Origin of the sequence: Cryobacterium ruanii (genome assembly GCF_004404055.1) — a bacterium.
Lineage (GTDB): Bacteria > Actinomycetota > Actinomycetes > Actinomycetales > Microbacteriaceae > Cryobacterium > Cryobacterium ruanii.
The window spans coordinates 1-114220 of record NZ_SOHK01000004.1 but is presented as its reverse complement, the minus strand read 5'-3'; the positions used below and the strand labels follow the sequence as shown (position 1 = coordinate 114220).

Sequence of the window (114220 nt, the reverse complement as noted above, 5' to 3'; positions counted from 1 at the left end):
GCGTGGCAGTGACGCACTCTGGCTGCTCGCACTCCCGCTGATCGCCGGCATCGGCCAGGGCTGGCAGCAAGCCGTCAACGGTCAGGTGCGGGTCACCGCCCAGAGTGCGCTCACGGCCACGTTTCTAAACTTTCTCTCCGGCACCATCGCGCTCGTTCTCGCCGCCCTCGTACACGGCCTGCTGGTCGGCTTCGCGCTCGACCTTCCCGGCAACCCCTGGCTCTACACCGGCGGCCTCATCGGCTGCATCTTCATTGCCGGCGCTGCGCTCGTCGTACGCACCACGGGGGTGCTCATGCTCGGTCTCTGCATCGTCGCCGGTCAGCTGGTCTGCGCCCTCGCGCTTGACCTGCTCGCGCCAACCCAGGGGCATCCGCTCGGCCTGACGACCATCGTCGGCACCGCACTCGCCCTCGTGGCCGTCGTCATCGCCGCGGTGCGCTGGCGCCGGCCCGGCCGCGCCCACGCCCGGTAGAACCTACAAAGCCCCCAGAAACTCCTCCGGATCGATCGACAAACGCACGCCCGGCTTACAGTCAGCCGGAACACCGCCGACATACAGCCAGCCGAGCAGCTCTTCGCCGTCGCCAAGGCCGTGCAACTCCCGCACGGCCGCCGAGCGCACGAGCGGTCCGGTGCGCCACATCGCGCCCCAATCGGCGTCTTCAAGCAGCAGCGTCAGCAGGTGCGCGACGCCCGCCGCCACCGCATCCTGCTCCCAGTCGGCCACCTTGACGCTCACCCGCCGGGAGACGATGACCGCCAGCAGCAGCGGTGCCCGCAGCGGCTTGCCGGCCAGCTTCAGAGCATCATCGCCTACACAAGCGGATGCCGCCACAAACGCCGCTCCCAGCCGCTCCCGCGCCGCGCCCCGCAGTTCGAGCAGGCGCCACGGCCGCAACGCTCCGTGATCGGCCACCCGAGCTGCCGCCGCTACGAGCGGCAGCAGCTCCTCGCGGGTGGGTGCGAATGACGTCACCCGCGAGTAGCTGCGCCGGCAGTTGACGGCGTGGAAGACCGCCGAGGAGGGCACCGCGCTACTCTGCGGGCGTGAAGTTGAGCGAGATTGAGTTCATGCAGTACCGGTCGCCGGTCGGAGTGCCGAATCCGTCGGGAAAAACGTGCCCCAGGTGCGAACCGCAATTGGCGCAGCGCACCTCGGTACGCACGCTGCCGAGCGAGCGGTCTTCGAGCAATTCGACTGCTTCGGGCCGCACCGACTCGTAGAAGCTCGGCCAGCCGCAGCCGGAATCGAACTTTGTGCCGCTTTTGAACAGCTCGGCGTTACACGCGCCGCAGGTGTAGGTGCCAGCGCGCTCTTCGTCGAGTAGTTCGCCGGTTCCGGGGCGTTCGGTGCCGGCTTCACGCAGCACCGCGAACTTCTCCGGGCCCAGTTCCGAGCGCCACTCGCTGTTTGATTTTTTGATTGCATAGTCCATGGTGGATATCCCTTCGATCCGGCCGCCCGGATAACCGAACAGCGTCTACCCAGCCTAAACTCGTGCGGCCGCACGCGCATTCCGGGCTTCACCGTTTCGCAGCGTTTGCACGGCCCCCTACCCGAAGGCTGCGCCGACGCGGGCGCGCCGGAGGCAACATCCAGCCGCCCGCAAATAAGATGAGCGCGGCGGACCACCCGTCGAAACTGCCTGGGGGAGATGCGTCAATGAGTGAGAGAACACCGACGACGGAGCTACCAACCACAGCGGCGCCCGCCGGCACCACGTCCAAGAAGCCACCCCGGCTGAGCGAGCGCGACGAAGCCGTGCTCTCCTTCGAACGGCAGTGGTGGCGGCACGTCGGCGCCAAGGAGGAGGCCATCCGCGCTACCTTCAGCCTCTCGGCCGCCCGGTACTATCAAATATTGGGGGCTTTGGTCGACTCACCGCTCGCACTGGCCTTCGACCCGATGCTCGTAAAACGGCTGCAGCGGATGCGCTCCGCGCGATCCGAGGCACGCGCCAGTCGTTCGCGGCCCGCAGACGACTAGCACCCGACCGCATTCCGCCAGCACGGGGCCTTCGTCATCGTCCGATTCCGGCCCGGCTGGCCAACCAAGGATTCAACCAACATGGCGCGAAAATTTGCGAAAGATCGTTTCGATACCCACACGCATGCCCTCGACCGGGTGGGTGCCCACCGTGCCCCCGGCAAGAGGGGCCGCGGCTGGATCGGGTTCTGGTGGGCGCTCGGCGCCACCGTGCTGCTGATCGTCACTGGCGTCGTCGGTATCTTCGTGATCAACGATCGTCTGAACTTCTCCAACCTTCCGGGGCTGGCCTCGGCCAGTTCGACGCCGATTCCCACCGAGACCGTCATTCCCACCGCCGAAGCCACGGTCGACCCGGCGCTGACCGTGAACGTGCTGAACGGCTCCGCGAATGACGGTGTCGCGGCATCCGTCAGCGACACGCTCACCGCTGCCGGCTGGGTGGTCAGTGCCACCGGCAACGCCAGCACCGACACCGAGGCGACCACCGTGATCTATTACGCCGATGCGGGTCAGGAAGGTGCCGCCCGCGGAATCGCCGCCTCGCTGCCCGGCTCGAAGATCGTCGTCTCGACCGTCTTTGTCGAGTCAGGCGCTGCCCTGACCGTCGTCGTCGGCAACGACTACGTTCTGCCGGTGGGCTGATTCACAGTCGAACGTTAATACTTAGTGGGCGTTTTCTGATTCGTCAAGCCCCTTTTCTTCTGCGGTGACTTCAGTAACATCTGGTCTTGGTCACACATTTTGTTCGGGCAATACCCGCCCGGATCAAGAACGCTCGCCCAAGGTAACTTGCACCAGTAGGTAACTTGAAACAGAAGACTTGCTCTCGGGGATTTGCTGCTCGCACGGGATGACGCAGTCTCTGCGGCAGGGCCCGGAACAGCCAACGGGCGGTTGCCGTCGAAATTGAGCAAGGAGTAACACATGGCGAACGGAACCGTTAAGTGGTTCAACGCTGAAAAGGGTTTCGGCTTCATCACTGTCGACGGTGGAGGGCAGGACGTCTTCGTCCACTACTCCGCCATTGACATGAGCGGGTACAAGGTTCTCGAAGAAGGCCAGCAGGTCGTCTTCGAGGTCGGTGCCGGAGCGAAAGGCCCTCAGGCTGAATCGGTTCGACCGGCCTGACCTACCCCACAATGGGGTCTGTCCCCCACCTAACGCCGCCCGCTGCAACGGGCGGCGTTAGTGTTTACCGGTGACCAAGAAAAACACAGCCCGCACCACGCGAGGGCTCAAGACCGCCGGGCTGCTCGTTTTGATCGCGCCGGCACTGCTGCTGAGCGGATGCACCGGCACGACCCCGACCCCGTCCGCCTCGCCGAAAGGCGCCGTCTGGACTTCGAGCTATGTCACTCCCGCAGCGACCGAAACCGCTCCGCTGACGGGGGCCGCCGTGGCGGCCGGATCCTCGGCCCACCCGTCCCTCGCCGCTAAGGTCGACAACCATGTTGCGGCCCGCCCGCAGATCGCCATCGACCGCACCGACCTGGTCTTCGAAGAACTGGTCGAGGGCGGAATCACCCGCTACGTCGCGGTGTGGCAGTCCGGCATTCCCGACCAGGTCGGGCCGGTGCGATCGATCCGGCCGATGGACCCCGACATCATCGCCCCGTTCGGCGGCCTCGTGGCTTTTTCGGGCGGCCAGCAACGGTTCGTCGACGCGATGAACGCTACCGGCCAGATCAGCGCCATCTTCGACTACGACACGACGGGCCTGTTCTCCCGTTCCAAGGCGACGGCCGCCCCGCACAACGTCATTCTCGCCGCCGCAGAATTCGTCAACCGCAATGCCTCGGTCGCGCCGCCCGCGCAGCAGTACGCCTATGCGGCCACGCTTGCCGGAGCCTCCGCAGTGGTGGACGGCACGCCGATCTCGGTGATCAACACCCGGTTCTCCAACTCGAGCGCCCGCAGCTGGACTTGGAATGCGGAAGCGGCCGCCTACCTCCGCGCGCAAGACGGCGCGGCCGACCTTACTCCGGAGGGCACCCAGCTCAAGGCAACCAACGTCATCGTGCTGCGGGTGGATGTCACCGTCTCCCAGAGCATCCCCAAGACCGAGCTCATCGCCTCGGGCGAAGCGTCGATCTCGTCCGGCGGCAAGACCATTTCGGCCACCTGGAGCAAGGACTCCCAGAGCGCGCCGATCCGCCTCGTCGATGGCAATGGAGTGACAATTCGGCTGGCACCGGGCAATACCTGGTTTCAACTCGTGCCCAATGGCACGGGCTCGGCCGACCTCGTTCCCTGACCGTCGACCGGGAGCCGCTGGCCACCCCCGATGCTCGCTTGCACTCTCGACCCTAGAGTGCCAGAATCATTTTTAGCACTCTCGTCATCTGAGTGCTAACCCCATCATCGTTTGGAACGTCCGGGAGGGACGAGTTACACATATGGCAAAAATCATTGCATTCAATGAAGAGGCCCGTCGTGGGCTTGAGCGCGGCCTGAACATTCTCGCCGACACCGTCAAGGTCACCCTCGGCCCGCGCGGCCGCAACGTCGTTTTGGAGAAGAAGTGGGGCGCCCCCACGATCACCAACGACGGTGTGTCCATCGCCAAGGAGATCGAGCTCGACGACCCGTACGAGAAGATCGGTGCGGAACTCGTCAAAGAGGTCGCCAAGAAGACGGATGACGTAGCCGGCGACGGCACGACCACCGCAACCGTGCTCGCCCAGGCCCTGGTTCGCGAAGGCCTGCGCAACGTCGCTGCCGGCGCTGACCCGATCAGCCTCAAGCGCGGCATCGAGAAGGCCACGGCAGCTGTCATCGCCGAGCTCATCGCCAGCGCCAAGGAGATCGAGACCAAGGAAGAGATCGCCGCGACCGCGTCCATCTCTGCCGGCGACACCGAAATCGGCGCGATCATCGCCGAGGCCATCGACAAGGTCGGCAAGGAAGGTGTCGTCACCGTTGAGGAGTCGAACACCTTCGGCACCGAGCTTGAGCTCACCGAAGGCATGCGCTTCGACAAGGGCTTCCTGTCGGCGTACTTCGTCACCGACCCCGACCGTCAGGAAGCGGTCTTCGAAGACCCCTACATCCTGATCGTCAACTCCAAGGTCTCCAACATCAAGGACCTTCTCCCCATCGTGGACAAGGTCATCCAGACCGGCAAGCAGCTCCTCATCATCGCGGAAGACGTCGACGGCGAGGCCCTGGCCACGCTCGTTGTGAACAAGATCCGTGGCATTTTCAAGTCCGTCGCCGTCAAGGCCCCGGGCTTCGGAGACCGTCGCAAGGCCCAGCTGCAGGACATCGCCATCCTCACCGGTGGACAGGTCATTTCGGAAGAAGTCGGCCTCAAGCTCGAGAACGTCACGCTCGACCTGCTTGGTAACGCCCGCAAGGTCGTCATCACCAAGGACGAGACCACGATCGTTGAGGGTGCCGGCGACGTCGAAGCCATCGCCGGTCGCGTTTCGCAGATCCGTGCCGAGATCGAGAACACCGACAGCGACTACGACCGCGAGAAGCTCCAGGAGCGCCTCGCCAAGCTTGCTGGCGGCGTTGCTGTCATCAAGGCCGGAGCCGCAACGGAGGTTGAGCTCAAGGAGCGCAAGCACCGCATCGAAGATGCAGTGCGTAACGCCAAGGCTGCCGTCGAAGAGGGCATCGTCGCCGGTGGTGGCGTTGCACTCATCCAGGCCGGCAAGACCGCATTCGAGAGCAAGGCAGTCCTTGACCTCGTCGGCGACGAGGCCACTGGCGCGAACATCGTGCGCGTTGCCATCGACGCCCCGCTCAAGCAGATCGCGCTCAATGCCGGCATGGAGCCGGGCGTTGTCGCCGACAAGGTGCGCAACCTGCCCGTCGGATGGGGCCTCAACGCCGCCACCGGCGAGTACGTCGACATGATCGCTGCCGGCATCAATGACCCGGTGAAGGTCACCCGCTCCGCGCTGCTCAACGCCGCGTCGATTGCCGGACTGTTCCTCACCACCGAGGCCGTCGTTGCCGACAAGCCCGAGAAGAACTCGGCTCCGGCCGGCGACCCCTCGGGTGGCATGGACTTCTAAGTCCAGCCAGCAGCACCAGCACTAAGAAGAGTGGGCGTCTCCTTCGGGAGGCGCCCACTTTTGTGTGCCCGCCTAGCGCGCGAACATTTGTGTGCCCGCCTAGCGCGCGAACATTTGTGTGCCCGCCCAGCGCGCGAACATTTGTGTGCCCGCCTAGCGCGCGAACATTTGTGTGCCCGCCTAGCGCGCGAACAACCGGGTGTTGGCCTGCTCGGTCTCGGCGTACTGCTGCCCGGCCACGCTCAACGCCTGGTTGAGCAGGGTCAGGCTCTCCTCCAGCTGTTGGTGCATGCCGCGCCACTCGGCGAACGCGCCCTGAAAAGCAGCCGAGGCCTGACCGGTCCAGAAACCTTCCAGGCTGGTCAGCTGGGCGTTCAGTTCACCGACATCCGCCTGCACCCGCGCGATAGTACCGCGGGCAGTACTCGCGGTGCTCTGCACCGCCTCGCTGTCGACCTGGAAGCTCGTCATGGTGTGCCCTTCTCCTACATAACAGTGGTTGGTGACTGTGAGCGTAGAAGGCGGGCGAGAGCATCCACTTGCCACTCCTGAATCTGTGAGCTATGGCTGCCCTCTCAACCGGGGGAGGAGTCGCCTATGGGACGACGGGCTGGGCGTGCTGCGGGGCGCTCGGCGTGCCGGCCAGGGGGAGCGAGACGCGGAAGGTGGCGCCGCCACCCGGAGTTTCGACGACGTCGACGGTGCCGTTGTGGCTCGCGACGATTGCGGCGACGATGGCGAGCCCGAGGCCGCTGCCGCCGGTTTCGCGGGCACGAGAGGAGTCCGCCCGCCAGAAGCGCTGGAAGATCTTCTCGCGAATCTGCGGGGGGATGCCGTCGCCGTGATCGACTATGGCTATGGAGGCTCGCTGGGTGCGCGGGTCGACCATGACCTCGAGTTCGATCGGACTGTCCGAGGACGTAAAGCGCATCGCGTTGCCCATGAGGTTGGTGATGACCTGGCGAATCTTGTTCTCTTCGGCCATCACGATCGGCGGAAGTTGCGCGTCGACCGGCAGCACGGTCGGCTCGGCGTCCGGCAGAACGGCGGTGCCCCGACGCGGCTTGCGCGTACGCAGCCGCGCCAGTGTGGCGCCGGCGAAGGCGATGGCCCCGGTCGGGGTTCCCGTTCCCGATGGACGCGTGATCGCGCCCGTCGTGACGCTCTCCACCGCGTCGTGGTCGGACGCCGTGACCTCACCGGAGTCGCCGAATTCAGAATGTGCGTCGTGGTCGACGTCGTCGACCCTCGGCCCGAACACCAGCGGGGGAGTGAGCACGGTAACCTGGCGGCCCGGGGAACTGGCCATGGCATCGAGGGCGGCGTCCCGAGCAAGCGGAACGAGGTCGACCGGGGTCGGGGCGAGCGGCTTGGTCTCGTCGAGGCGGGCCAGTTCGAGTAGGTCTTCGACCAGGCCGCCCATGCGAATGGCTTCCTTCTCGATGCGTTCCATCGCCTGTGCGACGTCTTCCGGGGTCTGCAGTGCACCCATGCGGTACAGCTCGGCATAGCCGCGCACCGAGACGAGGGGGGTGCGCAACTCGTGGCTCGCATCTCCGACGAAGCGGCGCATCTGGTCGATGGTGCGGGCGCGATCCTTGAAGGCCCGGTCGATGCGGCTGAGCATGATGTTGAGTGAACGGTTGAGGCGACCAACCTCGGTGTTCGGGGTGGCGCCGCCAAGCCGCTGGCTGAAGTCGCCGTCGGCGATCGCGGCGGCGGTCTGCTCGGCCTCCCGCAGTGGCACGAACGTGGTCGTGACGAGCACCCGGGTGAGCATGGCGCCGATCAGCACGACCCCGGCGCCGAAGCCCAGAAAGATCGTGAGATAGGTGGCCATGGTGTTCTCCGTCGGCCGCAGGGACACCGCCATGACGAGCGTGCCGTAGGTGCCGGTGGGGCTGATCACCACGGGCACCATGATCGCGTGGAATTCGGTGTCGTGGGCGGCATCCCACAGGGTTTGAATCTGCCCGTCGAGTTGCGACACCCGCTTCAGGTCGAGCGGCATCCCGACCACGGGCAGTTCCGCGTGGTCGCGTTCCTGCCAGGTTCGGGTGATCAGGGCGCCGTCCTGGTCGTACAGCGCCACGAAGTAGTCCGAGGCGACGCCCTCGGTATCACCCTGCGAGAAGACGCTCGACGAGTAACCGCTGAGCGCGGTCTGAGTATCCACCTGCAATTGCGTGTCGACCTGGGTGACCACGTACTGCTTGAGCATGGCCATGGTGCCGATTCCCGAAACGAGCAGGCCGAGCGTGAGCATCAGCACCGTGACACCGGTGATCTTCGAACGGAGGGAGATGCTGCTCCACCGCCTGGACAGGGTTTCGTGCATGAGGGATCTAGTGTACGAAAGCTCTCTGTGACTAAGCCTTGGCAGCCTTGAGCATGTAACCGAAACCACGCTTGGTCTGGATGAGCGGTTCGCTCGAGTGCACGTCAACTTTGCGACGCAGGTAGGAGATGTAGCTCTCCACGATTCCCGCATCACCGTTGAAGTCGTATTCCCAGACGTGATCGAGGATCTGCGCCTTCGACAGCACCCGGTTGGGGTTGAGCATAAGGTAGCGCAGCAGCTTGAACTCGGTCGGGCTCAATTCGATGGCTTCGGTGCCCACGAGGACTTCGTGGGTGTCCTGATCCATGGTGAGTTCGCCGGCGCGGATCACGGCGTCTTCGTCGGCGTGCATAGTACGACGCAGGATGGCCTTAATGCGGGCGACGATCTCGTCGAGGCTGAACGGCTTGGTCACGTAGTCGTCGCCGCCGACCGTGAGGCCAGTGATCTTGTCTTCGGTGTCGTCTTTGGCGGTGAGAAAGAGGATGGGTGCGGTGTAGCCGGCTGAACGCAGGCGCTTGGTAACGCCGAAACCGTTCATGTCGGGGAGCATGACGTCGAGGATGATGAGGTCGGGTTCCTCCTCGAGTACGGCGGAGATGGCCTGTGCACCATTGCCCACAGCACGCACGGCGAAGCCGGCGAAACGGAGGCTGGTGGTGAGGAGGTCGCGGATATTTGGTTCGTCATCGACGATAAGGATGCGGGGGCCGTCAGTCATGCCCCCAGTATCTGCGCGTTAGCTGGAGCTTTGCTGATAGTGGGCGGAGTATACCGAGACCGACGTTCGATGATCGTGGTGCGGCCGCGATTACCGACATGATGGAAGAGCACGGTCAATCAGTTTCACAGAAAAGGACCGCAATGACCCAAATGAGAACCGGCACGGCACTGACGCTGCCTCAAATGGATGCCCCGCGCCGGCTAATCGGCGGCCGCACCTTCGATTTCGATCGCGAAGTGGCCGTGATGGCCATCATCAATCGCACGCCGGACTCGTTCTACGACCAGGGCGCGACGTTTGCGCTCGACGCATCCGTTGTGGCGGCCCATCAGGCCGTTGCCGATGGCGCAGACTGGATCGACATCGGCGGGGCGAAGTTCGCGCCCGGGCCGGCCGTGCCGGTCGAGCAGGAGATCGATCGCGTGGTGCCCGTGGTTGAGGCGCTGCGTGGTGCGGGCGTGGTCATCTCGGTCGATACCTTTCACCCCGCAGTGGCTGCCGCGAGTATCGCCGCCGGCGCGCACGTGATCAACGACACCACGGGGGTGCACGATCCGGCGATGGCCGATGTCGTCGCCGACAGTGACGCCACTCTCGTGATCACGCACAGCCTGGCGGCGCCGCGGATGCCCTATCCGGCGCCGCAATACGACGATGTCGTCGCCGAGGTCGCCGCCTTTCTGCTGGCACGGGTCGCGCGCGCCGTCGAACACGGTGTTCTGCGGGAGCGCATCATCATCGACCCGGGGCACGACCTCAACAAGACCACCCGGCACTCCCTCGAACTGACCCGGCGGCTCGACGAGATCACCGCCCTCGGCCTGCCCACCCTCGTTGCCGTCTCCAATAAGGACTTCGTGGGGGAGAGCCTGGACCGGCCGCGCGGCGAGCGGGTCGAGGGTTCACTCGCGGCTATGACGGTCTGCATCCTGCAGGGCGCCCGCATCGTGCGCATGCACAACGTGCGGGCCGCGGTCGACGCCGTGCGCATGACCGAGGCCATCCTCGGTTTTCGCGAGCCCGCCTACGAACGCCACAACCTCACCTGATGCGCGCCCAGCTGCCCCAACGGGCCCAACTGATCGAGCGCTACCGGGTACCGGATCGTCTCAAGCCTCGGGTACGCGTCAACTTCATCGCGAGCCTCGACGGTGCGGCAACGCACGAGGGGCTCAGTGGCGGGCTCAACAACGCCGATGACAAGATCGTCTTCGACACTCTGCGGCTGCTCACCGACGTAATCCTCGTTGGCGCCGGAACGGTGCGCGCCGAGGGATACGGCGGCATTCAAATGTCCCCAGAGGATGCCGCCTGGCGAGTCGCCCACGGACTCTCCCCCCAGCTGCCCGTGGCGATCGTGTCGGGGCGCCTGGATCTCGAGCCGGGGCATCCGGTTTTCACGGAGGCCGCGACCCGACCGATCGTGCTGACCCATGCTGCGGCGCCGGCCGACCGGCGGGTCGCGCTCTCAGCGGTAGCCGACGTGATCGACTGCGGCGAGCACGCGATCGACCCGCACCTGCTCGTGGCGGCGCTCGCCGCCCGCGGCCTGCCCCAGATTCTCTGCGAGGGCGGCCCTCACCTGTTCGGCGACCTCGTCGCGGCCGACCGGGTCGACGAACTCTGCCTGAGCCTCAGCCCCCTGCTCGAGGGCGGTGGCGCCGGGCGCATCGCCGTCGGGGCGACCGGAGCGACCCGCGCCATGGAGCTGCTGCACGTGCTGCGCGCCGGCGACATGCTGTTCCTGCGCTATGCCCGCCAGCAATCCTGACGCGGGCGGATGGCAGCCGCTGGGCCCACAATAAAAACCTGGGCCTAGTTTCTAACCTGGGCCCACGGACGGGGCCACGGCCCCGAACGCCTGACACGGCCCCGAACGCCTGGGCCCGGCGGCGCAAGCCTGCGGACCGGCTCGCGCCGCGAGGGCTGCGAGGGTCTGGTCAGACGGCCAGGGACTGCGGGTTGAGGCTCTGCGCGTCGAGGATCGTGTAGCTGTAGCCCTGTTCGGCGAGAAAACGCTGCCGGTTCTGCGCAAAATCCTGGTCGACGGTGTCGCGGGCGACGAGGGTGTAGAAGTTCGCTGACAGGCCGGACTCCTTGGGGCGCAGCAGCCGACCGAGGCGTTGGGCCTCTTCCTGGCGTGAGCCGAACGAGCCTGACACCTGGATGGCCACGGTCGCCTCAGGCAGGTCGACCGAGAAGTTCGCGACCTTCGACACGACGAGCACCTTCACCTCGCCCACCCGGAACGCCTGGTACAGCCGTTCGCGTTCGTCGATCGGCGTGGCCCCGGTGAGTTGCGGAGCTTGCAACACTTCGGCGAGCTCGTCGATCTGGTCGAGATACTGGCCGATCACCAGGATGCGTTCGCCCTCATGCTTCTTGATCAGCGCCTGCACCACGCCGAGCTTGGCCGGCGCGGTCGCCGCCATGCGGTAGCGCTCATCGTCTGCCGCGGCGGCGTAACTGAGCCGCTCGGACTGCGGCAGGTCGATGCGCACCTCGTAGCAGTTGGCGGGCGAGATGAAGCCCTGGGCCTCGATCTCCTTCCACGGGGCGTCGAACCGTTTCGGGCCGATGAGACTGAACACGTCGCCTTCGCGGCCGTCTTCCCGCACCAGGGTGGCGGTGAGGCCGAGGCGGCGACGCGCCTGCAGCTCAGCGGTGAGCTTGAACACGGGCGCGGGCAGCAGGTGCACCTCGTCATAGATTACGAGGCCCCAGTCCATAGCGTCGAGCAATTCGAGGTGGGCGTACTCGCCCTTGCGCTTCGCGGTGAGAATCTGGTAGGTCGCGATGGTGACCGGCTTGACCTCTTTCACCTGGCCGGAGTACTCGCCGATCTCCTCCGGAGTCAGCGTCGTGCGCTTGAGCAACTCGTCCCGCCACTGCCGGGCTGAGACGGTGTTGGTCACCAGAATGAGCGTGTTGGTCTTAGCGGTGGCCATCGCCCCGGCGCCGACGAGGGTCTTGCCGGCGCCACAGGGCAGCACGACCACGCCGCTGCCGCCGTCGAAGAAGCTGGCGACTGCCTTGTTCTGGTAGTCCCGCAGCGCCCAACCGTCTTCCTTCAGGGCAATGTCGTGCGGGGTGCCCGGTGTGTACCCGGCGAGGTCCTCGGCCGGCCAACCGAGCTTCACGAGCTCCTGCTTGAGCTGGCCGCGGGCCCACGCCTCCACGAGGTACGTCTCCGGTGACGGATGCCCGATCAGCAGGGGTGCGATGCGCTTGGCCCCTGCAATCTCGGTCAGTACGGCCTGGTCGCTACTGTGCAGCACGAGCGCGCCCTCGGAGTCGCGTTCGATGACGAGCCGGCCGTAGCGACCGACCGTCTCGGTGATGTCCACGCTGACCGTCTGCGGTATGGCGAATTTGGAATACTTCTCGAGGGTCGCGAGCATGTCCGACGCGTCGTGCCCGGCCGCCCGGGCATTCCACAGCCCGAGCCGCGTGATGCGGTAGGTGTGGATGTGCTCGGGGGCGCGTTCCAGCTCGGCGAACACGGCGAGGTCGTGACGAGCATCCTCGGCAAGAGGGTGGGCGACTTCGAGCAACACCGTGCGGTCACTTTGCACAATCAGGGGGCCATCAGACATAGCCCCCAATTCTACGCCCGTCCGGCACCAGCCCTGACACGCGCGGGGGCTACCGCGCACGCAGGCACGACGCCCGTCCGGCATGAGCCCCGGCACGCGGCGGGTTGTGCGCGCCCGTCTAGGGCAATGGAGTAATGCTGAGGATGCTCTTGAGCGGCAGGGTGCGCTCGATATCTGCCCGCCGGTCGCGGGCCCGAAAGCGTCCGTTGCTCACGCTGGCCGGTTCGAGCAGGTAATCCACGACGGCGCCGCCGGGCATGGCGATGCTGACCAGAATGGCCTGCTTGGCTTTGATGGCGGTGCCGAGCTGGCGGGCGAGCCAGGCATCCGCCACCGAAACACCGCTCTCGGCGCCGAGCCGCAGCTTCTCGACCAGGTTTCGGGCGGTATCGACTGTCGGGGCGACCACGACCCGGGCAATCTGGTGCCGGCGCAGGTGCACGATCTCGCCGAGGTCGTCTTCGGCGGCGACTGGATAGCGTGCATCGCTGAGCGCCCAGAACACGGCATCACCGGCGAAACGGCTGAGCAGGTGTTCGCCGTCGGCTGCGCGCACCAGCCCGATCGGCGCGAGCGTCTGGTCGACCGCGATGGTGCCGAGCATCGCAGCATCGGCCGAGGAAACGTAGCTCAGAAAGACGGTGTCGTCGCCGATCGGCGCGATCGGCGCGTTCGCTCCGCCCGCGAGTCTGCCGACCCGCACCCGACCATACCGCGACGCCGATTCGTTGATGAGGTAATCGACCGGCTGCGGAATTCCGGTGAGTGAGATCGACGCCAGAAAGGCGAGCAGCGTTTCGGCGTTCTCACCCGCGGCGAGTGCGCGATTTACGGATGCCGCGGTGATGCGATAACTCGTCGCCAGCTCGCGACTTTCCACATCGGCGAGGCCGCGCAGCCGGGAATCGATCGACGGCGCGAGCGGACCGGGTGCGACGATAGACAGGTCGTGCTGCAGATAGACAGCACCGACTTCGGCCGGCAGGGCGGTCGCCATGGTGGCTGCGGCCGCCTCCGGATCGCCGCACAGCACGCTGGCGCCGGCCGTGCTGGTCGTGTCGTGGGCCGTGATGCCGAGCAACTCGGCGTCGCGGGCGAACTCGGTCAGCTGGGACAGCATCCACTCGCCGCCGGCCGGGTAGAGCCACGCAATGAACGCGCTGAGACCCTCACCCCAGTGCAGGCCGGCCTGCCCGGGCAGAATGTCGGCCACGATCGGCGGGAGCGCCGTGCGCCAGGCGGCGGCCAGCGTGGCCCAGCGCACCGTCGTTCGCTCGAGCAGCCACGCTTCGCCGGCTTCGGTCTCCATCCAATACCCGTCGGAGCGGGCCAGCAGGTCAGCTCTGGCCGCGAGATCCAGGATTGGGGCCACCAGGTCGGGCGCGGCGGTCATGACGGCGGCCAGGCGTTTGGTATCGGGTAGGCCGAGTCCGCCGCGGCTGAGCTGCCGGGCGGGCTCCCGGCTCAGCTCGTTGACGAGCTCGGCGATCGACGACACCACGGCGAAGGCGCGTTCGGAGGCCAGCTGGTCGATGAACGTGATCTCGGAGTCCGGCACGGCGGCCAGGGCAGTCGGGGGGAGCGCCGTCGCGAGTTCGGCGGCACCCGGCAGGCCCTGGGCCGGCCACGTCGTGAGGTGGGCCGAGACGGCGTCGTAGGGGATGCAGCATCCGTCGGTGTGCTCTGCCAGCAGCAGGGCGTGCAGGACATCTACCCGGCGGGCCACATCGGTGAGCGCGACCTCTGTTGATCCCAACTCGGACAGTCGGCTGGCCACAGCGTTCAGGGACGGCACGGAATTACTGCTCGTGAGCTGCCCGGAAACGGCCAGAACGGCGAGCGTCCCGCGGTCCAGGTGGCTCAGAGCCAGTTGTACATTGCTCGGATCAAGTAGGGCCTCGGCGAGATCGAAGAAGTCGTGGATGCCGTTCGTCGTCACCCCGCGCGCCCCGATCACGTGCCGCAGCTCGGCATCGGGCATGGCCCGAAGTCTCGACGCGAGGCCGAGCATTACTCGCGGTCTCGTCGAGCTTCGCGGCTGCGGCGAACTCCCACAGAGACCATGAGTGAGATGATGAGAAGGAAACCGGCGGGCAGCCCGTAGAGCGGCAAGATGAAGATCGGCGGCCAGATACCGCGGCTGAACCCGTCATTCTCCCCGACACCCATCGCCGTTGCGATGATCACCGCGGCGAACGCAAGAATCGACAGCCCCACCACGCTCGCCACCATATAGGCGAGAACGCGTTCAAGCCGGCTGACGGGCTGTGGAGTTTGATTGGTCACATACTAAGGATACGGGCACGCCGGAGCCGCAACCGAATATGCTGGTAACACACCCCGCGCCTTTTTGTGCGCCCGAAACTCAGTGAGGTTCAGATGCCCACCGGCAAGGTCAAGTTTTACGACGAGGAAAAAGGCTTTGGCTTCATCTCGTCCGATGACGGTCAAGAGGTCTTCCTCCACGCTTCCGCCCTGCCCTCCGGCGTAACTGTCAAGGCCGGCGCGAAGCTCGAATTCGGTATCGCCGACGGCAAACGCGGCGCCCAAGCACTCTCGGTGCGCGTGATCGAGGCGCCACCGAGCCTGAGCAAGTTCAACCGAAAACCAGCCGACGACATGGCCATCATCGTGGAAGACCTGGTGAAGCTGCTCGACGGGATCGGCACCAACCTCAAGCGCGGTCGCTACCCCGAGTCGAGCCACAGCAAGAAGATCGCGGCGATGCTGCGTAAGGTCGCCGAGGAACTGGATGCCTGAGGCGACCGACGCGCGGACGAGCAAGCCGACCGACGCCACCCTGCTCGCGGCCGTTGACCTGGCCCGCACGGCACTGCTGGAGATCACGACCGATGACACGATCGGTGAGGTCGTCGGACACATCGACGAGGGTGACCTCGTTGCGTCCCTGCTGTTCGACTGCTTGATGACCGGCTACCCAGGTTGGCGCTGGACCGTCAGCCTGGCGCGGGTCGACGAGAGTTCTGAGCCGAAGGTTCTTGAAACCGAACTCACCCCCGGCGACGACTCGCTGCTCGCGCCCGAGTGGGTACCGTGGTCGGATCGTCTGGTGGACGACGACACCGCGGTGGATGCCGACGACACCGACTATGACGACGACGACTCGGACGATGACGACTCGGACGACGACGACTCGGACGATGACGACGCGGATGACGACGACTCGGACGACAACGACTCGGACGACGACGACCTGGACGACGACCCGGAGTCCGTCGACGACGACGAGGATGACGAGCTCGACGCCCTGGATGCCCTCGACGGCATCGATTTCGATGAGGCGCTAGCGGCGGCGGAACTGAACCCAGGCGAGACCAACGAGGCCGAGGGCGACGCCGATCACAGTGCACCACAGCCACCAACCCGCTCCCGGCGCGCTCGCCGCCCCTGACGCCTCCGGCACCGTCCACTGGGTGACGAGGGCGGCGCCGAGAGCAACCAGCCAGAGCAGGGTGCCGGCGAACAGTGCCTTGCGGGCATCCGTTCTTGCGGGCAGCGGATCGGGCCGACGTTCGCTGTCTTTCAACCAGAGACGCATGACCCGATTCCTTACGTGTTCTGCTAGTTGCCGAGGTGGCCGACGACGTACTCGATCGATGCCACGAGCTTAGTGACGTCTTCGGGGTCGATCGCGGTGAAGGTCGCGATGCGCAGCTGGTTGCGGCCGAGCTTGCGGTACGGCTCCGTGTCGACGATTCCGTTGGCCCGGAGAGTTTTGCTGATCGCTGAGGCGTCGATGGCGTCGTCGAAGTCAATTGTCACAACGACCTGCGAGCGGTGTGCCGGGTCTGCCACGAACGGGGTCGCGTAGTCGACGCCGGCCGCCCAGTCATACAGAACGGATGACGACGCCTGCGTTCGCGCGGACGCCCACGCCAGCCCGCCGCTCTGGTTGATCCAGTCGATTTGGTTCTCCATCAGCAACAGCGTGCTCAGGGCCGGCGTGTTGAGCGTCTGGTTCAGGCGCGAGTTGTTCACGGCGTTCTTCAGACTGAGGAACTCCGGAATGTACCGGCCGCTCGCAGCGATGCGTTCAACCCGCTCGAGAGCAGCCGGGGAGAACAACGCGATCCACAGGCCGCCATCGGAGGCGAGGTTTTTCTGCGGGGCGAAGTAGTAGACATCCGCCTGGCTCGCGTCGAAATCGATGCCGGCGGCGGCGCTCGTCGCGTCGATGACGGTGAGGGCGCCGGCATCGCCGTCGACCCGGGTGACCGGGGCCATGACGCCGGTCGAGGTTTCGTTCTGGGGCCAGGCGTAGACGTCGATGCCGTCGCGCACGACGACGTCACTGCGTGAACCGGTGTCGGCCTTGATCACGTCGGGCGCTTCGAGCCACGGGGCGGCGGCAGCCTTGGCGAATTTGCCGCCGAACTCGCCGAAGACGAGGTTCTGGGCGCGCTTCTCAATGAGAGAGAAGGCTGCGGCGTCCCAGAAGGCGGTCGAACCGCCGTTGCCGAGCACGACTTCATAGCCGTCGGGAATGTGGAACAGTTCGCCCAGGCCGTCGCGCACGCGACCGACGAGATCTTTTACTGGTGCCTGACGGTGCGAGGTGCCGAGCACTCCGGTGCCGAATCCGAGCAGGTGGTCGAGCTGTTCGCGCCGGATTTTCGACGGGCCGCAGCCGAATCGTCCGTCGAGGGGGAGCAGATCGGTGGGTATGAGAAGGTCGGCCATACGGCGATTCTAGTTGCCCCGCTACAGACGGGTAAGCTTGTGACGCTGTGCGGGCCATTGCCGAGGCCGCTGACGAAGCACCTTTCAGTCTTCTGACGAATGGTGCGCGCACGAGCCGAATGAAGGGCTGCGGATGAGCGACCTGATCGACACAACCGAAATGTATCTCCGCACGATCCTCGACCTCGAGGAAGAACAGATCGTGCCACTGCGTGCACGGATCTCCGAGCGTCTCGGTCATTCCGGACCGACGGTCTCGCAGACCGTCGCGCGCATGGAACGCGACGGCCTTGTCGTCGTATCTGGTGACCGGCACCTCGAGCTGACCCCGGCCGGCCGCAGTAAGGCCGTGCACGTGATGCGCAAGCACCGCCTGGCCGAACGCCTACTGAGCGACGTGATCGGGCTGGAGTGGGAGTTCGTACACGACGAAGCCTGCCGCTGGGAACACGTGATGAGCGAGCAAGTCGAACGCAAGATCTTGGAGATGCTCGGACACCCGACCGAATCTCCCTACGGCAATCCGATCCCGGGTCTCGACGAGCTCGGCGATTCGCCGGCGGTCGCCTTCATGGCGGGGGTGACCAACGTGCTGTCGGTAGTGGCGAGTTCGACCGTGCCGGTGACCGCGGTCATCCGTCGTCTCGGCGAGCCGGTTCAGTTCGATCCCGAGTTGCTGCTGCAGCTCAAGCAGAGCGGGGTCATGCCGGGCGCGACCGGGGAGTTCTCGGCCGCAGGATCATACGTTCTAGTACAGGTCGAGGGTTTTGGTGCTGGTCTGGAGCTTCCCAATGAGGTGGCCAGCCACATCTTCGTCACCACGCCAACCGACTACATCCCGCTCACTCACTGACATTGCGCGGGATTCACCCAGTGGTAAATCGAGCCAGTTGTCTTGCGCTTTTGCGCGGCCCGTTACCAATCCGTTAGAAAAGTGCCACTTCATGGTGACAAATGGGCGGGCTTCTTGTAACCTCGGGGATGTCCCACAGACCAGAAAAGGTCGAAGGACTCTAGTCAAGACGCCTTCTTGCCCCGTCTCTTGATTTATGAACACACCCGCGATCAGCGAAGTGGACGGGACAACGACCGAGAGTTGTCGAGGCGCCGGAGGTTAAAACTTTGGCTGCATTAGAAACGAGAAGGTCCCGACGCGGGCTGAGCCCGACAAATGATTCCCTGGAAAAAGTGGAATCGTCGGTACACGCCCACCGAACCCTGCCGCGTGCGGCCCCGAAAAAGCGTCGTGGCGGTGTCGCCAACATCGTCGTCATGGCCCTTGCTACCGGCCTGGTTGCCACAATGGCCCTCCCGGCCTATGCGTTCGCTCCCGGGTCGAAGGATGCGGCATTCAAGGCCAGCGAATCCACCGAGATGTCCAAGGCCCAGGCGCAAGCCGTCGAAGTCGATGCCCAGTCGGCAACGGTCAGCGTCGCTCGTGAAGGTTTCACCGCCACTACCCCGGAAGAACTTGCCGCCGCAGTAGCGGCCGCGGCCGCGGAAACCCGCCGCGTCGAGGTTGCCGCGCAGATGACCTCATACGCCGCGAGCTACTCCGGACCGAGCGTGGCCGACTACCTGGCCAACCCGGCCTACCCGAATTTTGACCTCGCATCCGTTTTCAATGTGGCCTCGCAATATCAGGGCACACCGTATGTCTTCGGCGGCGCCACCCCGGCTGGCTTCGACTGCTCCGGCTTCATCATGTACGTGTACGCGCAGTTCGGCATCAGCCTTCCCCACTCCTCCGTCGGACAGGGCGCGGCCGGGACCAGAATCGCGATCGAGGATGCCGTGCCAGGCGACCTCGTGATCATGGACGGTCACGACGGCTTCTATGCCGGCAATGGAAACATCCTGCACGCGCCGTACACCGGCCAATCCGTGCGGATCCAACCGATCTGGACCAGCGACTACTACATCGTTCGGATCGGCATCTAACTCACCCGTGCGCTGAACGCTGGGTAACAGCTCGCACAAATGGCGCATACAGGTTCACCTGTTGCGCCATTTGTGGGTTAACCTATAGCCCTGATGTAGTTGTAAGTCCGCAAGGAGAGCCCATGCATGAGCGACGCACTATCCACACCATGGATGTGCGCGGTCGCGAGTGCTTTCGGCATAGTTGTCAGAGCGAGAAGAGCTGCGTGAGCAGCCAGAAGGCGTTGTCATTGTGACGGCGTCTTTTTTTGTACCCTCTTTCGCCCCGACGCGCTCCTGTTCTTTACGCATCGGATGTAGTTCGAATGGCTGGAAGCCGTCCAGCCTCCTTCGAAAGGGAGCGCATGCGCACACTGGTACTCAACGCGGGCTATGAGCCCCTCGCCGTCGTCTCGTTCAAACGAGCACTCATCCTGGTGATGAACCAGAAGGCGACGATCGTGCAGTCAGATCAGAACCACCCCGTTTTCGCGACGTCCGGCTCGTGGGATCGCCCGAGTGTCATACTGCTCACGCGATACGTGCGCATTCCGATGTCGCGTCTCGTGCCGGTGAGCCGTCGGGGAGTGTTGCGCCGCGACGACCACCGCTGCTGCTATTGCGGCAAGTCGGCGGCCACGATTGACCACGTGTTGCCGCGGTCACGCGGCGGCCGCGACACCTGGGACAATCTCGCCGCGTGCTGCCTGCGCTGCAACAACCTCAAGAGCGACCACACGCCGGCCGAAATGGGCTGGAAACTGCGCTTCACCCCACGGATGCCGCAAGGCACAACCTGGGTCGTGCGCGGCGTCGAGCGGCCAGAGCAGGAGTGGGACGCCTACCTGGCTCCGGCTGCTTAGCGGCCAGGCCGCTGGTCCATTGAGCGGGCCGACCGGCGTGACCGGCTAAACTTACTGGACCAGCCTCTGTAGCTCAGTGGAAGAGCAATTCCGTCCTAAGGAAATGGCCGGGGGTTCGAATCCCTCCAGGGGCACCAGCCGGAAAGAATCCACGGTTACTTGCACCGCGATGGTCTCGTGCGTGACCTTGTGCAGCTCACCATAGAGGTGAACGGCCGACTCTTGATTCAGTCGTTCCCACGTGGCGTTCGATACATGTTTCCCTGTCTAGCGCTTCGTTCGCCCCCCGCGGGCCCCTGATCAGCGGATCGTCGAGCGCACATTCATGATCGAGCAGGCAACGACTCAGGCCCGGCCTACGATAGCGGAGCATGCGCCGGACGCTGTCGGCCGGAAGGTTCACCTCCGCGTTACCTTTGAGATCTAGACTGATATTTTCGCGGCGAGCCAGGCGGCCACGACCTGATCGAGGAGTCGTGTGAGCGAGCACCAACACAGTCCATCCGGCGAGAGCGTGCATGCGCAGTCCGTGCTCGCTGCGGGGCACCGCGCCAAGCCAGCCCGCACCCTCGCCGACATTCTTGCGGAAACCGCGGCGCAGCATCCGGACGCCTTGGCCCTGGAAGATGCGGCCGGCACGATCAGTTACCGCGGCCTGCTGCAACGAGTGCAGGCGCAGTCGACCGCGCTCGGCCTCGCCGGAGTGCGCCGTGGCGACACCGTGGGTATTCGCATACCCTCGGGCACCCGTGATCTCTATGTGTCGATTCTGGCGACCCTGTTCGTGGGAGCAGCCTACGTTCCAGTCGACGCCGACGACCCGGAGGAACGCGCCCGGCTGGTCTTCTCCGAGGCACACGTGGTCGGTGTTATCGGCGAAGACAGTGTGTTCGCGCCGCGTGAAGCCCTCGACGTGCAGGTCTTGCAGGGGCGGCCGGTGTCGCCGCACGACGACCCTGCGCTCGTCTTTCCCGCCGACAACATTCCCACGCCCGACGACGACGCCTGGGTCATTTTCACCTCTGGGTCGACCGGCGTGCCGAAGGGGGTCGCCGTCACCCACCGCTCAGCAGCCGCGTTCGTCGACGCCGAGGCCAGCCTGTTTTTGCGAGAAGAACCGATTGGAACCGGTGACCGGGTGCTCGCCGGCCTGTCGGTGGCCTTCGATGCGAGTTGCGAAGAGATGTGGCTGGCCTGGCGCAACGGTGCTTGCCTGGTGCCAGCCCCGCGGTCCCTGGTGCGCAGCGGCGCCGACCTCGGCCCCTGGCTCATCACACACGGCATCACCGTCGTTTCGACCGTGCCGACCCTCGCCGCGCTCTGGCCGGAAGAATCCCTCGAGGCCGTGCGCCTGCTGATCTTCGGGGGCGAGGCCTGCCCGCCCGAACTCGTCGCCCGCATCGCGACCCGCGGCCGGGAAGTCTGGAATACCTACGGCCCAACCGAAGCCACCGTCGTGGCCTGCGGTGCCCTCGTCGACGGCGTGGGCGAGATGCGGATCGGCCTGCCGCTCGACGGCTGGAACCTTGCCGTCGTCGACGCCCACGGCGAGCGGGTGGTCGAGGGAGAAACCGGCGAACTCATCATCGGCGGCGTCGGGCTGGCCCGCTACCTCGATGCCGAGAAAGACGCTGAGAAGTACGCTCCGCACGCGCAACTGGGTTGGCCGCGCGCCTACCGCAGCGGCGACCTTGTAAGGTTCGATCGCGCCGGCCTGGTTTTCGCCGGCCGCGCCGACGACCAAGTCAAACTCGGCGGCCGCCGCATCGAACTCGGTGAAGTGGATGCCGCTCTCAACGCTCTTCCCGGCGTGGCCGGGGGCGCCGCCGTGGTGCAGACCACCCCGGCCGGCAACCATATCCTGGTCGGTTATATCGCCCTCACCAGCGCGGGCGGGCCGTTCGACCGGCAGACCGCGATAGCACGGCTGCGCGACGAACTGCCGGCCGCACTCGTGCCGCTGCTGGCCGTCGTCGATGCGTTGCCGACCCGAACCTCGGGCAAGGTCGACCGGGCGGCGCTGCCCTGGCCCCTTCCCGCCTCGGACGACGACGCCGCGGCGCTGTCACCGACGGCGGCATGGCTGGCGGAAGCGTGGGCATCCATTTTGGGAGTGCCGGTCAACGGGCCCGACGATGACTTCTTCGCCCAGGGCGGCGGCTCACTCTCGGCCGCGCAGTTCGTGTCGGCCATACGCGCCCGCTACCCCGAAACCACCGTCGCCGACCTGTACGACCACCCGCGCATCGGGTCGCTCGCCGAGGAACTCGACGCTCGCACCCCCGTGACGCCACCCGTGGTGCGGCAGGTACTGCCGACGCCGGCCGGCAGCCAGCTCGCCCAGACCCTGCTCGGTATTCCGCTGCACGTGCTGAGTGGTGCGCGCTGGCTGGTCTACCTCGCCATCGCCAACAATTTGCTCAGCGTGGCCGGCGCGACGTTCGCCCCGACCCTGTCGTGGTGGTGGGTGGCGCTGGGATTCGTGCTGTTCGTGACGCCTCCCGGAAAGATGTTCATCGCCGTCATTGCGGCCCGACTCCTGCTGCATGACGTGCTGCCCGGCAACTACCCCCGCGGTGGCTCCGTGCATTTGAGGTTGTGGCTCGCCGAACAGATCGCGTTGCTCGTCGATGCCGCGAGCCTCGCCGGTGCCCCCTGGATCAGCTATTACGCCCGGGCCCTCGGCGCGGAGATCGGTCCCGACGTCGATCTGCACTCGCTGCCACCGGTGACGGGCCTGCTCACCATCGGAGCCCAGGCATCGATCGAACCGGAGGTCGACCTGGCCGGGTACTGGATCGACGGCGACGTGCTGCGCATCGGCCACCTGCACGTCGGAGCCGACGCCCGGATCGGCTCCCGCAGCACCGTGCTCGGCGGGGCCCACGTGGGCAACGGCGCCNACCGTGCTCGGCGGGGCCCACGTGGGCAACGGCGCCGAGATCGAACCCGGCGCCGCGGTCTCGTCGCGCGTTCCGGCGGGGGAGCGCTGGGCCGGTTCCCCGGCTCGCCGCGTCGGCTCGGCTCGCCGCCCATGGCCGGCCGAACGCCCGGCACGGGCCAGCCGCTGGCTCGGCGCCTTCGCCACCGGCTCGGTGGCGATGACCGCGATCCCCACGATCGCCCTCCTGCTTGGTGCGGTCATCGTCGGCGCAGTGGTCGGCGATGCCGCCACCCTCGGCGTCGCCGTGCTGCGGGCCGCCCTGATCCTGCCGGTCGCCGTCATCGCCGGCGGCCTTGCCTACGCGCTGCTCGTGATCGCATTCGTGCGTGCCCTCGGCGTGGGCCTGCGCGAAGGTTACTACCCCGTGCGCAGCCGCATCGGCTGGCAGGTCTGGATGACCGAACGCATTCTCGACGGCGCACGCACCGTGTTGTTCCCGGTCTACGCGAGCCTGCTCACACCGACCTGGCTGCGGCTGCTGGGAGCCAAGGTCGGCGCCGACGTCGAGGCGTCGACCGTGCTGCTGCTGCCCTCGCTCACCACCATCGCGCCCGCCGCGTTCCTCGCCGATGACACCATGGTCGCCTGCTACGAACTCGGCGGCGGCTGGATGCACATCGGTCCGGTCAAGGTGGGTCGTCGGGCGTTCCTCGGCAACAGCGGCATGGCCGGCCCCGGCCGCACCGTGCCACGCAACGGGCTCGTCGCGGTGCTGTCGTCGACGCCGCGCAAGGCCAAACGCGGGTCGAGCTGGCTGGGCAACCCGCCAGCCCGACTGCGGCGCAAGCAAACGGATGCCGACGACTCCCGCACGTTCCACCCTCCCGTCCGCCTGAAAATAGCGCGATCGTTGTGGGAGCTGCTGCGCATCGTGGCCGGCTTCACGACGGCCTGGATCGCCCTGCTCGTGCTCGCAATGCTCAACCTGCTCTGGCTCCAGCTAGGCCTCGGCGCGGCGATCGCCCTGTCAGGCGTTGTCATGCTCGCGGCCGGCGCGGTCGCGGCCGGGGTCACGACGGTGGTCAAGTGGACGCTGGTCGGGCGCATTGACGCGTCGGAGCATCCGCTTTGGTCCTCATTCATCTGGCGCAACGAGGTTTCCGACAGTTTCGTCGAGATGGTCGCCCGACCCTGGTTCGCTGAGAAAGCCTCTGGCACACCGGCGCTCGCCGTGTGGCTGCGCACCCTCGGTGCGTCCGTGGGAAAAGGTGTGTGGTGCGAAACGTACTGGCTGCCCGAAGCTGACCTGGTGCGGCTCGGCGCCGGCAGCACCGTGAACCGCGGCTGTGTCGTGCAGACGCACCTGTTTCACGATCGCATCATGCAGCTCGACGCGGTCGTGCTCGCCGACGGCGCGACGCTCGGGCCGAACGGCGTCATCCTGCCGGCGGCGTCGATCGACGCGGGAGCGACCGTGGGACCCGGTTCGCTGGTGATGCGCGGCGAACGGGTGCCTACCGGTTCGCTCTGGTCGGGCAACCCGATCACACCGTGGCACCAGCCGCCGTGGACCCGTTAGGCGTGGAATAGTAAAGCGATGGCCCAGACTCTGCAGACGACCTTCGGTTCAGCCAGCGCCGGCGACCCCTATATTCCCACCGGCGGCAACGGCGGCTACCTCGCCGAACACTACGACCTGAGCCTGGATTACCGGGTGGCCACAAATCGGTTGAACGCGACCGCGATCATCACCGCGCGGGCCCTCATGCGCCTTGACCGGTTCAGCCTCGATTTTGCCGGGCTGAGCATGGAGAAAGTCACGGTGAACGGCGAGCGAGCCAGCAAGGTCACGCACAGCGCCCGCAAACTCGTGATCAGCCTCGCCACGACCATCGAGGCCGGGGCGGAGTTCAAGGTGATGGTGCGCTATCGCGGGGCGCCGCATGCGGTGCGCAGCAATTGGGGCGATGTCGGCTGGGAAGAACTCGACGACGGCGTTCTCGTCTCGGGGCAGCCGTGCGGGGCCGCGTCCTGGTTCCCGTGCAACGACCACCCAAGCAACAAGGCCAGCTATCGCATCACGATCGCCTGCGAATCGGGTTACACCGTGGTGTCGAACGGGGCGTTGTCGGCGCGGTCGAGTCGTTCGGGCCGCACCAGCTGGACCTTCGACGTGCGCGAGCCGATGGCGACCTACCTCGCCACGGTGCTTATCGGTCGCTACCGCCGCCGCGACCTGGCGGCCGCGCCGGTCGCCCACAGCCTGTACTTTCCTGCCCGGCTGGCGACCCGCGTCGGCACGGACTTCGCCCGACTGACCGAGATGATCGCATTCTTCGCCGACCGTTTCGGACCGTATCCGTTCGCGTCGTATTCGGTCGTCGTCACCGACGACGAGCTGGAGATTCCGCTCGAAGCGCACGGGCTGGCCGTGTTCGGCAGCAACCACGTCGACGGCAATCACGGCAGCGACCGACTGATCGCGCACGAGCTGGCACACCAGTGGTACGGCAATAGCCTCACCGTGGCCCGCTGGCAGGACATCTGGCTGCAGGAGGGCTTCGCCTGTTACGCCGAATGGTTGTGGGAGGAGCAGCGCGGCGGGCGCACGGTCGATCAGCTGGCCGCCCTGCACCGCGGTAAGGTTCAGGCGCTGCCGCGAGACATCGTGGTCGGCGACCCGGGCCCGCACGACATGTTCGACGACCGCGTCTACAAACGCGGCGCGCTCGCCCTGCACGCCATTCGCAAGTCGCTCGGTGATGACGCCTTTTTCGCCGCCCTGCGCGCCTACACCGCGGACAGGCGGCACGGGCACGTGTCGACCGACGACTTTGTGGAGTTCTTTGCCGAACACACCGGCAGCCGGGTGATCGGTGGTTTTGTCGCCCGCTGGGTGCAGCAGACCGCCCTCCCGAGCCTCTAAGCGTGAAGCAGTGCCGCCGCGGCCGCACTGCTGCGCTCAACTTCCGCGCAGCGTGAAACGGGTGGTTGCGATCGGGCCGGCATCCGTTGCCGTGGCTGGCGCACGCCGCCGAGCCTCACACCTCTCGGCGCAGTTCGAGCTGCGGCGGTGTTGCGCCGAGCACGGCGAGCGTGCCGACCAGACCGGGGCCCGCGTCGAAGCTCTCGAGGTGCAACTGGCCGAGATCGAGGGTGGTTCCCGGCCAGCTCAGCACAGCGGATGCCGCGCCGCCCCGCAACTCCACGGTCAGCTCTCGCGGGTCCACCGTCAGCCCCCGACCGGACAGCTTGAGCACCGCTTCCTTCGCCGTCCAGAGTTCGGCGCGCGCCTGGTCGCGTGCGTGCGCGGGAACCGAGTGCAGCGCTACCCGTTCGAGGTCGTTGAACGCGACATCGTCGAACCCGGCGCGGCCGACCGCCCCGATGCTCTCAACGTCGACGCCGATCGGCCCGCTCAGCGACACGGCCACGACCACGACATCGCCGGCCCGGCTCAGACTGAGCTGGACTCCGCTCGGCGCGAGCACCAGCGGGCGGCCATGAGAACCACCGCAGCGCTCGCAGCGCTGTTCGATGGCGACCGGGCCGCGCTCCGGACAGGCCAGGGCGACGGCGGCGGCGAGCCGTAGACGATCGGCCTCGGGGAGCGGCGCGCGCGGAGCCACGAAAAGGAAGACATCCGTTTGCGTCACCCTTGAACGTTACCGGGGAGCCCGCTCGGGTGGCACACTAGAGGATCGAACAAGGAGAGCCGATGGCGCTGGTTGATAACGCGGTCTATGTAGATGGGCATCGAGTATCCACCCCCCACTCTCTCGATGAAACCTTCGAAGTCATGAAGGAGAACGAGGGTTTTGCCTGGATCGGGCTGTACCGGCCAAGCGAGAAGGAGGTGCGGGCCGTCGCCACCGAATTTAGCCTGCACCATTTGGCCGTGGAAGACGCGCTGGCCGGTCACCAGAGGTCGAAAATCGAGCGCTACGGCGACATCCTGTTTGTAGTGCTGCGCCCGGCCCGTTATGTGGACGACGAGGAACGCGTCGAGTTCGGTGAGCTACACGTGTTCGTCGGTCCGGATTTCGTCGTGACCATTCGCCATGCAGAATCGCCCAACCTCGCGCAGGTGCGGGAGCGTATGGAGCAGACGCCGCATCTGCTCGCCCTCGGTCCGGAAGCAGTGCTCTACGCCATTCTCGACCAAGTCGTCGACGAGTACGGGCCGGTCGTGGCTGGTCTCGAAAACGACATCGATGAGATCGAAGACCAGCTGTTCGACGGTGACCCGGAGGTTTCCCGGCGCATCTACGCCCTGTCCCGTGAGGTGATCGAGTTTCAGCGGGCCACCCAGCCGCTGGTGACCATGTTCGAGTCGATGCAGCGCGGCTTCGATAAATACAACGTCGATTTGGAACTGCACCGGCACCTGCGTGACGTGCTCGACCACACCCTGCGGGTCGTGGAGCGGGGCGACGCGTTTCGACAACTGCTGCAGAACGCACTCACCGTGCACAGCACCCTGGTCGGCCAGCGGCAGAACGACGAGATGCGGCACCTGTCGGAGACCAGCCTGGCCCAGAGTGAAGAGGTCAAGAAGATCTCCAGCTGGGCCGCCATTCTGTTCGCACCGACGCTGGTCGGCACCGTTTACGGCATGAATTTCGACCATATGCCCGAGTTGCACTGGACCCTGGGCTATCCCTTCGCCCTCGGTCTGATGCTCGCGATGGGTGTCAGCCTGTATGTGGTGTTCAAACGACGGGACTGGCTATGAACCGCCAGATTGGGGCACAAACGCGCGAAACCCCGGCCGCCTCAGGGCAAACCGGTGTTTTGCCACTTAGGGTAGCCCTGTGTGGCACCTCGATAGAAAACAAGACGACGACGACGTGCTTTCCAAGTACCTGGACGTGCCCGTCGTCGACCCGCAAAACGTGACCAGTCCACACAACCTCAGTCTGGGCGACCCGGCCTTCACTGCCGGGAACATCGCCGAGCCGGTCTGGCAGCGCTGGCGCGACGAGCTTGCGGCGCTCGGCGGCCGTTCCCCGCTGCTGCACTTCACCGACGAAGCCCGCACCCGCATCGAGCTCAGCGCCACGCATCCCGGTGGACTGCCGCAGTTCATCATCGGCAAGACCACCCTGCTGTCCAACCTCATTCGTGACGAACTCGCGCTGCGCAACGCCCGCCTGGCCGCGAACGAGATCACCCAGAAGGGCATCGAACTGCGCTCCATGCGCGGCATCGAATCGGTCAATCTTGCCATCGGACTCGCCGAGTGGCGCTATCAGGACGTCGATTACAGCGCCCCGGTGCTGTTGCGCCCCCTTGCCATCCGTCGGTACGGCCGCGACTACGAGCTCAAGCTCAAGGGCCAGCCCTTTCTCAACCCCGAACTCGCCCGCGCCCTGAAAGACCAGTTTCAGATCGTGCTCGATGCTGATGCATTCGTGGCGCTCGCCGTGACCAACGGTGCGTTCAAACCGCAGCCCGTCATCGACCGCCTGCGCGGCCTGACCTCGCACCTTCCCTGGTTCAACGTCGTGCCCCGCCTCGTCGTGTCGTCATTCGCCTCTTGCGGGCAGGCGCTGGCCGCTGACGCGTCCAACCTCGACCATCCGCTGCTCGACGCCGTCGCCGGCAACATGACCGCGAAGCGCAATATCGAGACGGCCTACAACCCGGTGGTTCCGATCGGGCAGGATGCCCGCCCGCCGGCCACCGACACGCTGCTCGGCGACGCCGACCCCGAGCAGGAGAACGTCGTCGCGCAGATCGCGGCCGGCAACTCCCTCGTCGTGAAGACACTGCCGGGTACCGGCGGCACCCAGACCATCGTCAACGCGATCGGCTCGCTTGTAGCCCAGCACAAGCGTGTGCTCGTAGTGAGCGCCCGCCGGTCGAGCCTTGACGGCATCCACGGCCGCCTCGTGCAGGTAGGTCTGCCCGGCATCGCCGTGACCCCGCGCACCCTGCGCCGCGACCTGATCCAGTCCATCACCCGAAACGAGAAAGCCGCCCAGCCACGGGTTGGCGACGTCGACGATGCGCTCGTTCGCCTGCGCAAGGTGCTGCTCGACTATCGGTCAGCCCTTACCCGCCGCGACTCTGCCCTCGGCGTTTCGGTGCTCGACGCCCTCGGTGAACTCGCCCGGCTCGCCCAGCTGCCCGAACCGCCGTCGACGACGGCCCGCCTCGACCGGCACGCCCTCGAACTGCTCGCCCACTCTCGTTCGGCGGCCGCCGACACGCTGATCAAGGCCGCCATTCTCGGCGAATTCCGCTATGGTCCCGGCGACTCGCCCTGGTATGGCGCCTCATTCACCTCCACAGCGGATGCCTCCAACTCGCACCAGCTTGCCAAGCGCATCAACCAGATCGAACTGCCGCGGCTGCTCGAACGGGCCAACGGCCTGATCGGGCAAACCCGGCTGCGCCCGTTCGAGACGATCAACGAACTCGGCATCTACCTGCGCCTGCTGCTGGACATTCGGGAGACCCTCGACAAATTCCAGCCCGGTGTATTCGACCGGTCGCTCACCGAGCTGATCGCCGCCACCTCATCGCGCCGCGAATCGTCCGAGATGAGTTCGGCCAGCCGGCGTCGGCTGCGCAAGCTCGCCGAGGAGTACCAGCGCCCCGGCGTGCGGGTCACCGACATGAACGAGAGCCTGCGCCGCATTCAAAACCAGCGCACGCTCTGGCAGCGCTACGCGGCCGCCGGCGTCACCCCCGAGGTGCCGGTCGGCATCAACGATGTGCACGTCGCTTTTCAACGCGTCTCCGAAGACCTTGGCCTGCTCGACATTCCGCTCGGCGCCAGTGGAACGTCGCGCGCCCTGGCCGGGCGCCAGATCGGCGAGCTCGTCTCGATGATCTCCGGTCTCGCCGCGGAAAGCGAGGTGCTCGCCAACCTGCACGAGCGCACGGCGCTGCTGGCGACGTTACGCGAGCACAACCTCGACCCGCTCATGACCGATCTGTCCCATCGCCACGTCTCGGAGGAGAACGTGGCCGCCGAGCTGGAACTGGCGTGGTGGCAGTCCGTTCTCGAGATCATGCTCGCGAGCGACCGAGCGCTGCTGAACGCCAACACCCAGGTACTGGACCGCCTCGAAGCCGATTTCAAACTCGTCGACGAGGCTCACGCATCCGCTACCGGCAAGCTGCTGGCCTGGCTGCTTGCCGAGACCTGGAAGATCGGCGTCGTCGACTTTCCCGAGGAGGCCGACCAGCTGCGTCGACTGCTGCGCGCCGACCGCGCGACCCCGGCCCGGCTCAACGAAGTCGCCCCGCATCTTGGCCGTGTGCTCGCCCCGGTCTGGCTTGCCTCGCCCTACGAAATCGCCGGCATAAGCGACCAGATCACCTTCGACACCGTGCTGCTGGTCGACGCCGGCGCCACGACCCTCGCCGAAAACGTCGGCGCCATTCGCCGCGGCCGCCAGATCGTGGCGTTCGGCGACCCGGTCACCCAGACCCCGTCATCGTTCGAGACCGGCATTATCGGCTCGGGGGAGACCACGGCTCCCGAGGTGTCGGTCGACGCCCTGCACGCCGACTCCGCCCTGGCCCGCCTCGGCGAACTGCTGCCGACTCTCACGCTCACCCGCAGCTACCGGGCCGGCGGGGAAGACCTCGCCGAGCTCGTCAATCACCGCTTCTACGGCGGACGCATCGATTCCCTGCCCTGGGCCGGCAGCTTTCTCGGTCACGGCAGCCTCACCATCAACTATGTAGCCGGCGGCCGCGGCATGCCCGACGCCGACAGCGGCGCCATCGAGAGTGTTGACGCAGAAGTCGTGAAGGTCGTCGACCTCGTACTCGACCACGCGTCGAAACGCCCTCGCGAATCCCTCATGGTGATCACCGCGAGCACCCGCCACGCCGTGCGCGTGCAGCAGGCCGTGCTGGCCGCGTTCGCGAAGCGAACCGACCTCTCGGACTTCATACTGAAGGACCGCAGCGAACCGTTCACGGTGCTCACCCTCGAGCAGGCCGTAGCGCAGAGCCGCGACCGGGTCATCTTCTCGATTGGCTACGGCCGCACCCCGCACGGGCGCCTGCTGTCGAACTTCGGATCGCTCGGCGAGCCCGGCGGCGAACGCCTGCTCGCGATCGGCATGACCCGCGCTCGCCGTGCGCTCGACATCGTCTCGTGCTTTCGCCCGGCCGATATCGACGAGGATCGTCAGCGCCACGGAATTCTCGCGCTGTCGCAGGTGCTGAGCGAAACCGAAGCTCGTCGTGACGAGGTGCAGGTTCCCGACGCGAGTGAGGCCATGCTCGTCGACCTCGGTGGTCGCCTCAGAAAGCTGGGCCTCACCGTGCGCCTCGGCCACCGCGGCAAGCTCGCTCTCGCCGCTTCCTACGGCACCCGAGCGATCGTCGTCGAAACGGATGCCGTCGTCAATCGCGCGAGCCTGCGCGAGTCCCTGCGGCTGCGGCCCGAAGTGCTGCGCCGCCTCGGCTGGCACTACCTGCGCGTGCACAGCTTCGAACTGTTCAGCAACCCCGACGCCGTCGCGGCACGCGTGGCCGCGATCGCGGGCGTTCCTCAAGCGGACGCCGCCCCCCGCGCGTTCGCCAGTGGTGATGCTCCCACGATCGCCCCGAAACGGCCCGGCGCGTGACCACTCCTGATGCCGTGCCGCGCCTGGGCACGGCACGCCAGCCGGTCGTGAAAGCTGCGGGCAACGCTCGGCGCGCCAAGCTGCTGCCGGCACCGGATACCGATCCCAACCCGCACCCGCCGGTGCTGCGTGAAGAGGGAGGCGTGGCGCACACCGGAAGCGCACCCAGCGCGAACGAGGCACGGTTGCGGCAGGATCGCCCGCCGCACTGGTAGTCGCTAGTGCTTGGGCCCCTGCTCGGGAGCCGCTGCGGCGTTCTGAGCCAGCAGGTCGCGAATCTCGGTGAGCAGGTCGAGTTCGGTGGTTGGGTGGGGCACCACAGCGGATGGGACACCGGCGGCGCGCCGCCGATCCTGTGCTTCCTTGAGCTTGTTGAGCGGCAACACGATCACGAAGTAGACGACGGCGGCGATCAGCAGAAAATTGATGAGCGCGCCGATGACGGCGCCAAAGAGAATCGCGCTCTTGTTCGGCAACGTGACCACGAGGGCACCGGCCAGCGAGTCGGCGCTGAAGATCGCGGCGATGAGCGGGTTGAAGACGCTCGTGACGATGGCGGTGACGAGCGCGGTGAACGCCGTACCGATGACGACGGCGACAGAAAGATCGATGACGTTGCCGCGCATGATGAATTCTTTGAAACCGTTGATCACAGGGTGCTCCAATCGAATGACCTGGGAGACCGTCTTGGTCAGCGCCATGCTCTAAGACGCCTTTGCGGTCGGAACGGAGGAAGGCGATGAGGACTCCGTCTTGGCGGGGGTGCTCTTGGACGTCTTCTCGGCGGGCTTGCTCGCCGACGAGTCGCCCTTCTCGGCGGATTTCTCGCTCGGCTTGTGGTCGAGATTCGGGTTGGACCGCTTGGAATCCGACTTGGAGTCGTTGCTGTAGAAACCTGAGCCGCTGAAAGTCACGCCGATCGAGGAGAACACCTTGCGCAATTTTCCCTGGCAGCTGGGGCACACCGTGAGCGAGTGGTCGGTGAAGGCCTGCTGGATGTCGAAGGCGGTGTCGCACTCGGTGCAACGGTAAGAGTAAGTAGGCACTGAATCTCCAGCTGGTTGAGCCGACAGGCAAACGCCTGCCAGAACTAAGGTTATGCGCGCCGGAGCCCCCACCGGTTCAGAACGGGTGTCACCGGCGATAAAAACGGTCAGAAAGCAATGATTCGAGTCGGCGTCACGAGGCCGTTGACCGGCTGGTCGTGCACCTCGCGGGGAACTTCCTCGAGGTATTCGCTGTCGAACACGACGGCGTAAACCGGCGGGCATCTCTCCATCGAGCCGAGGGTCTTGTCGAAATAGCCGCGACCCCAACCCATGCGCAGGCCAGACTCGTCGACGGCCGCCGCCGGAACAATGATGAGGTCGACGTCATTGATGGCGATCGGGCCGAGCAGTGTGCCCACGGCTTCGGGCATGCCGGAAATCCCCATGAATTCTTCCTCATTCGTCCCGACGGTCCAATCGAGCAGGCCGTCTTCGCGCGAAATTGGAAACAGAATACGGATGCCTTCTGCCGTGGCCCAGTTGAGAAAAGGTCGAGTATCCGGTTCATTGCGTGCTGACAGGTAGCAGGAGATCGACCGCGCTGACAGGTCGAGAACGAGGCTTTGCAAGTTTTCGGTGAAGCCCGCCGTAGCCGCTTCGCGTTCCGAGGAGGTCAGGTTCTGGCGACGTTCGCGTAGTTCCGCTCTCAGCGCACGCTTTCGATGACCTGTGTCGGAGTCCATATAAGGCATCCTACTTGCCGCTAACCTAGTGGCCATGGGTACCCCGATAACTAAAGCCGTCATTCCCGCAGCTGGACTCGGAACACGCTTCCTCCCGGCCACCAAGGCGATGCCGAAGGAGATGTTGCCCGTTGTCGACAAGCCGGCCATTCAATACGTCGTCGAAGAGGCCGTCGCGGCCGGCCTCAGCGACGTACTGATGGTGACCGGGCGCAACAAGAACGCCCTGGAGAACCACTTCGACCGCATGACCGAGCTCGAGGCGATGCTCGAACGCAAGGGCGATCAGACCCGGCTCGCCAAGGTGCGCGAATCCAACGAGCTCGCCGACATCCACTACGTACGGCAGGGTGACCCGCGCGGCCTCGGCCACGCCGTGCTCCGCTCGCGTATGCACGTGGGCAACGAGCCGTTCGCGGTGCTGCTCGGTGACGACATCATCGATGCCCGCGACCCGCTGCTGACCCGCATGCTCGAGGAGCAGGTCAAGCGCGGTGCGAGCATCGTGGCGCTGCTCGAGGTCGACCCCTCGCAGATTCACATGTATGGCGCGGCCGCGGTCGAGGCCACCGACGATCCCGATGTCGTGCGCATCACCGGCCTGGTCGAGAAGCCCAGTAGCGAAGATGCGCCGTCCAACCTGGCCATCATCGGCCGGTACGTCCTGCGCCCCGAAGTCTTCGATATCCTCGAACACACGCCTCCCGGCAAGGGCAACGAGATTCAGCTCACCGATGCCCTGCAGGAGATGGCCGTCAACCCGCAGAGCACCGGCGGCGTGTACGGACTCATCTTTCGCGGTCGTCGCTACGACACCGGTGACCGGCTCGACTACATCAAGGCCATCGTGCAGCTCGCCGTCGATCGTGACGACCTCGGCGCCGACCTCAAGCCCTGGCTGCACGAATTCGTCGCAACGCTCGACTAACGCCCTACCCAGCCCCACCGGGCTTACCCGCCCACGACAGACAGGCGAACCGTGCCGATCGCAATTCCGACCCTTCGTGAGGGTGCCGTCACCCTGCGCCCCATCCGCTTGCGTGATGCGCGGGCGCTCGAGGGTGAGTTGCTGGCCAACCGATCGTGGTTGCGTAAGTGGGAGGCCACGAACCCCTACGCGCCGATGTCGTTCGACACGCGGGCGAGCATCCGGAGCCTGCTGACCCACTCCCGCACGGGCAATGGACTGCCATTCATCGTGGAACAGAACGGTGAACTGGCCGGGCAGCTCAACGTGTCGTCGATCACCTGGGGATCGCTGTCGTCGGCAACCATCGGCTACTGGGTGAGCGAAAAGTTCGCCGGCCAGTCGGTGACCCCGACGGCCGTCGCGCTCGCGACCGATTACTGCTTCTACCAGCTCGGGCTGCATCGCATGGAGATCTGCATTCGCCCGGAGAACAAGGCGAGCCTGAGGGTCGTCGAAAAGCTAGGCTTTCGCTATGAGGGGTTGCGCCGTCGCTACATTCATATCAACGGTGACTGGCGCGACCATTTCTGCTTCGGCCTTGTGGCCGAAGAACTCACGCAGGGCGTCATGCGCCGCTGGCACGACGGCCTGGTTCCAGCGGATACCGCGAGCGTCACCGCGGCAGATCTCGAGTCAGCCACGCATCCAGTGCGTGTCATTACCCGATGACGGCGAAGAATTTCCCAGTTCGGGGGCGGAATCAGTGTATTAACTTGGGTGACACACCGGGAGTAATCCTCGGCGGATGTGTTCGGGGCTCCTACCGTTGTCAACATGAGTAGTGAAGCATTGGGTGGTGGGGTCATGGTGGCGGTGGCTGCTGTGCTCTGGGTGGCCTACCTGATGCCAACCTGGTCACGTCGCAAGCAGTACCAGGCGACCGAGCGAAATGCGGTTCGATTGCAGCAGACGCTGCGTATTCTGGCGGAAACCGCTGAGGTGCCGCAGCAAGTGCGGCTCGAAGCGACTGCCCGCACCGTGGCTGAGCAGCAGCGTATTCTGGCCCGGGCCGAACATGATGCCCGGGCTGAAGCGCAGGCGGTAGCAAATGCCGCCACCTCGGTGCGCCGCGCCGCCGCCGCGGTGGCCGCCGCGGCCGCACAGCGCCTGCCGGAGTCGCCGGGCAAGAAACTTCGACGCCTTCGTCGGTTCCGCGCCCTGGTCTCGCTGGCTTTGTTGCTCGGCTTCGTGCTGACGGTCGCCGGGGTCGCTCCGGCCGTCGCTGGCTCGTTCACCGCGCTGGTCGCTGGCGGGGTCGTCATGGTGGCCGCGTTCGGCATCCTCGGGCGGCTGGCCACGGTCGCCCGTTCCGCTCGCGTCGTGCGAGTGCAAGCCCCGGTGGAGTTGCCCGTGCTCATCGGGCAGCCGTTTGAACCCGTGCAACTCGACGAGGCTCCGGTCGCTCCGGCGACCTGGACGCCGCAACCGGTGCCACGTGCGCTGCATCTCTCGCGCGGATCGATCGCACAGACGGCGATGGCATCCGTTGAAGCGGCCAACCAATTGCGCAAGGCCGCCGCCGAGGCGGAGGTCACTCGACGCGCCGCCGCGCTGGCCGACGAGGCCAACCGCGCGGTCACACCGATCTCGCGACCGACAGCAGATGCGGTGCCGAGCCGGTTTGCGTCAATGGGCATCGTCGGTGAGACCAGCCCGGGCATGACCGACCTTGACGCCGTGCTGCGTCGTCGACGCGCGGTCTGATTCGCGCGGTCTGATCAGCTCATCGCGCCGGAAGCGGATAAACTGACGGCTAGCCCGTGATATTGTTCAAAGGCAGTTTGGGGCTATGGCGCAGTTGGTAGCGCGTCTCGTTCGCAATGAGAAGGTCAGGAGTTCGAATCTCCTTAGCTCCACCACTCTGTGAGAAAAGTCCCGGCCACGGTCGGGACTTTTCTCATTCCCCGTTCAGCCCGCTAGACGATCGGGGGGCGCTGCAGGGGCTGGGTGATGCGGCTGGCCTCGTCGAGCAGTAGCTGGCCCAGAATCTTCTGCCGCTCGGGCTTGAATCGCGGCTCGATTCCGGTGAGCGAGAGCGCCTAGCCGGGGCGGCCGCTCCGGTCGAAGATCGCGGCGCCCATGCCCCAGCAAGCGTGGCCGAGATGCCGCGCGCGGTGAGATCTGCACGGCCGACCTACGGATTACCTATGCGGTTTCGTAGTGGTGGGATGCCTCGCGCTGTTCAGTCTGCTGGCGGCGCCGTGGATCCACCGTGTTGAGCACGTTGCTGGGCGCAGGCCCCCCCGCTTGGCCCAGTAGATCTCGTGCTCGGCCTGCTTGATCCGCCGCAGTCAGTGCGATGCGGACGCAAAAATGGCTGCCTCCGCGGCTGTCGCCGGGGCATCCGCTTCACGGGGGTTGGTCATTTGACGGCGGTTCTACGCTGCGCGGTGATCTGCTCGGTGACCGGGCCGAGCTTGGCGCGCTGGATCTCGGCGTAGACGTGGGAGCGCAGTTGCATGAAGCGGGGCAGGGCGCGCGTGTTGAGCTGGTCGCGCTCGGCGGGCAGGTCGATTTTGAGGTCTTCCTGCACGACGGTCGGCGAGCTCGAGAGCACGATGACGCGCTCGCCGAGATAGACGGACTCGTCAATGTCGTGGGTGACGAACAAAATCGTCACGCCAAGCTGTTTCCAGATGGTGCGGATGAGGTCTTCAAGATCGGCGCGAGTTTGCGCGTCGACGGCCGCGAAGGGCTCATCCATGAGCAGCACCTGAGGGCGGTAGGCGACGGCGCGGGCGATCGCGACGCGCTGCTGCATGCCGCCCGACAGCTGCCACGGGTAACTTTTGGGCACATGGTCGAGTCCGACCGACTTGAGGGCGGCGTCAACCAGCGCGGCGCGTTCGGCCTTGGGAACTTTCTGGTTCTTCAGTGGCAGTTCCACGTTCGCGTGCACGGTCATCCAAGGAAAGAGGCTGCGGCCGTATTCCTGAAAGACGACGGCCATCGATTTCGGCGGACCGGTGACGCTGCTGCCGTTCAACTCGACGGTGCCGCTGGTCTGTTCCATCAGGCCGGAGATGCACTTGAGCAGCGTGGTCTTGCCCGAACCGGAGGGCCCGACGAGGCAAACCAGTTCGCCCTCGGCGAGGTCGAAGGTGAGGTCGCGCACGGCCTCGACTTCACCGCCGGGTACCGCGTAGATCTTTTGCAGGCCGCGCACTGAGAGCATTGGCACGGTTTCGACGGGCTGGTTCTTGGTGGGCTCGTTAACTGTCATGAGTGATCTCCTTCAGACCGTGGTACCAGTGCAGTACCCGTCGTTCGACGAATTGAAAGATGATGGCCAGGCCCAGGCCGATCAGGCCGAGCACGACGATTCCGCTCCACATCTCGGGGATGGCGAAGTTGCGCTGGAACTGCACGATGGTGAAGCCCAGTCCCGAGGAGGAGGCAAACATTTCGCTGATCACCATGAGAATCAGGCCGATCGACAGTGATTGGCGCACTCCGGCCATGATCTGCGGTGTCACTGCGGGAAGCACGAAATAGCGGATGCGCGCGAAACCGCGAATACCGAAGCTGCGGCAGCTGTCGTTCAGCACGGAGTCGACGGCGCGCACGCCCTCGACGGTGTTGAGCAGCACTGGCCAGATCGAGCCGGAGATGATGACGGCAACCTTCATGCTGTCGTTGACGCCGATGAGCAGCATGAGCAGTGGCACGAGCACCGGCGGTGGGATGGCGCGAAAGAATTCGAGGAGTGGCTCGAGCAGGTTGCGCAGCCAGCGCGTGGATCCGATGAGCAGGCCGAGCACGATGCCGAGGCCGATCGCGAAGAACAAGCCGACCGCGAGGCGGCCGAGGCTTGGCAGCACGTCTTCGACGAAGCGGTCACCGATCCAAGTGGTCCACAGAGTCTGGGCGAGTTCGATGGGCTTGGGCACGAAGAAGTTCGTCGACCCGAACGAGAGCGCCCACCAGAGCACGATAAGCAGAATGGGCAGACCGAAAAAGTAGGCGACACGCTTGAGGGGACTCACAGTACGACCTCCCCTCTTACGGAGGGATGCCAGGACAACACCCGTTTTTCAAGGATGCGGGCGGCAAGATTGATGAGAACGCCGATCATGCCGGTGGCCAGCACGAGGGCATACATCGAAGAGATGGCGCCGCCGGATTGGGTGAGCGCGATCTGCTTGCCCAGGCCCGGGGTGCCGATGATGAGTTCGGCGGTGATCGCCAAAATCAGGGCGACTGCCGCGGCCAAGCGCAACCCGGTCATCAGATAGGGCAAGGCGGTGGGCCAGATCACATAGCGCACCCGAGCGAGACGGCCGAGGCCGTAACTCTTGGCGGTGTCGTTGGCTACGGCATCCACATCGGCGATGCCGTAAAGCAGTTGCAGCAGCACCTGCCAGAAGGAGGCGTAGACGACCAGCAGCAGCGTCGACTCGATGCTGGTACCGAAGATCAGCACGGCGAGCGGAATCAGTGCGACCGACGGGATCGGGCGCAAAAACTCGATTGTGGTGTGGGTGGCGCGGCGCAGAAACCGGCTGGAACCGATGATGAGTCCCACGATGATCGCGGCGACCGTGGCGATGGCAAGGCCCAGGGCCCAGCTCGTCATAGTGTCGGCGACATCCTTCCAGAATGCGGCTTCGGTGAGGTACTGGCCGAGGCGCACGAGTACCTCGCTCGCCGGCGGTAGATAGCGGTCGCTAACCAGGCCGAGGCGGGGAGTGGCTTCCCAGATCAGGAAGAACAGGATAATTCCGCCGATGCCCAGGCCCAAAGCTTTCGCCCTGGGCCCGGCAGCAGCGCTAGGTTGCTTTCTCATACTGGCAAGCCACTTCCTCGTGGTCGGTGCGACTCAAATGGATGCTGTCGATTACGGCAGGAAGCTGCTCATGTCGGGCGCGGTCTCGACCACGCCGTACTTGAGGGCCGCCTGGCCAAGCGCCGTGACGGCGTCCACGTTGAACTCGGTGGGGAACTTCGGCAGCACGATCTTTGCGAGCACCTCGGGCGGCGTCTTGGTGTAAGTCGCGATGATCGCCCGCACGGCGTCGGGGTTGGCCTGAGCGTATTGCAGCGACTTCTTCATCGCTGCCTGAAACTTGTCCACGAGTTCCGGGTCGCTCTCAACGGTTGCGGCAGAGGAGAAATAGGCGGCGATGTCGAGGTCGGCTTCAAATTCCGAGAAACTGTAGGCGAGAACGCGGTTGCCGTTTTCCACTGCTGCCGTGACGAACGGCTCAACGACGAAGGCGGCGTCGACCTGGCTGTTTTCCACGGCGGCGCTGGCATCAGGGAAGGGGATCTCGACGAACGAGACGGTCGACGAGTCGCCACCGGCGCTGTCAATCGTGCTGCGTGCGACGGTATCGAGGAGATTATTGAGGCTGTTGGTCGAAACGGTCTTGCCGTTCAAGTCGGCGAGGGTCTCAATGGCCGAATCGCCGCTGACGACGATGGCGCCCATGTCGCTGGTGACGTCCCCGGTCGACGCGACGGCTGAATTGACCAGCTTGAGCGGTAGGCCTTTATCGTTGGCGACCATGAGCGAGCCGAGGTTGCTGAAGCCGAACTGGTAGTCGCCGCTGACGACAGCGGGAACGATGGCGGCGCCGCCGGTGGCGGTTTCAATTGTGAGGTCGAGTCCCTCATCTTCGAAGAAGCCCTGTTCGAGGCCCAGGTAAAGGGGCGCAGTGTCGGCGATGGGGATGACCCCCACCGTGATGGGGGTGAATTCGTCGCTGCCGGCGGGGGCTGCGGTGTCGGCGCCGGCCGAGCAGGCGCTGAGGGCGATGACGGATGCCGCGGCAAATCCGATCACGAGCATTTTCTTCATGTCACTCCATTGTGTGGTGGTGCGAATCGTGCTGCTGTGGGTGTTTGGGCGCTGTAAGCATGGGTCAGAAAGACTGATCGGCTCTAATTGGAGATTAGCCATGGATTTCACCCCGAAAACATGCGCTTCCGTCCAGTGGAAGTACTGGGCGGATCCCGGTAGCGTGGCGGGTAATGAGCGGAAAACCAGTACAGAAGCGCACCAACGACGACGGGGTAGACGGGCACAGTGCCGCCGTCGACGATCGATCCGTCGCGGCCCGGCTCTTCGCCATTCTCGACGCCTTCGCCGCGCCCGCTGGAGCGACCTCACTTACCCTCACCCTGACAGCCATCGCTCAACGCGCTGGCCTGCCGCTTTCGACCACACATCGTCTCGTGGCCGAGTGGGTCAGCTGGGGCGGCCTGAGCAAACACGAGAACGGCCAATACTCACTCGGCATGAAGCTGTGGGAAGTCGGCGTGCAGACCCCGACCGCTCGTAACCTGCGCACCATCGCGCTGCCCTACCTGGAGGACCTCTATGAGACGACGCGCGAACACGTGCACCTCGCTATTCTCGACGGGCGTGACGCGCTGTACCTGGAGAAGCTCTCGGGCCATCACGCAGTGCGCCTGATTTCGCGGGTCGGTGCGCGCCTGCCGCTGCACTCGACCGGGGTTGGGCTGGTGCTGTTGGCCTATGCGCCGACCGATGTGGTGCAGGAATATCTCGCCACGAGCCTGCAGCGCTTTCTGCCGCGCACGGTCACCGAGCCAGAGGCAGTGCGAAAGCGGCTCGCCGAGATTCGCTTGCTGGGCATCGCTCGCATGTCCGAGGAGATGACCGCCGGCTCGAGTTCTCTCGCTGCCCCCATTCGTGACCGCACCGGCCAAGTGGTAGCGGCCGTGTCCGTCGTGACCCGCACCACCGACACGGTCGACCCAGAGCAGGAGCAAGCCGTACGTCTGGCTGCGCAGGGGGTCAGCCGGGCGTTGGGATACCGGCGTGCCCAGCAGTGATGGATTGTCGACATTTTCACTGAGTGGAAACATTGCAACGCGCCCGCGCGCAGCGCAGCACACTGATCACAACACCCCTGTCATCGTCGCTTGGAGAACCTGTGCCCCACGAAACCACCCGCGTCGCCATCATCGGCGCCGGTCCCGCAGGCCTTCTCCTGAGCTGGGCCCTTCGCGAAGCCGGCATCGATTCGATCGTCGTCGAAAACCGCTCGCAGGAGTACGTGCTCGCCCGCATCCGGGCCGGTGTACTGGAACAGGGCTCGGTCGAAACGCTCACCCGCCTCGGGCTAGGCGACCGCCTCGCATCTGAGGGCCTGCAGCACGACGGCATCTTTCTGCAGTACGCCGGCGAGCGACACAACGTGAACTTCAACGAGCTGATCGGCCGCACCGTCACTGTGTACGGCCAGCAGCAGGTCGTGAAAGACCTCGCCACCGCGCACGCCGCCGCCGGGTCGACGATCTACTACGAAGCGTCCGATGTGGCCGTCGATGGCCTCCTGACCAAGCACCCATGTGTGACGTTCGTGCACGATGGCGCGCAGCACACCATCGACGCCGACTTCGTCGTGGGCGCCGACGGTTTTCATGGCATCTGCCGCGCGTCGATCCCCACCGAAGAGATCACCCTGTTCGACCGCAGCTATCCCTACGCCTGGCTCGGAATCCTTGCCGACGTCGCCCCGTCCTCCGACGAGTTGGTCTATGCCCTGCACGAAGACGGGTTCGCGATGCTCTCGATGCGCTCGCCGGTCGTCTCCCGCCTGTACCTGCAGGTCGACCCGGCCGACGATATCGCGCAGTGGTCCGATTCCCGCATCTGGGAGGCGCTGCACACCCGGCTCAGCACCCCGGGCTGGACCCTGAATGAAGGCCCGATCACCGACAAGTCGATCACCCCGATGCGCAGCTTCGTCGCCTCCCGTCTCGCCTACGGCAACCTGTTCCTGGTCGGCGACGCCGGCCACATCGTGCCGCCGACCGGCGCGAAGGGCCTCAACTCGGCCATCTCCGACGTCACCCAGCTTGCCGCGGCGCTCACCGCGTTCTACGCGAACAACGAAACCCTGCTCAGCAGCTACAGCGAGACCGCGCTGGCCCGGCAATGGCGGGTGCAGCAGTTCTCCCGTTGGATGACGGAGATGCTGCATACCAGCCCCGGTGACCTGCAGACCGGAGCCTTCGACTACCGCAGCCAGCTCGGCCAGCTCGACTATGTCACCCATTCCCCGCTTGCCCAGCGCATGTTAGCCGAGCAGTACACCGGCCTCCTGCTCCAGTAGAAATCGAGGACACCATGAGCCACACCGCCTCACGCCCCGGCACCGGCCCGGCGACCCAGAACGAGATCACCGCCGAGATCGAAACGATCGAAGCGGATGCCGCAGCGCGCGTCGCCGCCGGTGGCTCGCCCGAGCTGCAGCCGCGCCGCGACTACGCCCCGTACCGCAGTTCCCTGCTGCGGTACCCCACCCACGAGCTCGTGCGCGTCGATCCGGAAGAGGTCGAACGCGTCTCGCCCGCATTCGGCCATACCGACGTCAACGTGCTCGAGAGCGACCTCACCATTCAGCACGCCGGCGAACCGATCGGCGAACGGATGACCGTGAGTGGCCGGGTGCTCGACGGTGAGGGCCGTGCCGTGCGGCACCAGCTGATCGAAGTGTGGCAGGCCAACGCCGGCGGCCGCTACGTGCACAAACGCGACCAGCACCCGGCTCCGCTCGACCCCAATTTCACCGGGGTCGGCCGTGCCATCACCGGCTCCATGGGAGAGTACTCGTTCACCACGATCAAGCCCGGACCGTACCCGTGGAAAAACCACATGAATGCGTGGCGACCCGCGCACATCCACTTCTCGCTGTTTGGCACCGCGTTCACGCAGCGCCTGATCACGCAGATGTACTTTCCCGGTGACCCGCTGTTCGCGCTCGACCCGATCTACCAGTCGATCGCCGATGCTGATGCTCGCGCGCGCCTGGTCGGGCAGTACGACCACAGCCTGAGCGTGCCCGAGTTCTCGCTCGGATACCGCTGGGACATCGTGCTCACCGGACCCAAGTCGACCTGGATGGAAAGCGAAGAAGACCATGACTGATTTCGTCGAAGTGGCTGCCGCCGTGCCTACTCCCGCCCCGCAGAAGCCAGCGCTGCAGACCCCCTCGCAGACGGTCGGCCCGTTCTACGGCTACGCCCTGCCCTATGACGGCGGACCGCAACTGGTTCCCGGGTACCATCCCCGCGCCATCCGCTTTCACGGTACTATCACCGACGGCGATGGCGAGCCGATCCTCGACGCCCTGCTCGAGATCTGGCAAGCCGACGAGAGCGGTACGCTCAGCCGAGAACTCAGCAGCATCGACCGCGACGGCTTCACTTTCACCGGGTTCGGGCGCTGCGCCACCACGATCGGCGGCCACTACACCTTCACGACGCTCAAGCCCGGGGCCGCCGGGGCGGCAGCGCCCTACATTCTGGTGACCCTGTTCGCCCGCGGAATCACCCACCACCTGTTCACCCGTGCCTACTTCGCCGAGGATGCCGCACTGCACCAGACCGACGCCGTGCTGGGCGCTCTGCCCGCCGAACGCCGCGACACGCTCATCTGCGTGTCAGAGGGAATCGTCGGGGGGGCCGAGTCGTACCGCTTCGACATTCGCGTGCAGGGCGAGAACGAGACCGTTTTTCTGGACTTCGATGCCTAACTACAGTTTTGATGCCGGGCTGCTCAACCCGCTGAGCCACGGCACCCGGGAGTCAGAGCTGACTAGCGACCAGGCGTGGCTGCAGGCGATGGTGGACGCCGAGCTCGCGCTCACCCGCGCGCTCGTCGACGCCGAACTGGCCCCCAAGTGGATGCTCGCGGTCTGCGACGTGCTCGCCGACGCTGATCAGTTCGACCTCGGCGCGATCGCCGCCGAAGCCCGAAACGGCGGAAACCCAGTGATCCCGTTCGTGAAACACCTCGGACGCGCGGCCGAGAAGGTGCGGGCCGGGGCGTCCGACCACATCCACGTCGGCGCGACCAGCCAGGACATACTCGACACGGCCGCCATGATCGTGGCACACCGGGTGACCTGCGAGCTGATCCATCAGCTCGATTCCCTCGGAGGAACGCTCGCCGACCTCGCCGATGAACACCGTGGCACCGTGATGAGTGGTCGCACCCTCGGTCAGCAGGCCTCGCCGACGAGCTTCGGCTTCGTCGCGGCCGGCTGGCTCGACGCCGTGTTGCTCATCGTCACCCGCCTGGACGGAATGCGCGATACCCTACCCGTGCAGCTCGGCGGCGCGGTCGGCAACCTTGCCGTGATCACCGAAATCGCCAGGACCCGCCGCAGCGACGCGGTCACCGCCGACGTTCTCGACTCCGTTCTGGAGCGGTTTGCCCACCACACCGGCCTGGTCGTACCGCGCCTGAGCTGGCACACCAACCGCGTCGTCATCTCCGAACTCGCCTCTGTGCTCGCGGCCGCGACCGGTGTCGCCGGCACTATCGCGCTCGACGTGTCGGTGCTCTCCCGCACCGAGATCGCCGAGCTCAGCGAGCGCCTGGCTCCCGGCCAGGGCGGATCCAGTGCCATGCCGCACAAACGCAACCCGGTCTCGGCCGTGCTGATCACGGCAGCGGCGCTGCAGACGCCGGGCCTCGCATCCACCCTCTATGGCAGCATGCTGGCCGAAGACCAGCGCCCGAGCGGGGCCTGGCATGCCGAATGGCAGTCGCTTCGGGTGCTCGAACGGCTCACCATCTCGGCGGTGACCGGTGCGGCGTCGCTCGCGGCCCGCCTCGACGTCGACCCGGATCGGATGCGCGCCAACCTCGACCTCACCGACGGGCTCGTGTTTAGCGAGCGGGTCACTACGATTCTGGCCGGCGCTGTCGGCAAGACCACCGCCTTCGCGCTCGTGGAACGTGCCTCGCAGGAAGCCTTCGTCACCAACCGGCCGCTGCAGGTCGTGCTCGCGAGCATCCTCATCGCCGAGGGCTGCACCGACGCGCTGCGTGCCCAGATCTGGGCGGCCTTCAGCTACGAGGGCGAGCCGGGCCAGTCCACGGCTGGCATCGACCGGGTCGTGCGCAGCTTTCGCCAACGAGCGGCCGTGTCAGACCGAGACGGTATCGTCGAAGCAGGCCCCTTGTCCAACGACGTGAGGATCGCATGAGCCAGCCCGTCATTCTGTGCACCATCGAGCTGGCGCGAAACGGCGACGCCAACGCACCCCTGATCGTGCTCGGGCCTTCGCTCGGCACCACCACCGACCTTTGGGCCGGTGTCGTGCCGGTGCTCGCCGCAACCCACCGGGTACTCTGCTTCAACCTGCCCGGGCACGGGTTCAGCCCGAAAGCGTCTACCGCCTTCACGATCGAGGAGGTCGCCGACGCCGTCGTCGGCCTGATCAATTCGATCGATGTCGACACCTTCTCTTATGCCGGAATCTCGTTGGGCGGCGCTATCGGCCTCGCCCTCGCCGTCAACCATCCGGCGCGCCTCGCGAGCCTCGCGGTGTTCTGCTCCGGCGCGAAGATCGGCACCTTCGATGCGTGGACCGAACGGGCTGCCGGGGTGCGGGCGAGCGGTACCCCCTCGCTCGTGGCAGGCAGCGCCGCCCGCTGGTTCGCCCCCGACTTTCTCGGCCGCGATCCTCAGGCCGGCGCCCATGCGCTCAACCAGTTGCTCGACATCGACGACGAATCCTACGCGCTCGCCTGCGAAGCGCTCGCTCTGTTCGACCAAACCGATGCCCTCAGCGGCATCCGCACGCCCGTGCTGTGCATCTCCGGCGAGTTCGATTCGGTGACACCGACCGCGCAGCTGCAGGAGCTGGCTGCGCGCATCGTCGGCGCCCGCGCCATCGAGCTGGCCGGTGCCGCGCACCTGCCGTCGCTCGAGCGTCCGGCAGAGGTCGCCGCGCTGCTGGGGGAGTGGGTGGCGGGGGCGCCCGGTGCTGGCATCGGATTTGCGGCGACGCAGCCGGCCGAACCGCTGCCGGCGAGCCGCACCGCAACATCCGCTTATGCTGACGGCATGGTGGTGCGCCGCGCGGTACTCGGCGACACCCACGTCGATGCGGCCAACGCCGCGATCACCCCCGAAACCGCGGCGTTCCAGGACTTCATCACCCGCTATGCCTGGGGTGAGATCTGGACCAGGCCGGGCCTTGACCGGCGCACCCGCAGTTTTTTGACCATCGCCGCGCTCGTTACCGGCGGGCACGAAGTCGAGCTTGCGCTGCACGTGCGTTCCGCCCTGACCAACGGGCTGACCCGCGCCGAGATCAGCGAGGCCATTATGCACACCGCGATCTACGCGGGCGTGCCGGCCGCCAATGCCGCCTTCGCCGTGGCCCGCACGACCTTCGCGGGGCTTGATGCCGCAGCCGCGGCTGCTTCGCCCGACCCCGGTCGTGGCTCCACACCCGACGATTCCGACGACACTGCCATTCGGCCGAGCTAAAGGACCAGCATATGGATAAGACCTACCCCTCCGCCGCGGCCGCCGTCGCCGATATTCCCGACGGTGCCTCGCTCGCCGTTGGCGGTTTCGGCTTGGTCGGCGTGCCGATCGTGCTCATTCGAGCGCTGCTCGCTCTCGGCAGCACCAACCTGCACGTCGCGTCGAACAACTGCGGCGTCGACGGCTGGGGGCTCGGCGAACTGCTGCGCGAGGGTCGCATCGCCCGGGTGATCGCCTCCTACATTGGCGAGAACAAGGACTTCGCTCGCCGTTACCTCGGTGGTGAACTCGAGGTCGAGCTCAGCCCGCAGGGCACCCTCGCCGAGCGGCTGCGGGCCGGTGGCACCGGAATTCCGGCGTTCTTCACCGCGAGCGGCGTCGGCACCATGGTCGCCGACGGCGGACTGCCCTGGCGCTACGGCCCCGACGGCACGGTGACCGTGTCGAGCCCGCCGAAGGAAACCCGCCGCTTCTCCTCGCTCGGCAGTGAGAAGGAATACGTTCTCGAAGAGGCCATCGTCACCGACTACGCCCTCGTGCGCGCAGCCAAGGGCGACCGGCACGGCAACCTCGTGTTCGAGAAATCGGCTCGCAACTTCAACCCGGTCGCCGGCATGGCTGGCCGCATCACCATCGCCGAGGTCGACGAACTGGTCGAACCCGGCCAGATCGACCCCGACCAGGTGCACCTCGCCGGCATCTATGTGAACCGCATCGTGCAGCTCGGCGCGGTGGACGCCGCCGACCTGCCGATCGAGAAGACCACGACGCGGCCGCGGCCGGCAACAGAAGTTGGAGCGAACTGATGGCCCTCACCCGCAACGAGATGGCGGCCCGCGCCGCCCAGGAACTCGCCCCCGACTCCTATGTCAATTTGGGCATTGGTCTGCCGACGCTCATTCCGAACTTCCTACCCGAGGGCATACACGTCGTATTGCACTCCGAAAACGGTGTGCTCGGCGTCGGACCCTACCCGTGGGAGGGTGAGGCCGATCCCAAACTGATCAACGCCGGCAAGGAAACCGTCACCGTCAACCCGGGCGCGGCCTACTTCGATTCGGCGCAGAGTTTTGGAATGATCCGCGGCGGCCTCATCGACGTTGCTGTGCTCGGTGCCATGCAAGTGAGCGTCGCGGGTGATATCGCCAACTGGGCGGTGCCCGGCAAGATGATCAAGGGCATGGGCGGCGCGATGGACCTCGTGCACGGCGCCGACACCGTTATTGTCGTGATGGAACACGTGACCAAATCCGGCGACTTCAAGATCAAGAAGATCTGCGACCTGCCGCTCACCGGCAAAGCCGTCGTCACCCGCATCATCACCGACCTCGCCGTCATCGACGTTACCCCCGGGGGCCTCGTGCTGCGCGAGGTCGCGCCCGGCGTCACCGTCGACGACGTGCAGGCCGCGACCGAGGCGGCCCTGCTCGTGCCGACGCCGCCGACCACGATCACGACGCTGATACGAGCGGCCGAATGACGCCGACCGCGCTGCGACGGGTCGTCATCTGCGAACCGCTCCGCACCCCGATCGGGCGTTTCGGCGGCGCGTTCAAGACCGTCGCGCCGGCCGATCTCGCCGCAGCGGTCATCACCGCGCTGATCGAACGCACTAATCTGAACGGCGCCCTCGTCGACGACGTCATCTTCGGCCAGGCCTATCCCTCGGCCGAGGCCGCGCCGGTTGCCCGTGTCGCCGCCCTGAACGCCGGCCTGCCCGTCACCGTCGGAGGCGTGCAGGTCGACCGGCGTTGCGGCAGCGGCCTGCAGGCCATCCTCGACGCCGCTATGCAGGTGCAGACCGGCGTGAGTGACCTGCTCATCGCCGGCGGCGTCGACGTCATGAGCCAGGCCCCGCTGTACACGGTCGATTCCCGCTGGGGTCTGGCTGGAACCGCCGGTGTGCTGCTGCGCGACGCCCTCGGCCGCGGCCGGGAAACCGCCGGCGGACGCCATTACCCGGTTCCCGGCGGTATGCTCGAAACCGCTGAGAACCTGCGCCGCGACTACTCCCTCGACCGCGTCGAACAAGACGAACTCGCCGTGGAATCTCAGCGTCGCGCCCTCGCCGCCGTCGCGGACGGCCGCTTTCTCGATGAGATCGTGCCGGTCACCGTGCCCGGCCGCAAGGGTCCCGTCGTCGTGTCCGTTGACGAGACCCCCCGCGAAACCACCCTCGAGGCCCTCGCCGGCCTCAAACCGATCATGGGCAAAGCGGATGCCGCCGCCACCGTCACCGCCGGCAACGCGAGCGGGCAAAACGATGCGGCCGCCGCGTGCATCGTGACCACCCCGGAACGCGCCGCCGCGCTCGGCCTCACCCCGGTCGTGCGCCTCGTCTCTTGGGCGCGCGCCGGCGTCGAACCCTCACGCATGGGCCTCGGCCCGGTGCCCGCGACGAAGCTCGCGCTCGAGCGTGCCGGACTCACTCTCGCCGACATCGACCTGATCGAGCTCAACGAGGCCTTCGCCGCTCAGGTGCTCGCGGTCAGCCGGGAGTGGAACTTCACCCTGGAAGACTGGGCACGCACCAACGTCAATGGCTCCGGCATCTCGCTCGGCCACCCGGTCGGCGCGACCGGCGCCCGCATTCTCGCCACCGCGAGCCGCCACCTACAGCGCACCGAGGGCCGCTACCTGCTCGAAACCATGTGTATCGGCGGCGGGCAAGGACTTGCGGCCGTCTTCGAGCGCGCGTAACAGCATGCGTTTCGCCAACCATGTCGAAATCGCGATCGCGCATATTTGTTATGCCAGACAGTGCATGACTGCTTGGCGAGCGGATGGCCGGAGGCGAGCCGCTACTGGAACGCGGAGATGCCCGTGATGGCCCGGCCGACGACGAGGGTGTTGATCTCGTAGCTGCCCTCGTAGGTGAAGAGCGCTTCGGCGTCGGCGAAGACGCGGGCCATACCGAAATCGGTGGAGATGCCGTTGCCGCCGAGCACCGAACGGCCGAGCGCCACGGATTCCCGCATGCGCCCGCTCGCCGAGGCCTTGGCCATCGCGGCGTGCTCGGGCCGCAACGTGCCGGCCTGCTGCAGCTGCGCGATGCGCACCATCGTGCCGAGGGAGGTCGTTGCGTTCTCCAGGATGCGCACGAGCTTCTCCTGCACCAATTGGAACGATGCGATCGGCTTGCCGAACTGCCGGCGTTCGAGGGCGTAGCGCAGCGCGCAGTCGTAGGCGGCGAACTGCAGCCCGACGGTCTGCCAGCCCACCCAGACGCGGCTATTGGTGAGCAACCGGTTGGTGTCGCGAAAACTCGTGGCTCCGGGCAGGCGGTCGCGCTCGGCGACCACGACGTTATCGAGGGTGATCGTGGCGTTCTGCACGATGCGGAGGGCGATCTTGTTCTCGATCTTTTCCGCTGTGAACCCCTGCAGGGCCGAGCTGACGATGAACCCCTTGATCTGGTCGTCGGCGGTGTCGCGCGCCCAGACCAACACGTTGGCGGCGAAGGTTCCACTGCCGATCCACCGTTTGACGCCGTTCAGGGTCCACGATGCGCCGGTGCGGGTGGCGGTCGTCTCCATGTTGCGGGACACGTCGGAGCCGTGGTCCGGTTCGGTGAGCGCGAACGCGCCGATTCTGCGCAGGGAGATGGCGTCGGCCAGGTAGCGGTCGCGCTGGTCGTCGGTGCCCAGCTGTGCGATGGCCGCCGCGAACAGGCCGCTGTGCACGCCGACGAAGGTGGAGATGGAGGCATCCACCCGGGCGAGCTCGACGGTCATGAAACCGTGCAGCAGAAAGTTGTTGCCGCGCGCACACAGATCCACGAGGTTGAGGGCGGCGAGCGTCGGAATGATCTCGAACGGAAACGTCGCGTTGTTCCAGTGCTCGGCCACGATCGGCCGCACGTCGCGCTCGAGCACCGCACGGGCCTCGGCCACGAGCTGCTGCTCCTCGGGGGCGAGCAGGTCCTGGTAGGAGAAGAAATCGGCGGTCGGGCCGGTGTAGAACTCGGGGCTGCAGGCTTCGGTGCTGCCGATCTGCGGGCTGTCAACGGCGATGCTCATGGCTGGTCCTCTCTGACCTGGTACCCCTGAATTGTGCGCCAATCCGTAAAATTGCGCAATCTCTCGCCGGAAGACCGTGCATAGTGCGTCTGGACTGCCCGGTAAGACCTCTCAGATTGCCCCCGATGCGCGATGTTAGCGGGTAGCGGAGGTGTTCATGGTGAGCACGTCGGTGCCGTCCAGGTCGTGCAGGGCGAGCGTCACCGTCACGGCGCCGAGCGTGCCGAGCGAGCTCACGTGGGTTCCGCCGCAGGGGATGCGCACACTTGCGTCCGGCAGCTCGCAGACCCAGAAGCGGCGATCCGTCAACAAGTCGCCGTCGCGGTCGACGCGCACCGTGGCATCCGTTTCGGTCCAGACAAGAAGGGTCGCGTTGACGGCCGCTTCGATCGAGGCGAGCGCCTCGGCGAATCCCTCGACCGTGAAGCCCTTCTTGCGCAGCGACTTGCCGAGTCGGTACGTGTCGACGGAGGCGTTCTGGCCGATAAGCGACTCGTCGATGGCGAGGCCGTCGAAGTCGGGGTGGCCGAGGGCGTCGGGGCGTACCTCCTTCTTCCAGCGGTCGGCGAGGGCGTCGTTGAGGGCTAGTGAGGCGAGGTGGCAGCTGGTGTGGCCGGCACTTGTGGCATCGCGCAGGCTTTCGTCGACCTCGACGGTGACCGTGTCGCCGGCCGAGAGCCCGGCCGCGTCGACCACGTGCACGACGACGAAGGCCCAGCCGGGCGTTCCCTTGCCCACCGGAATGTCGTCGCCGATATACAACGCCGACCCGTCGGTGGCTCCCACGATGCAGTCCTCGACCGGCCAGAAAGCGGCGCCGTGGTGCAGCAGCGCGAGGTCGGGCCCCTGGTCAGGCCAGCCGGCGTCGACCGGATGCACGCAGGTCGCGTCGAGAAGCACGGCCGAGCGTCCGTCGGCGAGCGGTTCGGAGTGCAACACGGTCGCCTGCAGGTCGACGGCTCCGCTCGGGTACAGCACGCGGGTATCTTCGCTGGGCAGGGTCATGGCTGGTCCTTTCGGTGCTGCCGGCAGGCCGCGAAACGCATGCTGACGGCCGGGCGGCTGCGCCGGGCACGCGTGGATGCACCGGCCAGGCCGTTCAGTGGAGCGGATGCTGCGGTGTGAGTAGAACCGGCAAGGAAAAAGGGTGCCGTCACGATCGTGGCGGCACCCCGTGCGCTTGTTGGCCCCTAGCTCTTGCGGGCCCGGGAAGCGGTCTCTTCAGACTTCGCCTTCTTGTCGGCCCTTTTTTCCTTGAGGGACTTGTCGGCAACCTTTTTGGTTGCGTCCTTTTTCGGTGATTTATCAGCCATTGTGTACTCCTTCGCGCCGAGCCGTGGGGCCCCGTCATCTCGAGAATACGCGGGTTTGCCGCAAACGTCATCTTGCGCGGCCGACCGAACCGGTCAACCCGGCAGCAACCCTGTGCATGACTGCCGGTGTGTCGTATGCTGTCGCTGCACTGAACCCCACCCCGTCGAAAGGTCACCCTCATGAGCCATAGCGCCACCTACCGGGCAGTACTCTTCGGACCGAACCCGATCGCCGCCGGAACCGAGGTGGAGCTTGAATATGTCGACGGTGTCTACCAGAACGTGATCGTGCTCGAGGCGGTCGAGGACACCGAAACGATCACGCGCACCTACAAGCGCGGCCACGAGACCGAGGAACCCATCCCGTACCGGTTCGTCGAGGAGGACGTCGCCGAAGCCGACGGCGAGGCCGACGTTCCCAACTGACCTGCCGCGCTTGTCTCGGCGCGGGGGTGACGGCATCCGTTTATATGCGGATGCCGTCGTCCCGAACGTGAACGTACCCGCGCTGGAGTTAGATGCGTGCGGTGTTAGATGCGCTTGGTGTTAGATGCGCTTGGTGTTAGATGCGCTTGGTGTTAGATGCGCTTGGTGGCGTCGCGGCCTAGCCGCACCGGCAGCGCCATGAGCGGCCCCACGAAGCGGCGCTGCAGGCGGCGTGCCGGGCCCCAGACGATCTGCACGATGTACTGCGACAGCAGCGCGCCGGCCGCGAGGGCCATGGCGATGCCCGCCGCGGTGAGCAGGGAGAGCAGCCCGTTGATGTCGCCCTCCGATAGCATGAGCAGTCCGCGAAACAGGGTGAGCCCGGGTACGAGCGGCACGAGGGCTGTCACCATGATGACGAGCGGCGGGGTGCGCACGATGCGGGCGGTGACAGCGGCCAGCAGCCCGACGCCGAGGGCGCTCGCCGCCGAGGATCCGACCAGGCCGAACCCACCGGCCATGGCCGCGACAAAGAGAAATTCGGCGAGTGCACCGAGCACGCAGACCACCCAGACCGCGCGCCACGGTACCTGCACGGCGAGCGCGAATCCGATCACGATCACAATCGCGGCCACGAGGAGCACCGGCAGAACGCCGAGCGTCACGATCGGGTTCGAGTCAATCTCGAGCATGAGGCCGAACCGGGCCAGGAAAAGCGCGGAGCCGGACACTCCGGTGACCAGGCCGGCCGTGATCAGCAGAGCCTCCACCATTCGGGCGGTGCCGGTGAGGTAGAACCCCGACAGTGTGTCATGCACGGCGCCGAACGTGGTCACTCCGGCGAGGAGCATGATGATGGTGGCGACCACCACGAGCGAAGGGTTCGCCGTGGGGTCGATCACCCGCACGATCGCGGCGACGATCGGGCCGATCGCTCCGCCGACGACGGTTTGGTAGAACAGGGGAACCTGGCGGTGGTCAAGCACCGAGGTGATCCAGTCGATGATCCAGGTGGCGATGAACGCGGCGATGATCACGGTGAGCCCGGCGCCGATCAGCACGGCGGCTCCCGCGCCGACGAGGCTCCAGCCGATGCGGCGCCACTGCTTGGGCACTTGCGGTTTGGAGCTGACGATCGTCGCGAGGATCTTACGCGCTTCGGCGACCTCGATCGGCTTCTCGATGATGTCGGCAATGAGCTCCGACGTCGCCGTGAGCTTGGAATAGTCGAGCGTGCGGTACTTCACGTTGCGGCTGCGGATGATCGACTCGTGCGTCGACGCATCTTCCTGCGTGAGTGTGATGGTCGTGTGCGTGATGTTCGCGTCGGTGCCCTTGAGCCCGTAGGCGCGGGTGAGCGCGATCATCGCGGCGGTCGCATCTTCGGCGCCGGCGCCGGCGGTGAAGATGACCTCGGCGAGGCGCATGGTGAGGTCGAGAACGCTTCGGGTGTAGCCGGCGTGGTCGAGGGTGATGGCGGTGGTCTTGCTGAAATTCAACTGGTGCTCAAATCGAGGGGACCTAGAACGGATGCTGCGGCGGTCGCGTGCGCGGAATCCGCGTCGGAGGGGTGGAACAAACCCGCGAGCACGTCGCGGTAGAGCCGCCCGAGTTCGGAGCTGGCGCTGTAGGCCGAACCGCCGGCGATCTGCACGGCGGTGTCGACGACGAACTTCGCGTTCTGGGTGGCTCGGTACTTGAGCCCCGACAGCTGGGCGAACCAGGCCGGTCCGACCGTGAACGAACGCTCGTCGACGGTGCGGGCGAGGGCGTCGATCTGCGGGTAGATGCCGTCCATCGCGATGACGAGGTCGCCTACCCGCCAGCGCGCCACCGGATCCTGCGCGTGCGAGCGGCCATCGTTCTTGAGCGAGGTGCGCAGGTTTGCGCCCGCTACGGCGAGTTCAAGCGCGCGCTGACCGATGCCGGTGTACACCGCGCTGAGCAGGATCTCGAAGGTGGCGAAGATTCCAGCGACGAGCGGGTCGCCGTTCGGGCCGACCGGCAGCCGTCGCACGACCCGGTCGGGGCGGGCCAGCGCGCCGTCGAGCACGGTGCTCTGGCTCTGGCTGGCGCGCATGCCGAGGGTGTTCCAATCGTCTTTCGAGCGGATGCCGGCATCCGCTCTTTCGAGGAACGCCCAGACGATCGCGGGGTCAGCCAAGTCTGAGGAGTCGAGGCCGAGGGTGCCGAGTCGGGTCCAGGCGGGGGAGAGCGAGGTGAAAACCTTGGTGCCGGTGAACCGGTAGCCACCGCCTTGCTGGGGGCGGGCATCCGTTTGGGAACCGAACAGCACGAGATCGTTCCCGGGTTCGCTCACGCCGAAGGCGAAGATTTCGCCGCGGCCGGCTTCCTCGAGTAGAAAATCGAGCGAGTGGTCGCCCTGCGCGTGCAGACTTGCAGCGACGCCGGTCCAGATCAGGTGCATGTTCACGGCGAGGGCGGTGGCCGGGGCGTGCGCGGCGAGCCGGGTCTGCGCGTGAACGGTTTGCTGCAGGGTGCGGCCGAGTCCGCCGAACCGGGTCGGCACGAGGGCGCGCAGGTACCCGGCCGCGACAAGCTCGGCCAGATCTTCGGTGAAGAACGCGTTGGCCCGGTCATACCCCGCGGCCCTGGAGCGGATGCCGACCAGTGTTCGGTCAGAAAGCAACGGCTTGTTCTGATCGTTGTCGGGTGCAGAAACGGGCGCTGCCGGACTTGTTTCGGGCAGAGCCATAGTCGGGAGAAACTCGGTCACACAGACAAGCCTATGCAGCCTTGCGGCGTCGCGCGAACAACCGCACGATCAAAAGCACAATTGCACCGAAAATCGCCAGTACGCCCAGCCAGGGGATGGCCATTCCGAGGCCGATCAACAGGCCGCCGAGGGCGGCGACGAGGGCGGTCCAGCCGGCGATGATGCCGGTCCAGAAAGTGTCGGGCCCGCCCGCGGCGACGGTGCCCTCCGCGACCAGTTCGAGCTGCACGGTGGAGTAGTCGATCTGGTCGGCCAGAAAGTCGCGCTGGGACTGCAGGCTTTCGAGTTCACTCTGCCGGCTCGACAGCGCGCTTTCGATGCTGATCAGGTCGGTCGTGCTCGTCGCCGAGGCCATCAGCGCGAGCAGCCGGTCGACCGAGGTGGTCAGGGCGGTGATGCGGGCGTCGAGGTCCTGGCTCTGCTGGGTGACGTCCTGCGCGGTGAGTGAGACGAAGTTGAGCCGGCCGAGCTTCTTCAGCTCAATCAGCGTGCGGTCGAGTTCGTCGGACGGAATGCGCAGGGTCAGGTTCGCGCTCGCCGGCTGAATATCGGTCGCCGGGTTTTCGCTGCGGCTGTCGACCCGGCCGCCAGCCTGTTCGGTGATGGTCACGGCCGATTCGCTCGCTTTGACCGGGTCGGTCGCGGTGATCGAAAGGGACCCGGTGGTGATGACGTCTCGATTGGCGGTGTACAGATCGCTCGTGGTTCCGGTGACGTCAGGGGCGGCCTCGTCCGGGACGACACCGCCCGACACGCTGCCGGACGAATCGGTGCCCACGGAACCGCTGTTCGCCGTGCACCCCGCCAACAACGCGGCCGTCATGAGCACCGCGATCACACCCCAGGTTCGCCTCATGCTTCACTGTACGAGCGTGTCGGCGTAGCACGCTGAAGGCAGTCTGGGAGTCGGATTACAATTGGGACTCGACGCCTACCCCCCGAAGTAAGGTCATGAGGTCGGCGGAACAGCTCGACTCGTAACGACCAGGAGGACGACATGGGATTCGTAGACGACGCCAAGGACGCACTCGACGCCACCGGTAAGAAAATCGGCCGCGCGGTGGATGACGTCAAGGACCGCATCGAAGACAAGGCCGACGAGGCCAAGGCCGACGCCAAGGTGAAGAAGGCTGAGGGTGAGGTCAAGCACGCCGAGGCCGAACGCAATGCCACCGAGGCCAAGAACGACTTCAAGGCCACCCTGCGCGACAATAATTAGCGTATGACCTGGTGGGCGAAGCGGATGCGCAGGACGCGTCGGCCTCGCCCACCACTGCTGCACGTGGCAACGGATGCCGGGACCGGTCCGGTCGTGATTCTCGTGCACGGCATCGCGTCGTCCTCGGTCACCTTCTACGAGGTGATCCCGTTGTTGACCCCGAATCACCGGGTGATCGCCGTCGACATTCTGGGGTTCGGGCAATCCCCCGCACCGGAGGGGTGTGAGTACCGGCTGGAGGATCACGTCGGAGCCCTGGCCGCGACCATCCGGTCGTTGAAGCTGCGCGAGCCGTTCGTTCTGGTCGGGCATTCGCTCGGCAGCCTGATCAGTACCCGCTATGCGGCCATGGAGCAGCACGGCCGGGTGGCGACGTTCCGGCGGCGGGTGACCGGTCGCGGTACGGTGTCGCGCATGGTGCTCGTGGGTCCGCCGGTCTACGTCTCGCCAAGCGATATCGGTGACCCGCGGGTCAAGGCCCGGGTGAGCGCCTATCTGCGTGCCTACGATTTTCTGCGTGCCAACAAGGAATTCACGCTCGCCAATGCGGCCTTCATGTCGCGCCTGCTGCCCAAGGGTATTTTCGAACTAACCGAGAAGACCTGGACCCCGTTCATCAAGTCGATGGAGCACTGCATCGAGTCGCAGACCGTGGTGAGCGACGTGGCGAGCCTCACCGTGCCGGTCGACGTGATCTACGGCGCGCTCGACGCCTTCATCGCGCAGGGCAGCATGACCGTTATCGAGCGGATGCGCCACGTCACCATGCACCGCGTCGAGGCCAACGACCACATCATTCGCCGGCGGTTGGCGCGGGTGCTCGTGAAGGTGATCGACAGCTGAACTACACGGCCGGGAAGATGGCGCCGGTGAGTTCCTCGGACAGCGACCAGAGACGGCGGGCATCCGCTTCGTCGAGCGAGCGCGGGGGCAGCCTGGCGGGCGCGGGGGCGCCGGTGAGTTCGCCGAATCCACCGGGGCCGTAGTAGCCGCCGCCGGCTGCTGCCGGGCTCGTCGCCGCGTAAAGCACCGGCAGGATGCCCTGGTCGATCTGCTGCCAGATCCAGCCGATCTGGTGGGTGGCCTCGTTGACGGCGAGGAAGACCCGGGCCGAGGCTCCCTTGTGGGTGGGGCCGGTGATCTGCAGGTTCGTGACGGTCGCGCCCGGGTGCGCGGCGATGCTGCGCAGGCCCCAGCCGCCGACGATGCTGCGCCGGTTGAGTTCGCGTGCGAACATGAGCGTGGCGAGCTTGGAGAGCGCGTAGGCGCGGTGCGGCCGGTAGCGCAAGCCTTGCAGATCGTCGAAATCGAGGCGTCCGGTGCGAGCGATCAGGCTTGAGAGACTCACGACCCGGCTCAATGTGGCGGCGCGCAGCAGCGGCAGCAGGTGGGCGGTGAGCGCGAAGTGGCCGAGGTGGTTGGTGCCGAATTGCAGCTCGAAGCCGTCTTCGGTCTCGTCGCGCACCGGCGGCATCATGAGACCGGCGTTGTTGATCAGAATATCGATTGGGCGCCCTTCCTTCGTGAGCTCCTCACCGAATCCGGTGGTGCTCGACAGCGAGGCCAGATCGAGATGCCGGATGCTGACGCTCGCCTCCGGAATCTGCTCACGAATGCGTCTCACGGCCGCGGCACCCTTCTCCTCGTTCCGCACGGCGAGGATGACCTCTGCGCCCGCGCGGGCGAGGCGGCCGGTGAGGCCGAATCCGAGGCCGCTGTTGGCGCCCGTGACGACGGCAAGCTTGCCGTGCAGGTCGGGAATCTGGATGTCGGGGAGGTGTTTGGCGCGCGTGGTCATGGGTCTCCCATTTGTCGTAAAGCTCCATCCAACCCCGTTTGGAGGGTGGAAGTCACGCGGCGGTCGGGGGCCCGAGGCGGATTCACGGCTGCGCGGTCAGGCGGCCTAGTGCTGCGGCGGGTCACCGATGCGCTCGAGGGCATCGACGATGAGCGCCCAGAACTTCTCGTGGTCGAGGTCGACGGCCACCTGCGTGGTGCAGTCCGCCGGAGCGGGCGCGCGAAAGTCGGCCACGGTCATGCCGAGGGTGAGGGTGCCGGCCAGCTCCACATCGAGGGGAGCCTTGCGCACGGTGATCACGCTCGGGTCGATCACGAACGCGACCGCGCACGGGTCGTGCACGGGTGGGTAGTCGAAACCCTGGGCATCCTTGTAGGTTTCGGCGAAGAACGCGAGCAGCTCGCCGACGAACCGGGCCGGCGCGGTGCCGACCGCCGCGATGCGGCGAGCGACGTCGGGGGTGGCGAGGGCCTGGTGGGTCAGGTCCAGCCCGATCATGGTGAGCGGCCACTTCTCGTTGAAAACGATGTGGGCGGCTTCGGGGTCGATGACGATATTGAACTCGGCTGTGGCTGACCAGTTGCCCACGTGGTAGCCACCCCCCATAAGCACGACCTGCTTGACCCGCTCGACGATGCGCGGCTCCTTGCGGACGGCAAGGGCGATATTGGTCAGGGCGCCGGTCGGCACGAGGGTGATCTCGCCCGGCTCGTGCGCCATGATCGTATCGATGATGAGGTCGACGGCGTGCCGGTGGTCGAGCTCAAGGCTCGGTTCGGGCAACACGGGTCCGTCGAGGCCCGACTCGCCGTGAATCGTCGGTGCCGTCTCGATCTGCCGCACCAGTGGGCGCTCGCATCCGGCGGCGAACGGAACCCCGGTGATGCCGGCCACGCGGGCGACCGACAGGGCGTTGCGGGTGACCTTGGCGAGGGTCTGGTTGCCCATTACGGTGGTCACGGCGACGAGTTCGATTTGGGGGTTTCCGTGCGCGAGCAGCAGCGCGATCGCATCGTCGTGGCCGGGGTCGCAGTCGAGAATGATTTTGGTGGGCACAGTTCAGGGTAGGTCCTCGCTCACCGCCGATGCATTTCGGGCCCCGTGCAGTCTGCGCGGCGTGGCCGGGGCGGCGCGGGGGCTGGCCGCGGGGCTTGGCGCGAGCGGCGGCATCCGCTTGCCGCATCTCTCATGCTCCGTGCAGAGCCGCTCCGATAAGCTGGGCGCGCGGTTGTAGTTCACATCCGCCCCCGTACCGAGGAGCTTGTTCGTATGACTTTGATCGAGGAATTCCTCATGCCCGGCGGCGGCACGAGTATTAACACCCTGCCGAAGGTTTCGCTGCACGACCACCTCGACGGTGGCCTGCGCCCGCAGTCCATCATCGAACTGGCCGACTCCATCGGATTCGAGCTCCCGACAACGAATGCCGACGCGCTCGGCGAGTGGTTCTCCACCCAATCCAATGCTGGTTCGCTCGTGGAATACCTCAAGACCTTCGACGTCACCACCGCCGTGATGCAAACCCGCGAGGGCCTCAGTCGGGTCGCCCGCGAATTCGTCGAGGACCTCGCCGACGACGGCGTCATCTACGGTGAGATTCGCTGGGCTCCCGAACAGCACCTTGCTCGCGGCCTCACCCTCAACGAGGTCGTCGAAGCCGTGCAGGACGGCATCGAAGCCGGCATTGAGAACGTCGAAGAGTCGGGCCGCAGCATCCGCATCGGCCAGCTCATCACCGCCATGCGCCACGCCGATCGCGCGCTGGAAATCGCCGAACTCGCTGTGCGCTACCGCTTCGACGGCGTCGTCGGCTTCGACATCGCCGGCGCCGAGGCCGGCTTCCCGGCCGGCAACCATCGCGCAGCCTTCGACCTGCTGGCCCGTGAATTCATGCCGGTCACCGTGCATGCTGGCGAGGCCGATGGCCTCGACAGCATTCGAGGCGCCCTGTTTGACGGCCGCGCGCTGCGCCTCGGCCACGGGGTGCGCCTCGCCGAGGACGTCACCATCGAACGCCAGGACGACGACAACACTTTCGTCACCCTCGGCCCGGTGGCCCAGTGGGTGCGCGATCGCGAGATCACGCTCGAGCTGAGCCCCTCCTCGAACCTGCAGACCGGGGCGGTCGCCGCTTGGGGCGAGGAACTGTTCGACCACCCGTTCGACCTGCTCTACCAGCTCGGCTTCAAGGTCACCGTCAACACCGACAACCGTCTGATGAGCGACACGACCCTCACCCAGGAGCTCGCCCTGCTGTCTGACGCCTTTGGCTACGATCTCGGCGACCTCGAGACCTTCCAGCTCAACGCCGCAAACGCCGCATTCCTGCCGCTGGAAGACCGCGAAGAACTCGTCGAAGCCATCGAAGCCGGCTTCGGCGACGCCTGACGCCGGCCTGCCGAGTCAGCGAGTGCCTGCGCGACTCATGGAGTTCGACTCCACTTATCCGAAAGTGATCATGCCACTGCCGCACCTCCCGCTCAATGCCATCACCATCGGCGCGCTCGCTGACGACTGGCCGGCCGCCATCACGGCGGCCGGTGACGCCCTCGTGCGTTCCGGCGCGACGACATCCGCTTATACCGATCGCATGATCGAAGTGATTCGCGAATTCGGTGCCTACATTGTGATCGCGCCGGGCCTGGCGCTCGCGCATGCCCGCCCAGGAGCGGATGTTCTTACCGACGGACTCTGCGTTGTCACCCTTGCCGAGCCGGTCGCTTTCGGCCACCCCCACAATGACCCGGTCAGTGTGATCGTCGGCCTGGCCGTGAGCGGCGCCGACGACCACCTGCAATTCGTCGCAGAACTCGCCAACGTCTTCAACGATCCTGCGGTGATTCCGGCACTGGCCGGCGCGACCACCGCCGAATTCGTGCAGGGCGTGTTCGGACAGACCGAAGCGCTCGCATGACCGCGCCGACGGTATGCCCATGAAGATCGTCGTCATGTGTGGCATCGGGCTCGGCACCTCGGCCATCCTCAAGGTCAACGCCGAGCGGGCCCTCGAACGTCTTGATATCGACGCGAGCGTGCAGGCAACGGATGTCGCCGGCGTGCGCGCCGCTGCGGCCGACGCCCAGGTCATCCTGACTTCGTCAGAGCTCGTCGAGGCGATCGGCAAGACCAACGCCGACGTGATCGTGATCAACAATTATTTCGACGTCGACGAGCTCGTCGCCAAGCTGGAGATCGCGCTGGGTTCCTAGCCTTCCACGTTCTGCTCGTGGCCCCTGAGCGTTTCTAGGGCCGTTAGGTTAGCTCGGCGAACGGATGCCGCTCCGCCGGACCCATTTCCGCCCCGCACGCCTGTGTAAGGTCGGGCAGCGTGCGGCGACCTTGTGCGACGTCGAGTTGGCTCTAAGCTCAGCGCATGAGCGACAGCGCCGACCACAGCGACAGCGCCGACCACAGCGCCAGCGCCGACCACAGCGCCAGCGCCGACCACAGCGCCGACCACAGCGCCGATCACAGTGCCGACGAAGGCGGCATTGTGCAGCCGGGAGTAGGGGCCGAGCATCGCTGGCCCGCCGTGCTCGGCCTGCTGATCGCGCTCGGACTGTATTCCATGCTGCCGAGTACGTTTCTGCCCGGCCTGCGCTACACGGTTATCGCGATCGGGCTGGCACTGCTGATTCCGCTCATCGTTTTGAATCCGTACCGGCTGCATCGTGAGACCCGCTGGTCGAAGTACGTTGCCACGGGCCAGGCCTTACTGCTGGTCGCGGCCAACGAGGTCGCGCTCGTGCAACTCGTCATTCAACTCACCTCAGGCGGCAATGGTGACGGGGCGACCCTGTTGCTCGCGGCCCTGCAGGTCTGGGTGACCAACGTCATCGCCTTCGCCCTCGTCTACTGGGAACTCGACCGCGGCGGCCCGGTCTCGCGCCGGCATGCCGATCGCAAGGACTTTCCCCCGGCTGATTTTCGCTTTCCCCAAGATGAAGATCACGACGCCATCGAGGAGGTCGCCGCCCGCTCGTCGCGGCGCATCGGCTGGGTCGCCTCGTTCTTCGACTATGTGTATTTCTCGCTGTCGAACTCCATGGCGTTCAGTCCGACCGACACGATGCCGCTGTCCCTGCGGGCCAAGGCACTCATGGCTCTCGAGTCCTTCGGCGGTTTCGTGCTCCTGGCCCTCGTCATCGCCCACGCCGTCTCCCTGCTCGGCTAGCGGCGCCGCGGCATCGGCTCGCCGAACGGCACCCCGGCAACTACGCGATCAGCGCGCGCATTCCGCGATCGAGTTCGTCGAGCGCGGCCTGGGCGGCCGCTTTACGTTCCACCAGGGCGCCGACTTTGCTGCGGGTGTCGATGTACACCTTGAGCTTCGGCTCGGTACCGCTCGGGCGCACCATCACGCGGGACCCATCCGTCAAGCGGATGCGCAACACGTCGCTCGGCGGCAGCTCGCCGAACCCCCAGCGAAAGTCATCGATCTCGTCGACGCGAATGCGGCCGACGTGGGTCGGTGGAGATTCCCGCAGGCGGGTCATCACGAGTGCGATGGTCGACAGTTCGCTGACTCGCACCGAGATCTGGCCCGAGGCGTAGTGCCCGAATCTCTCACTGAAGCGGTCGAGATAGCGGGCGAGGGTCGTGCCCTCCGACTTGAGGTCGCTCACGAGCGAGAGCAGCGCGACGGCAGCCGAGATGCCGTCCTTGTCGCGCACGGTCTCCGGGTTGACCAGGTAGCCCAGCGCCTCTTCGAAGCCGTAGACCAGGTTGGGTACCCGGGACACCCATTTGAATCCGGTGAGGGTCTCGGTGAAACGCAGGCCGTAGGCATCCGCTACCGCGTGTAGCGCCGGCGACGACACGATCGAACAGGCCAGCGTGCCGGTATTCAGGGCGAGGCCGTTGCCGCTCAGGTCGGTGCCACCATCGGCGTCGAGATCGGTTGCCCCGGCGAGCGCGGCGGCCCGCCAGCCGAGAATAGCGCCGACCTCGTTGCCGCTCAGCCGCCGAAAGCCGCTCGCGCTCGAGAGGTCGGGGATGGCTACGGCGAGGCGGTCGGCATCCGGATCGTTGGCGATGATGAGTTCGGCGTTCACCTCGCGCGCGGTCTCGTAGGCGAGGTCCAGCGCACCGGGTTCTTCCGGGTTCGGAAATGCCACCGTTGGAAAAGCGGCGTCGGGGGCGATCTGCGCGTCGACGAGGGTCGGCAGGTCGAATCCGGCCTTTTCGAGCACCCGGCGGGTGGTGTCCCAGCCGACGCCGTGCATGGCGGTGTACACCGCGTTCACCTGTGCGCGCGGCCGGTGGGCGATGCCGGCGGTCGCAGCGATGTAGGCGAGCACGACGTCTTCGTCGGCGGTCTCGTAGCTGCCGCGCGGCAAATGCGGCACGTGTTCGTCGGCGGCGACGCGCAGAATCTCGTCCGAGATGGCCTTGTCGTCGGGGGCGACGATCTGGGCGCCGTTATTCACGCCGCCCAGGTAGACCTTGTAGCCGTTGTCGTTGGACGGGTTGTGCGAGGCGGTCACCATTACGCCGCAGCTCGCATCGAGGTGCCGCACCGCGAAGGCCAGCACGGGCGTCGGCAGCAGGCGCGGTAAGAGGATGGCGCGCACCCCCGCGCCCGCCATGATCGTCGCCGTGTCGGTCGCGAAGACGTGGGAATTCTTGCGGCCGTCGTAGCCGATGACGACCGACGGCGTCACGCCGGGGGCGGCGTGGCGTCGCAAATAGGTGGCGAGGCCGGCCGCGGCCTGCGAGACAAGAACCCGGTTCATGCGGTTCGGTCCGGCGGAGATTTCGCCCCGCAGCCCGGCCGTGCCGAAGGCGAGCCGGGTGTCGAACCGCGAGTGCAGGTTCGACAGGGCCACGGTGTCGCCGTCGTCGACGGCGTTGATGAGCGCGCGCAGCTGCGCCTGTGTCTCCGGGTCGGGATCCTGGTTGAGCCAGGCCCTGGCCGCCTGCAGCAGCGCCGCGGTGCGGTCGGTCGAGGCGAGCGGCGTCTCGTGGGCGACCGGCGCGGTGGCGAGGTTGTCCTCCCCTGCGCTCTCGGGTGTGATGGTCTGAATGGCGACCGTCGGGTCGAAATCGTCGTCGTTGTTCTGCGCGATGGTCTGAATGGCGACCGTCGGCTCCGAGCCAGCGTCGTCGCTGTTCGGCACGATGGGCAGGGTGCGGGTCGGCGTCGGGGCCTCATCATCAGCGGATGGCGCGGCCGCGTCGGCGACGCGAGCGGCGGCATCCTCGGCGCTCGACGGGTTTTCGGTCGAAGCCGAGTCCGGGGCGGCGTCGGGAGTGACCGGCGCAGCATCCGCTGGAGGGCCGGAGTGGCGGCCGCCGGTGCGCTCGGCCGGATGGTCGGAGCCAGTCTCGCCCTGACCGGTCACAGTGCAGCCACGATCCGGGCGAGGAGTGCGCTGATCACCGGTTCGGCCAGCGCACCGGCCTCGATGACTTCGCCGTGGCTGAGCGGGGTCTTCTGAATGCCGGCGGCGAGGTTGGTGACGAGCGAGAGGCCCAGCACCTCCATGCCGGACTGCCGTGCTGCAATGGCCTCGAGCGCGGTCGACATGCCCACGATGTGACCGCCGATCGCCTTAGCCATCTGCACCTCGGCGGGGGTTTCGTACTGCGGCCCGCGAAACTGGCAGTACACGCCCTCGTCGAGCGTCGGGTCGATGCTGCGTGCCAGGTCGCGCAGCCGCTTCGAGTACAGGTCGGTCAGGTCCACGAAGTTCGCGCCCTCGATTGGAGAATCAAAAGTCAGGTTGATGTGGTCGCTGATCAGCACAGGGGTGCCCGGTGTCCACGATTCACGGATGCCGCCCGCCCCGTTGGTCAGGATCATCGTCGTCGCTCCGGTCGCCGCTGCCGTGCGCACGCTGTGCACGACCCGCCGTACGCCGTGGCCCTCGTAGTAGTGAGTGCGTGCACTGATCACAAGAGCGCGCTTGCCGCCGGGCAGCAGAACGGAACGCAGCGTGCCCGCGTGGCCGGCCAGCGCGGGGGCGCTGAACCCGGTGATGTCCGCGGCGGACACGGTGTGGGTGGTCTCGCCGATCAGGTCCGCGGCCTTGGCCCAGCCGCTGCCGAGCGTGAGAGCGATGTCGTGCCGGGGCACTCCCGTGATCCCCGCGATCTCCGCGGCGGCCGACCGTGCTGCCTCATACGGATCTGTTGCGGGCAGGTCTAACGGGTTGATCTCGTTCGTGAACATTTCACTACTCTAGAACCCCGGCCGAGAGCGCGGAGATTCCGCGCGAATTCTGCCCATCGGCGCGCCGAACGGTCGCTGAGACGATCATTCGGTGCGTATTCGCCCCTTTCAGGGCACAGAGCGGGGCTCGTGGGCGGGCAGACGGTTTTGTGAGGGGTGCGCGGGCCAGGAGAATGGACTACATGGCCTATGAGTTCGAACGCAAGCAGCGCATCGCAGTATTAGGCGGTGGGCCCGGCGGATACGAAGCGGCCATCGCCGGTGCACAACAGGGTGCCGATGTCACCCTCATCGAAAGCGTCGGTGTCGGCGGTTCGGCTGTGATCACCGATGTCGTCCCTTCCAAATCCCTCATAGCCACGGCTGAGGCGTCGAACTCGATCGGCGAGGCCACCGATCTGGGTGTGCAGTTCTTCGTGCGCGGCGACACCGGTAAGCCCCTGCGTCCCGAGGTGGCTATCAACCTGGCCGCCGTGAACAAACGCCTGCTCGCCCTCGCCCGCCAGCAATCCGAAGACATGAAGGCCTCACTCATTCGCGCCGGCGTGCGCTTCGTGCAGGGCCACGGACGTCTCGACGGCACTACGGGCATCATCGTCGCGACCTCCGGCGACGCGACAGCCACCGACTTCGACCGCATCGACGCCGACACCCTCGTCGTCTCCGTGGGAGCCAGCCCACGCGTGCTGGCGTCCGCGATGCCCGACGGCGAGCGCATCCTCACCTGGACCCAGCTCTACAACCTCAAGGCCATCCCCGAGCACCTCATCGTCGTCGGCTCAGGCGTCACCGGTGCCGAGTTCGCCTCGGCCTACCGCGCCCTCGGCGCGAAGGTCACCCTCATCTCCAGCCGCGATCAGGTTCTGCCCGGGGAAGACGCCGACGCGGCCAACGTGATCGAAAACGTCTTCAAGCGCAACGGCATGACCGTGCTCTCCAAGTCGCGGGCATCCTCGGTCGAACGCACGAAGACCGGAGTCGTCGCCACCCTCGACGACGGACGCACGGTCGAGGGCAGCCACTGCCTCATCGCCGTCGGCTCGATTCCGAACACGGCCAACATCGGCCTCGAGCAGGCCGGTGTGCAGATCACTGACTCCGGTCACATCCAGGTCAATCGGGTCGCCCGCACCTCGATCCCGAACATCTACGCGGCGGGGGACTGCACGACCGAGATCCCGCTGGCCTCCGTGGCTTCCATGATGGGGCGCACCGCGGTGTTCCACGCCATGGGCGACATCGTCAACCCGATCGAGATTCGCAACGTGGCCGCGAACATCTTCACCCAGCCCGAAATCGCCACCGTCGGCTACACCCAGAAGCAGATCGAAGACGGCCTCGCCCAGGGCGAGATCTACAAGCTGCCGCTCTCCTCAAACCCCCGGGCCAAAATGATGGGAATCAAGGACGGCTTCGTGAAGCTGTTCGCTCGCACCGGCAGCGGCACGGTCATCGGCGGCGTCATCGTGGCGCCCAAGGCGAGCGAGCTCATCTTTCCCCTCGCGCTCGCCGTCGAACACCGCCTCACGGTCGACGAAGTCGCACGCACCTTCCCCGTCTACCCCTCGCTCACCGGCTCCATAACGGATGCCGCGCGCGCCATGCACGTCGTCCTCTAGTTCCAAAGTCCTCGCGGCCGTTCACCTGCCTGGTGCTTGCGTCAGGCGGCGTCGGAGACCGTCAGCAGCACGCTGCCGGAGGAGACCGTCTCACCGACGACCGCGGCGACGTTGCCGACCGTGCCGTCGCGGTGCGCGACGAGCGGCTGCTCCATCTTCATGGCTTCGAGAACGAGCAGCAGATCGCCCTTGACGACCGTGTCACCCTCGGCGACGAGCAGCTTGACGATGGTCGCCTGCATCGGCGCCTTGATGGCGTCTCCGGTGGCGGTGTCGACGGCGTGCAGGCCGCCGCGACGCTTGGGCGCCGGGCCGACGGAGCGGGCGCTCGCACCGCCGGGCAGCAGGCGGGTGGGTAGGGTCACCTCGATGCGACGCCCCTCCACCTCGACCACGATGCTGTGGCGTTTCTGCGCACCGACGACGTCTTCCATGCTGCCGCTCCACGGCTCGATGTCGTTCTCGAACTCGGTCTCGATCCAGCGGGTGAAGACCGTGAAGGGCTTGCCATCGGTCGGCGCGAAGGCGGGATCGCGCACGACCTTGCGGTGAAAGGGCAGCACGGTCGGCAGACCCGCCACCTCGAACTCGTCGAGGGCCCGGCGCGAACGCTCGAGCGCCTCTTCGCGGGTGGCGCCGGTGACGATGAGCTTGGCGATGAGTGAGTCAAACGATCCGCTGATGACGTCACCGGACTGCACACCGGTGTCGACGCGCACACCGGGGCCGCCCGCGGGCTTGAACACGTGCACCGGGCCGGGCGCGGGGAGAAAACCGCGGCCGGCATCCTCTCCGTTGATTCGAAATTCAAAGGAGTGAGCGCATGCAACGGGGTCGCCGTAGGTCAGCTCGCCACCCTCAGCGAGGCGGAACTGCTCACGCACCAGGTCGATGCCGGTGACCTCTTCGGAGACGGTGTGCTCGACTTGCAGGCGGGTGTTGACCTCGAGGAACGACACCGTTCCGTCCTGACCGATGAGAAACTCGCAGGTGCCGGCGCCGAGGTAGCCGACCTCCTTCAGAATAGCTTTGGAGGCGCGATACATCTCGGTTGTCTGCGCCTCGGTAAGAAAGGGCGCGGGCGCCTCTTCGACAAGCTTCTGGTGCCGGCGCTGCAGCGAGCAGTCGCGGGTCGACACGACGACGACATTGCCGTACATGTCGGCCAGGCACTGGGTTTCCACGTGGCGGGGCGAGTCCAGGTACTTCTCCACGAAGCATTCGCCGCGACCGAAGGCGGTGATGGCCTCGCGGGTGGCGGAGTCGAACATTTCGGCGACCTCGTCGCGGGTGCGGGCGACCTTGAGGCCGCGTCCGCCACCACCGAAAGCGGCCTTGATCGCCACGGGCAGGCCGTGCACGTCGACGAAGGCAAGCACCTCGGCGGCGTCAATGCACGGGTTCAGCGTGCCGGGCGCCATCGGTGCGTTGACCTTCTCGGCGATGTGCCGGGCCGAGACCTTATCGCCGAGCTGTTCGATCGCTTCGGGTGATGGCCCAATCCAAGTGAGGCCTGCCCCGATCACGGCGCGGGCGAAGTCGGCGTTCTCGGCCAGAAAGCCGTAGCCAGGGTGCACGGCGTCAGCGCCGCAACGCCGGGCGATCGACAGGATCTTGTCGATGACGAGGTAGGTTTCGGCGCCGCTGGTGCCATCGAGACCGTACGCCTCGTCGGCGAGACGGGCGTGCAGGGAATCACGATCCTGGTCGGCGTAGACGGCGACAGAGAGAAGTCCACTGTCTTTCGCGGCACGGATGACCCGAACGGCGATCTCGCCTCGGTTGGCGATGAGGACCTTTGTTATGAGTGGCACAATCCCATAGCCTATTGCCCACCGTCATATCCCTTTTGGTTCTGTCCCACAAAAAGATCCGACAGAATCTTGCGGATGCCTACAATTAGAGTGCTCCGGGCCGATTCCACAGGGTCGGCCACTCGTACCCGAGGACGCGCACCAGCCGTCGCAGGGTTGGCAGTGACAGCCCTACCACGGTCGACGGATCGCCGACGATGCTCGTGATGAAGGGAGCACCGAGGCTGTCAATCGTGAACGCCCCGGCCACGAACAAGGGCTCACCGGTGGCAATATAGGCGTCGAGCTCCGCATCGTCGAGATCGTCGGCGAAGGTCACCTCGGCCCGCGCGACCGCGCCGATCGCCCGGCCGGGCACGCCGCCGTTGAGTTCGATCAGCCAGTGGCCCGAGTACAGCGTTCCGGTGCGTCCGCGTTGGCGTTCCCATCGCTCCCTGGCAGCCTCAGCCGTGTGCGGCTTGCCGTAGATGACGCCGTCCAGCACGAACACCGAATCGCCCCCCAATAACAAGCCGTCCAGCGCCTTCGCTGGCGCAGCGGATGCCGCCGCCTCAGCTTTCGCCCGCGCCAGCAGTTCGACGAGCGCTCCGGGCTCGAGCGGCTCGCCGCGCAACGCCTCGGTGTCGGCGACGACCCGGGCCTCATCGACGTCTGGGTTGATCAGCACCGGTTCGATGCCGGACGTTCGCAGCAGGGCCAGGCGGGCCGGAGACGTGGAAGCCAGATAGAGGCGCATGCTGTCCTTCGTGAACGGGAGGGGGAGCATCCATTCAATCAGGCCCACTGCACCAGTCAGGTGCGCAGAGGGCGGTCGGGGAGGGTGTGTGGGATCATCGTTAGATGAGCAACATGAGTCACCAGGCCCAGGGCCCCGCCCCGACAACCGCAGCGACCGTCGGCGATGAGCTTGAGCTGGACATCACCAACGTCGCCCACGGCGGAATCTTCGTCGCCCGCCACGAGGGCCGCGTCATTTTCGTCAGCGATACCCTGCCCGGCGAACGCGTGCGCGCTCGCCTCACCGAGGCCAACCACAAGAGCTTCTGGCGCGCCGAGACGGTTGCCGTTATCAACGCGGCTCCGAAGCGGCAGCCGCATATCTGGGGCGCGGCATCCGTTGATCGCGCTCCCGAGGACCGCGCTGGCGGGGCTGAATTCGGTCATATCGAGCTCGGTTTCCAGCGCGAACTCAAGCGACAGGTTCTCGCCGACGCTCTGCAGCGCATGGCCGGGATCGCCACTGATGTCGTCGTGGAGCCGGTCGCGGTCAGTGCGAAGGCCAGTCCCGGCGACGCGATGGACGGAACCGGATGGCGCACCCGGGTGAGCCTGCACGTGGCGGCCGACGGAACCATCGGCCCGTACGCCGCGCGCAGCCACCGGGTCATTCCCATCGACGATCTGCCGCTCGCGGAGCACGAGCTCGAATTGCGGGCCCCGCTCGACACCCTGTTTCACAACGCCGCCTCGGTCGACCTGGTCGCGCCGAGCAAGGGCGACGTTCAGGTGCTGGTCTCGGCCAGGGATGGCAACGGCAAGCCCAAGCGGGTGCCGCACGGCCTAATTCATGAGATCGTCGCCGATCGCGAGTTCGAGTTGGACCGCTCCGGCTTCTGGCAGGTGCACTCGATGGCCGCCGACACCCTGTACCACGCCGTGCAGAACATCATCGATCCCACCACGTTCGACCCGCGCGCCTCTAACCTCGACCTCTACGGCGGCGTCGGCCTGCTCGCCGCGGCTGTCGGCGACAAATTCGGCCCGACGACCCGCATCACCTCGGTGGAGAGCGACCCGGAAGCGGTGGCCTTCGCCGCCCGCAACCTCAAGGAATGGGCCGGCGCCACCGCCGAAGCCGACCGGGTCGACCGCTTTCTGCAGCGTCTGCTGCGCGAAGCCGATGCCGCCGAGCGCGCCCGCCTCGCCGCCGCGACCGTCGTGCTCGACCCGCCGCGCTCCGGTGCCGGCAAGGCCGTCGTAGACCAGCTGGTCGCCCTCGCACCGCAGCAAATCGTCTATGTGGCTTGTGACCCGGTGGCGCTCGCCCGCGACGTCTCGTTGTTTCGCAAGCAGGGCTACGAACTGAAGACCCTGCGCGCCTTCGACCTGTTCCCCAATACACATCACGTCGAAGCCGTCGCACTGCTCTGCAAATAGCTATCGTTGAGACTAGACAACCCGAAGGCAGCCCTACCGTGAGTCACGCAGCTACTGATCCCGAACCATTCACCCCCACCCCGGCTCCCGTTCGCGTCGGTATCGTCGACGACCACGAGTCGGTGCGGCTGGGCCTGCAGGCCGCCTGCGAGAATGCCGGCTATGAGGTGCTGTTCGCGGCGGCCACCGCGCAGGCCCTCGTCGACGGCCTCGCTGGGCGTCAGTGCGACGTGATCGTGCTCGACCTGTCCCTTGGCGACGGGTCGCTCGTGACCGACAACGTGCACCTGGTGGCAACCACCGGTTCCGCCGTACTCGTGCACAGCATTGCCGACCGGGTCGCCTCGGTGCGAGAGGCCCTCGCCGCCGGAGCGGCCGGTGTCATTCCCAAGTCGTCGCCGACGACCACGGTGATGGCTGCCGTTGCCTCGGTCGCCCGCGGCGATGTGCTCAACAACCTCGAGTGGGCCACCGCAATCGACGCCGACCGGGACTTTGCCAAGGCGCAGCTCGGCCGCCGCGAACGCGACGTGCTGCACCTCTACGCTTCGGGCCTACCGCTGAAGATGGTCGCCATGCAACTCGGTATCGCGCACTCCACCGCTCGGGAATACCTCGATCGCATTCGGGTGAAGTACGTCGAGGTCGGCCGCCCTGCGCCGACCAAGGTCGACCTGCTGCGCCGTGCCGTCGAAGACGGAATCCTGCCGGGACTCGACACCACCGAAGCCGACCGCGGTGTCTAAACGGGCCGCCCGTGTGGGCGACCGACGCACCACGAGCACCCTGGTCGCGACGGAGACGCAGCCGTTCAGCGCCATCGGTATTGACGAACTCAAAGTCGAGGGCAGTCTGTTCGGCCGCGCCCGGCAGCCGCGCAACCCGATCAGCCACGCGCAGATCGAAATCGCGCTGTCCCGATCGGTGGCCGCAGTCGCGGTGATCTTCGCCGTGCAGACCCTGCCGTTCATGCTCGAGCAGCTGGAAGGCCGTAAAACCGTCGCGGCCGTCGTCGTTTCCGCCCTGCTCGGCCTGTCGATCCTGATCTTTGTGATTCAGACCGTGTTCCGGCGGGGCATCCGCTTCGCGGCCGCAACCGTATCCGTCGTCTACCTCGTAGCGCTTCTCATCTGGCCGCTGCTCATGCGCGATCACACGCTCGTGCTCGACAACAAACCCTGGCTCTGGTACCTGTGCGCGGTGGCCACCTCGTGCGCGGCGATCGCCTTCCCGTTGTTTTGGGCCGCCGCCTACACGGTGGTAACCCCGGTTGCCTTCGGACTGGTGCGGGTGCTCCCTTCCGGTGGCGAAGCCGGGACGCTGCTCGCCGTGCTCGACGCCTGCTACGCCATGCTGCTCGGCGGCGTCGTGCTCATCATCATCTATGTGCTGCGCGAGGCCACGGCCAAGGTCGACACCGCCCAGTCCAACGCCCTATCCAAATATTCGGTGGCGGTGCGTCACCATGCCACCGAAGTGGAACGGGTCGAGGTCGACTCCATCGTGCACGACAGTGTGCTCGCGACGCTGCTCTCCGCGGCGGGCGCGCGCAACGAGAAGGGCGCCGAACTGGCAGCCGCAATGGCTCGCAGCGCCATCATCCGCTTGCAGGAAGCGAGCGGGGAGCGCAGCCTCGACGACGCCTCGGTCGCCGTGGGCAAGCTTGCCGCGCGGCTTCGCGCGGCTGCGACCGAGACCGGCGTGTTCACCGTGACCGAGCTGCACGTCGACGGACTGAGCATTCCGGAGCATGCGGCGGAGGCACTGTACTCGGCCAGCGTTCAGGCCATGGTCAACAGCGTTCAGCATGCCGGTCCCGCCCCATCGCGGCGGCTCACCATCGGCGGCAACGACCAGAACGGATGCACCATCACCGTCACCGACACCGGCCGCGGTTTCGAGGTGGCCGGTGTCGCCAGCGCCCGCCTGGGCTTGCGGGTTTCGATCCATGACCGAGTAGCGACCGCCGGCGGCGTGGCCAAGCTGCGCACGAGCCCCGGGCGCGGCACGACGATCACCCTCACCTGGCCGCGCCCCGACGTGCAGGGCACGGACGAGGCTGCCAAGAACACGGGCTCTCTCACCGGACGCGACGGGGGCACCCGATCATGACCGGAGTCGTCGTCGTCTCCCGCACTTTGACCCTCATCGTCGCGGCCTGTTTTTCGGGCTACCACGTGCTGCTCGGCCTGTATTCGATCAACGAACCGGCCTCCTCGATGCCGATCCTGGTGGCCATGGGGTTGTTCGTGGTGGCGACGATCGCGAGCCTCTGGCCCAACAGCCCGATGCGTATGTCGTTGCCGCTGGCCCTGTTCAACGTGGCGGTCGCGATCGCGGTTCCGCTGATCGTGGGCAGCCAGCTCGACGGGTCATCCGGCAACCTCGGCTACGCCACCTGGTACGTCGCCGCCATCGGCACCCTCATGACGATCACAGCCACGCGCAAGCGCCCGCAGCTGGCCCTGCTGGGTGTCGGCGCCCTCGTGGTGCACAGCGTGCTCTGGGCCGGGGTCGGCGACCTGGGGCACATGGGGGTTATCGGCAGCGTGGTCTGGGTGGTGGCCGCGGGGCTGCTATCCCGGGCTCTCGTGAAGGCCGGGCGGGATGCCCGCCAGTATGGGCGGGCCGAGCGTGAGGCAAGCGGCTGGCATGCCGCCCAGGAAGCGCACCTCTACGAGCGTCAGGTGCGGCTGACGCAGACCATGCGCCTGGCCATGCCGATGCTGCGACGAATCAGTGAGAGCAACGGCGATCTGAGTGAGGAAGACCGTCAGGAATGCCGGTTGCTCGAAGCGGCCATTCGCGACGAGATCCGCGGGCGGCGACTGCTCAACAACGCGGTACGGGAGCAGGTCATGACTGCCCGGCGACGCGGCGCGAGCGTCACCCTGCTCGACGAAGGCGGCATCGACGACCTCAACGGTTCCGACCTGGAGACCGTGCTCAACACTCTCGCGACCGCTATCGCGCACACGAACGCCGACAAGATCATCGCCCGCACGTCGGCCGACAGTGCGACCATCGCGGTCACCGTGGTGGGCCTGAGCAGTCCCGACCCTGCGGTGAGTGCACTGGGACCGGACTCCTCCAATGACGAGGTCGACCTGTGGATGGAAATTCCCCGGCAGGTTGTGCCCGCCGCCTCTGCCTGAAGGTGCGCGCGCTGCCGTGCGAGTGGAACCGGTGTGGCTGCTTCGCGGCGCGAGTAGGCGGTGCGGCGAATGCCTGAACGTGCGCGGGCTTTGCGGCGCGAGTGGCTGAATGTGCGACTGGGTAGCGGCGCGCGTCGTGCGCCGTGACAAACGCGAAAGGGGACCAGCCGAAGCTGATCCCCTAACGACTATTCGAGAAAGGACGACAACCCGAATGCCATCCGTTCTCGCCCCCAACACATTCGCCCGCTTACCCTAGTTAGCGAATGATTGGTGGTGAAACTCCAGGAGCGTCACCGAGCACTCTTAGTCTGTACTACCGCTCCCGCCGGCACAGTCGGCATTTAGGAGGACAGACATGCCGGTGGTCACGCCCTTTGCCCAATGCTGCGTTCGGGGAGCCTTCTCTGGGCCCAGTTTATGAACTGCGCCCGAATTCTTGATCTGGGCTCCGTCTGAAAAAGGGGTAGGGCGACAAGGGGTGGGCGAAGGGGTGGAGCGACAGCAGGAAGTCAGCCGGTAAAACCGCGCCAACGGCCGATGCCGGGGTGCACCGGCGTGCGGATGGGGCGCTGGTTCTGCTGCCAAGCGCTCTGACCCTGTTCTGGCGCAGCCCGACGCTCGTCGGTTTCTTCCCGCAACAGACCACGGATGACGGCGCTCACCGCCGACACTTCGGTGTCACTCACACGACCGGTCACGAAAACCAGCTCGGACGGATCGAACTCTGAGGGCTTCGAAGTTGGCATTAGAGCGGGATGTTCCCGTGCTTCTTGGCGGGGAGCGTGGCCCGCTTGGTACGCAGCGCCCGTAGCGCCTTAACGATCGACACGCGCGTGGCGGCCGGTTCGATGATGCCGTCGAGCTCCCCGCGCTCCGCAGCGAGAAAGGGGCTCGCCACGTTGTAGGTGTATTCGTTGGCCAGGCGGGTGCGCACGGCGGCGACGTCTTCGCCAGCCAGCTCGGCCGCCTTGATCTCGGCGCGGTACAGAATGTTCACGGCGCCCTGCCCGCCCATGACGGCGATCTCCGCGGTCGGCCAGGCCAGGTTGGTGTCGGCGCCGAGCTGCTTGGAACCCATCACGATGTACGCGCCGCCGTAGGCCTTGCGCAGAATGACGGTGACAAGCGGCACGGTGGCCTCGGCGTAGGCGTAGAGCAGCTTGGCCCCACGACGAATGATGCCGGTCCATTCCTGGTCGGTGCCGGGCAGAAAGCCCGGCACGTCGACGAGGGTGAGAATGGGAATGGAGAACGCGTCGCAGAACCGCACGAAGCGGGCGGCCTTCTCGCCTGCCTCAATGTTGAGCGTGCCGGCCATGGCGTTGGGCTGGTTGGCGACGATCCCGATCGAGCGGCCCTCGACGCGGGCGAATCCGACGACGATGTTCGGCGCGTACAACGGTTGCGTTTCGAGGAACTCGCCATTGTCGACGATGTGCTCGATGACCGTTTTCACGTCGTAGGGCTGGTTGGGCGAATCGGGGATGATTGTGTTGAGGCGACGGTCGGCATCCGTTGTCTCGAGCTCTACCTCGCTGTCGAACACGGGCAGCTCGGCCAGGTTGTTGTCGGGCAGGTAGCTCAGCAGGGCGCGGGCGAAGTCGAGCGCATCGGGCTCGTCGCTTGCGAGGTAGTGCGAGACGCCCGACACCTTGTTGTGGGTGAGGGCGCCGCCAAGCTCTTCCATGCCGACGTCTTCGCCGGTGACGGTCTTGATCACGTCGGGACCGGTGACGAACATCTGGCTAGTCTTGTCGACCATGATCACGAAGTCGGTCAGCGCGGGCGAATAGACCGCGCCGCCGGCGGCCGGGCCGCAAATGATCGAAATCTGGGGGATGACGCCGGAGGCGGCCGTGTTGCGACGAAAAATCTCGCCATACTTGCCGAGGGCCACCACGCCCTCCTGAATTCGCGCTCCGCCGGAGTCGAGAATGCCAATGATGGGCACGCCGGTCTTCAGGGCGAGGTCCATCACCTTGATGATCTTCTCGCCGGCGACCTCGCCAAGCGAGCCGCCGAAGATGGTGAAGTCCTGCGAGTACACGGCCACCTGGCGGCCGTGGATGGTGCCGGTTCCGGTGACGACCGCGTCGCCATAGGGCCGTTTCTTCTCCATGCCGAAGGCCACGGTGCGGTGCCTGACGAACTCGTCGAGTTCCACGAAGGACCCCTGGTCGAGCAGCAGGTCGACGCGCTCGCGGGCGGTCATTTTGCCCTTGGCGTGCTGCTTCGAGGTTGCGGTTGCCCCGCTGGCGGTCACGGCTTCGTGATAGCGCAGCTTGAGGTCAGCGAGTTTTCCCGCCGTCGTATACAGGTCGGGTGCCGCGGCGGGCGTCTTATCAATCACCGTTTCACTCTACCGGCACCCCTGGGCCGCTCCCCGTTGACGATAATCCACAACTTTTGCCGCCAACCCTGCACGTTCCCCCTCTCTAAACCCTCCCCAGCCCCAGGTCACCCCGCTCCCACCGGCATAACTCGTGCAATGTGGTCAGAAACCACCCGAAATAGGTGTTTTGCGGTCACATTCGACAGAATTGCATGAGTTATGCCGACGAGAGGGTCGCCACCATGGAGTTTTCGCTCAGCCGCACCGAGGTGGGCCGGTTCGAGTACCGGTCCGAGGCCACCTCGACCAACGATGTGCTCAGAGAACTCGCTACAGCGGATGCCGCCGCCTGGCCCGACCTCTCGGTGATCGTCACCGACAACCAGACCCAGGGGCGTGGCCGGCTCGGTCGCGTCTGGCTGGCCCCGACCGGCAAAGCCCTGGCCGTCTCAGTGCTCGTGCGCCCGCGCACCAAAACCGGGAATTCGTTACCGACGGCGAGCCTTGGCTGGTTTCCCCTGCTGGCCGGCGCCGCCATGACCCGGGCGGTCAGAACAGTCGTCGAGGCTTACATAAAACCGGTCGAAGACGTCAAAGAGACCGAGGCCCCCCGCCACGACACAACCCTCAAATGGCCCAACGACGTGCTTATCGACGGCTACAAGGTGTGCGGAATTCTGTGTGAGCTGCTTCCCGACGCTCAGGGCATCGTCATCGGCGCTGGCCTCAACCTTTCGCTCGACGAACACGACCTGCCGACCCTCACCTCTACCTCCCTGCTGCTGGTCACCCGCACCGTGCCCGACCCCGACGCGGTGCTCGCCGCCTATCTGCATGAGCTCGTCACACTCTATGAAGCCTTCGTGAAAGCAAACGGCGACGCAGAGCAGAGCGGCCTGCACGCCGAGGTTTCCGCGCTCTGCGGCACCCTCGGCAGCGCCGTGCGGGTGGAGCTGCCCGGCGGCACCGACCTGGTCGGAACCGCCACCGGCATCGACGCCCAGGGCCGACTGACCGTCGTGAACCAGGCCGATGGTGAGGAACGGTCTGTCGCCGCCGGCGATGTCACCCACCTGCGGTATTAATAGAGGTAATGAAGAAGAAGAAAGCGCTCGAAGAGACGAACGAGACCGAACCCTCCGGCTACGCCCGCGAGAGTCGGCCTGAGAAGGTCGTTGCGCGCCTGCGTCCGCACGCCCGGGTGCTCGTCTGGCCCACCCTGTTGCTGTTCGTACTGGCCGGTGCCACCGGCTACTTCTTCGGCAACCTGCCCGAGCCCTGGCAGAACGCGGCCCTGCTCGCCGGTGCCATCGTGCTCGCCGTTCTCGGCTGGCTCCTGCCGTTCGCCGCCTGGCTCACCAAGCGCTATACGATCACCACCCGCCGCATTATCTTTCGCCACGGATTCTTCGTGCGCACGCGGCAGGAGCTCCTGCACAGCCGCGGCTACGACGTGAGCGTGCGGCAGAACTGGGTGCAGGCCGGGTTCCACTCGGGTACGGTGCTGATCAACTCGGGGCTGGAGCATCCGCTCGTTCTGAGAGACGTACCCAACGTCGACCTCGTGCAGAGCACGCTGCACGACCTCATGGAGCAGGCGAGCACCGTCATGGGCTCCCGCCGCCAGGAGCAGTCGGCCCTCGCCGCCGAGTCAGCGTTCTGGGGTCGCCGCTAGGCGAATCGCCCCCGTGCGCGTGGGCACCGCACTCGAGACAGCGGATGCCGCGGCGACAGCCCCAGCACCAGCTGGCGCGCCGCTCCGGCTCGGCGCGAATACCCAATAGCGGTACAACGTGAAGCGGAACACCGCGCCGAGCAGCAGTCCAACGACGTTGCCGGCGATGTTGTCGGCGAGAACGCTCGTGTAGCCGAGCACGTAGTGGCTGAACCAGAGGCAGCCGATGCCGATGCCCATGCCCACGAGGCTCACCGCGAGAAATTCCAGGCCCTCGCGCGCCGTGTGGTCCTGCCGGTTCTTGCTGAAGGTCCAGTAGCGGTTGCCGAGCCAGTTCACCAGGATGGCCAGCACGGTCGAGATTACCTTGGCGTAGATGGGGCCGGCGTGCACCTCGGATGAGTCGAGCACGCTGGTGCGCAGCAGGTTGAAGACGGTGAAGTCCACCACGAAGCCGAGCGCGCCGACGGCACCGAACTTGAGGCCCTGGCTCAGAAAGTTGAGCAGGCGCTGCTTCAGGGTGATCGACATGCGTCCGTCCGAAGGTTCGGTAAAGTAGAAAAGCACTGAAGTCTCGCAGTCTACGGCTGTTGAAAACCCCCGGGCTGGGTATCCACGCGCGTTTAGCTGAACGCTGGCATAGAAAATGGTGAACAGATGGCTTTGACCGTCGGTGTGATTGGCGCGGGCCAGCTGGCCCGCATGATGATTCCTGCGGCCGTGAACCTCGGCATCGAGCTCAAGGTTCTCGCCGAAGCCGACGGCATGTCGGCCGCGCTCGCCGCCGTCAGCGTCGGCGACTATCGCGACCTGCCCACGGTGCTCGCCTTCGCGAAGACCGTCGACGTGATCACCTTCGACCACGAACACGTGCCGCAAGAGATTCTGCGCGAACTCGTGCGCGCTGGCGTCACCGTGCATCCCGGCCCCGACGCACTGCTCTACGCGCAGGACAAGCTGCTCATGCGCGAAAAACTCGCCGAAATGGGCCTTCCCGTGCCGGACTGGGCGCGCATAACGGATGCCGCCGGCCTCGCCGACTTCTTGAAAGACCACGGCGGCCGGGCCGTCGTGAAGACCGCCCGCGGCGGCTATGACGGTAAGGGCGTGCGCGTGGTCAGCCACGAACACGACGTCGACGACTGGTTTCAGGCGCTCGCCGAAGACGGCAACGACGGTGCCCTGCTGGTCGAAGAGCTCGTGCACTTCAGCCGCGAGCTGGCCCAGGTGGTCGCCCGCCGCCCGAGCGGGGAGATCGCCGTCTGGCCGGTCGTCGAGACCGTGCAGAAAGACGGCGTCTGCGCCGAGGTCATCGCGCCGGCCCCCCAATCCATCGGTCGCCTCGCCGACGTCGCCACCGACATCGCCGTGGCCGTGGCCGAGGGTATCGGCGTCACCGGGGTGCTCGCCGTGGAGCTGTTTCAGACAACGGATGAGCGCCTCCTCATCAACGAGTTGGCGATGCGTCCGCATAACAGCGGTCACTGGTCCATCGACGGATCCACGACGAGCCAGTTCGAGCAACACCTCCGGGCGGTGCTCGACCTGCCGCTCGGCGCGACCGGTGCCAGGGACCCGTGGACGGTCATGGTCAACATCTTCGGCGGGCCCGCGTCCGGCTCGCTCAGTGACCGGTATGCGAGCGCGCTGGCGCAGCATCCGCTCGTGAAAGTGCACAACTATGGCAAGGCCTCACGGCCCGGCCGCAAGGTGGGCCACGTCACCGCGGGCGGCGACGATCTCGACGAAGTTGCCTACCAGGCGCGTGCCACGGCACAAATCTTTCAGGACACTGCACCAATAGAAGCGTAATAGGATCATCTGCGTGCCAGACAATTTCGAGCCTTCCAGCGTGCCCACGAACTCCGGCGCGCCGCTCGTCGGCCTGGTCATGGGCAGCGACTCCGACTTCACCGTCATGAGCGCAGCCGTGCAAACCCTCAAGGACTTCGGTGTGGCGCACGAGGTGCAGGTAGTCTCGGCGCACCGCACCCCCGAAAAGATGCTCGACTATGGCCGCAGCGCGCAGGCCCGCGGCCTCAAGGTGATCATCGCCGGAGCCGGGGGAGCCGCGCACCTGCCCGGCATGCTCGCCGCCATGACGACGCTGCCCGTAGTGGGGGTGCCCGTTCCGCTCGGGCTGCTCGACGGCCTCGACTCGCTGCTGTCGATCGTGCAGATGCCGGCCGGCGTGCCCGTCGCGACCGTGTCGATCGGCGGGGCCAAGAACGCCGCACTCATCGCCATCAAAATTCTCGCTACGAGTGATGACAGGCTGCGACTGAAGCTCGAAGACTATTCCAAAGCACTCGCCGACCTGGTCGAGCAGAAGAACCGGGACCTTCAAACGCGATTATGAGTAGTGTTTCCGACCCGATCCGGCACCCGAATTCCGGCTCCACGCGCATAATGACAACGCGTGCGTGGTGGCTTGTCGTACTCAATTTCGTGCTCCCCGGGTCGGCGCAGGTACTCGCTGGCAACCGTCGGCTCGGCCGGTTCGGCCTTCGCGCCACGCTCATTCTGATTACCATCGCGATCATCGCTGGCGCTATCTACCTGCTGTGGCCCACTGTTGTGCTCACCGTGTTCACGAACACCATTGGCCTCTGGGCGGCCGCCGTGGTGCTCGCGTTCTACGCGCTCACCTGGCTCGTGCTCACCGTCAACACCCTCGGCTTGATCAACCTGGTGAAGGCCGCGCCCGGCGCCCGCCCGCTCATCGCTGCATTTTCGGCGGCGCTCATGGTCGTTGTCTGCGGCACTGCGGGCTACGGTGCCTTCGTCGCCACCTCGGCGAGCGGATTCCTCTCCTCCGTCTTCGTTGCAGGCCCGAGCGAACCTCCGGTCGACGGTCGATACAACATCCTGTTGCTCGGCGGTGACGCCGGTGCAGACCGTGACGGCCTCCGCCCCGACAGCCTCTCCGTGGTCAGCATCGACGCCACGACCGGACAGGCCACGACCATCAGCCTGCCGCGCAACCTGGAGGACGTGCCGTTCTCGGCCGGTTCCTCGCTCGGAGCGCTCTACCCCGAGGGCTACGGTTCCATCGACGGATGCGACGTATCGGCCTGCATGCTCAACTCCATCTTCACTGAGGCCGAGTTGAAACGCCCCGAGTACTACCCGAACGCGACCGCCGAGGGCAGCTCCCCGGGCATTCAGGCCACGCTCGAGGCGGCGCAGGGCATAACCGGACTGACGATTCAATACTTCGTTCTCATCGACATGCAGGGCTTCTCCGACCTCATCGACGCGCTCGGCGGCGTCGACATCGATGTGCAGAACCGCGTGCCGGTGCACACCGACGAGAGTTTCAGCGAAGTCTTGTTCTGGTTTGAGCCGGGAATGCAGCACATGGACGGCTACCACGCCCTCTGGTTTGCCCGCTCCCGGCACGGCACGAGCGACTACGACCGTATGCAGCGCCAGACCCAGATGCAGGAGGCCCTGCTCGCGCAGGCCAGCCCGGCGAACGTGCTCACCAAGTTTCAGGGCGTGGCCGCCGCAGGCACCCGCGTCGTCAAGACCGACGTGCCGCAGGGCATGCTCGGCTATTTCGTGAATCTCGCCGCCAAGACCAAGGAATTGCCGGTGCAATCGGTGCCGTTGATTCCCGAGAACGGCGTCGACCCCGAAGACCCCGACTATGCCGCCATCCAGGCCATGATCGCCGCGGCCCTGGCCCCAGCGCCCAGGGCCACACCCGCGCCGTAGCTCGTAGCCCGACGCCCGACGCCCGACGCCCGTAGCCCGACGCCCGCTAGTCGGTCGGCTCACTGCGGCGAAACGAGAACTTCTTGTGCCCGAAGAAGCTCAGCAGCGTCGTGAACGCGAGAATGATCAGCTGGGCCAGCAGCGGCGGCACCCGGGCCACCTCGACCAGCAGCGGCAGTGCAGCGGCGTTGATGCCGATCGCAATCAGGTAGACGCTCACGAACCGGGCGAAGTCTCGCAGCAGGTGGCCATGCACCACGAACACGAAGCGTCGGTACAGCACGAAGGCGAGGGTGATGCCGACCACGTACGAGAGCGCGAGGCTGAGCAGGTAGCCGAGGTAGACATCCGTGAAAACCCAGAGGGTGAAAGCCGAGAAGACCACGTAGCCAACGAGCGTGTTGGTGGCTCCGACCGCGAGAAAGCGCACGCGCTGGTCTCGTAGGAAGCGCACTTTGAACTACAGGTCCGCGTGCAACTGCCAGACCCGCTCGGCGGAGTCCCGCCAGCTGAACGCCCGCGAGCGGTCGCCGCCAAAGACAGTCATGCGGCCCCGCAGCACGCTGTCGCCGAGCACCCGGTTGATCGCGTCAATGAGCCGGCCGGGGTATTCCTTCGGATCCGATCGCTCGACCGCAACACCGGCGTCACCGGCTGCTTCGAGCAGGGCCGGGGCGTCGGAGTGCACGACGGGCGTGCCGAGATGGAACGCCTCGATGATCGGCAGCGCGAAGCCTTCTTCCAGGCTCGGATACACAAAGACGCTTGCCCGGGCGATCACCACGGCCAGGTCGGAGTCGCTCAGCCCCGACAGGGCACGCACACGGCCCGGTGCGAGCCCGGCTTCATCGGCGACCGACGCGAGGTCGAGCTCGCCCCAGGTATCGGGACCGAGCACGATCAGCGGCAGGTCCGGCGCACCCGGTAGCCCGAGCGCCGTGATCAACGCGGTCACGGCCTTGCGTGGGTCGAGCGACCCCGAGGTCAGCAAATATTGCGACGGCAGCCCCAGCGCCTGCAGGCGCTCCTCGACCAGGGGAATGGCCGGCAACGCGAGCCCGCGTCCAACGGCGCCGCCGATCACTCGCACGCGGTCGCCGAGGTCCATGATCTCGGTCAGCTGGCGTGCCACGGCATGGCTCGGCACGACAATGGCGTCGGCATGCTTGCGGGCGCGCTTGAGCATGCCCTTGGTCCAGGCCACGGTTGCCGGGGTCAGCGACGACGGATGCGTCCAGGCGAGCACGTCGTGCAGCGTCACCGCGATCTGGGTGCCATCGTCGGCACGATTATGGCGGCGCAGCGGCGCAAGCAGCCCCGGTGCGTGGATAAGGCCGGTGCCCGACGATGCCGTCACGCCGAGCGCCCAGGCCGCGGCAAGCTCGCGGCGCGCCAGCGTGGTTTTGTGCAGATTGCCCAGGCCGGGCAGGGCGGCTTCGATCAGTTCGTACTGTGCGGGGGTCGAAGATGAGACGATACCCTCAACGTCACACTCGGCCGGAGCGCTAGCGATCAGCGCGCGGGTGAGTTCCTCGGTGTAACGCCCGATGCCTCCCGGCACCGGGGCGACCATCTGGTCGACGACTACCCGCAGGGTGATCATGCTGTCTCGAAAACTCCGGCGGCGAAGGCCGCAGCCTGGGCCTGCTGCCAGCTGCGCATCGGCGCCAGCCCGGCGCCAGCCCAATTGGCGTGGCCGAGCACCGAGTAGGCCGGCCGCGGTGCCGGAAGCACAAAGGCCGAGCTGTCGGTCGGCAGCACGCGCTCCGGGTCGAGTCCGGCGAGGGCGAAGACGTCTCGGGCCTGGTCGAACTTCGACGCCATGCCGGAGTTCGTGCCGTGGTAGATGCCAGCGGGCGCGTCGGAGTCGAGCAGCAGCACGATCTGCGCGGCCAAGTCCACCGTCCAGGTGGGCTGGCCTACCTGGTCGTTGACGACGTTCAGCGTGTCGCGCGTGCCAGCGGCCTTGAGCATGGTCTTGGCGAAGTTAGGCCCATTCTTGCCGTACAGCCAGGCGGTGCGCACGATGTAGCTGCGCGCGCCGTTTTCAGCGAGCACGAACTCCTCACCGGCCGCCTTGGTGCGGCCGTAGGCCGAGATCGGGCTGTGCGGCGTGTTCTCGGCAAAGGGCGTGGTCGCGCTGCCGTCAAAGACGTAGTCCGTTGAAATCTGCACGAGCGTCGCCGGCACAGCGGATGCCGCCACCGCCAGGTTCCGCGGCCCCACCGCGTTCACGGCGTAGGCCTCGTCTTCGTTCGTTTCGGCGTCGTCGACCTTGGTGTACGCGGCGCAGTTGATGATGACGTCGTGCCCGGCGACGGCGGACGTGACCGCGGCGAGATCGGTCACGTCGAGGTCGCTCCGGCCGAGGGCCGTCACGTCGCGTCCGGCCAGAGCCGTCTGCAGGTCGCGGCCCAGCATGCCGGTGGCCCCGGTGATCAAATAACGGGTCATGTTAGTTCAGCGCCGCACGAGCCTTGAGCGGTTCCCACCACTGGCGGTTGTCGCGGTACCACTGCACAACATCGGCGAGGCCCTGTTCGAACGGAACCTCGGGGGCATAGCCGAGTTCGGCCTGAATCTTCGAGATGTCCACCGAGTAGCGCAGGTCGTGGCCGAGCCGGTCCGCGACGCGGTCAACATAGGACCAGTCCTTGCCGGTCGAGTCGAGCAGCAGCTGGGTGAGCTCCTTATTGGTGAGCTCGGTGCCGCCGCCGATGTTGTAGATCTCGCCGGCGCGGCCGCCAACGAGCACCATGGCGATAGCGCGGGTGTGGTCGTCCACGTGCAGCCAGTCGCGAATGTTGTTGCCCTCGCCGTAGAGGGGAACGTGCAGGTCGTCGATCAGGTTGCTGACGAAGAGCGGGATGACTTTTTCGGGAAAGTGGTACGGGCCGTAGTTGTTCGAGCACCGGGTGATCGACACGTTGAGGCCGTGGGTGCGGTGGTAGCTGCGGGCGAGCAGGTCGCTGCCGGCCTTCGACGCGCTGTAGGGGGAGTTGGGTTCGAGGGCCCGCTCCTCGTTCCAGGAGCCTTCGGCGATGGAGCCGTAGACCTCGTCGGTGGAGACGTGCACGAACCGGGCCAGCTTGTGGCGCAGCGCCGCATCGAGCAGCTGCTGGGTGCCGAGAACGTTGGTCTCGACGAAGATCGTCGAGTCCATCACGGAGCGGTCCACGTGCGATTCGGCGGCGAAGTGCACCACCGCGTCGAGCCCGGGGAACAGGGTGTCGAGCAGCTTGCCGTCGCGGATGTCGCCGTGCACAAAGGAGTATCGCGGAGAATCGGCGATCGGGGCAAGGTTTTCGAGGTTGCCCGAGTAGGTCAGGGCGTCAAGCACGACAACCTCGGCGCCCTCAAGGCCCGGATACTTGTCTTCAATCGTGCGTCGAACAAAGTTGGAGCCGATAAAACCGGCGCCGCCGGTGACGAGAATCTTCATAGGTGGCAGTGACCTTGTCTGTAGGCGAAAAAAGAACCGAGTCCACCTTACCCATTGCCCGTGGTCAGAACGTAAGCGAACCGATAGAGGCATTCAAAGCACTCACAGCGAATTGTCGCAATAATCAACCCGACAAACGTCAATAATCATTCGCTGAAGGCGAGCAACGGCCAGATAATCTGAACTCGGTCCAGATCGATTCTCTGCGAGGCGACATCCGCGTTCTACTCACTGGGGGAGTTTACGGTCTTGCACCCGATGAGGGTGTGGCCTCCCGTTCCATTGTTGATGCCGGAGACACGAACCGTTCGTGGACCCGATGCTGCCGCGACGGTTTCAGTGAAGCCATGATTTCCGCCGTAAGTAGGATATGTTGCTCCGACGTCGGTGCGGGCCTTGTCCGCGACGTGTGCTGTACTCGCGGCGTCGACATAAGAGTGCACGCTAAGTGGGGCGGCGGTCTCCGGGTCCAAGGCCCAACCGGATACAGAGACAGCTTCCGGAGAAACGTCCCCGAACTCGAGATTCCCGATGGGGACCAGTCCTGAATCTGCACACGCAACACGGATCGTCACACTCTTACACCACGGTTCGGATACGAACCTAGCCGGTGCACTCATGTTGAGCAATCGCAACAACGACTGTAAGTTGACCTCGTGTCCGTTTCGTTGGAATCCCCGATATTTTGATTCATCGACCGGACATGAAATCAGACCGGCACAGATCGCATTAGTTATAGTGGAGTAGCGATGCGGGAATCTTCCCGGCCGCCCCCGTTGGTGCGGACGCCATCCACTCGTGATCGACATCCGACAGCCGACTACCGAGTTCTTGGAGTGTCGTGTGCCAGAGTTTAAGCCCGGATTCGTGTCAGTCATTATCGTCAACTTTCGTGGCGCGGCCGACACGCTCGAATGCGTTCGCACCCTGATCGGCGTGGATTGGCCCGCTGATCGCCTCGAGATCATTGTCGTTGAAAACGGTTCGGGAGATGACAGCGAAAACTCGATTCGAGCCGCGATGACGGAGATGCCCAGCGTGCAGCTCATTGTGTCGGATGAGAACCTTGGCTTCACCGGCGGAAGTAACCTGGGAGCTAGCCACGCCAAAGGCGAATTCGTTGCGTTTCTCAACAATGACGCGAAGCCCGACGCCGGTTGGATTCGCGGAGCCATCAAACAGTTTGAGATCAGCCCGCAGGTCGCAGCCGTGGGAAGCAAGGTTCTCAACTGGGAAGGTACCCACGTTGATTTTGTGGGTGGCAGTGTTACGTGGTTCGGGATGGGTTACAAAGACCACGTGACTGAGCTGGACGATGTGAGGTTCGACCGCCCCCGAGACATCCTTTTTGGCACAGGTTCAGCCTTGTTCGTTCGTGGCGAAGTCTTCAGATCCGTAGGAGGTTTTGACGAGCGGATGTTCATGTTCTACGACGACGTAGATCTAGGATGGCGCCTCAACTTGCTCGGATACCGCGTTCGATACGCGCCCGCGTCAAAGGTTTTCCACAAGCACCACGGTTCGATGAAAAGCTTCGGACAGTACCGTGAGATGTATCTGCTTGAGCGCAATGCACTGTTCATGCTCTACAAAAATCTGTCCGCCGAATCCCTGGCAACTTTCCTTCCCGCAGCCTTAGCCCTGTCTGCGCGACGTTCTATCGCGAAGAGTGGACTCGACTCTGAATCCTTTGACATCCGACGCTTCACGGGCTCTTCCGACGAATTTGACCCGACTATGGAGGTTGACAAGGAAGCCATCGCCGGTTTCTTTGCCATAGATCAATTCGTAGCGAACCTGCCAAATTTGGAAATCGATCGGGTGAATCTTCAGTCGCGCCGAACGAAGACTGATTCCGAGCTTTTTCGCCTCTTCGGGGACATGTTTACGCCCCTTTTCGATGCTGCACACTTCACTGATGGTCTCGAGCGCATCGTATCCAGCTTCCACATTGATTCGCTAAAAGAACGCCGACGCATTTTGGTCGTAACCGGGGATTCCTTGGGTCAAAAAATGGCCGGACCGGCCATGCGCGCTTGGAAAATTTCTGAAGCTCTCTCAACTGAAAACGACGTACGTTTGGTCACTTGGAACGTCGCCAGCCGATCATCGGATTTGTTCGAGGTGTCTCGAGTGCGTCTCGGCAACGAGCGCGACATGAAGGTGCATGAAGGGTGGGCTGACGTAATCGTTTTCCAGGGTCACGCCCTGCACCATTTTAAAACCCTCCTTGATTCAGACAAAATCATCGTCGCTGACCTCTACGATCCCATGCACCTAGAGCAGCTTGAGCAGGGGCGGGAATTTGGAACAGAGAGCTGGGTCGCCCAGGTGCGTGGTGCGAACGACGTACTCAATCAGCAATTGGAACGGGGAGATTTTTTCCTGTGTGCTTCCGATCGGCAGCGCATGTTTTGGTTGGGTCAGCTCACTGCGCTGGGTCGCGTCAACCCGCACACGTATTCCGCCGACGAGAACCTCGAAGGCCTCATTGCAATTGCGCCGTTCGGGATGGATGCACAGTCGCCGGTACATACGCGTGAAGCGATACGCGGGGTTGTTCCAGGAATCGGCAAGGACGACAAGGTCGTTATCTGGGGCGGTGGGATCTACAACTGGTTCGATACGCTCACCCTTATCCGTGCGATCGGGCGGGTCGCTGAGACGCATCCCGACGTTCGACTCTTTTTCCTCGGTGTCGCGCATCCGAACCCAGACGTACCTGAAATGGAAATCGTGTCGAAGACCCGTGACTTGGTTGAGCAACTCGGGCTCGCGGGTAAAAATGTCTTCTTCAATGAGCAGTGGGTTGCGCTCGATGATCGGCAAAACTACCTTCTCGAGGCCGATGCCGGTGTCAGCACCCACTACGCCCACATTGAAACGACCTTCTCCTTCAGGACTCGAATTCTGGACTATATGTGGGCAGAACTGCCAATTGTCACGACTAACGGTGATGGATTCGGTGACCTCGTGGAGCGCACCGGAATGGGTATCTCGGTACCGGAGCGGAATGTCGAAGCGCTGGCCGACGCCCTTATAAAGGTGCTCTACGACGACGAGATAAAAAGGAATGCTCACGCTGCCGTGCTAGAGGTGCGCGAGCAGTTCACTTGGGCTGAAGCGCTTCGCCCGTTGATAGAGTTCTGCCGCGATCCGCAGATTGCACCGGATCGTGCAACCCGCCTTGCTGGTCAACGCGTCGAACGTGTGCGTTCTGTTCGCAAGAGTGCCCTAACGAGGTCGACTCCAGAGGGCAGATTGCATGAAGCCGCGACGACATCAACTGGCCTCGCCCGCGAGGTGGCGCTCATCCGGTATTACGTCACCGAGGGCGGGGTCACGATGTTGGCTAGCAAGGCCAAGAGTCGTGTGGTTAGTGTTCTAGGCGGGAAAGCGACTACATAACCGAAATCGTGCGCTAGCTGGACCTGCGCACACCACCTAATCGAGCAATAAGATCTGCCGGGGTAGGCGGAGAACCATCAGCCACGACGGAGCAGGAGCACGAACTATGAAAATCGCAATGACGATGATGGTTAGAGACGAAGCCGACATAATCGAAGCGATGATCAGGTTCCACCTCGATCAAGGCGTCGACATGATCATCGTCACAGACAACGGTTCAGTTGATGGCACGGCCGAAATCCTCGGAGCCCTCGAACGCGATGGGCTAATCGATCTACGGCACGATCCCGTGCAGCGAAAACAGCAGGGAGAAATTGTCACCAAGATGGCTCGGGATGCGTACACGCTCCATGGTGCTGATTGGGTACTCAACGCAGATGCAGATGAATTTTGGAGCGCCGCTGACCCGAGACTTTCGCTGCGATCTGCGTTCGAAGGCATCGACACGGGAATTCAATCATTCACAGTCCCTGTCATCGACATGATCGGTGCTCCTGCGCTCGACGGTAGCGGCCTACAGCGCCTGTGTTACCAAGATCGTCGCAGTGACGACAGTCTCAAAGCTATTGGTTTGCTCGCACATTCGACACACGACTCAGCTCACATCGGCAGCCCTGATGTCACGGTCGCTCAGGGGAATCACTATGTCAGTCTGGACAGCCGCGGGGCACCCGACGTCGCGCACCAGATTGAAGTACGCCACTTTCCATGGCGCTCCTGGGCACAGTACAGTCGCAAGGTGGAGAGTTCCGGCCGTGCCTATGAAAGTCAGACCGTTCTAAAGCCAAGCCCGAACCACCATGGTATGCATGACTACAAACGGCTTCAAGAGGGGACGCTGCTGTCGCATTACCTGCTGCGCCACCCTACTGAGGCGGAACTGAGTGATGGCCTTTCCGTCGGGGAGTTCGTGGCAGACGCGAGAATCAGCGCGTCGGTTGCGTCTCCCCGTTTGGATACTCTGATTGAGCCATCAATAGAGCTTGCTGCGCGGAGATTCCTTCGAACGTACCAAGCACTCGAAGTTAGATTTGCCGCAGCCCAACAGCAGGCTTTCGAGCATCAACGCCTGTCCGACCGACTTGAAACCAGCCAGATGCGCGAAAGCGATCTCCGCGCGGAGCTTGAACTGCAGAGAAATCGCCGCATCGTGCGCCTCATTGACCGATTTGCTGCAAGCTCTCGTCGATTGAACCGCCGCACGCGCAGGTAGGTTGCCCGATCCACTCTGCGAGTTACGGTGGATGCTCGAGACGAGGTGGTCCCAAGCCACCGACGCGGCCAGACGAAACCAGATCAAGGCGGGCAGTCAGCCCGCCGTTATACTATAAGAGTCCTTGACTCTCGAAGAATAGTGGTGCTGTGTTGTTCTCTGCCGAAGACCGTTTCACGGCGTTGACGAAGCAACCGCTCAAGGCAATTGGTACGGCCAACGGTGGAGCACTCAGCACTTGGGAATCGATCAAGTCCATCCACGCTCACCGCGAGGTGCTCGCGCTTCTGGTCAGGCGCGATCTCAAAGCTCGATACAAGGACAGCGCCCTCGGGCTCGTGTGGACTCTAATTCGACCCCTCACACAGCTCTTTATCTACTACATCGTTATGGGCAAATTTCTCGGGGCCGAACGCGGCATTCCAGACTTCGCGATCTATGTCTTCACGGGGCTCACCGTCTACGGGCTCCTCAGCGAGATCATTTCAGGTGGCACCTCATCAATTGTCGGTAACGGTGGCTTGATCAAGAAGATCTACTTGCCACGCGAGATCTTCCCCCTCGCAAGCGTCGGTTCAGCGCTGTTCAACTTCAGCATCCAAATGGGCGTCTTGATCGTCGCGCTCTTTGCTGTTGGGCACCCATCTCTTCACACCGGCCTGCTGTACTTTTTTCCTGCACTAGCAATCATCGTAGTCTTCGGCACTGCGTTCGCTCTGCTTCTATCTGCCACAAATGTATACTTGCGCGACGTACAGTACCTCGTCGACGTGGTTCTGCTCATTCTGCTGTGGGCATCACCGATCGTTTATTCTTGGGAGATGGCCCGCAATATTATGGGCGACGGCGTTCTGCTCGCGCTCTACACAAACAATCCGATCACTCTTGCTGTTCTCGGTTTTCAACAAGCTTTTTGGGTCGGTGGTGCTCCGACCGCAGCCTTCCCCAACGATCTGCTGATGCGTATGGGAATTGCCCTAATCGTAGGCATCGTTCTTCTGTTTGGATTTCACCGCGTCTTCGCTCGTCTGCAGGGCAATTTTGCCCAGGAACTGTAATGACTAATCACCAGGATTCCCTTCCGGACGAACAAAATGAAGGACGGGCAGCCATGACTGATTCCCCAGAGACCAACGACGCCCCCGACATCGTTGTCGTGAAGGACGTCTCCAAGAGATTCGTAATCCGCAAAGACAACTCTCTCAAAGAGCGCATTGTCACCTTCGGACGGATAGGCAAACGGCACCGCGAAGAATTTTGGGCACTGCGCGACGTGAGCGTGACTATTCAAGCCGGTAGCACAGTGGGGCTGATCGGGCACAATGGATCGGGCAAGAGTACACTCCTCAAGGTTCTCGGCGGGATCCTAGACCCCACCACCGGAACTGTTGCACGCCGCGGCCGGATCGCGGCCCTGCTGGAATTGGGTGCCGGATTCCACCCCGACTTAACCGGACGCGAGAACGTCTTCCTCAACGCGTCCATTCTGGGCCTCAGCCGTGAAGTAACCGAAGCTCGCTTTCCCGAAATCCTGGCTTTCTCCGGTATCGGCGACTTCATCGACACGCAGGTGAAGTTTTACTCATCGGGCATGTACGTGCGACTCGCTTTTTCCGTGGCCGTGCACACCGACCCGGATCTCTTGCTCGTGGACGAAGTCCTCGCCGTCGGCGACGAGGCGTTCCAGCGCAAGTGCATGGACAAGATCCGCTCCTTCCAGGAGGAGGGCCGCACGATCGTGCTCGTCACCCACTCGCTCGGCCAGGTCGCCGACCTCTGCGACCGTGCGATCTTGCTCAACAAGGGTGAGGTCGTATTCGATGGTGAACCACGACAGGCTGTTGTGAATTTCAGAAACATTCTGGAAGGGCGCCGAATCGCGGAGGAGGAGCAGGATGCTCCCGTCCATGCGCAGGTCAAGCGGGATGCTCAGATCCTCTCGGCCAAGGCCCAAGCAGCTGACAGACTACCGGGTGAGATGCTTCAGATGGGTGACGACCTCGTCGTGACTGCTGAAATTGAGCATCTCACGGACACCGATGAAGACTGGAATTGCGCTATTCAAATCGATAGCACTCAGGGGCAGGCAGTTTACGGGACCTCCACACGGCTGCTCGGTAAGAAGCTGCGTCCGGTGAAGGGGCCCCGCTCTATTCAATTCACCCTAAAGGACACCAGATTTGGTACGGGCAAGTACTTTGTGAATGTCTCGATCATGCACCCGTCTGGTGTGCATATTGCTGATTTCCCTCAGGCATGTTCCTTCGACGTGGCATATAACCCGCTCGCCGTTGGGACGGTCTATGCAGCACCGTCCTTTTCGGATTTAGGTACGACCAAGTAACGAGTACTCGTCTATTCCCTAATGCTCAACGCTCGAAATAGGTAATCAATCTGTATGTCCCAGTCCAGCGCACCCAATCCGCCGAAAGTTGCTGTCGTAACGGTGAGTTACGGCTCAGAGGATGTTCTCGGGCCGTTTCTCGAGTCTCTATCAGAGGCCTCAGTTTTTCCCCTAAGCATCGTTGTGGCCGACAATAAACCACGAGGCAACACCACCACGGAGGAAATTACCAGTCGAATTGAAGGGTTGGCGAAAGATTTCGGGGCCCACTACCTTCCGATGAGTTCCAACCGCGGCTATGGTCACGCGATAAATCAGGCGGTGAAAATTCTCGCGCCCGAAATCGAGTGGGTCGTCGTCAGCAACCCTGATGTCATAGCGGGGCTCGGAGCGATAGATCTCCTGGTCGATACACTTTGCAGCGATCAGAACATTGCAGCCGTTGGCCCTCGCATACTAACCAACTCCGGCGAAATCTACCCGTCTGCCCGAAGTATTCCATCCCTATCAGGCGGGATCGGTCATGCCCTCTTCTCGCACGTGTGGCCGGCAAATCCGTGGACACGCAACTATCGCCGCGATGCCGTAGCCAGCCCAACCCAGCGCGATGCAGGCTGGCTGTCAGGTGCATTTCTTGTCGTCCGCCGGACCGTACTAGAGAGACTGCACGGGTTTGACGAAGACTATTTTATGTATTTCGAAGATGTCGACTTGGGTTACCGCATCAGCAAGATCGGTTTACGGAGTGTTTATGAGCCCGCAGCGGTCGTGACCCATACTGGCGCACATTCGACTTCGATTGAAGCTGGCAGCATGCTCAGCGCTCACCACCGCAGCGCCAAGCGCTTCGTCTCGAAGCAGTACCCAGGAATGCTCCTCTGGCCGGTGCGACGTCTACTCGGGGCAGGTCTCGATATGCGTTCGTGGCTATTTGAACGCAAAAGCCACTAGCTGTACCCGGCCAAGATGTTAGTGACTGAAGGGCTTGAAAAGGGAAGACCTCCGGTGCTTAGTGGAGATGTTTAACGTCTCACTTCACAACGGAGGTCCTTACATCACACATTTATGTCAGGTTGAATATTTGCGGAAGGGCCCTACTCTTCGAATGAGCTCTCGGCGGTCGTCCGGCGGCGTGCGCCGTTAAGGAACTCGGCATCTCACGGCAGTGTGCGTATCGGTGGGTGCGCCGTTTCCGTGATGAGGTCGAAGCCGGTCTCAGCGACCGGTCGTCGCGGCCGCACTCGATGCCATCCCTAACCTGAATACTGGCTGCCGAGGGAGCCAGGTGCGGTGCGGGTGGAGGCTACTGAACCGAAACTGGGCCGAGATCCTCATCCGCGGCCCAACTCATCCCGGGCAAACGCACCTCGCTAACTCCTGCAGCTGCGCACTCGCGTCGGTATCTGTTAACGCCACCTGAATATCGGGCAATTTCTGCGGCGGTTTCTAGGGGTCGTTGCAACGCCGGCTGGTCTATTCAGTAATCAGTAGCTAAGCGAAGGGGACTGCCCCCGGTTTGGTTGACTCCTGACCTGTGGAGATTCGTCTTCGCTGGAAGGATGTCATCATGCCCAAGCCCTACCCACCCGATTTCCGCCGCGATGTTGTCGCCGTGGCCAGGAAGCACGAAGCCCCGCTAAACCAGATCGCGAAGGACTTCGGCATCTCGGAGTCCTGCCTTGCGAACTGGCTGAGAAAAGCCGACGTCGAAGAGGGCGTGAAGCCGGGCGTGACCGGGAAGTAGTCAGCGGAGCTCCGCGATGCGAAGAAACGCATCCGGCTGCTCGAGCAAGAAGCCGAGGTTATGCGCCGGGCAGTCACCTACCTGTCCCGGGACGTCAACCCAAAATGATCTACCCGCTGATCCTCGAAATGGCCGTCGACGGTGTCCCCGTCACGCTGACCTGCCGGGTGTTGCGCTTCTCCAAACAAGCGTTCTACAAGTGGAAGCGCAACCCCATTTTCCCGCGCGACTGGGACGACGCCCACCTCACTAACGCCGCCGGGGACGCGCACCAGGACGACCCCGCGTTCGGCTACCGGTTCATCGCCGACGAGCTCCACCAGGCGGGCCTCACAGCGGGTGAGAACCGGGTCTGGCGGCTGGCTTCGAGCAGTGACCCTGGAGGGTTTTCGCGAAGAAACGCGGCCTGACACGCAAGGCCGGCCCTCCCATCCACGACGACCTCGTCAAGCGGAAGTTCATCGCTACACGCCCGAACCAGCTCTGGCTCACCGACATCACCGAACACCGCACCGATGAGGGCAAGCTCTACCTCTGCGCGATCAAGGACGCCTGCTCGAACAAGATCGTCGGCTTCTCGATTGATTCGCGGATGAAAGCGTCCCTGGCCGTCGCCGCGGGCCGGAAACCGATTGGCCAACGCACCATCGACGGCACGATCCTGCATTCCGATCGCGGGTCGCAATTTCGCTCTAACGCCTTCCTGCGGGTGCTGAAGAACAACGGCATCACCGGGTCGATGGGGTGCGTCGGCGCCTGCGGCGACAACGCCGCGATGGAGTCGTTCTTCGCGCTGCTGCAGAAGATCGTCCCCGACCGGCAACGTTGGGCGACCCGGGAGGAACTGCGCCTCGCGATCGTCGTCTGGATCGAGCGGACCTACCACCGCAAGCGCCGGCAACGCCGCCTCGGCGAGCTCACCTCGATCGAGTTTGAGACTATACACATAGCCCTCAAGGCCGCCTGAAACCACTAACCCCGTGAGTCAACTGAACGCGGGGCAGTCCCTAATGCTGTAAAAGATCAACGGGCTCCGCGCCCGAGTGTCAAGGGTCGTGGACCTCCAGAGCCGCAGTTGAGAGATCGTTGGGCGCTATCGCTTCCTCGCTCATAATCGAGCAGGGGTTGTCTGTCGCCTACGGACGATGGTTTTTTCCTATGTTCCTGGGATGTCCTAGATAGCGAGTAAGGGAACCTACCCGGTGAATCGCTCCGGTGGGCGCTGTGCGCTCGCTGCGCAAGCAGCAGGGCAGAAGCGACCGGTCAGCTTCGATGCGTGCTCTTGGGCACGTCGGCGCCACCGGCCACCGGCCCACGGGGAAGGCAGTGCCGGGGACTTTTCCAGGACTTTGACCGAAGCTGGCCTGACTCCCCGCGAGTATCGAGCCGTTTCGGATATGGCGGCAGAGTGGACCTCATTGTCTCTCGCGCTTCAAATGTCGCCCAAGTTTCCCGGTTCGAGGGCGGAATCCACTCTTGAACGCTCTTAGAGACTGGCCAGCTCGCGCACGGTGGAAGCGAACTCCCGGGCTACCCGGACAGGCGACGTCGCAAGGGCCGCGGCATTAGCAGCATGACGCGCAGCAATATCTCCGTGAAATCGTAGTCCGGCTGCGAGCAGATCAGTCTCCAATTGGTTGGAATCCATATAAGACACCCAGTCGTGGACATGCAGATACGCGCTTGAAGGAGCGCGTCGAATCGAAACGGGCAGGCCAAAAGACGCCGCAAGTGACACGACACTAACATTGAGGGATTCTCGATATGGCAAGACCATGACATCCGCGGCGTTACACCAATACTGCATCCGGTCAGGTTCAATATAACCAATTTCTGCAGTCAACCCCGCTCGAGGAGCGAACAGCTCGTCAATCTGCTCGTTAGAATAGCCGGGTCCCAGCGGGCCCGCGACAAGCAGCTTCAACCGGTTACATTTGGCATGCGCTTTATCGAATTCCGGAATCAGGTCTGCCAGCCCCTTGTACGGTCGGATTGATCCCACAAATAACAGGACGATGTCGTCAGAGTTGAGCCCATGCGCCCGCCTAGCCTCAACCGCGCTCACCGTGTTCGGGAACCTTCCTAGATAGCTCGGATGGTCAATCTGTGTGGTCTTGGCTGGAGGCAGCGTATACCAGTCGCTGACTAGTCGAGGAGTGTCCGGATTCATGATCATGATCGTGTCGGCCAATGTCGCAAGGCCTTGACAGAGGACGAGTTCAGACGACAAATACTGCATTTCGTGCGGGAGAACATTGTGGACAGTCCAAACGATGCGTCCGCCAAGTTCGCGAAATTGAGTGAGCTCGTCCAGAACTCTGAGAACTCCTGTCATGGAAGCCACGACATTATCGGCTCTCTGACTGATGGGTGCCGTCCAGTTCAGATGGAGGACGACCGAGCCGCCGTCGCGGAGGATTTCCCGCATCCACGGTTCGACCCTGATCGACTCCAATATCTTTATCTCAATACCGTCCCGACGAAGGTCCCCGTACATGATTTCCTGCCAGTCGTTATCCGGATAGTAAGGGAAGACTGCCAGGGCTAGGGTTCGCCAAGGTTTCGCCGCATCTTCCCTCCCATCAAGTCGATTGGGAACGAGTTTCCGTGTCATCGCGGACCTATGCTCAATCGTCGAAAGGCGTTCCCGAGCCGGGATTTAACTCGCCAGTAAACGCCCCGTTGTCGCTGCAGCCTAGACAGTTCGACGGTCATCCGGGTTAGGTCTTCTGAGAACTTCGCACAAAGTTCTGTGGAGAATCGTACCTCGGCGACAAGTTGATCCCGCGCTATGAATAGACGGCGTTCTAGTTCAACAATTCGTTCCGATTCCCGGTTCACGGTTTCCTCGACCAGTTCTGGGTTAGAGCGCAGGGCGGAGGGCGGCGAGATCCGCCAAATACCGACCGTATCCGCTTTTGAGAAGGGGCGCAGCGAGCACAGCAAGTTGGGCATCCGTTATCCACCCGGCGCGCCAGGCGATCTCTTCGATGCAGCCGACCTTAAAGCCCTGACGGTCTTCTATGACGCGAACGTACTCTGATGCCTGCATCATCGACTCGAATGTGCCGGTATCTAGCCAGGCTGTTCCGCGATCAAGTACCTGGACGTGAAGGGTGCCGTGTTCCAGATACCGCTCATTCACCGTGCTTATTTCCAGCTCGCCGCGGGCACTAGGCTCGATGGTCTTCGCGATCTCAACGACGGAATTATCGTAGAAATAGAGGCCGGGAACGGCGTAGTTGCTCTTTGGCTTTGCCGGCTTCTCCTCAATGGAAATTGCCGTTCCAGACTTGTCGAACTCGACCACACCGTATGACGTCGGATTGCTGACATGGTAAGCAAAGATTCGAGCACCCTCGATCTCAGCGTTGCCACGCAAAGACGAACCGAGGCCGGCGCCGTGAAAGATGTTGTCCCCCAGAACCAGCGCAACGCTGTGATCACCGATGAATTCTTCACCGATGATGAACGCTTGGGCGAGACCATCCGGCGAGGCCTGAACTGCGTACTCGATTCGAATACCAAGTTCGGAGCCATCTCCGAGCAGAGCGCGGAATTGAGCGTTGTATTCGGGAGTCGTGATGATCAGAATTTCTTTGATGTCCGCCATCATCAGAGTCGACAACGGATAGTAAATCATCGGCTTGTCATATATGGGCATGAGCTGCTTTGAGATGCCCTTGGTGATTGGCCACAGGCGCGTGCCCGAGCCCCCGGCGAGAATAATTCCGCGCATAAGCGTTAGTTCCTGTCGTTCAAAGTGGCATAGTGCGCGCGGGCGGCGTCCCAGGTAGGAAGCAAATTGGATGCCGCTGCGGCCGCGAGGGTGGGCGCAGCTGTGTCTTTCGGAGACAGCAGAAGTTCGCCGGCCTCAGGTGGAAACACGAGCGCGATTTCTTCGTCGAGAGGACTGATGCCGTGTTCGCGACCTGGGCTAAAGGTGCTGTTCACGAGGTAGCTGACAGTTGCGTTGTCGGTCAATGCGACGAAGCAGTGCCCGAGTCCTTCGGCGATGTAGACGGCACGGCGATCGCTGTCGTCGAGTAGGACGCTGTCCCACTGGCCGTACGTGGGAGAACCAACTCGAATATCGATGATGTAGTCGAGTATGGCGCCGTGAACGGCGGTGACGTACTTCGCTTGGCTGGGCGGGATATCCGCAAAGTGAATGCCGCGCACTGAACCACGTTTGGACACGGAAGTGTTGGCCTGAGCTAAGTCGAGCCTGTGCCCGACCTTCTCCTCGAGCTTGTCAAACCGGTACCACTCGAGGAACACTCCCCGGTCGTCACCAAACTGCTTCGGAGTGATTTCGAATGAATCTGGGATGGAGAGTTCGCGAATCTGCACTCCCAAAGTCTAGCAAGCGTGATACGCGTGGCTTTTGGGCTCCCCAACTTGTTCACATCGGCCGGTTAAATGAGCGGCCTCCGGGCGATGCCGAACTTAGAGTAAGCGCTAGCGTGGCGAATAGTGCGCCGGCTGAAGTCAGTTTAAGCGCGTTGGGGTTGATGGAACCCATGACGAAAAGTGACACAGGCGGCACCGCTGTGGCTACGGCAAACATTGTCCAGCGATGTAAGCCGAGCTGACGGAGGGACACAATCATTGTGGCTAAGGGCGCCGGGCACGGGAGCCTATTCATGATTCGCATCGCATGCAGTACGAGGTCGCCTGATGTCACCAGCGCGGATACGTTAACGATGGCATAGAACAGGGGGAATTCACACCAGCGATGTATTCGCTTGTACAAGTACGTCACTGTAGCCATCAAGGGGTGGTTGGCAATCCGCCGTGATGGTGGGGTCGAAGGCGAACAGTCCTGCTCATAGGAATTTGCAACGTAAGCGGGCACCGTCACTTCCATCTGGGACGGCTGAGATGCTGATTTGCTCCCTGTCAAATCTCCATTTGCTGCGGCGACGGCCCTAATCGCGTGAACCGGTTCGTCTGGAAGGACATGAGTAAAGAGGCCAACGCCCAGAGCGTTGCCAGAACGGTCAGCGCCGAGGGATGGCCAGAAAGATCGCCATCGACCGGTTTGAGGCTGCGATTCCGGAAGTGGGACGGTGAAAGTCATTGATGTGCCGGCTTTGTGCTGCATGAGCGGTGAGTGCTGCTGCTTCAAGCCCCAAGGATGTCGGGAATCGGCGAGAGTGCCTGAGATCGTGAATGTCCCGTATGCGGAGCAGGCACTTGTTACCGGTTGCCGATTGGTAGAGTGTGACCTCCTGTTCCCTCTCTGAAAGGTCCGCATGCCAAAGCTGCGACCGGGTACTGTATCTGTAGTGCTCGTCAATTTTCGGGGCGCCAGTGACACGATTGAGGCGTTAGAACACCTGAAACGACTGAACTGGCCTATCGACAGGCTCGAGATCGTCGTGGTCGAAAACGGTTCCGGTGACAGCAGCGCTGCAGAGATTCGCACGGCAGCGCCACACGCAAAAGTTGTTGAATCGACAAAGAATACTGGTTTTGCGGGTGGGTGTAACCTCGGCGTTTCCCATAGCAGTGGCGAGTACATTGCCTTCCTAAACAACGACGCGAAGCCTGATCCTGACTGGGTTCGGGCGGCCGTTAGCAAATTCGAAGAGTCGCCGCTTATCGGCGCCGTTGCAAGTAAGGTCGTGGACTGGGACGGAGTTCTGGTTGACTACATTGGTTCCGCTCTAACTTGGTTCGGCATGGGGTACAAGCCCGAGACGGGCCAAGCCCTGCCGCTCGGGCAAGACAGCCCTCGAGACGTGCTATTCGGTACAGGATCAGCGATGTTTGTCCGTCGCTCCGTGTACGACGCGCTGGGAGGCTTCGACGAGCGATTCTTCATGTTCTTCGAAGACGTCGACTTGGGGTGGCGATTGAACTTGCTGGGATGGCGCTACGTCTATGTTCCCGAGTCTCTCGCCTTTCATAAACACCACGCTTCGATGACACAATTTGGGACGTTCAAAGAAACGTATCTCCTCGAGCGAAATGCAATCTTCGCCCTATACAAAAATCTTTCGGATGAGGGCCTTCAGGCGGCTCTGCCGGGTGCGCTGTCGCTGGCCGTGCGGCGGGCAGTGGCACGTGGCAACTTGGACTCGACGTCTCTGGACATTCGTAAGCCTGGTGGAGACTCCGAGATGGACCAATCGGTGGCCAAAGAGACGCTCGCGGGAATTTTTGCCATCGATCAATTCGTCGAGAATCTGCCGTCCCTGGCGCAGTCACGCGCAGAGATTCAATCCACTCGAGTCGTGTTTGACGGATCGCTTCAACGACTCTTTGGCAACACTGACGCGCCGTCGTACGAGGGCGGCACCTACCGGGAAGGCTACGAGAAGATCGTCGAGTCATTTTCCGTTTTGCAGCCGCCAGCTGTAGTTCGAGTTTTGATTGTCACTGGGGATCCCATTGGTGCGAAGATGGCGGGTCCCGCTATCCGCGCGTGGCACATCGCCGAGACCTTGGCCCATACGCATGACGTCACCTTGGTGTCCCTGGCAGGGCTCGAGCCGATTGATGCTCCGTTCAACATCGTGCACGTGCGTTTGGGTGACCAGAAAGCCATGGCCAAGCTTGAAGCATGGACAGACGTTATCGTCTTTCAAGGTCTCGCAATGGCGTTATTCGAGTCGCTACGATCTTCAACGAAGATCATCGTCGCGGATGTGTACGATCCAATGCACTTAGAGCAGCTGGAACAAGGTCGAGAGTTGCCTGCTGAGCAGTGGAATAGGCAGGTGCTCGATGCCACTGAAGTCCTCAACGCCCAGCTCAGTCGTGGTGACTTCTTTCTATGCGCTTCCGAGCGTCAACGCCACTTTTATCTCGGGCAGCTCGCGGCACTAGGACGTATCAATCCCGCCAACTATGAAAATGATCCTGATCTCGAAAACCTCATCGCGGTAGTTCCATTTGGCCTTTCGAGCACTCCTCCCGAGCATTCCCGGCCCGTACTCAAAGGCACGCTAAAAGGCATTGCAAAAGAAGACAAACTCCTCCTTTGGAGTGGTGGACTCTACAACTGGTTCGATCCGAAAACCCTGATTCGCGCAGTGGCCGCACTCTCTGAAAACCACGAGAATGTTCGTCTATTCTTTCAAGGGACGAAGCATCCACATCCGGGCGTACCCGAGATGAGAATCGTAGCGGAATCGCGCGCGCTTGCATTGGAACTCGGTGTCCTCGACCGGTCAGTTTTCTTTAACTCATCGTGGGTCGATTACTCGGATCGACAAAACTATCTCACCGAGGCTGATGTCGGTGTGAGCACTCATTTTTCCCATGTGGAAACAACATTCTCTTTTCGAACGAGAATCCTGGATTATCTCTGGGCTGGGCTGCCCATGGTTGTCACTGAGGGCGATCATTTTGCGGAACTCGTGAAGAATCGAAAACTCGGAATCGTTGTGCCTGCCGGAAACGTTGAGGAGCTCACTGCGGCCTTGGAAAAAGCGCTTTTCGATGAGCAGTTTGTTGCCGAGGCGAAGGCGAATATTCACGCGGTGCGGGAGGACTATTTCTGGCATCGGGTGCTCGCCCCCTTGACGCAGTTCCTTAGCGAGCCACGTCACGCTCTTGACCTTGTCGCTCGCGGCAAAGTTCCAGCCGACGCGCTCCTAGCAGTGATACGACCACATTCCCGCGTGAAGAAGTTTGGCATCAGACATGATGCAGGTCTATTCGTTCACTATCTTCGTGAATCTGGCCCGAGGGTCGTGTTTCAGAAGGTCCAGAGCCGACTCAGACGTGGGTGATCTATGCGACCTTGGCCGCCTCAACCGATGAGTGAGATCGCATTTGTGGCAAACATTTGATCGAATCACTCAGCGCCCGATATCGGTGGGCGGTGGGTGTCTGAGGATAGTCCCCACCGAGCAGGCCACCAGAAAAGGGGCTCTTCGCAATTGAGGGTGTAGTTGAGGTGCGCGTAACGGTCACGTCGTTGGGCTGAAAGGAGTCGAGGTCTTCCCATGATGGAAGTTCCAACACCGCCCATCGGGAAGATCTCGACATGTCCGAGACTACTTTTGCTAACCCGGATCTGACCATCTTTTGTCGTCTGGACAAGCTTGGCCTTCGAGCCGTCGGGCAGCACCTCGACCGCGGTCGTGCGGTGCTTGTGGGCGGCGTTGTCGCGCGTGACGATTGGTGCCACCACTTTGGCTGTCAGGGCGTGCCACGAGATGCGGTCATTCGTCGCCTCGCCCATGAACCGTTGGGCCGCATCGACGTCGTCGTGATAGGCGGCTTCACCAGCTATAAAACCGCCGCGACCGCGGAACTCCCGGAGGCGGTTCCGGTGATGGATCCCTTCCACGTCGTGCGCCCCGCCGGCGACGCTCTGGACCGCTGCCGGCAACGAGTTCAACAGCACATTTTTGGCCATCGAAGGCACGTGGGAGATCCGCTACATACCGCCCGGCGGACCCTGCACACCGGTTGTGATCTCCGCACCGACAAGCAGCAAAGCCGGCTGCCCTGTTCGACGACGACGCGCACCTCGAGGTTCAGGCGACCTGCGGGATCAACCAGCGCAGTGTCGCCGCCTACCGTAACCCGAACAAGACGTCTGGAAAGGCCGTGATGCAAGCGGTGATCGACTCGATCAGTCACGATGTCCCCCAGCTCCTGACCGAGCTCCACCGTCTCGGCCGGACCTTCAAACAGCGCGTCACCGACATCCTCGCGTTCTTTGACAGACCGGAATCTTCGAACGGCCCGACCGAAGCCATCAACGGACACTTAGCACATCTCCGCGGCACAGCCTTGGGCTTCAGATATCTGACGCACTACATAGCCCGATCATTCCTCGAAGCTGCGGGATTCCGACCCCAATTACGCCCTTCATTGCGAGGAGCTACTAATGCCTGGAAGGCAGGAGAACAGCATGGGGGACACAATCATTCTCAGTTGCGCGCACTTCTGACATAGGGTAACTGAGGAGCCGGTGCATACTCGGCACGATTGAGGAGATGTTATGCGTTTGAGTGTGCGAATTACGGCGGTCGGATTTGCCCTGGCCGCGATGCTCGGGCCGATGTTCGTCGTTACGCCGCAGGAGGCGCAGGCGGTTGTTGGTTCGCAATTCGATCCAGGAAATATCGTGTCCGACGAGGTTTTCTACAACCCCGTGGCGATGTCCCAGACTGAGATTCAATCTTTCTTGGAGACCAAGATAGGTAACTGCCTTAACTTACTTTGCCTCAACGTGCTTCGCGTGGACACTCCCAATGTTGCAGCTGAAACATATTGTGGCTTCTACCAAGGCGTGGGCGGTGAATCCGCCGCTGCCATCATCTTCAAAGTACAACAAGCGTGTGGGATAAGTGCCAAGGTGCTGCTCGTGACGCTGCAGAAGGAGCAAGGCCTTGTTACGCGTTCGTCTCCCTCGGACGCTATCCTTCGGAAAGCAATGGGCATGGGGTGCCCCGACACGTCCGTGTGTGACGCTCAGTACTACGGCTTCTTCAATCAGATGTATGCCGCGGCACGCCAACTCAATCGATACAACAACGGCAGCTTTACGTACATCAAAGTTGGCCAGTACAACAACGTGCGCTGGAATCCCAATGCCGCCTGCGGGGGCTCTTCCGTGTTGATCCGCAACAAGGCCACAGCAGCCCTTTACTACTACACGCCCTACCAGCCAAACGGAGCGGCGCTGGCCAACGTTGGAGGGCTGGGCGACGGTTGCTCGTCCTACGGCAACCGTAATTTCTGGGTTTACTTCAGCGACTGGTTTGGATCGACGCAGTCAGAGATCGGTGGCAATTCGATCCGTGCCGCTTACGCTGCTACCGGCGGTACTGGCGGAGCTCTGGGCAGTGCAACGAGTAACATGATCCCGATGTCCCACTACGGTGGAGGACTTGGACAGGCGTTTCAGAACGGATCCATCTACTGGAGCCCACGCACAGGAGCACGGATCGTCAGCGGGAACATGCTTCCCTACTACTTCAGTACAGGTGGAGCAGCCGGCCCGCTGGCCTGGCCAAATAGTGGTTCGTCTGTGATTTCGCAGAATGGTGGCGGCACGGGCCAGTCCTTTCAGAATGGCTCCGTATATTCGTCCCCAACAGCGGGGACGTGGAGCGTGAACGGTTCGATTCGCACCGCTTACTGGAATCAGAATGGCTCCGCCGGACCGTTGGGTTGGCCAGTGGCCGAGTCCCTGTCGATCAGTGCAGGCGGCGGCGGGACCAGTCAGGGCTTTCAAAACGGTTCAATCTATAACCGAGGTACAGGTATCGCTTTTGCGACATCGGGTGCCATTCAAACCCGTTACATCGCTTTGAACGGTCCTTCTGGTGCTCTGTCATGGCCGGTAAGCGCGATAATGACTGTCAGTGGGAATGGTGGTGGCACGGCGCAGCAATTTGCCGGCGGTTCAATCTATTCATCACCGGTAACGGGGACATGGGAGGTAAAAAGCGGCATTCGGGACTTCTACTTCTCGGCCAACGGTTCAGCTGGTCCTTTGGGCTGGCCGACGGCCGCCTCGATTTGTGCGAACGTGACGTCATGTTCGCAAACGTTCCAGAATGGTGCGGTCAGCTGGTCTAGCGGGCCGGGCGGCCGTTTGACGTCCTCGGAAATTGCGGCCGCCTATGCGAACGCGGGAGGAGAGAGCGGTGAACTGGGCAGAGTTACGAGTGGGATACTCGTGGTGGCAGAGAATGGCGGAGGTCTAGCTCAAGCCTTTGAGAATGGATCAATCTATTCGAAGCCGTCCGCCGGAGCTTTTGCCGTTTCAGACAATTTGCGCACTGCCTATTTTGCTCGATCCGGGGCGGCAGGCCCTTTGGGCTGGCCCCTTGCCGCCGCCGATTGCTCACGTGTGGGCGGAGGGTGTGGCCAGAAGTTTGAAAAGGGTTGGCTGTACGCAACACCCGACGGCGTCTCATGGACGAGCGTGCCCGAAATCGACTCCGTCTACGCCGCCCAAGGCAGCCACCTTGGGAATCTCGGACGGACTACAAGTGGGCCAATGACCATTCCTCAGAATGGCGGGGGCCTCGGGCAATCGTTCGTCGGTGGTTCCATCTATTCGACTACGTTGACGGGCGGTTTCGCGGTCTCGGGCGCAATCCGGCAGCTCTACTTCGAACTCGGCGGATCAGCCGGCTCGCTTGGATGGCCGACCGGGGCTCCAACCTGCGGAGGTTCCGACGGTGATTGTATTCAGGCGTTCCAACGTGGCTCGATTGTTACTTCGAAGAAGTCTGGCACAAGAGTGGCGCTACCAGCCATCGAGGAGCTCTACGCGGACTTGGGAGGTCAGAACGGGGAGCTCGGCATTAGAACGAGCACGCTCATGTCAATTTCACAGAACGGTGGTGGATTTGGTCAGGCGTACACTCGCGGGTCTATCTATTCGTCATCTGCGGGAACGCAAGCTGTGACGGGCAGTATCCGAGACTTCTACTTCGCTCAAGGTGGCTCAGCCGGCGGAATTGGATGGCCGACTAGCGCAGCCGTGTGTGGGCAGCCCCTCGGCGGATGTGCCCAAACATTCCAAGGTGGAAGAATTACGTGGTCGCCGGATGGTGGCGCCCGATTGAACTAACTGGGACGAGCGGCGCGCGCGGTCGTCTGGATCTCGGAGCCTTTCAGCGTTTCGGTCGAAGCGCTGGATGGACTGGCTGGATCGCGCTAATGACCTAAGCTTCTAAAGGTCATTTAAAGTGACTACGGTGTCGTCGCAGCAAACAGTGTGCTAACCACCGTTGCCAGCGAACCATCGAATGAGGTAATCACATGCAAGAATCCGGTCGACACTTGGCGCAGCCATTTGCGCGGGTCCGCGTATGGTTCCGTGATGTCACCGCGCCTACCGCAGGAGACCTGCCGAATCGCCGTGTCCTACTTGTCTTCCCTGCACTGCTTGTCCTCATTATGATCGCGCTCGTTGCGACTGGTATCAATGGGTCGTCGACCGGATACATGAATTCCTACTTCAGCCTGGACGAGGACCCCGCCCTTCTTTCGGGTGAGCCGCAAAGCATCCGCAGTGATGAGTGGTTGGTCCAAAGCGCCTGGACAATATCGCAAGTGGAGCAGGGACTGCCCGTCACGAACCAAAGCTTTCCAGGCGGGATGGACGCAACGGTTCAGCACGACCTCCCGTCTTTGGACTGGTCGGTCGCGTTCAGACCGCACTTGTGGGGCTTCTTTCTTTTGCCACTCGATCAGGCCATGGCTTGGAAGTGGTGGTTTCCCGGGTTTGCCCTCATGGCCGCTTGTTACGTGTTTGTCGTGAGTATGCTCCCCCGGCGACCACTCACTGCAGCGGCGCTGTCTGTCGGCTTTTTCTTTGCGCCGTTCTTCCAATGGTGGTATCTCTCGATTACCTTTTGGCCAGCAGCTTGGTCGTTCTTGGTCATGTCTGCGGTAATCTGGTTGGTTCGAAGTCCGCGGCCGGTCAACCGAATAGTGTGGCCAGCATTGGTCGGATACGTCACGGTCACCCTTGGAATGGGAATCTACGTCCCATTCATCATCGCAGCGGTTCTCATGGCGCTAGCCTTTGGGGTTGGATTCGTATTAACTTCCCTCGACCTGCGGTCGGGAATATGGGAAAGATTGAAAGCAGTGTCTCCGTTGTTGATCGGCGGAATTATGGCAGTGTGTGTACTTGGTATTTGGATATTAACCCGCCTCGATACGGTTGAGCGGTTTCTGGGCACCGTTTACCCTGGTGAGAGGCTCCAAACGGTTGGGCAGAGTACCCCACAATCCTTACTCGCACTTTTTGGGGCCCCGTTCACTGCCGGCCTTGGCGACACTAGTGGAGCGCCGTTTTCCTCGAATACCTCGGAGGCGTCCACCTTCTTCTTGCCTGGTCTGTTCCTCGTCCTGGGCTTCGGCTGGCTACTGGCTCGCGCTTGGACGAATCATCGGCGCATTGACTGGTTACTTATCGCCTTGCTTGCCCTGGGCGGCCTCCTTGCAGCGTACCTTCTGATTCCTGGGTGGGACTCGTTGGCACACCTGCTACTGCTGGATCGCACCACCATCGGTCGCATTGGGCTTGCGTTCGGTTTGCTGTCGGTCGTGTCGATCGTTGTGATGGCCAACAGACTAGACACGCTCGCCAAAGAAGGGCGAGCGTTCCTACCCTGGTTCGTGACATGGGCTGGAGTCGCTTTGGCAGGGCTCGCAGCGGCAACTCTCATCATTTTCCTGTATCGCCGTCAATCCCCTCTCCTTCTAGCTCACTGGCAATGGGTGCTTCTCATCGGGCTTTTTCTGGCGGCGGTCTTGTGGTTCTCTAGAGGACGAGTGTTCGCGGGCGCGGTAGCCTTCCTCATCATCTCCCTTGTGGGCTCAGGAGGAGTGAACCCGGTGTACGTCGGGGTTTACGACCTCAATGACACGAAATTGATGTCTGAGGTGAAGGCCGTCGACGGTGGCGACGGTGGGACGTGGGTTGGAGTTGGCGCGTCATTTCTTCCCACTGTCACACTCGTTCAGTCCGGGCTGCGGTCCTACAACGGATTTCAAAGCGCTCCAACACCGGAGATGTGGAAGCAGATCGACCCAACTGGCACCTACGAGCAATACTGGAATCGATTGGCGAATGTGAGTTGGGTGGCGGGCGTGGGCGCACCAAGTGCATCGAACCCCGCGGCGGATCAGGTCCGACTTACCTTCGACTCATGTGCCGCCTTCGCACAGAAGTACGTTTCATTCGTTCTTACCGACGAGCACCTCACGCAAGATTGCCTAGTTCTGGAGCGGTCGCTGAAACAAGGTCCTACGAATTTCCGGATCTATGAGGTCGTGCGTCCCTAAATGGCGGCGAGAGTCAGAGTCCCAGGTTGGCCATGGCAACAATGTGGCGAGCTATTTCTAGCGCGCTTGTCGCGGCCGGCGAGGGGGCATTGAGCACGTGAACCTGGCGCGCAGCCTTCTGAATTATGAAATCGTCGGCGAGTGTCCCGTCCGGCAGAATCGCCTGAGCGCGTACCCCGGCTCCAGCGCGCACAATGTCCTGAGCTGAAATATTCGGCACGAGCCGAGCAAGGCTGCTAGCAAACAACGTCTTCGATAAGGAGCGTGCGATTTCTTTCCCGCCCGTAAGCACGTTGCGACTAGCTAGTTTGAGAAATCCCGGGTAGGCGAGTGTACTAACAGTATCCCGAGCGTTGAATTCGTTCCAGCTATATCCTTCGCGCGCTAATGCGAGAACGGCGTTTGGACCCGCATGAACTGACCCGTCAATCATCCGAGTAAGGTGCACGCCGAGGAATGGAAGTTTGGGATCTGGTACGGGGTAGATGAGGCCGCGTACGAGGTTGCGCTTGCTGGCTGCCAACTCATAATATTCGCCGCGGAAGGGTACGATCCGAGCCAATGGTCGAAGGCCAGCCATTGTCGCGATCCGGTCGCTCTGGAGACCGGCGCAATTGATCAGTACGTCCCCTGAGTGTGATCCATTGTCACAATCCACGGTGACATTGCGATCAGAAACTCGGATACCAACGACCTCGCTGCCCAAGATCAGCTCAGCGCCATTTCGATTCGCGAGCTCCGCAAGTTTGCGAGTGACCGCGCCATAGTCGATGATGCCTGTCGACTCGATGCGAAGAGCGGCGATAGCGGCGACATTTGGTTCAAACTCGCGTGCTTCAGCCGCAGAGATGAGGCGCGCCGGTGCGCCGTTGGCCAATGCCCGATCGTACAGCGCTTGCAGCCGCGGAGATTCCTTCTCGTTAACGGCCACGATCAACTTGCCACAGGCTTCAAATGCGATCTCGTGCTCTCGCGCAAAGGCGAGCATCGATTTGTTCCCCGCCGTGCACATTGTGGCTTTTAGTGAGCCTGGCTTGTAATACGGTCCAGCATGAATGACACCTGAATTGTGACCGGTTTGGTGTGCGGCCCAACGCTCTTCCTTTTCGATCACAGTCACGTCCGCACGTCGCCGAGACAAGAGTTCGGCGACAGCAAGCCCGATAATGCCTCCACCAATAATTATTATTCGAGGGGCACTCATCGGTTTCCATTCGATCCAGGGATGAAGCCTCTAGCCTACAGTCGGCGCGCTGGACCATCCGCTTGGTGCATAGACTGAGCTATGTGCTGTTCGCGCACAGGTAGAAGAGATTGAGGATTTGTTGTCAGATATCGTTTCGCTCGGCCAACCGACAGTCGGGGATGAAGAGCTCAAAGCGATCGCCGAGGTGTTCGCATCGGGATGGCTTTCCGGGGCAGGTCCGACCTGCGCCAAATTTGAGAAGCGATTTGCTGAGATCACAGGAACCGATGACGCACTCGCAACAAATAACTGTGGCGCAGCTCTTCACCTTGGGCTTACCGTACTTGGTGCTGGGCGCGGGGACGAAGTAATCGTCGGTGACTACACTTTTCCCGCTACAGGACACTCAGTAGCCTGGACCGGGGCGACACCGATCTTCGCAGACATTCGTTCCGATATTTGGAGCGTGGATCCGGCAGCGGTGGAGGCGGCCATCACCCCCCGCACGGTCGGGATCCTCGCCGTTGATGTGTTCGGTCAACCGGCCGACTACGATGAATTGCAGGCAATCGCTGACAAGCACGGACTTTGGCTAATGGAGGACGCCGCCTGCTCGGCGGGTGCCAGCTACAAAGGCCGCCCCGCCGGGAGCCTGGCCGACATCGCAACGTTTAGCTTTCACGGGCGTAAGGGAATCACCGCTGGGGAAGGCGGTGCCCTAACCACGAACCGGGCGGACCTCGCCAATCATGCGCGGAAGCTGCACACTTACGGAATCGCCCCGGCCCTGTCGAGGGAGGGGAGCGCGGATCTTCCAATCCCAAACTTCGACGAGTTGGGTTTCAACTATCGAATGTCTGATGTCGCTGCGGGTATCATGCTGGCGCAACTTGAACGTCTGAACACTTTGGTGCAATCCCGCCAGCGAGTCGCCGACCAATACGGCACGCTTCTTGCCGACATCGACGGCGTGCAAGCACCGGTTGCTCTAGCCGACCGTGTGCACCCTTGGCAGTCCTACGTAGTCACGCTCGACGCTACGGTCGACCGTGGAAAAGTAGCCGCGTACTTAAAGGCGCATGGAATTCAGTGCAACTTTGGAACGTACGCCTCACACGTCCAACCGGTGTACGGCTTCTCTGGCCACCTGCCCGTAAGCGCAGACCTCTTTATGCGCCATCTTGCAATACCTATGCATGCCAACTTGACCGAAGACGAGGTCGACAGGGTCGCGGGGACCTTGCGCGCGGCCATGGCGTCCTAAGCCCGACCAAGATCTACCAACAAGATATTAGAAGGAACAAGACAAGTGACTGCAGTTGACAAAAACGAGACCGTATTCATCACAGGTGGGGCAGGCTTTATAGGCCTCCATGTCGTTGAACAGCTCCTGGAAAAGGGCTATAAAGTACGCATATTTGACAACATGGTACGTGGTAACCGTGACGCGGCGAACGCGCTTGTTGCCCGCGGCAACGTCGAAGTCGTTGACCAAGATGTGCGGTCCGGTGTCGCCGTGGCTGCGGCGATGCGTGGTTGTAGCCGTGTCGTGCACCTCGCTGCTGACTCAATCAATAAGAGCGTGGCTGACCCATTCAGCTCACTCGACGGGAACATCGTCGGTACGCACAATGTTATTGCAGCAGCCGCGGATCAGGGCATCAAACGCATCGTGTATGCCTCGAGCGCCTCGGTCTATGGTGACCCGGAAAAGTTGCCGATGCACGAGGATGACGCGCTGAGCCCACTCACTCCGTACTGTATTGGAAAGCGCACCGGAGAAGATCTCTTGGCGTACTATCAGCGTAAAGCTGGCCTCTCCTGGATCGCACTGCGCTTCTTCAACGTGTATGGTCCCGGCCAGAAGACGACCGCGTACTACACGTCGGTCATCAACCACTTCGTCAACCGCCTACGCAACGGCGACGCGCCAGTCATTGACGGTAAGGGTGATCAGTCCATGGACTTCATTCACGTGCACGACATTGCACGAGCTGTTGTATTAGCCGTCGACTCCGAACGGGGCAACCTTCCCATCAACGTCGGCACAGGAATCGACACCAGCGTTGCCGCCCTCGCTCGAATTCTGATCGACGCGATCGGAGTTGACGTTGAACCGATCTTCAACCCTCGTAATGTGCTCGTCAGCCGCCGAGCAGCTGATGTTCAGCGCGCGAAGGATGTCATCGGCTTTGAGTACACGATTCCAGTCAATGAAGGCATGACCGACCTGATTCGATTCGAAACCCAGAAATAGTGACCGGGCAGATACCGGGTTCCATTCCCGCCAACCCTTATCATGAGCAAGCGTGGATCATCGGAAAACCGACTATCGGGGCAGGAACGTGGATTGGCGCTTTCACCGTTATTGACGGTTCTGGCGGCCTGACGATCGGTGAGGGCTGCGATATCGCATCGGGGGTGCACATTTACACGCACAGTAGCGCAATGCGCTGCGTCTCGGGTCGTGAGCAGCCGATGGTGGACCGGTCGTCAGTCAAGATCGGAAACCGGGTATTCATCGGAGCGAACGCTGTCGTCAATATGGGTGTAGTGATCGGTGATGAGGCGATTATCGGAGCTGGTTCTGTTGTGACGAGGAATGTTGCTGCTCGCACGGTCGTTGCAGGCGCCCCAGCGCGGGTGATCGGGCGCGTCGACTTGTCTCATCGAGCCTACCCTCGTGTCCTCCTCGGAATTGGAGACGAGAGTTGAGAATCGTAGTCGTCAACAACTTCTTCCCGCCTAGACCGGGAGGGTCCTCCCATCTGGCCGACCATCTTGCAAAAAAATATGCCGCGGCAGGGCACGACGTTCTTGTGCTGACCGCTAGTTATAAAGATGCAGCCGCGGAAGAGTTTCGGGACGGTCTGAGCATCGTGCGAATACCTGCCTGGTCCCTACCCAAGACACGTTTTGCTGCCAATTTCGATATCGCATTCACGGTGTCATATAAGGCGAAACGAACCGTCTACGACATTCTCGATCGCTTCGAACCAGATGTGATTCACCAGCACGGCCAGTTTTTTGACCTAACCTGGCTGTCTGGCGCGTGGGCACGCAAGCATGCCGTGCCAACCCTTCTCAGCATCCACACGCGGCTATACAGCCCGAGTCCTGTAAATAATCTCATCTATCGCACCGCCGACGCCATACTGGTCAATCCCTTGATGAAGCTCCACCGACCAATGCTTGTGGTCATGGATGTTCTCATGGACCAGTACATTCACTCCCGGTACCGACGCTCGATTTCAGGGAAGACCTATATACCGGTAGGTATTGATCCAACCATCTTGCGAGGCGGCAACGCAGACCTTGCCAGGAAAAAACTGGGTCTCGGTTCCCGCCACATTCTTTTGTCCCTGGGGCACGTGATACCGCAACGTAGCCGAATGGCTCTCGTTGAGGCCCTTCCGCGAGTGCTGGAATCATATCCGGATGTCGCCGTGGTGGTTATCGGCAAGGTCTACCACGATGAATTCCTGCATCGCGCGAAAGAGCTGGGTGTCGAGCACGCGATTCTTGCTGTAGGGGCTCTTCCGCAGAGCGAAGTACCTGATTACTTGGCTGCTGCCGATCTCGAGGTGCACGAGCTGGAAGGTCAAGGGTTCGGGACGGCGAGTTTGGAAGCGCTTGCCGTTGGAATTCCCGTGGTGGCCGCGATTCGTTCAGACAATTTCGTTGAATTTGAGCTTGAGGATCGGCGTCACCTGTTTATCGCCCCGTTCTTCAGTTCTAAGGACGAACGTGCGGACCCGACCACGCTGGCTACTACAATCATGGCGGTGCTCGCCGATCCAGCCGCTGCGCGCACCCAGGTTGCCGAGCATGCCCAAAAGCTTATTGATGATCATTTCACGATTGACATAGTTGCACGCAAGCACCTGTCGGTGTTGACGGATCTGGTAGCTGTTGAACGATAGGCCCCAGATGACACTACAAATGACACAGGCCCTGGGGAAGCCTATTTTTTTGTCAAGCGGCGAGTTGGTGTTTAGTTTCGTAGAGGGTGTCGTCTCGGAGCATGGCGAAGAGAACATCACGGCGGCGTCGGGCGAGTGCGATGGGGGCTTGGTTGTGGCGTTTGCCTTGGGGGATTTTTCGGTCGTAGTAGGTGCGGGAGGCGGGGGTCTCGGAGTGCTGCGAAGGCGGGCAAGAACAGGGCGCGTTTGAGGATCTTGTTTCCTCGGCGGGAGGGATGTTCGCGGCGGATTGAGCTGCCGGAGCGTCGGGTCACGGGTGCGAGGCCGGCGTAGGAGGCGAGGTGGCCGGCGGTTTCGAAGTGCTTGCCGGTGACCTCGGTGAGGAGCCGGGCTGCGGTCCTGACGCCGACTCCGGGCATGCTCGTCAGGACGGGCGAAAGAGGGTGGGCCTCCACCAGCTTCTCGACCTCGACGATGATGTCGGACCGTTGCCGGCGTAGGGCCGCGAGCTGTTCGGCCAAGCGCGGCAGGACCGTCGCGGCGGCATGGGTACCAACGACTACGACGGTTTGATCGCCCAGGCGGTGGCCCATGCGTGGGGCCAGCTTCAGCAGCCGGATGGCCATCCGCGTGCGGCGGGCCGCTTTCACCGCCGCCGGCGACGGGTAGCGCTGGAGCAGATCTAGCATCGCTGGGTGGTCCAGATGCGGGCCCACGACCTGCTCCAATGCTGGGTGAATCTGCGGGAGCAGCCCGCGAATTCGGTTGCTTGTCGCGGTCATCTGACCGAGGATGTCATCGTCAAAACCGCATAGCATCGACAGTTCCGCGACCGCTTCATCGGCCAGCTGAATTGACCGAAACGCATGCGGCAGCGTCCGGGCGGCCTGGGCGATGATCGTGGCGTCGTGGGAATCGGTCTTCGCCTCACCGGGGTCAAGGCCACCTCCACCCCGGAGAGTGGACACGGGTTAAGCGGCGAGTTGGATCTCTGCGGCCCGTGACGGGTATTGCACTTCGAAGTCCACGGGCGTGACGTGCCCGATCGAGGAGTGTCGGCGCCGACGGTTGTACCGGTCCTCGATCCAGTCCGCGACGCCTTGGATCGCGCGGGCCCGTGTCGGCCAAACCCGGCGGTAGTAGAACTCGGTTTTCAACGTCGCGAAAAAGCTCCCGGCCATCGCGCTACCCAGCAAATTCCTGTGTATCCCATCGACCGAGTGATGCCGTTCTTGGCGGCGAAGAGAGTGATCTGTTCCGACGCGTATTGGGCAGATTCAACCGGCCGTCGCAACACCGGTGATTACGCTCAATAATAGCTCGTTCATCGCTTCAGCTGGTGTCTTGAATCCGAGTGTTTTGCGAGGGCGTTCGTTCAGGGTTTTGGCCACTCCTTCGAGATCGA

General features: G+C 64.0%; 99 protein-coding genes, 2 tRNA genes and 8 pseudogenes (1 of these 109 cut by a window edge). 64 read left to right on the top strand and 45 right to left on the bottom strand.

From position 1 onward, the window contains the following. Positions 1 to 475 carry the 3' portion of a DMT family transporter gene (locus tag E3T47_RS01290; protein ID WP_241981841.1) on the top strand. It extends 506 nt beyond the left edge of the window, so the window shows 475 of its 981 coding nt (coding positions 507-981); the start codon falls outside the window, past its left edge; the stop codon is at positions 473 to 475. A gap of 3 nt (positions 476 to 478) precedes the next feature. Here E3T47_RS01290 and E3T47_RS01285 read toward each other — a convergent pair whose 3' ends face one another. Together E3T47_RS01285 and msrB are read right to left on the bottom strand one after the other, a co-directional pair. Continuing rightward, positions 479 to 1033 (bottom strand): nitroreductase family protein, encoded by a 555-nt coding sequence (locus E3T47_RS01285; RefSeq protein ID WP_134553836.1) that lies wholly within the window; start codon positions 1031 to 1033, stop codon positions 479 to 481. A gap of 4 nt (positions 1034 to 1037) precedes the next feature. After that, a complete protein-coding gene (msrB, locus tag E3T47_RS01280) occupies positions 1038 to 1439 on the bottom strand; it encodes a peptide-methionine (R)-S-oxide reductase MsrB (RefSeq protein ID WP_134553835.1) in 402 nt (133 codons plus the stop codon). A 227-nt stretch (positions 1440 to 1666) separates the two neighbouring features. Here msrB and E3T47_RS01275 point away from each other — a divergent pair, with 227 nt between their 5' ends. The 5 genes from E3T47_RS01275 to groL all read left to right on the top strand — a co-directional run bounded on the left by E3T47_RS01275 (position 1667) and on the right by groL (position 6018). Beyond that, on the top strand, positions 1667 to 1990 hold the full coding sequence (locus tag E3T47_RS01275) for a DUF3263 domain-containing protein (protein WP_198416564.1): 324 nt from the start codon (positions 1667 to 1669) through the stop codon (positions 1988 to 1990). Between the two features lie 81 nt (positions 1991 to 2071). After that, on the top strand, positions 2072 to 2635 hold the full coding sequence (locus E3T47_RS01270; RefSeq protein WP_134553833.1) for a LytR C-terminal domain-containing protein: 564 nt from the start codon (positions 2072 to 2074) through the stop codon (positions 2633 to 2635). Positions 2636 to 2917: 282 nt separating this feature from the next. Further along, on the top strand, positions 2918 to 3121 hold the full coding sequence (locus tag E3T47_RS01265) for a cold-shock protein (protein WP_035834941.1): 204 nt from the start codon (positions 2918 to 2920) through the stop codon (positions 3119 to 3121). A 70-nt stretch (positions 3122 to 3191) separates the two neighbouring features. After that, a complete protein-coding gene (locus tag E3T47_RS01260) occupies positions 3192 to 4247 on the top strand; it encodes a DUF3048 domain-containing protein (RefSeq protein WP_134553832.1) in 1056 nt (351 codons plus the stop codon). 142 nt (positions 4248 to 4389) lie between these two features. Continuing rightward, the gene (groL, locus tag E3T47_RS01255; RefSeq protein ID WP_092112469.1) at positions 4390 to 6018 is read left to right on the top strand and encodes a chaperonin GroEL; all 1629 of its coding nucleotides are present in this window, start codon (positions 4390 to 4392) and stop codon (positions 6016 to 6018) included. A 180-nt stretch (positions 6019 to 6198) separates the two neighbouring features. Here the strand turns inward: groL and E3T47_RS01250 are convergent, their stop codons facing one another. The 3 genes from E3T47_RS01250 to E3T47_RS01240 all read right to left on the bottom strand — a co-directional run bounded on the left by E3T47_RS01250 (position 6199) and on the right by E3T47_RS01240 (position 9080). Next, the gene (locus tag E3T47_RS01250; protein WP_134553831.1) at positions 6199 to 6489 is read right to left on the bottom strand and encodes a WXG100 family type VII secretion target; all 291 of its coding nucleotides are present in this window, start codon (positions 6487 to 6489) and stop codon (positions 6199 to 6201) included. A 124-nt stretch (positions 6490 to 6613) separates the two neighbouring features. Then, the gene (locus tag E3T47_RS01245) at positions 6614 to 8356 is read right to left on the bottom strand and encodes a sensor histidine kinase (RefSeq protein WP_134553830.1); all 1743 of its coding nucleotides are present in this window, start codon (positions 8354 to 8356) and stop codon (positions 6614 to 6616) included. A 31-nt stretch (positions 8357 to 8387) separates the two neighbouring features. After that, entirely contained in the window at positions 8388 to 9080 is a 693-nt protein-coding gene (locus E3T47_RS01240) for a response regulator transcription factor (protein ID WP_092112483.1), read from the bottom strand. A 152-nt stretch (positions 9081 to 9232) separates the two neighbouring features. On the opposite strand from E3T47_RS01240, the gene folP reads away from it, so the two are divergent. Both folP and E3T47_RS01230 read left to right on the top strand, forming a co-directional pair. Continuing rightward, positions 9233 to 10132, top strand: coding sequence for a dihydropteroate synthase (gene folP, locus E3T47_RS01235; RefSeq protein ID WP_174844621.1), 900 nt, complete (start codon positions 9233 to 9235; stop codon positions 10130 to 10132). Further along, positions 10132 to 10854 (top strand): pyrimidine reductase family protein, encoded by a 723-nt coding sequence (locus E3T47_RS01230; RefSeq protein ID WP_134553828.1) that lies wholly within the window; start codon positions 10132 to 10134, stop codon positions 10852 to 10854. The genes folP and E3T47_RS01230 overlap by 1 nt, the downstream gene beginning before the upstream one ends. A 169-nt stretch (positions 10855 to 11023) precedes the next feature. On the opposite strand, the gene E3T47_RS01225 is transcribed toward E3T47_RS01230, so the two are convergent. The 3 genes from E3T47_RS01225 to E3T47_RS01215 form a co-directional block, all read right to left on the bottom strand. Continuing rightward, positions 11024 to 12679, bottom strand: coding sequence for a DNA repair helicase XPB (locus E3T47_RS01225; RefSeq protein ID WP_134553827.1), 1656 nt, complete (start codon positions 12677 to 12679; stop codon positions 11024 to 11026). A 118-nt stretch (positions 12680 to 12797) separates the two neighbouring features. Further along, positions 12798 to 14660, bottom strand: coding sequence for a helicase-associated domain-containing protein (locus tag E3T47_RS01220; RefSeq protein WP_166805575.1), 1863 nt, complete (start codon positions 14658 to 14660; stop codon positions 12798 to 12800). A 29-nt stretch (positions 14661 to 14689) separates the two neighbouring features. Continuing rightward, positions 14690 to 14965, bottom strand: coding sequence for a hypothetical protein (locus tag E3T47_RS01215; RefSeq protein ID WP_134553825.1), 276 nt, complete (start codon positions 14963 to 14965; stop codon positions 14690 to 14692). A 93-nt stretch (positions 14966 to 15058) separates the two neighbouring features. On the opposite strand from E3T47_RS01215, the gene E3T47_RS01210 reads away from it, so the two are divergent. Further along, positions 15059 to 15439: a cold-shock protein gene (locus E3T47_RS01210; RefSeq protein WP_134553824.1), complete on the top strand. Its 381-nt coding sequence runs from the start codon at positions 15059 to 15061 to the stop codon at positions 15437 to 15439. Beyond that, positions 15432 to 16091, top strand: coding sequence for a DUF3027 domain-containing protein (locus E3T47_RS01205; RefSeq protein ID WP_134553823.1), 660 nt, complete (start codon positions 15432 to 15434; stop codon positions 16089 to 16091). The genes E3T47_RS01210 and E3T47_RS01205 overlap by 8 nt, the downstream gene beginning before the upstream one ends. Before the next feature lie 170 nt (positions 16092 to 16261). On the opposite strand, the gene serC is transcribed toward E3T47_RS01205, so the two are convergent. After that, entirely contained in the window at positions 16262 to 17380 is a 1119-nt protein-coding gene (gene serC, locus E3T47_RS01195) for a phosphoserine transaminase (RefSeq protein ID WP_134553821.1), read from the bottom strand. Positions 17381 to 17513: 133 nt separating this feature from the next. Between serC and E3T47_RS01190 the strand changes: the two genes are divergently transcribed. The 6 genes and pseudogenes from E3T47_RS01190 (at position 17514) to E3T47_RS01165 (ending at position 25973) form a co-directional block, all read left to right on the top strand. Then, positions 17514 to 18233: an iron-dependent transcriptional repressor DtxR gene (locus E3T47_RS01190; protein WP_134553820.1), complete on the top strand. Its 720-nt coding sequence runs from the start codon at positions 17514 to 17516 to the stop codon at positions 18231 to 18233. Between the two features lie 269 nt (positions 18234 to 18502). Beyond that, positions 18503 to 19321 carry a C40 family peptidase gene (locus E3T47_RS01185; RefSeq protein WP_241981840.1) on the top strand — a complete coding sequence of 273 codons (819 nt, stop codon included), beginning with the start codon at positions 18503 to 18505 and terminating at the stop codon, positions 19319 to 19321. 344 nt (positions 19322 to 19665) lie between these two features. Then, complete coding sequence (locus E3T47_RS01180; RefSeq protein WP_134553819.1) at positions 19666 to 20163, top strand: HNH endonuclease; 498 nt, start codon at positions 19666 to 19668, stop codon at positions 20161 to 20163. Between the two features lie 62 nt (positions 20164 to 20225). Then, positions 20226 to 20300 (top strand) — tRNA-Arg (locus tag E3T47_RS01175). Positions 20301 to 20677: 377 nt separating this feature from the next. Continuing rightward, a pseudogene (locus E3T47_RS01170) lies at positions 20678 to 24626 on the top strand (Pls/PosA family non-ribosomal peptide synthetase). Positions 24627 to 24644: 18 nt separating this feature from the next. After that, the gene (locus tag E3T47_RS01165; RefSeq protein WP_134553818.1) at positions 24645 to 25973 is read left to right on the top strand and encodes a M1 family metallopeptidase; all 1329 of its coding nucleotides are present in this window, start codon (positions 24645 to 24647) and stop codon (positions 25971 to 25973) included. A gap of 115 nt (positions 25974 to 26088) precedes the next feature. On the opposite strand, the gene E3T47_RS01160 is transcribed toward E3T47_RS01165, so the two are convergent. After that, a complete protein-coding gene (locus E3T47_RS01160; protein ID WP_134553817.1) occupies positions 26089 to 26703 on the bottom strand; it encodes a 4'-phosphopantetheinyl transferase family protein in 615 nt (204 codons plus the stop codon). A 62-nt stretch (positions 26704 to 26765) separates the two neighbouring features. Here E3T47_RS01160 and E3T47_RS01155 point away from each other — a divergent pair, with 62 nt between their 5' ends. From E3T47_RS01155 to E3T47_RS01145, 3 genes are all read left to right on the top strand, one after another. Continuing rightward, complete coding sequence (locus E3T47_RS01155) at positions 26766 to 27782, top strand: magnesium and cobalt transport protein CorA (RefSeq protein ID WP_134553816.1); 1017 nt, start codon at positions 26766 to 26768, stop codon at positions 27780 to 27782. Positions 27783 to 27861: 79 nt separating this feature from the next. Further along, entirely contained in the window at positions 27862 to 31644 is a 3783-nt protein-coding gene (locus E3T47_RS01150) for an ATP-binding protein (RefSeq protein ID WP_134553815.1), read from the top strand. Further along, a complete protein-coding gene (locus tag E3T47_RS01145) occupies positions 31641 to 31859 on the top strand; it encodes a hypothetical protein (RefSeq protein WP_134553814.1) in 219 nt (72 codons plus the stop codon). Before E3T47_RS01150 ends, E3T47_RS01145 begins: the two co-directional genes overlap by 4 nt. A gap of 3 nt (positions 31860 to 31862) precedes the next feature. Here the strand turns inward: E3T47_RS01145 and mscL are convergent, their stop codons facing one another. From mscL to E3T47_RS01130, 3 genes are all read right to left on the bottom strand, one after another. Then, complete coding sequence (gene mscL / locus E3T47_RS01140) at positions 31863 to 32345, bottom strand: large conductance mechanosensitive channel protein MscL (RefSeq protein ID WP_241981839.1); 483 nt, start codon at positions 32343 to 32345, stop codon at positions 31863 to 31865. A 3-nt stretch (positions 32346 to 32348) separates the two neighbouring features. Beyond that, positions 32349 to 32690 (bottom strand): FmdB family zinc ribbon protein, encoded by a 342-nt coding sequence (locus E3T47_RS01135; protein ID WP_134553813.1) that lies wholly within the window; start codon positions 32688 to 32690, stop codon positions 32349 to 32351. Positions 32691 to 32797: 107 nt separating this feature from the next. Continuing rightward, positions 32798 to 33376, bottom strand: a complete 579-nt coding sequence (locus E3T47_RS01130; protein ID WP_134553812.1) for a 5-formyltetrahydrofolate cyclo-ligase — start codon at positions 33374 to 33376, stop codon at positions 32798 to 32800. A 34-nt stretch (positions 33377 to 33410) separates the two neighbouring features. Here E3T47_RS01130 and galU point away from each other — a divergent pair, with 34 nt between their 5' ends. The 4 genes from galU (at position 33411) to E3T47_RS01110 (ending at position 36205) form a co-directional block, all read left to right on the top strand. Then, positions 33411 to 34304 carry a UTP--glucose-1-phosphate uridylyltransferase GalU gene (gene galU / locus E3T47_RS01125; protein ID WP_134553811.1) on the top strand — a complete coding sequence of 298 codons (894 nt, stop codon included), beginning with the start codon at positions 33411 to 33413 and terminating at the stop codon, positions 34302 to 34304. A 51-nt stretch (positions 34305 to 34355) separates the two neighbouring features. After that, positions 34356 to 35015, top strand: a complete 660-nt coding sequence (locus tag E3T47_RS01120) for a GNAT family N-acetyltransferase (RefSeq protein WP_134553810.1) — start codon at positions 34356 to 34358, stop codon at positions 35013 to 35015. Between the two features lie 105 nt (positions 35016 to 35120). Next, positions 35121 to 36050 (top strand): hypothetical protein, encoded by a 930-nt coding sequence (locus tag E3T47_RS01115; protein ID WP_134553809.1) that lies wholly within the window; start codon positions 35121 to 35123, stop codon positions 36048 to 36050. A 79-nt stretch (positions 36051 to 36129) separates the two neighbouring features. Then, positions 36130 to 36205 (top strand) — tRNA-Ala (locus tag E3T47_RS01110). 57 nt (positions 36206 to 36262) lie between these two features. Here the strand turns inward: E3T47_RS01110 and E3T47_RS16205 are convergent. From E3T47_RS16205 to E3T47_RS01085, 5 genes and pseudogenes are all read right to left on the bottom strand, one after another. Beyond that, positions 36263 to 36433 (bottom strand): annotated as a pseudogene (locus E3T47_RS16205) (IclR family transcriptional regulator); the annotation flags it as partial. Between the two features lie 275 nt (positions 36434 to 36708). Then, positions 36709 to 37569: an ABC transporter ATP-binding protein gene (locus E3T47_RS01100; protein ID WP_241981838.1), complete on the bottom strand. Its 861-nt coding sequence runs from the start codon at positions 37567 to 37569 to the stop codon at positions 36709 to 36711. Beyond that, positions 37559 to 38332, bottom strand: a complete 774-nt coding sequence (locus tag E3T47_RS01095) for an ABC transporter permease (RefSeq protein WP_134553808.1) — start codon at positions 38330 to 38332, stop codon at positions 37559 to 37561. Before E3T47_RS01095 ends, E3T47_RS01100 begins: the two co-directional genes overlap by 11 nt. Next, positions 38329 to 39132 (bottom strand): ABC transporter permease, encoded by an 804-nt coding sequence (locus E3T47_RS01090; protein ID WP_134553807.1) that lies wholly within the window; start codon positions 39130 to 39132, stop codon positions 38329 to 38331. Before E3T47_RS01090 ends, E3T47_RS01095 begins: the two co-directional genes overlap by 4 nt. 51 nt (positions 39133 to 39183) lie before the next feature. Then, positions 39184 to 40146: an ABC transporter substrate-binding protein gene (locus E3T47_RS01085; protein ID WP_134553806.1), complete on the bottom strand. Its 963-nt coding sequence runs from the start codon at positions 40144 to 40146 to the stop codon at positions 39184 to 39186. Positions 40147 to 40319: 173 nt separating this feature from the next. Between E3T47_RS01085 and E3T47_RS01080 the strand changes: the two genes are divergently transcribed. The 9 genes from E3T47_RS01080 (at position 40320) to E3T47_RS01040 (ending at position 49309) form a co-directional block, all read left to right on the top strand. Further along, positions 40320 to 41147, top strand: a complete 828-nt coding sequence (locus E3T47_RS01080; RefSeq protein ID WP_134553805.1) for an IclR family transcriptional regulator — start codon at positions 40320 to 40322, stop codon at positions 41145 to 41147. A gap of 101 nt (positions 41148 to 41248) precedes the next feature. Further along, positions 41249 to 42433 carry a 4-hydroxybenzoate 3-monooxygenase gene (locus tag E3T47_RS01075; RefSeq protein ID WP_134553804.1) on the top strand — a complete coding sequence of 395 codons (1185 nt, stop codon included), beginning with the start codon at positions 41249 to 41251 and terminating at the stop codon, positions 42431 to 42433. Positions 42434 to 42447: 14 nt separating this feature from the next. Then, positions 42448 to 43248 (top strand): protocatechuate 3,4-dioxygenase subunit beta, encoded by an 801-nt coding sequence (gene pcaH / locus E3T47_RS01070; RefSeq protein WP_134553803.1) that lies wholly within the window; start codon positions 42448 to 42450, stop codon positions 43246 to 43248. After that, positions 43241 to 43855 carry a protocatechuate 3,4-dioxygenase subunit alpha gene (gene pcaG / locus E3T47_RS01065; RefSeq protein ID WP_134553802.1) on the top strand — a complete coding sequence of 205 codons (615 nt, stop codon included), beginning with the start codon at positions 43241 to 43243 and terminating at the stop codon, positions 43853 to 43855. The genes pcaH and pcaG overlap by 8 nt, the downstream gene beginning before the upstream one ends. After that, positions 43848 to 45317: a lyase family protein gene (locus E3T47_RS01060; RefSeq protein WP_134553801.1), complete on the top strand. Its 1470-nt coding sequence runs from the start codon at positions 43848 to 43850 to the stop codon at positions 45315 to 45317. The genes pcaG and E3T47_RS01060 overlap by 8 nt, the downstream gene beginning before the upstream one ends. Continuing rightward, a complete protein-coding gene (gene pcaDC, locus E3T47_RS16635) occupies positions 45314 to 46609 on the top strand; it encodes a bifunctional 3-oxoadipate enol-lactonase/4-carboxymuconolactone decarboxylase PcaDC (RefSeq protein ID WP_134553800.1) in 1296 nt (431 codons plus the stop codon). The genes E3T47_RS01060 and pcaDC overlap by 4 nt, the downstream gene beginning before the upstream one ends. An 11-nt stretch (positions 46610 to 46620) precedes the next feature. Continuing rightward, positions 46621 to 47415 (top strand): CoA transferase subunit A, encoded by a 795-nt coding sequence (locus E3T47_RS01050; RefSeq protein WP_134553799.1) that lies wholly within the window; start codon positions 46621 to 46623, stop codon positions 47413 to 47415. Beyond that, positions 47415 to 48089, top strand: a complete 675-nt coding sequence (locus E3T47_RS01045; RefSeq protein ID WP_134553798.1) for a 3-oxoacid CoA-transferase subunit B — start codon at positions 47415 to 47417, stop codon at positions 48087 to 48089. The genes E3T47_RS01050 and E3T47_RS01045 overlap by 1 nt, the downstream gene beginning before the upstream one ends. Continuing rightward, the gene (locus E3T47_RS01040; protein WP_174844620.1) at positions 48086 to 49309 is read left to right on the top strand and encodes an acetyl-CoA C-acetyltransferase; all 1224 of its coding nucleotides are present in this window, start codon (positions 48086 to 48088) and stop codon (positions 49307 to 49309) included. Before E3T47_RS01045 ends, E3T47_RS01040 begins: the two co-directional genes overlap by 4 nt. A gap of 101 nt (positions 49310 to 49410) precedes the next feature. Here E3T47_RS01040 and E3T47_RS01035 read toward each other — a convergent pair whose 3' ends face one another. The 3 genes from E3T47_RS01035 to E3T47_RS16505 form a co-directional block, all read right to left on the bottom strand. After that, a complete protein-coding gene (locus E3T47_RS01035) occupies positions 49411 to 50628 on the bottom strand; it encodes an acyl-CoA dehydrogenase family protein (protein ID WP_134553797.1) in 1218 nt (405 codons plus the stop codon). 135 nt (positions 50629 to 50763) lie between these two features. Further along, a complete protein-coding gene (locus E3T47_RS01030) occupies positions 50764 to 51633 on the bottom strand; it encodes an alanyl-tRNA editing protein (RefSeq protein ID WP_134553796.1) in 870 nt (289 codons plus the stop codon). 185 nt (positions 51634 to 51818) lie between these two features. Continuing rightward, entirely contained in the window at positions 51819 to 51941 is a 123-nt protein-coding gene (locus E3T47_RS16505; protein ID WP_255408738.1) for a hypothetical protein, read from the bottom strand. A 180-nt stretch (positions 51942 to 52121) separates the two neighbouring features. Between E3T47_RS16505 and E3T47_RS01025 the strand changes: the two genes are divergently transcribed. Then, positions 52122 to 52367 carry a hypothetical protein gene (locus E3T47_RS01025; protein WP_134553795.1) on the top strand — a complete coding sequence of 82 codons (246 nt, stop codon included), beginning with the start codon at positions 52122 to 52124 and terminating at the stop codon, positions 52365 to 52367. Between the two features lie 152 nt (positions 52368 to 52519). On the opposite strand, the gene E3T47_RS01020 is transcribed toward E3T47_RS01025, so the two are convergent. The 3 genes from E3T47_RS01020 to E3T47_RS01010 are packed head-to-tail and all read right to left on the bottom strand — an operon-like array spanning position 52520 to position 55960. After that, a complete protein-coding gene (locus E3T47_RS01020) occupies positions 52520 to 53866 on the bottom strand; it encodes a threonine/serine exporter family protein (protein ID WP_134553794.1) in 1347 nt (448 codons plus the stop codon). Further along, entirely contained in the window at positions 53863 to 55104 is a 1242-nt protein-coding gene (locus tag E3T47_RS01015) for an acyl-CoA dehydrogenase family protein (protein WP_241981837.1), read from the bottom strand. The genes E3T47_RS01020 and E3T47_RS01015 overlap by 4 nt, the downstream gene beginning before the upstream one ends. A 10-nt stretch (positions 55105 to 55114) precedes the next feature. Continuing rightward, entirely contained in the window at positions 55115 to 55960 is an 846-nt protein-coding gene (locus tag E3T47_RS01010; protein WP_134553793.1) for a DUF4349 domain-containing protein, read from the bottom strand. A 141-nt stretch (positions 55961 to 56101) separates the two neighbouring features. Between E3T47_RS01010 and E3T47_RS01005 the strand changes: the two genes are divergently transcribed. Further along, positions 56102 to 56323 (top strand): hypothetical protein, encoded by a 222-nt coding sequence (locus tag E3T47_RS01005; protein ID WP_134553792.1) that lies wholly within the window; start codon positions 56102 to 56104, stop codon positions 56321 to 56323. A gap of 3 nt (positions 56324 to 56326) precedes the next feature. Next, positions 56327 to 57166, top strand: a complete 840-nt coding sequence (locus E3T47_RS01000) for an alpha/beta fold hydrolase (protein ID WP_134553791.1) — start codon at positions 56327 to 56329, stop codon at positions 57164 to 57166. 1 nt (position 57167) lies between these two features. On the opposite strand, the gene E3T47_RS00995 is transcribed toward E3T47_RS01000, so the two are convergent. Further along, entirely contained in the window at positions 57168 to 58121 is a 954-nt protein-coding gene (locus E3T47_RS00995) for an SDR family oxidoreductase (RefSeq protein WP_134553790.1), read from the bottom strand. A 105-nt stretch (positions 58122 to 58226) separates the two neighbouring features. After that, the gene (gene uriH / locus E3T47_RS00990; protein ID WP_134553789.1) at positions 58227 to 59177 is read right to left on the bottom strand and encodes a uridine-preferring nucleoside hydrolase UriH; all 951 of its coding nucleotides are present in this window, start codon (positions 59175 to 59177) and stop codon (positions 58227 to 58229) included. A gap of 213 nt (positions 59178 to 59390) precedes the next feature. Between uriH and E3T47_RS00985 the strand changes: the two genes are divergently transcribed. From E3T47_RS00985 to E3T47_RS00970, 4 genes are all read left to right on the top strand, one after another. Next, positions 59391 to 60509, top strand: a complete 1119-nt coding sequence (locus E3T47_RS00985) for an adenosine deaminase (RefSeq protein WP_134553788.1) — start codon at positions 59391 to 59393, stop codon at positions 60507 to 60509. A gap of 70 nt (positions 60510 to 60579) precedes the next feature. Continuing rightward, positions 60580 to 61035 (top strand): PTS sugar transporter subunit IIA, encoded by a 456-nt coding sequence (locus tag E3T47_RS00980; RefSeq protein ID WP_134553787.1) that lies wholly within the window; start codon positions 60580 to 60582, stop codon positions 61033 to 61035. A gap of 19 nt (positions 61036 to 61054) precedes the next feature. Beyond that, positions 61055 to 61330, top strand: coding sequence for a PTS sugar transporter subunit IIB (locus tag E3T47_RS00975; RefSeq protein WP_134553786.1), 276 nt, complete (start codon positions 61055 to 61057; stop codon positions 61328 to 61330). A gap of 164 nt (positions 61331 to 61494) precedes the next feature. Continuing rightward, positions 61495 to 62295 carry a hypothetical protein gene (locus E3T47_RS00970; RefSeq protein WP_241981836.1) on the top strand — a complete coding sequence of 267 codons (801 nt, stop codon included), beginning with the start codon at positions 61495 to 61497 and terminating at the stop codon, positions 62293 to 62295. A gap of 40 nt (positions 62296 to 62335) precedes the next feature. On the opposite strand, the gene E3T47_RS00965 is transcribed toward E3T47_RS00970, so the two are convergent. Together E3T47_RS00965 and E3T47_RS00960 are read right to left on the bottom strand one after the other, a co-directional pair. Further along, positions 62336 to 64048, bottom strand: coding sequence for a phospho-sugar mutase (locus tag E3T47_RS00965; protein ID WP_134553888.1), 1713 nt, complete (start codon positions 64046 to 64048; stop codon positions 62336 to 62338). Between the two features lie 413 nt (positions 64049 to 64461). Next, positions 64462 to 65295: a purine-nucleoside phosphorylase gene (locus E3T47_RS00960; protein ID WP_134553785.1), complete on the bottom strand. Its 834-nt coding sequence runs from the start codon at positions 65293 to 65295 to the stop codon at positions 64462 to 64464. Positions 65296 to 65477: 182 nt separating this feature from the next. Between E3T47_RS00960 and E3T47_RS00955 the strand changes: the two genes are divergently transcribed. After that, positions 65478 to 66914 (top strand): NAD(P)H-quinone dehydrogenase, encoded by a 1437-nt coding sequence (locus tag E3T47_RS00955; RefSeq protein WP_134553887.1) that lies wholly within the window; start codon positions 65478 to 65480, stop codon positions 66912 to 66914. Between the two features lie 41 nt (positions 66915 to 66955). Here the strand turns inward: E3T47_RS00955 and E3T47_RS00950 are convergent, their stop codons facing one another. Next, the gene (locus E3T47_RS00950) at positions 66956 to 68728 is read right to left on the bottom strand and encodes an acetyl/propionyl/methylcrotonyl-CoA carboxylase subunit alpha (protein ID WP_134553784.1); all 1773 of its coding nucleotides are present in this window, start codon (positions 68726 to 68728) and stop codon (positions 66956 to 66958) included. An 85-nt stretch (positions 68729 to 68813) separates the two neighbouring features. After that, positions 68814 to 69464: a Maf family protein gene (locus E3T47_RS00945; protein ID WP_134553886.1), complete on the bottom strand. Its 651-nt coding sequence runs from the start codon at positions 69462 to 69464 to the stop codon at positions 68814 to 68816. A 104-nt stretch (positions 69465 to 69568) separates the two neighbouring features. On the opposite strand from E3T47_RS00945, the gene E3T47_RS00940 reads away from it, so the two are divergent. The 4 genes from E3T47_RS00940 to E3T47_RS00925 are packed head-to-tail and all read left to right on the top strand — an operon-like array spanning position 69569 to position 74040. After that, positions 69569 to 70885, top strand: a complete 1317-nt coding sequence (locus E3T47_RS00940) for a class I SAM-dependent RNA methyltransferase (RefSeq protein WP_241981835.1) — start codon at positions 69569 to 69571, stop codon at positions 70883 to 70885. Positions 70886 to 70923: 38 nt separating this feature from the next. After that, positions 70924 to 71631: a response regulator transcription factor gene (locus tag E3T47_RS00935; protein ID WP_134553783.1), complete on the top strand. Its 708-nt coding sequence runs from the start codon at positions 70924 to 70926 to the stop codon at positions 71629 to 71631. Beyond that, positions 71624 to 72997, top strand: a complete 1374-nt coding sequence (locus E3T47_RS00930) for a sensor histidine kinase (protein ID WP_134553782.1) — start codon at positions 71624 to 71626, stop codon at positions 72995 to 72997. The genes E3T47_RS00935 and E3T47_RS00930 overlap by 8 nt, the downstream gene beginning before the upstream one ends. Continuing rightward, positions 72994 to 74040 carry a hypothetical protein gene (locus E3T47_RS00925; protein ID WP_134553781.1) on the top strand — a complete coding sequence of 349 codons (1047 nt, stop codon included), beginning with the start codon at positions 72994 to 72996 and terminating at the stop codon, positions 74038 to 74040. Before E3T47_RS00930 ends, E3T47_RS00925 begins: the two co-directional genes overlap by 4 nt. A 512-nt stretch (positions 74041 to 74552) precedes the next feature. Here E3T47_RS00925 and E3T47_RS00920 read toward each other — a convergent pair. Together E3T47_RS00920 and E3T47_RS00915 are read right to left on the bottom strand one after the other, a co-directional pair. After that, the gene (locus E3T47_RS00920) at positions 74553 to 74789 is read right to left on the bottom strand and encodes an acyl-CoA carboxylase subunit epsilon (RefSeq protein ID WP_134553780.1); all 237 of its coding nucleotides are present in this window, start codon (positions 74787 to 74789) and stop codon (positions 74553 to 74555) included. After that, on the bottom strand, positions 74789 to 76393 hold the full coding sequence (locus tag E3T47_RS00915; RefSeq protein ID WP_241981834.1) for an acyl-CoA carboxylase subunit beta: 1605 nt from the start codon (positions 76391 to 76393) through the stop codon (positions 74789 to 74791). Before E3T47_RS00915 ends, E3T47_RS00920 begins: the two co-directional genes overlap by 1 nt. Positions 76394 to 76587: 194 nt before the next feature. Here E3T47_RS00915 and E3T47_RS00910 point away from each other — a divergent pair, with 194 nt between their 5' ends. Further along, positions 76588 to 77460, top strand: a complete 873-nt coding sequence (locus tag E3T47_RS00910) for a biotin--[acetyl-CoA-carboxylase] ligase (RefSeq protein ID WP_241981833.1) — start codon at positions 76588 to 76590, stop codon at positions 77458 to 77460. 8 nt (positions 77461 to 77468) lie between these two features. Then, on the top strand, positions 77469 to 78050 hold the full coding sequence (locus tag E3T47_RS00905) for a PH domain-containing protein (RefSeq protein WP_134553779.1): 582 nt from the start codon (positions 77469 to 77471) through the stop codon (positions 78048 to 78050). Here E3T47_RS00905 and E3T47_RS00900 read toward each other — a convergent pair. After that, the gene (locus tag E3T47_RS00900; RefSeq protein WP_134553778.1) at positions 78027 to 78581 is read right to left on the bottom strand and encodes a GtrA family protein; all 555 of its coding nucleotides are present in this window, start codon (positions 78579 to 78581) and stop codon (positions 78027 to 78029) included. The genes E3T47_RS00905 and E3T47_RS00900 overlap by 24 nt on opposite strands. A gap of 126 nt (positions 78582 to 78707) precedes the next feature. Between E3T47_RS00900 and E3T47_RS00895 the strand changes: the two genes are divergently transcribed. The 3 genes from E3T47_RS00895 to E3T47_RS00885 all read left to right on the top strand — a co-directional run bounded on the left by E3T47_RS00895 (position 78708) and on the right by E3T47_RS00885 (position 81770). Then, positions 78708 to 79862 (top strand): 5-(carboxyamino)imidazole ribonucleotide synthase, encoded by a 1155-nt coding sequence (locus E3T47_RS00895; protein ID WP_134553777.1) that lies wholly within the window; start codon positions 78708 to 78710, stop codon positions 79860 to 79862. A gap of 79 nt (positions 79863 to 79941) precedes the next feature. Continuing rightward, on the top strand, positions 79942 to 80409 hold the full coding sequence (gene purE / locus E3T47_RS00890) for a 5-(carboxyamino)imidazole ribonucleotide mutase (protein ID WP_134553882.1): 468 nt from the start codon (positions 79942 to 79944) through the stop codon (positions 80407 to 80409). Between the two features lie 50 nt (positions 80410 to 80459). Then, a complete protein-coding gene (locus E3T47_RS00885; protein WP_134553776.1) occupies positions 80460 to 81770 on the top strand; it encodes an LCP family protein in 1311 nt (436 codons plus the stop codon). A gap of 46 nt (positions 81771 to 81816) precedes the next feature. On the opposite strand, the gene E3T47_RS00880 is transcribed toward E3T47_RS00885, so the two are convergent. From E3T47_RS00880 to rfbB, 4 genes are read right to left on the bottom strand one after another with little or no spacing between them, the layout of a single operon-like run. Beyond that, positions 81817 to 82224, bottom strand: coding sequence for a GtrA family protein (locus E3T47_RS00880; RefSeq protein ID WP_134553775.1), 408 nt, complete (start codon positions 82222 to 82224; stop codon positions 81817 to 81819). Between the two features lie 6 nt (positions 82225 to 82230). Beyond that, positions 82231 to 83373 (bottom strand): glycosyltransferase family 4 protein, encoded by a 1143-nt coding sequence (locus E3T47_RS00875; protein ID WP_134553774.1) that lies wholly within the window; start codon positions 83371 to 83373, stop codon positions 82231 to 82233. Then, a complete protein-coding gene (rfbD, locus tag E3T47_RS00870) occupies positions 83370 to 84224 on the bottom strand; it encodes a dTDP-4-dehydrorhamnose reductase (protein WP_134553773.1) in 855 nt (284 codons plus the stop codon). Before rfbD ends, E3T47_RS00875 begins: the two co-directional genes overlap by 4 nt. Before the next feature lies 1 nt (position 84225). Then, the gene (gene rfbB, locus E3T47_RS00865; protein WP_105035105.1) at positions 84226 to 85212 is read right to left on the bottom strand and encodes a dTDP-glucose 4,6-dehydratase; all 987 of its coding nucleotides are present in this window, start codon (positions 85210 to 85212) and stop codon (positions 84226 to 84228) included. Between the two features lie 867 nt (positions 85213 to 86079). Here rfbB and E3T47_RS00860 point away from each other — a divergent pair. The 7 genes and pseudogenes from E3T47_RS00860 to E3T47_RS00830 all read left to right on the top strand — a co-directional run bounded on the left by E3T47_RS00860 (position 86080) and on the right by E3T47_RS00830 (position 94888). Further along, a complete protein-coding gene (locus E3T47_RS00860; protein WP_241981832.1) occupies positions 86080 to 88620 on the top strand; it encodes a glycosyltransferase in 2541 nt (846 codons plus the stop codon). Between the two features lie 106 nt (positions 88621 to 88726). Next, positions 88727 to 89833 carry a glycosyltransferase family 2 protein gene (locus E3T47_RS00855; RefSeq protein WP_241981831.1) on the top strand — a complete coding sequence of 369 codons (1107 nt, stop codon included), beginning with the start codon at positions 88727 to 88729 and terminating at the stop codon, positions 89831 to 89833. A gap of 149 nt (positions 89834 to 89982) precedes the next feature. Next, positions 89983 to 90891, top strand: a complete 909-nt coding sequence (locus E3T47_RS00850) for an ABC transporter permease (protein ID WP_241981830.1) — start codon at positions 89983 to 89985, stop codon at positions 90889 to 90891. A 53-nt stretch (positions 90892 to 90944) separates the two neighbouring features. After that, a complete protein-coding gene (locus E3T47_RS00845) occupies positions 90945 to 92177 on the top strand; it encodes an ABC transporter ATP-binding protein (protein WP_134553879.1) in 1233 nt (410 codons plus the stop codon). Between the two features lie 54 nt (positions 92178 to 92231). Further along, complete coding sequence (locus tag E3T47_RS00840; protein ID WP_134553771.1) at positions 92232 to 93128, top strand: glycosyltransferase family 2 protein; 897 nt, start codon at positions 92232 to 92234, stop codon at positions 93126 to 93128. A 170-nt stretch (positions 93129 to 93298) separates the two neighbouring features. Then, positions 93299 to 93436, top strand: a pseudogene (locus E3T47_RS00835) (helix-turn-helix domain-containing protein); the annotation flags it as partial. A gap of 308 nt (positions 93437 to 93744) precedes the next feature. Beyond that, a pseudogene (locus E3T47_RS00830) lies at positions 93745 to 94888 on the top strand (IS3 family transposase). 519 nt (positions 94889 to 95407) lie between these two features. Here the strand turns inward: E3T47_RS00830 and E3T47_RS00825 are convergent. The 4 genes from E3T47_RS00825 to E3T47_RS16705 all read right to left on the bottom strand — a co-directional run bounded on the left by E3T47_RS00825 (position 95408) and on the right by E3T47_RS16705 (position 99004). Then, positions 95408 to 96535: a glycosyltransferase gene (locus E3T47_RS00825; RefSeq protein ID WP_134553770.1), complete on the bottom strand. Its 1128-nt coding sequence runs from the start codon at positions 96533 to 96535 to the stop codon at positions 95408 to 95410. A 249-nt stretch (positions 96536 to 96784) separates the two neighbouring features. Next, positions 96785 to 97660 carry a glucose-1-phosphate thymidylyltransferase RfbA gene (gene rfbA / locus E3T47_RS00820; protein ID WP_134553769.1) on the bottom strand — a complete coding sequence of 292 codons (876 nt, stop codon included), beginning with the start codon at positions 97658 to 97660 and terminating at the stop codon, positions 96785 to 96787. 5 nt (positions 97661 to 97665) lie between these two features. Continuing rightward, positions 97666 to 98274: a dTDP-4-dehydrorhamnose 3,5-epimerase family protein gene (locus tag E3T47_RS00815; protein WP_134553768.1), complete on the bottom strand. Its 609-nt coding sequence runs from the start codon at positions 98272 to 98274 to the stop codon at positions 97666 to 97668. A gap of 52 nt (positions 98275 to 98326) precedes the next feature. Beyond that, positions 98327 to 99004, bottom strand: coding sequence for a DUF2142 domain-containing protein (locus tag E3T47_RS16705; RefSeq protein ID WP_422386459.1), 678 nt, complete (start codon positions 99002 to 99004; stop codon positions 98327 to 98329). 175 nt (positions 99005 to 99179) lie between these two features. Between E3T47_RS16705 and E3T47_RS00805 the strand changes: the two genes are divergently transcribed. From E3T47_RS00805 to E3T47_RS00785, 4 genes and pseudogenes are all read left to right on the top strand, one after another. Continuing rightward, positions 99180 to 101666, top strand: coding sequence for a glycosyltransferase (locus E3T47_RS00805; protein ID WP_134553766.1), 2487 nt, complete (start codon positions 99180 to 99182; stop codon positions 101664 to 101666). Positions 101667 to 102136: 470 nt separating this feature from the next. Continuing rightward, a pseudogene (locus E3T47_RS00795) lies at positions 102137 to 102756 on the top strand (transposase); the annotation flags it as partial. A gap of 133 nt (positions 102757 to 102889) precedes the next feature. Next, entirely contained in the window at positions 102890 to 105478 is a 2589-nt protein-coding gene (locus E3T47_RS00790) for a hypothetical protein (RefSeq protein ID WP_134553764.1), read from the top strand. A 191-nt stretch (positions 105479 to 105669) separates the two neighbouring features. Beyond that, positions 105670 to 107706, top strand: a complete 2037-nt coding sequence (locus E3T47_RS00785) for a DUF7657 domain-containing protein (protein ID WP_134553763.1) — start codon at positions 105670 to 105672, stop codon at positions 107704 to 107706. Between the two features lie 13 nt (positions 107707 to 107719). Here E3T47_RS00785 and lhgO read toward each other — a convergent pair whose 3' ends face one another. Next, positions 107720 to 108910: an L-2-hydroxyglutarate oxidase gene (lhgO, locus tag E3T47_RS00780; RefSeq protein WP_134553762.1), complete on the bottom strand. Its 1191-nt coding sequence runs from the start codon at positions 108908 to 108910 to the stop codon at positions 107720 to 107722. 118 nt (positions 108911 to 109028) lie between these two features. On the opposite strand from lhgO, the gene E3T47_RS00775 reads away from it, so the two are divergent. From E3T47_RS00775 to E3T47_RS00760, 4 genes are read left to right on the top strand one after another with little or no spacing between them, the layout of a single operon-like run. Beyond that, positions 109029 to 110156: a DegT/DnrJ/EryC1/StrS family aminotransferase gene (locus tag E3T47_RS00775; protein WP_241981828.1), complete on the top strand. Its 1128-nt coding sequence runs from the start codon at positions 109029 to 109031 to the stop codon at positions 110154 to 110156. Positions 110157 to 110201: 45 nt separating this feature from the next. Next, the gene (locus E3T47_RS00770) at positions 110202 to 111149 is read left to right on the top strand and encodes an NAD-dependent epimerase/dehydratase family protein (protein WP_134553761.1); all 948 of its coding nucleotides are present in this window, start codon (positions 110202 to 110204) and stop codon (positions 111147 to 111149) included. Beyond that, on the top strand, positions 111149 to 111607 hold the full coding sequence (locus tag E3T47_RS00765) for an acyltransferase (protein ID WP_198416563.1): 459 nt from the start codon (positions 111149 to 111151) through the stop codon (positions 111605 to 111607). Before E3T47_RS00770 ends, E3T47_RS00765 begins: the two co-directional genes overlap by 1 nt. Continuing rightward, on the top strand, positions 111604 to 112815 hold the full coding sequence (locus E3T47_RS00760; protein ID WP_134553760.1) for a glycosyltransferase family 4 protein: 1212 nt from the start codon (positions 111604 to 111606) through the stop codon (positions 112813 to 112815). The genes E3T47_RS00765 and E3T47_RS00760 overlap by 4 nt, the downstream gene beginning before the upstream one ends. Positions 112816 to 112867: 52 nt before the next feature. Here E3T47_RS00760 and E3T47_RS00755 read toward each other — a convergent pair. The 3 pseudogenes from E3T47_RS00755 to E3T47_RS16190 form a co-directional block, all read right to left on the bottom strand. Then, positions 112868 to 113786: pseudogene (locus tag E3T47_RS00755) on the bottom strand (IS110 family RNA-guided transposase); the annotation flags it as partial. A gap of 45 nt (positions 113787 to 113831) precedes the next feature. Then, positions 113832 to 114031 (bottom strand): annotated as a pseudogene (locus E3T47_RS00750) (integrase core domain-containing protein); the annotation flags it as partial. Between the two features lie 61 nt (positions 114032 to 114092). After that, positions 114093 to 114220: pseudogene (locus tag E3T47_RS16190) on the bottom strand (IS30 family transposase); the annotation flags it as partial.

What these genes read in the sequence shown, in the direction of transcription:
- msrB (WP_134553835.1), bottom strand. Translation starts at nt 1,439, where the DNA reads ATGGACTATGCAATCAAAAAATCAAACAGCGAGTGGCGCTCGGAACTG.
- E3T47_RS01275 (WP_198416564.1), top strand. Translation starts at nt 1,667, where the DNA reads ATGAGTGAGAGAACACCGACGACGGAGCTACCAACCACAGCGGCGCCC.
- E3T47_RS01270 (WP_134553833.1), top strand. Translation starts at nt 2,072, where the DNA reads ATGGCGCGAAAATTTGCGAAAGATCGTTTCGATACCCACACGCATGCC.
- E3T47_RS01265 (WP_035834941.1), top strand. Translation starts at nt 2,918, where the DNA reads ATGGCGAACGGAACCGTTAAGTGGTTCAACGCTGAAAAGGGTTTCGGC.
- groL (WP_092112469.1), top strand. Translation starts at nt 4,390, where the DNA reads ATGGCAAAAATCATTGCATTCAATGAAGAGGCCCGTCGTGGGCTTGAG.
- E3T47_RS01250 (WP_134553831.1), bottom strand. Translation starts at nt 6,489, where the DNA reads ATGACGAGCTTCCAGGTCGACAGCGAGGCGGTGCAGAGCACCGCGAGT.
- E3T47_RS01245 (WP_134553830.1), bottom strand. Translation starts at nt 8,356, where the DNA reads ATGCACGAAACCCTGTCCAGGCGGTGGAGCAGCATCTCCCTCCGTTCG.
- E3T47_RS01240 (WP_092112483.1), bottom strand. Translation starts at nt 9,080, where the DNA reads ATGACTGACGGCCCCCGCATCCTTATCGTCGATGACGAACCAAATATC.
- folP (WP_174844621.1), top strand. Translation starts at nt 9,233, where the DNA reads ATGAGAACCGGCACGGCACTGACGCTGCCTCAAATGGATGCCCCGCGC.
- E3T47_RS01230 (WP_134553828.1), top strand. Translation starts at nt 10,132, where the DNA reads ATGCGCGCCCAGCTGCCCCAACGGGCCCAACTGATCGAGCGCTACCGG.
- E3T47_RS01225 (WP_134553827.1), bottom strand. Translation starts at nt 12,679, where the DNA reads ATGTCTGATGGCCCCCTGATTGTGCAAAGTGACCGCACGGTGTTGCTC.
- E3T47_RS01220 (WP_166805575.1), bottom strand. Translation starts at nt 14,660, where the DNA reads ATGCCCGATGCCGAGCTGCGGCACGTGATCGGGGCGCGCGGGGTGACG.
- E3T47_RS01210 (WP_134553824.1), top strand. Translation starts at nt 15,059, where the DNA reads ATGCCCACCGGCAAGGTCAAGTTTTACGACGAGGAAAAAGGCTTTGGC.
- E3T47_RS01205 (WP_134553823.1), top strand. Translation starts at nt 15,432, where the DNA reads ATGCCTGAGGCGACCGACGCGCGGACGAGCAAGCCGACCGACGCCACC.
- serC (WP_134553821.1), bottom strand. Translation starts at nt 17,380, where the DNA reads ATGGCCGACCTTCTCATACCCACCGATCTGCTCCCCCTCGACGGACGA.
- E3T47_RS01190 (WP_134553820.1), top strand. Translation starts at nt 17,514, where the DNA reads ATGAGCGACCTGATCGACACAACCGAAATGTATCTCCGCACGATCCTC.
- E3T47_RS01180 (WP_134553819.1), top strand. Translation starts at nt 19,666, where the DNA reads ATGCGCACACTGGTACTCAACGCGGGCTATGAGCCCCTCGCCGTCGTC.
- E3T47_RS01165 (WP_134553818.1), top strand. Translation starts at nt 24,645, where the DNA reads ATGGCCCAGACTCTGCAGACGACCTTCGGTTCAGCCAGCGCCGGCGAC.
- E3T47_RS01155 (WP_134553816.1), top strand. Translation starts at nt 26,766, where the DNA reads ATGGCGCTGGTTGATAACGCGGTCTATGTAGATGGGCATCGAGTATCC.
- mscL (WP_241981839.1), bottom strand. Translation starts at nt 32,345, where the DNA reads ATGGCGCTGACCAAGACGGTCTCCCAGGTCATTCGATTGGAGCACCCT.
- E3T47_RS01130 (WP_134553812.1), bottom strand. Translation starts at nt 33,376, where the DNA reads ATGGACTCCGACACAGGTCATCGAAAGCGTGCGCTGAGAGCGGAACTA.
- galU (WP_134553811.1), top strand. Translation starts at nt 33,411, where the DNA reads ATGGGTACCCCGATAACTAAAGCCGTCATTCCCGCAGCTGGACTCGGA.
- E3T47_RS01115 (WP_134553809.1), top strand. Translation starts at nt 35,121, where the DNA reads ATGAGTAGTGAAGCATTGGGTGGTGGGGTCATGGTGGCGGTGGCTGCT.
- E3T47_RS01100 (WP_241981838.1), bottom strand. Translation starts at nt 37,569, where the DNA reads ATGACAGTTAACGAGCCCACCAAGAACCAGCCCGTCGAAACCGTGCCA.
- E3T47_RS01090 (WP_134553807.1), bottom strand. Translation starts at nt 39,132, where the DNA reads ATGAGAAAGCAACCTAGCGCTGCTGCCGGGCCCAGGGCGAAAGCTTTG.
- E3T47_RS01085 (WP_134553806.1), bottom strand. Translation starts at nt 40,146, where the DNA reads ATGAAGAAAATGCTCGTGATCGGATTTGCCGCGGCATCCGTCATCGCC.
- E3T47_RS01080 (WP_134553805.1), top strand. Translation starts at nt 40,320, where the DNA reads ATGAGCGGAAAACCAGTACAGAAGCGCACCAACGACGACGGGGTAGAC.
- pcaH (WP_134553803.1), top strand. Translation starts at nt 42,448, where the DNA reads ATGAGCCACACCGCCTCACGCCCCGGCACCGGCCCGGCGACCCAGAAC.
- pcaG (WP_134553802.1), top strand. Translation starts at nt 43,241, where the DNA reads ATGACTGATTTCGTCGAAGTGGCTGCCGCCGTGCCTACTCCCGCCCCG.
- E3T47_RS01060 (WP_134553801.1), top strand. Translation starts at nt 43,848, where the DNA reads ATGCCTAACTACAGTTTTGATGCCGGGCTGCTCAACCCGCTGAGCCAC.
- pcaDC (WP_134553800.1), top strand. Translation starts at nt 45,314, where the DNA reads ATGAGCCAGCCCGTCATTCTGTGCACCATCGAGCTGGCGCGAAACGGC.
- E3T47_RS01050 (WP_134553799.1), top strand. Translation starts at nt 46,621, where the DNA reads ATGGATAAGACCTACCCCTCCGCCGCGGCCGCCGTCGCCGATATTCCC.
- E3T47_RS01045 (WP_134553798.1), top strand. Translation starts at nt 47,415, where the DNA reads ATGGCCCTCACCCGCAACGAGATGGCGGCCCGCGCCGCCCAGGAACTC.
- E3T47_RS01040 (WP_174844620.1), top strand. Translation starts at nt 48,086, where the DNA reads ATGACGCCGACCGCGCTGCGACGGGTCGTCATCTGCGAACCGCTCCGC.
- E3T47_RS01035 (WP_134553797.1), bottom strand. Translation starts at nt 50,628, where the DNA reads ATGAGCATCGCCGTTGACAGCCCGCAGATCGGCAGCACCGAAGCCTGC.
- E3T47_RS01030 (WP_134553796.1), bottom strand. Translation starts at nt 51,633, where the DNA reads ATGACCCTGCCCAGCGAAGATACCCGCGTGCTGTACCCGAGCGGAGCC.
- E3T47_RS16505 (WP_255408738.1), bottom strand. Translation starts at nt 51,941, where the DNA reads ATGGCTGATAAATCACCGAAAAAGGACGCAACCAAAAAGGTTGCCGAC.
- E3T47_RS01025 (WP_134553795.1), top strand. Translation starts at nt 52,122, where the DNA reads ATGAGCCATAGCGCCACCTACCGGGCAGTACTCTTCGGACCGAACCCG.
- E3T47_RS01010 (WP_134553793.1), bottom strand. Translation starts at nt 55,960, where the DNA reads ATGAGGCGAACCTGGGGTGTGATCGCGGTGCTCATGACGGCCGCGTTG.
- E3T47_RS01005 (WP_134553792.1), top strand. Translation starts at nt 56,102, where the DNA reads ATGGGATTCGTAGACGACGCCAAGGACGCACTCGACGCCACCGGTAAG.
- E3T47_RS01000 (WP_134553791.1), top strand. Translation starts at nt 56,327, where the DNA reads ATGACCTGGTGGGCGAAGCGGATGCGCAGGACGCGTCGGCCTCGCCCA.
- E3T47_RS00995 (WP_134553790.1), bottom strand. Translation starts at nt 58,121, where the DNA reads ATGACCACGCGCGCCAAACACCTCCCCGACATCCAGATTCCCGACCTG.
- E3T47_RS00985 (WP_134553788.1), top strand. Translation starts at nt 59,391, where the DNA reads ATGACTTTGATCGAGGAATTCCTCATGCCCGGCGGCGGCACGAGTATT.
- E3T47_RS00980 (WP_134553787.1), top strand. Translation starts at nt 60,580, where the DNA reads ATGCCACTGCCGCACCTCCCGCTCAATGCCATCACCATCGGCGCGCTC.
- E3T47_RS00975 (WP_134553786.1), top strand. Translation starts at nt 61,055, where the DNA reads ATGAAGATCGTCGTCATGTGTGGCATCGGGCTCGGCACCTCGGCCATC.
- E3T47_RS00970 (WP_241981836.1), top strand. Translation starts at nt 61,495, where the DNA reads ATGAGCGACAGCGCCGACCACAGCGACAGCGCCGACCACAGCGCCAGC.
- E3T47_RS00960 (WP_134553785.1), bottom strand. Translation starts at nt 65,295, where the DNA reads ATGTTCACGAACGAGATCAACCCGTTAGACCTGCCCGCAACAGATCCG.
- E3T47_RS00955 (WP_134553887.1), top strand. Translation starts at nt 65,478, where the DNA reads ATGGCCTATGAGTTCGAACGCAAGCAGCGCATCGCAGTATTAGGCGGT.
- E3T47_RS00945 (WP_134553886.1), bottom strand. Translation starts at nt 69,464, where the DNA reads ATGCGCCTCTATCTGGCTTCCACGTCTCCGGCCCGCCTGGCCCTGCTG.
- E3T47_RS00940 (WP_241981835.1), top strand. Translation starts at nt 69,569, where the DNA reads ATGAGCAACATGAGTCACCAGGCCCAGGGCCCCGCCCCGACAACCGCA.
- E3T47_RS00925 (WP_134553781.1), top strand. Translation starts at nt 72,994, where the DNA reads ATGACCGGAGTCGTCGTCGTCTCCCGCACTTTGACCCTCATCGTCGCG.
- E3T47_RS00920 (WP_134553780.1), bottom strand. Translation starts at nt 74,789, where the DNA reads ATGCCAACTTCGAAGCCCTCAGAGTTCGATCCGTCCGAGCTGGTTTTC.
- E3T47_RS00910 (WP_241981833.1), top strand. Translation starts at nt 76,588, where the DNA reads ATGAGTTATGCCGACGAGAGGGTCGCCACCATGGAGTTTTCGCTCAGC.
- E3T47_RS00905 (WP_134553779.1), top strand. Translation starts at nt 77,469, where the DNA reads ATGAAGAAGAAGAAAGCGCTCGAAGAGACGAACGAGACCGAACCCTCC.
- E3T47_RS00900 (WP_134553778.1), bottom strand. Translation starts at nt 78,581, where the DNA reads ATGTCGATCACCCTGAAGCAGCGCCTGCTCAACTTTCTGAGCCAGGGC.
- E3T47_RS00895 (WP_134553777.1), top strand. Translation starts at nt 78,708, where the DNA reads ATGGCTTTGACCGTCGGTGTGATTGGCGCGGGCCAGCTGGCCCGCATG.
- purE (WP_134553882.1), top strand. Translation starts at nt 79,942, where the DNA reads ATGGGCAGCGACTCCGACTTCACCGTCATGAGCGCAGCCGTGCAAACC.
- E3T47_RS00885 (WP_134553776.1), top strand. Translation starts at nt 80,460, where the DNA reads ATGACAACGCGTGCGTGGTGGCTTGTCGTACTCAATTTCGTGCTCCCC.
- E3T47_RS00875 (WP_134553774.1), bottom strand. Translation starts at nt 83,373, where the DNA reads ATGATCACCCTGCGGGTAGTCGTCGACCAGATGGTCGCCCCGGTGCCG.
- rfbD (WP_134553773.1), bottom strand. Translation starts at nt 84,224, where the DNA reads ATGACCCGTTATTTGATCACCGGGGCCACCGGCATGCTGGGCCGCGAC.
- rfbB (WP_105035105.1), bottom strand. Translation starts at nt 85,212, where the DNA reads ATGAAGATTCTCGTCACCGGCGGCGCCGGTTTTATCGGCTCCAACTTT.
- E3T47_RS00855 (WP_241981831.1), top strand. Translation starts at nt 88,727, where the DNA reads ATGAAAATCGCAATGACGATGATGGTTAGAGACGAAGCCGACATAATC.
- E3T47_RS00845 (WP_134553879.1), top strand. Translation starts at nt 90,945, where the DNA reads ATGACTGATTCCCCAGAGACCAACGACGCCCCCGACATCGTTGTCGTG.
- E3T47_RS00840 (WP_134553771.1), top strand. Translation starts at nt 92,232, where the DNA reads ATGTCCCAGTCCAGCGCACCCAATCCGCCGAAAGTTGCTGTCGTAACG.
- E3T47_RS00825 (WP_134553770.1), bottom strand. Translation starts at nt 96,535, where the DNA reads ATGACACGGAAACTCGTTCCCAATCGACTTGATGGGAGGGAAGATGCG.
- rfbA (WP_134553769.1), bottom strand. Translation starts at nt 97,660, where the DNA reads ATGCGCGGAATTATTCTCGCCGGGGGCTCGGGCACGCGCCTGTGGCCA.
- E3T47_RS16705 (WP_422386459.1), bottom strand. Translation starts at nt 99,004, where the DNA reads ATGACTTTCACCGTCCCACTTCCGGAATCGCAGCCTCAAACCGGTCGA.
- E3T47_RS00805 (WP_134553766.1), top strand. Translation starts at nt 99,180, where the DNA reads ATGCCAAAGCTGCGACCGGGTACTGTATCTGTAGTGCTCGTCAATTTT.
- E3T47_RS00790 (WP_134553764.1), top strand. Translation starts at nt 102,890, where the DNA reads ATGCGTTTGAGTGTGCGAATTACGGCGGTCGGATTTGCCCTGGCCGCG.
- E3T47_RS00785 (WP_134553763.1), top strand. Translation starts at nt 105,670, where the DNA reads ATGCAAGAATCCGGTCGACACTTGGCGCAGCCATTTGCGCGGGTCCGC.
- lhgO (WP_134553762.1), bottom strand. Translation starts at nt 108,910, where the DNA reads ATGAGTGCCCCTCGAATAATAATTATTGGTGGAGGCATTATCGGGCTT.